117 protein-coding genes, 1 other RNA gene and 1 pseudogene (2 of these 119 cut by a window edge) are annotated in these 114,898 nt (G+C 47.4%); 94 read left to right on the forward strand and 25 right to left on the reverse strand.

The window, feature by feature from the left end:
• From ACQCN2_RS08800 to ACQCN2_RS08860, 13 genes are all read left to right on the forward strand, one after another.
• Positions 1-549 carry the 3' end of a phosphoglucomutase/phosphomannomutase family protein gene (locus ACQCN2_RS08800; RefSeq protein WP_426928519.1) on the forward strand. The gene continues 876 nt to the left of window position 1, outside the view, so the window shows 549 of its 1,425 coding nt (coding positions 877-1,425); the start codon falls outside the window, past its left edge; it ends in the stop codon at positions 547-549.
• Positions 550-723: 174 nt separating this feature from the next.
• A complete protein-coding gene (locus tag ACQCN2_RS08805; protein WP_426928520.1) occupies positions 724-1,380 on the forward strand; it encodes a serine/threonine protein kinase in 657 nt (218 codons plus the stop codon).
• 56 nt (positions 1,381-1,436) lie between these two features.
• Entirely contained in the window at positions 1,437-1,886 is a 450-nt protein-coding gene (lspA, locus tag ACQCN2_RS08810) for a signal peptidase II (protein WP_426928521.1), read from the forward strand.
• A gap of 143 nt (positions 1,887-2,029) precedes the next feature.
• Complete coding sequence (locus tag ACQCN2_RS08815) at positions 2,030-2,959, forward strand: RluA family pseudouridine synthase (RefSeq protein WP_426928522.1); 930 nt, start codon at positions 2,030-2,032, stop codon at positions 2,957-2,959.
• 247 nt (positions 2,960-3,206) lie between these two features.
• A complete protein-coding gene (gene pyrR / locus ACQCN2_RS08820; protein ID WP_426928523.1) occupies positions 3,207-3,749 on the forward strand; it encodes a bifunctional pyr operon transcriptional regulator/uracil phosphoribosyltransferase PyrR in 543 nt (180 codons plus the stop codon).
• Between the two features lie 147 nt (positions 3,750-3,896).
• The gene (locus ACQCN2_RS08825) at positions 3,897-5,240 is read left to right on the forward strand and encodes a solute carrier family 23 protein (RefSeq protein ID WP_426928524.1); all 1,344 of its coding nucleotides are present in this window, start codon (positions 3,897-3,899) and stop codon (positions 5,238-5,240) included.
• A gap of 164 nt (positions 5,241-5,404) precedes the next feature.
• Complete coding sequence (locus ACQCN2_RS08830; RefSeq protein ID WP_426928525.1) at positions 5,405-6,352, forward strand: aspartate carbamoyltransferase catalytic subunit; 948 nt, start codon at positions 5,405-5,407, stop codon at positions 6,350-6,352.
• Complete coding sequence (locus ACQCN2_RS08835; RefSeq protein ID WP_426928526.1) at positions 6,319-7,608, forward strand: dihydroorotase; 1,290 nt, start codon at positions 6,319-6,321, stop codon at positions 7,606-7,608. The genes ACQCN2_RS08830 and ACQCN2_RS08835 overlap by 34 nt, the downstream gene beginning before the upstream one ends.
• Positions 7,609-7,655: 47 nt before the next feature.
• Entirely contained in the window at positions 7,656-8,753 is a 1,098-nt protein-coding gene (locus ACQCN2_RS08840; RefSeq protein WP_426928527.1) for a carbamoyl phosphate synthase small subunit, read from the forward strand.
• The gene (gene carB, locus ACQCN2_RS08845) at positions 8,737-11,952 is read left to right on the forward strand and encodes a carbamoyl-phosphate synthase large subunit (protein ID WP_426928528.1); all 3,216 of its coding nucleotides are present in this window, start codon (positions 8,737-8,739) and stop codon (positions 11,950-11,952) included. The genes ACQCN2_RS08840 and carB overlap by 17 nt, the downstream gene beginning before the upstream one ends.
• A gap of 58 nt (positions 11,953-12,010) precedes the next feature.
• Entirely contained in the window at positions 12,011-12,721 is a 711-nt protein-coding gene (gene pyrF / locus ACQCN2_RS08850) for an orotidine-5'-phosphate decarboxylase (RefSeq protein WP_426928666.1), read from the forward strand.
• Positions 12,722-12,778: 57 nt separating this feature from the next.
• Positions 12,779-13,417: an orotate phosphoribosyltransferase gene (gene pyrE, locus ACQCN2_RS08855; RefSeq protein ID WP_426928529.1), complete on the forward strand. Its 639-nt coding sequence runs from the start codon at positions 12,779-12,781 to the stop codon at positions 13,415-13,417.
• A gap of 140 nt (positions 13,418-13,557) precedes the next feature.
• The gene (locus ACQCN2_RS08860; RefSeq protein WP_426928530.1) at positions 13,558-17,322 is read left to right on the forward strand and encodes a DUF2062 domain-containing protein; all 3,765 of its coding nucleotides are present in this window, start codon (positions 13,558-13,560) and stop codon (positions 17,320-17,322) included.
• Between the two features lie 140 nt (positions 17,323-17,462).
• Here the strand turns inward: ACQCN2_RS08860 and ACQCN2_RS08865 are convergent, their stop codons facing one another.
• The gene (locus tag ACQCN2_RS08865; protein ID WP_426928667.1) at positions 17,463-17,933 is read right to left on the reverse strand and encodes a CcdC family protein; all 471 of its coding nucleotides are present in this window, start codon (positions 17,931-17,933) and stop codon (positions 17,463-17,465) included.
• A 162-nt stretch (positions 17,934-18,095) separates the two neighbouring features.
• Positions 18,096-19,310, reverse strand: a complete 1,215-nt coding sequence (locus ACQCN2_RS08870; protein WP_426928531.1) for an MFS transporter — start codon at positions 19,308-19,310, stop codon at positions 18,096-18,098.
• A 128-nt stretch (positions 19,311-19,438) separates the two neighbouring features.
• On the opposite strand from ACQCN2_RS08870, the gene ACQCN2_RS08875 reads away from it, so the two are divergent.
• Positions 19,439-20,137 carry a CPBP family intramembrane glutamic endopeptidase gene (locus ACQCN2_RS08875; protein ID WP_426928532.1) on the forward strand — a complete coding sequence of 233 codons (699 nt, stop codon included), beginning with the start codon at positions 19,439-19,441 and terminating at the stop codon, positions 20,135-20,137.
• Between the two features lie 96 nt (positions 20,138-20,233).
• Positions 20,234-20,684: pseudogene (locus ACQCN2_RS08880) on the forward strand (RNA 2'-phosphotransferase).
• Here the strand turns inward: ACQCN2_RS08880 and ACQCN2_RS08885 are convergent.
• Entirely contained in the window at positions 20,666-21,187 is a 522-nt protein-coding gene (locus ACQCN2_RS08885; RefSeq protein WP_426928533.1) for a DUF309 domain-containing protein, read from the reverse strand. The pseudogene ACQCN2_RS08880 and the gene ACQCN2_RS08885 sit on opposite strands and share 19 nt — an antisense overlap.
• A gap of 85 nt (positions 21,188-21,272) precedes the next feature.
• Here ACQCN2_RS08885 and ACQCN2_RS08890 point away from each other — a divergent pair, with 85 nt between their 5' ends.
• The gene (locus ACQCN2_RS08890) at positions 21,273-21,503 is read left to right on the forward strand and encodes a hypothetical protein (RefSeq protein WP_426928534.1); all 231 of its coding nucleotides are present in this window, start codon (positions 21,273-21,275) and stop codon (positions 21,501-21,503) included.
• 43 nt (positions 21,504-21,546) lie between these two features.
• Here the strand turns inward: ACQCN2_RS08890 and ACQCN2_RS08895 are convergent, their stop codons facing one another.
• Positions 21,547-21,717, reverse strand: coding sequence for a YjzC family protein (locus ACQCN2_RS08895; RefSeq protein ID WP_426928535.1), 171 nt, complete (start codon positions 21,715-21,717; stop codon positions 21,547-21,549).
• Positions 21,718-21,892: 175 nt separating this feature from the next.
• Here ACQCN2_RS08895 and ACQCN2_RS08900 point away from each other — a divergent pair, with 175 nt between their 5' ends.
• The 6 genes from ACQCN2_RS08900 to ssrS all read left to right on the forward strand — a co-directional run bounded on the left by ACQCN2_RS08900 (position 21,893) and on the right by ssrS (position 28,115).
• Positions 21,893-22,837 (forward strand): GntR family transcriptional regulator, encoded by a 945-nt coding sequence (locus ACQCN2_RS08900; protein WP_426928536.1) that lies wholly within the window; start codon positions 21,893-21,895, stop codon positions 22,835-22,837.
• 15 nt (positions 22,838-22,852) lie between these two features.
• Complete coding sequence (locus tag ACQCN2_RS08905) at positions 22,853-23,758, forward strand: DMT family transporter (RefSeq protein ID WP_426928537.1); 906 nt, start codon at positions 22,853-22,855, stop codon at positions 23,756-23,758.
• Between the two features lie 548 nt (positions 23,759-24,306).
• The gene (locus tag ACQCN2_RS08910) at positions 24,307-25,410 is read left to right on the forward strand and encodes a CaiB/BaiF CoA transferase family protein (protein WP_426928538.1); all 1,104 of its coding nucleotides are present in this window, start codon (positions 24,307-24,309) and stop codon (positions 25,408-25,410) included.
• A gap of 6 nt (positions 25,411-25,416) precedes the next feature.
• Positions 25,417-26,187 carry an enoyl-CoA hydratase/isomerase family protein gene (locus ACQCN2_RS08915; protein WP_426928539.1) on the forward strand — a complete coding sequence of 257 codons (771 nt, stop codon included), beginning with the start codon at positions 25,417-25,419 and terminating at the stop codon, positions 26,185-26,187.
• 76 nt (positions 26,188-26,263) lie between these two features.
• Positions 26,264-27,826 carry a long-chain-fatty-acid--CoA ligase gene (locus tag ACQCN2_RS08920; RefSeq protein WP_426928540.1) on the forward strand — a complete coding sequence of 521 codons (1,563 nt, stop codon included), beginning with the start codon at positions 26,264-26,266 and terminating at the stop codon, positions 27,824-27,826.
• 100 nt (positions 27,827-27,926) lie between these two features.
• Positions 27,927-28,115, forward strand: a non-coding RNA gene (gene ssrS / locus ACQCN2_RS08925) — 6S RNA.
• Between the two features lie 72 nt (positions 28,116-28,187).
• Here the strand turns inward: ssrS and ACQCN2_RS08930 are convergent.
• From ACQCN2_RS08930 to ACQCN2_RS08950, 5 genes are all read right to left on the reverse strand, one after another.
• The gene (locus tag ACQCN2_RS08930; RefSeq protein ID WP_426928541.1) at positions 28,188-28,691 is read right to left on the reverse strand and encodes a GNAT family N-acetyltransferase; all 504 of its coding nucleotides are present in this window, start codon (positions 28,689-28,691) and stop codon (positions 28,188-28,190) included.
• 98 nt (positions 28,692-28,789) lie between these two features.
• Positions 28,790-30,025, reverse strand: a complete 1,236-nt coding sequence (locus tag ACQCN2_RS08935; protein WP_426928542.1) for a stalk domain-containing protein — start codon at positions 30,023-30,025, stop codon at positions 28,790-28,792.
• Between the two features lie 115 nt (positions 30,026-30,140).
• Positions 30,141-30,581 (reverse strand): hypothetical protein, encoded by a 441-nt coding sequence (locus tag ACQCN2_RS08940; RefSeq protein ID WP_426928543.1) that lies wholly within the window; start codon positions 30,579-30,581, stop codon positions 30,141-30,143.
• Between the two features lie 54 nt (positions 30,582-30,635).
• Positions 30,636-30,980, reverse strand: coding sequence for a DUF2512 family protein (locus ACQCN2_RS08945; RefSeq protein ID WP_426928544.1), 345 nt, complete (start codon positions 30,978-30,980; stop codon positions 30,636-30,638).
• A gap of 111 nt (positions 30,981-31,091) precedes the next feature.
• A complete protein-coding gene (locus ACQCN2_RS08950; RefSeq protein WP_426928545.1) occupies positions 31,092-32,813 on the reverse strand; it encodes an Rqc2 family fibronectin-binding protein in 1,722 nt (573 codons plus the stop codon).
• 142 nt (positions 32,814-32,955) lie between these two features.
• Here ACQCN2_RS08950 and ACQCN2_RS08955 point away from each other — a divergent pair, with 142 nt between their 5' ends.
• The 14 genes from ACQCN2_RS08955 (at position 32,956) to rpe (ending at position 47,426) form a co-directional block, all read left to right on the forward strand.
• The gene (locus ACQCN2_RS08955) at positions 32,956-33,837 is read left to right on the forward strand and encodes a YicC/YloC family endoribonuclease (RefSeq protein WP_426928546.1); all 882 of its coding nucleotides are present in this window, start codon (positions 32,956-32,958) and stop codon (positions 33,835-33,837) included.
• Positions 33,838-33,861: 24 nt separating this feature from the next.
• The gene (gene remA, locus ACQCN2_RS08960; RefSeq protein WP_425654455.1) at positions 33,862-34,122 is read left to right on the forward strand and encodes an extracellular matrix/biofilm regulator RemA; all 261 of its coding nucleotides are present in this window, start codon (positions 33,862-33,864) and stop codon (positions 34,120-34,122) included.
• 21 nt (positions 34,123-34,143) lie between these two features.
• Positions 34,144-34,758: a guanylate kinase gene (gene gmk / locus ACQCN2_RS08965; protein WP_426928547.1), complete on the forward strand. Its 615-nt coding sequence runs from the start codon at positions 34,144-34,146 to the stop codon at positions 34,756-34,758.
• A gap of 3 nt (positions 34,759-34,761) precedes the next feature.
• The gene (rpoZ, locus tag ACQCN2_RS08970; RefSeq protein ID WP_426928548.1) at positions 34,762-34,968 is read left to right on the forward strand and encodes a DNA-directed RNA polymerase subunit omega; all 207 of its coding nucleotides are present in this window, start codon (positions 34,762-34,764) and stop codon (positions 34,966-34,968) included.
• A gap of 110 nt (positions 34,969-35,078) precedes the next feature.
• Positions 35,079-36,299, forward strand: coding sequence for a bifunctional phosphopantothenoylcysteine decarboxylase/phosphopantothenate--cysteine ligase CoaBC (gene coaBC / locus ACQCN2_RS08975; RefSeq protein WP_426928549.1), 1,221 nt, complete (start codon positions 35,079-35,081; stop codon positions 36,297-36,299).
• A gap of 5 nt (positions 36,300-36,304) precedes the next feature.
• Positions 36,305-38,752: a primosomal protein N' gene (priA, locus tag ACQCN2_RS08980; RefSeq protein WP_426928668.1), complete on the forward strand. Its 2,448-nt coding sequence runs from the start codon at positions 36,305-36,307 to the stop codon at positions 38,750-38,752.
• Between the two features lie 13 nt (positions 38,753-38,765).
• The gene (gene def / locus ACQCN2_RS08985; protein WP_426928550.1) at positions 38,766-39,242 is read left to right on the forward strand and encodes a peptide deformylase; all 477 of its coding nucleotides are present in this window, start codon (positions 38,766-38,768) and stop codon (positions 39,240-39,242) included.
• Between the two features lie 2 nt (positions 39,243-39,244).
• Positions 39,245-40,207, forward strand: coding sequence for a methionyl-tRNA formyltransferase (gene fmt, locus ACQCN2_RS08990; RefSeq protein ID WP_426928551.1), 963 nt, complete (start codon positions 39,245-39,247; stop codon positions 40,205-40,207).
• Between the two features lie 14 nt (positions 40,208-40,221).
• Positions 40,222-41,562, forward strand: a complete 1,341-nt coding sequence (rsmB, locus tag ACQCN2_RS08995; protein WP_426928669.1) for a 16S rRNA (cytosine(967)-C(5))-methyltransferase RsmB — start codon at positions 40,222-40,224, stop codon at positions 41,560-41,562.
• Between the two features lie 471 nt (positions 41,563-42,033).
• Positions 42,034-43,104, forward strand: a complete 1,071-nt coding sequence (gene rlmN, locus ACQCN2_RS09000; protein WP_426928552.1) for a dual-specificity RNA methyltransferase RlmN — start codon at positions 42,034-42,036, stop codon at positions 43,102-43,104.
• A 5-nt stretch (positions 43,105-43,109) separates the two neighbouring features.
• Positions 43,110-43,874 (forward strand): Stp1/IreP family PP2C-type Ser/Thr phosphatase, encoded by a 765-nt coding sequence (locus ACQCN2_RS09005; protein WP_426928553.1) that lies wholly within the window; start codon positions 43,110-43,112, stop codon positions 43,872-43,874.
• A 5-nt stretch (positions 43,875-43,879) separates the two neighbouring features.
• Complete coding sequence (gene pknB, locus ACQCN2_RS09010) at positions 43,880-45,850, forward strand: Stk1 family PASTA domain-containing Ser/Thr kinase (RefSeq protein WP_426928554.1); 1,971 nt, start codon at positions 43,880-43,882, stop codon at positions 45,848-45,850.
• Positions 45,851-45,894: 44 nt separating this feature from the next.
• Positions 45,895-46,785 carry a ribosome small subunit-dependent GTPase A gene (rsgA, locus tag ACQCN2_RS09015; protein WP_426928555.1) on the forward strand — a complete coding sequence of 297 codons (891 nt, stop codon included), beginning with the start codon at positions 45,895-45,897 and terminating at the stop codon, positions 46,783-46,785.
• A complete protein-coding gene (rpe, locus tag ACQCN2_RS09020; protein ID WP_426928556.1) occupies positions 46,779-47,426 on the forward strand; it encodes a ribulose-phosphate 3-epimerase in 648 nt (215 codons plus the stop codon). The genes rsgA and rpe overlap by 7 nt, the downstream gene beginning before the upstream one ends.
• Before the next feature lie 100 nt (positions 47,427-47,526).
• Here rpe and ACQCN2_RS09025 read toward each other — a convergent pair whose 3' ends face one another.
• The gene (locus tag ACQCN2_RS09025; RefSeq protein ID WP_426928557.1) at positions 47,527-48,657 is read right to left on the reverse strand and encodes a M20 family metallopeptidase; all 1,131 of its coding nucleotides are present in this window, start codon (positions 48,655-48,657) and stop codon (positions 47,527-47,529) included.
• A 290-nt stretch (positions 48,658-48,947) separates the two neighbouring features.
• Between ACQCN2_RS09025 and ACQCN2_RS09030 the strand changes: the two genes are divergently transcribed.
• The 7 genes from ACQCN2_RS09030 to spoVM all read left to right on the forward strand — a co-directional run bounded on the left by ACQCN2_RS09030 (position 48,948) and on the right by spoVM (position 52,874).
• On the forward strand, positions 48,948-49,757 hold the full coding sequence (locus ACQCN2_RS09030) for a transporter substrate-binding domain-containing protein (RefSeq protein ID WP_426928558.1): 810 nt from the start codon (positions 48,948-48,950) through the stop codon (positions 49,755-49,757).
• 27 nt (positions 49,758-49,784) lie between these two features.
• Positions 49,785-50,444 (forward strand): amino acid ABC transporter permease, encoded by a 660-nt coding sequence (locus ACQCN2_RS09035; protein ID WP_426928559.1) that lies wholly within the window; start codon positions 49,785-49,787, stop codon positions 50,442-50,444.
• Complete coding sequence (locus ACQCN2_RS09040; protein ID WP_426928560.1) at positions 50,437-51,159, forward strand: amino acid ABC transporter ATP-binding protein; 723 nt, start codon at positions 50,437-50,439, stop codon at positions 51,157-51,159. Before ACQCN2_RS09035 ends, ACQCN2_RS09040 begins: the two co-directional genes overlap by 8 nt.
• Positions 51,160-51,289: 130 nt before the next feature.
• Positions 51,290-51,760, forward strand: coding sequence for a GNAT family N-acetyltransferase (locus tag ACQCN2_RS09045; RefSeq protein ID WP_426928561.1), 471 nt, complete (start codon positions 51,290-51,292; stop codon positions 51,758-51,760).
• A 15-nt stretch (positions 51,761-51,775) separates the two neighbouring features.
• Positions 51,776-52,423 carry a thiamine diphosphokinase gene (locus ACQCN2_RS09050; RefSeq protein ID WP_426928562.1) on the forward strand — a complete coding sequence of 216 codons (648 nt, stop codon included), beginning with the start codon at positions 51,776-51,778 and terminating at the stop codon, positions 52,421-52,423.
• A 169-nt stretch (positions 52,424-52,592) separates the two neighbouring features.
• Complete coding sequence (locus tag ACQCN2_RS09055; protein ID WP_426928563.1) at positions 52,593-52,769, forward strand: hypothetical protein; 177 nt, start codon at positions 52,593-52,595, stop codon at positions 52,767-52,769.
• A 21-nt stretch (positions 52,770-52,790) separates the two neighbouring features.
• The gene (spoVM, locus tag ACQCN2_RS09060; protein ID WP_426928670.1) at positions 52,791-52,874 is read left to right on the forward strand and encodes a stage V sporulation protein SpoVM; all 84 of its coding nucleotides are present in this window, start codon (positions 52,791-52,793) and stop codon (positions 52,872-52,874) included.
• A gap of 154 nt (positions 52,875-53,028) precedes the next feature.
• Here the strand turns inward: spoVM and rpmB are convergent, their stop codons facing one another.
• A complete protein-coding gene (rpmB, locus tag ACQCN2_RS09065) occupies positions 53,029-53,217 on the reverse strand; it encodes a 50S ribosomal protein L28 (RefSeq protein WP_426928564.1) in 189 nt (62 codons plus the stop codon).
• A 261-nt stretch (positions 53,218-53,478) separates the two neighbouring features.
• Here rpmB and ACQCN2_RS09070 point away from each other — a divergent pair, with 261 nt between their 5' ends.
• The 7 genes from ACQCN2_RS09070 (at position 53,479) to ACQCN2_RS09100 (ending at position 61,369) form a co-directional block, all read left to right on the forward strand.
• The gene (locus ACQCN2_RS09070) at positions 53,479-53,844 is read left to right on the forward strand and encodes an Asp23/Gls24 family envelope stress response protein (protein ID WP_426928565.1); all 366 of its coding nucleotides are present in this window, start codon (positions 53,479-53,481) and stop codon (positions 53,842-53,844) included.
• Positions 53,845-53,856: 12 nt separating this feature from the next.
• Positions 53,857-55,563: a DAK2 domain-containing protein gene (locus tag ACQCN2_RS09075; protein ID WP_426928566.1), complete on the forward strand. Its 1,707-nt coding sequence runs from the start codon at positions 53,857-53,859 to the stop codon at positions 55,561-55,563.
• Between the two features lie 31 nt (positions 55,564-55,594).
• Positions 55,595-56,461 (forward strand): DegV family protein, encoded by an 867-nt coding sequence (locus ACQCN2_RS09080; protein WP_426928567.1) that lies wholly within the window; start codon positions 55,595-55,597, stop codon positions 56,459-56,461.
• A gap of 498 nt (positions 56,462-56,959) precedes the next feature.
• On the forward strand, positions 56,960-57,625 hold the full coding sequence (sdaAB, locus tag ACQCN2_RS09085; RefSeq protein WP_426928568.1) for an L-serine ammonia-lyase, iron-sulfur-dependent subunit beta: 666 nt from the start codon (positions 56,960-56,962) through the stop codon (positions 57,623-57,625).
• Positions 57,626-57,655: 30 nt separating this feature from the next.
• The gene (gene sdaAA, locus ACQCN2_RS09090; RefSeq protein WP_426928569.1) at positions 57,656-58,540 is read left to right on the forward strand and encodes an L-serine ammonia-lyase, iron-sulfur-dependent, subunit alpha; all 885 of its coding nucleotides are present in this window, start codon (positions 57,656-57,658) and stop codon (positions 58,538-58,540) included.
• 6 nt (positions 58,541-58,546) lie between these two features.
• Positions 58,547-60,601 carry an ATP-dependent DNA helicase RecG gene (recG, locus tag ACQCN2_RS09095; RefSeq protein ID WP_426928570.1) on the forward strand — a complete coding sequence of 685 codons (2,055 nt, stop codon included), beginning with the start codon at positions 58,547-58,549 and terminating at the stop codon, positions 60,599-60,601.
• Between the two features lie 243 nt (positions 60,602-60,844).
• Complete coding sequence (locus ACQCN2_RS09100) at positions 60,845-61,369, forward strand: type II secretion system protein (protein ID WP_426928571.1); 525 nt, start codon at positions 60,845-60,847, stop codon at positions 61,367-61,369.
• Between the two features lie 395 nt (positions 61,370-61,764).
• Here ACQCN2_RS09100 and ACQCN2_RS09105 read toward each other — a convergent pair whose 3' ends face one another.
• Positions 61,765-63,336, reverse strand: coding sequence for a hypothetical protein (locus ACQCN2_RS09105; RefSeq protein WP_426928572.1), 1,572 nt, complete (start codon positions 63,334-63,336; stop codon positions 61,765-61,767).
• Between the two features lie 218 nt (positions 63,337-63,554).
• Here ACQCN2_RS09105 and dinB point away from each other — a divergent pair, with 218 nt between their 5' ends.
• Positions 63,555-64,799, forward strand: coding sequence for a DNA polymerase IV (gene dinB, locus ACQCN2_RS09110; protein ID WP_426928573.1), 1,245 nt, complete (start codon positions 63,555-63,557; stop codon positions 64,797-64,799).
• A complete protein-coding gene (locus tag ACQCN2_RS09115; RefSeq protein WP_426928574.1) occupies positions 64,799-65,173 on the forward strand; it encodes a YhjD family protein in 375 nt (124 codons plus the stop codon). The genes dinB and ACQCN2_RS09115 overlap by 1 nt, the downstream gene beginning before the upstream one ends.
• A 35-nt stretch (positions 65,174-65,208) precedes the next feature.
• Here the strand turns inward: ACQCN2_RS09115 and ACQCN2_RS09120 are convergent, their stop codons facing one another.
• Positions 65,209-65,550: a YolD-like family protein gene (locus ACQCN2_RS09120; protein ID WP_426928575.1), complete on the reverse strand. Its 342-nt coding sequence runs from the start codon at positions 65,548-65,550 to the stop codon at positions 65,209-65,211.
• 155 nt (positions 65,551-65,705) lie between these two features.
• Between ACQCN2_RS09120 and ACQCN2_RS09125 the strand changes: the two genes are divergently transcribed.
• Positions 65,706-67,610 carry an APC family permease gene (locus ACQCN2_RS09125; RefSeq protein ID WP_426928576.1) on the forward strand — a complete coding sequence of 635 codons (1,905 nt, stop codon included), beginning with the start codon at positions 65,706-65,708 and terminating at the stop codon, positions 67,608-67,610.
• Positions 67,611-67,792: 182 nt separating this feature from the next.
• Positions 67,793-68,086, forward strand: coding sequence for a hypothetical protein (locus ACQCN2_RS09130; RefSeq protein ID WP_426928577.1), 294 nt, complete (start codon positions 67,793-67,795; stop codon positions 68,084-68,086).
• Positions 68,087-68,137: 51 nt separating this feature from the next.
• Here the strand turns inward: ACQCN2_RS09130 and ACQCN2_RS09135 are convergent, their stop codons facing one another.
• Genes ACQCN2_RS09135 through ACQCN2_RS09145 form a run of 3 tightly spaced genes read right to left on the reverse strand, consistent with a single transcriptional unit; the run spans position 68,138 to position 71,985 of the window.
• Complete coding sequence (locus tag ACQCN2_RS09135) at positions 68,138-69,295, reverse strand: Ger(x)C family spore germination protein (protein ID WP_426928578.1); 1,158 nt, start codon at positions 69,293-69,295, stop codon at positions 68,138-68,140.
• On the reverse strand, positions 69,282-70,445 hold the full coding sequence (locus ACQCN2_RS09140) for a GerAB/ArcD/ProY family transporter (RefSeq protein ID WP_426928579.1): 1,164 nt from the start codon (positions 70,443-70,445) through the stop codon (positions 69,282-69,284). Before ACQCN2_RS09140 ends, ACQCN2_RS09135 begins: the two co-directional genes overlap by 14 nt.
• The gene (locus tag ACQCN2_RS09145; RefSeq protein WP_426928580.1) at positions 70,435-71,985 is read right to left on the reverse strand and encodes a spore germination protein; all 1,551 of its coding nucleotides are present in this window, start codon (positions 71,983-71,985) and stop codon (positions 70,435-70,437) included. Before ACQCN2_RS09145 ends, ACQCN2_RS09140 begins: the two co-directional genes overlap by 11 nt.
• 186 nt (positions 71,986-72,171) lie before the next feature.
• Between ACQCN2_RS09145 and ACQCN2_RS09150 the strand changes: the two genes are divergently transcribed.
• The 3 genes from ACQCN2_RS09150 to ACQCN2_RS09160 all read left to right on the forward strand — a co-directional run bounded on the left by ACQCN2_RS09150 (position 72,172) and on the right by ACQCN2_RS09160 (position 74,024).
• On the forward strand, positions 72,172-72,693 hold the full coding sequence (locus ACQCN2_RS09150; RefSeq protein WP_426928581.1) for a GNAT family N-acetyltransferase: 522 nt from the start codon (positions 72,172-72,174) through the stop codon (positions 72,691-72,693).
• A gap of 73 nt (positions 72,694-72,766) precedes the next feature.
• Positions 72,767-73,081 carry a YbjQ family protein gene (locus ACQCN2_RS09155; protein ID WP_426928582.1) on the forward strand — a complete coding sequence of 105 codons (315 nt, stop codon included), beginning with the start codon at positions 72,767-72,769 and terminating at the stop codon, positions 73,079-73,081.
• A gap of 91 nt (positions 73,082-73,172) precedes the next feature.
• Positions 73,173-74,024, forward strand: a complete 852-nt coding sequence (locus ACQCN2_RS09160) for a hypothetical protein (protein WP_426928583.1) — start codon at positions 73,173-73,175, stop codon at positions 74,022-74,024.
• Positions 74,025-74,064: 40 nt separating this feature from the next.
• On the opposite strand, the gene ACQCN2_RS09165 is transcribed toward ACQCN2_RS09160, so the two are convergent.
• Complete coding sequence (locus tag ACQCN2_RS09165; protein WP_426928584.1) at positions 74,065-74,394, reverse strand: hypothetical protein; 330 nt, start codon at positions 74,392-74,394, stop codon at positions 74,065-74,067.
• A gap of 486 nt (positions 74,395-74,880) precedes the next feature.
• Here ACQCN2_RS09165 and ACQCN2_RS09170 point away from each other — a divergent pair, with 486 nt between their 5' ends.
• Positions 74,881-75,324, forward strand: coding sequence for a PilZ domain-containing protein (locus ACQCN2_RS09170; RefSeq protein ID WP_426928585.1), 444 nt, complete (start codon positions 74,881-74,883; stop codon positions 75,322-75,324).
• A gap of 34 nt (positions 75,325-75,358) precedes the next feature.
• On the opposite strand, the gene ACQCN2_RS09175 is transcribed toward ACQCN2_RS09170, so the two are convergent.
• Together ACQCN2_RS09175 and ACQCN2_RS09180 are read right to left on the reverse strand one after the other, a co-directional pair.
• A complete protein-coding gene (locus ACQCN2_RS09175; protein ID WP_426928586.1) occupies positions 75,359-75,691 on the reverse strand; it encodes a hypothetical protein in 333 nt (110 codons plus the stop codon).
• 76 nt (positions 75,692-75,767) lie between these two features.
• Entirely contained in the window at positions 75,768-77,387 is a 1,620-nt protein-coding gene (locus ACQCN2_RS09180; RefSeq protein ID WP_426928587.1) for a peptide ABC transporter substrate-binding protein, read from the reverse strand.
• A 135-nt stretch (positions 77,388-77,522) separates the two neighbouring features.
• On the opposite strand from ACQCN2_RS09180, the gene ACQCN2_RS09185 reads away from it, so the two are divergent.
• From ACQCN2_RS09185 to ACQCN2_RS09205, 5 genes are all read left to right on the forward strand, one after another.
• Complete coding sequence (locus ACQCN2_RS09185; protein ID WP_426928588.1) at positions 77,523-77,972, forward strand: MarR family winged helix-turn-helix transcriptional regulator; 450 nt, start codon at positions 77,523-77,525, stop codon at positions 77,970-77,972.
• Positions 77,973-78,064: 92 nt separating this feature from the next.
• Positions 78,065-78,265, forward strand: a complete 201-nt coding sequence (locus ACQCN2_RS09190; RefSeq protein ID WP_426928589.1) for a hypothetical protein — start codon at positions 78,065-78,067, stop codon at positions 78,263-78,265.
• Positions 78,266-78,507: 242 nt separating this feature from the next.
• Positions 78,508-79,125 (forward strand): DUF47 domain-containing protein, encoded by a 618-nt coding sequence (locus ACQCN2_RS09195; protein WP_426928590.1) that lies wholly within the window; start codon positions 78,508-78,510, stop codon positions 79,123-79,125.
• Positions 79,118-80,137 carry an inorganic phosphate transporter gene (locus ACQCN2_RS09200; RefSeq protein WP_426928591.1) on the forward strand — a complete coding sequence of 340 codons (1,020 nt, stop codon included), beginning with the start codon at positions 79,118-79,120 and terminating at the stop codon, positions 80,135-80,137. Before ACQCN2_RS09195 ends, ACQCN2_RS09200 begins: the two co-directional genes overlap by 8 nt.
• Positions 80,138-80,210: 73 nt before the next feature.
• Positions 80,211-80,441 (forward strand): hypothetical protein, encoded by a 231-nt coding sequence (locus tag ACQCN2_RS09205; protein WP_426928592.1) that lies wholly within the window; start codon positions 80,211-80,213, stop codon positions 80,439-80,441.
• On the opposite strand, the gene ACQCN2_RS09210 is transcribed toward ACQCN2_RS09205, so the two are convergent.
• Together ACQCN2_RS09210 and lgt are read right to left on the reverse strand one after the other, a co-directional pair.
• Positions 80,427-80,654 (reverse strand): hypothetical protein, encoded by a 228-nt coding sequence (locus ACQCN2_RS09210; RefSeq protein WP_426928593.1) that lies wholly within the window; start codon positions 80,652-80,654, stop codon positions 80,427-80,429. The genes ACQCN2_RS09205 and ACQCN2_RS09210 overlap by 15 nt on opposite strands.
• Before the next feature lie 93 nt (positions 80,655-80,747).
• Positions 80,748-81,536 (reverse strand): prolipoprotein diacylglyceryl transferase, encoded by a 789-nt coding sequence (gene lgt, locus ACQCN2_RS09215; protein ID WP_426928594.1) that lies wholly within the window; start codon positions 81,534-81,536, stop codon positions 80,748-80,750.
• A gap of 223 nt (positions 81,537-81,759) precedes the next feature.
• Between lgt and ACQCN2_RS09220 the strand changes: the two genes are divergently transcribed.
• On the forward strand, positions 81,760-83,736 hold the full coding sequence (locus ACQCN2_RS09220) for a methyl-accepting chemotaxis protein (protein WP_426928595.1): 1,977 nt from the start codon (positions 81,760-81,762) through the stop codon (positions 83,734-83,736).
• Positions 83,737-83,785: 49 nt separating this feature from the next.
• Here ACQCN2_RS09220 and ACQCN2_RS09225 read toward each other — a convergent pair whose 3' ends face one another.
• Positions 83,786-83,929: a hypothetical protein gene (locus tag ACQCN2_RS09225; protein ID WP_426928596.1), complete on the reverse strand. Its 144-nt coding sequence runs from the start codon at positions 83,927-83,929 to the stop codon at positions 83,786-83,788.
• Positions 83,930-84,324: 395 nt separating this feature from the next.
• Here ACQCN2_RS09225 and rsmD point away from each other — a divergent pair, with 395 nt between their 5' ends.
• Entirely contained in the window at positions 84,325-84,879 is a 555-nt protein-coding gene (rsmD, locus tag ACQCN2_RS09230) for a 16S rRNA (guanine(966)-N(2))-methyltransferase RsmD (RefSeq protein ID WP_426928597.1), read from the forward strand.
• A 14-nt stretch (positions 84,880-84,893) separates the two neighbouring features.
• Complete coding sequence (gene coaD, locus ACQCN2_RS09235) at positions 84,894-85,385, forward strand: pantetheine-phosphate adenylyltransferase (protein ID WP_426928598.1); 492 nt, start codon at positions 84,894-84,896, stop codon at positions 85,383-85,385.
• On the opposite strand, the gene ylbJ is transcribed toward coaD, so the two are convergent.
• A complete protein-coding gene (gene ylbJ / locus ACQCN2_RS09240) occupies positions 85,375-86,601 on the reverse strand; it encodes a sporulation integral membrane protein YlbJ (RefSeq protein ID WP_426928599.1) in 1,227 nt (408 codons plus the stop codon). The genes coaD and ylbJ overlap by 11 nt on opposite strands.
• 98 nt (positions 86,602-86,699) lie before the next feature.
• Between ylbJ and ACQCN2_RS09245 the strand changes: the two genes are divergently transcribed.
• Entirely contained in the window at positions 86,700-87,506 is an 807-nt protein-coding gene (locus ACQCN2_RS09245; protein WP_426928600.1) for a patatin-like phospholipase family protein, read from the forward strand.
• Positions 87,490-88,566: a SepM family pheromone-processing serine protease gene (locus ACQCN2_RS09250; protein ID WP_426928601.1), complete on the forward strand. Its 1,077-nt coding sequence runs from the start codon at positions 87,490-87,492 to the stop codon at positions 88,564-88,566. The genes ACQCN2_RS09245 and ACQCN2_RS09250 overlap by 17 nt, the downstream gene beginning before the upstream one ends.
• On the opposite strand, the gene ACQCN2_RS09255 is transcribed toward ACQCN2_RS09250, so the two are convergent.
• Positions 88,529-89,779 carry a nucleotidyltransferase gene (locus tag ACQCN2_RS09255; RefSeq protein WP_426928602.1) on the reverse strand — a complete coding sequence of 417 codons (1,251 nt, stop codon included), beginning with the start codon at positions 89,777-89,779 and terminating at the stop codon, positions 88,529-88,531. The genes ACQCN2_RS09250 and ACQCN2_RS09255 overlap by 38 nt on opposite strands.
• A gap of 154 nt (positions 89,780-89,933) precedes the next feature.
• Here ACQCN2_RS09255 and ACQCN2_RS09260 point away from each other — a divergent pair, with 154 nt between their 5' ends.
• From ACQCN2_RS09260 to ACQCN2_RS09385, 26 genes are all read left to right on the forward strand, one after another.
• Positions 89,934-90,449, forward strand: a complete 516-nt coding sequence (locus ACQCN2_RS09260) for a YceD family protein (protein WP_426928603.1) — start codon at positions 89,934-89,936, stop codon at positions 90,447-90,449.
• A 180-nt stretch (positions 90,450-90,629) separates the two neighbouring features.
• Entirely contained in the window at positions 90,630-90,800 is a 171-nt protein-coding gene (rpmF, locus tag ACQCN2_RS09265; RefSeq protein ID WP_426928604.1) for a 50S ribosomal protein L32, read from the forward strand.
• Positions 90,801-90,957: 157 nt separating this feature from the next.
• Positions 90,958-91,545, forward strand: coding sequence for a transcription factor FapR (fapR, locus tag ACQCN2_RS09270; RefSeq protein WP_426928605.1), 588 nt, complete (start codon positions 90,958-90,960; stop codon positions 91,543-91,545).
• Positions 91,546-91,562: 17 nt separating this feature from the next.
• Positions 91,563-92,570: a phosphate acyltransferase PlsX gene (gene plsX, locus ACQCN2_RS09275; protein WP_426928606.1), complete on the forward strand. Its 1,008-nt coding sequence runs from the start codon at positions 91,563-91,565 to the stop codon at positions 92,568-92,570.
• A 5-nt stretch (positions 92,571-92,575) separates the two neighbouring features.
• Positions 92,576-93,580 (forward strand): beta-ketoacyl-ACP synthase III, encoded by a 1,005-nt coding sequence (locus tag ACQCN2_RS09280; protein ID WP_426928607.1) that lies wholly within the window; start codon positions 92,576-92,578, stop codon positions 93,578-93,580.
• Positions 93,581-93,629: 49 nt separating this feature from the next.
• Positions 93,630-94,580 carry an ACP S-malonyltransferase gene (fabD, locus tag ACQCN2_RS09285; protein WP_426928608.1) on the forward strand — a complete coding sequence of 317 codons (951 nt, stop codon included), beginning with the start codon at positions 93,630-93,632 and terminating at the stop codon, positions 94,578-94,580.
• On the forward strand, positions 94,574-95,314 hold the full coding sequence (fabG, locus tag ACQCN2_RS09290; RefSeq protein ID WP_426928609.1) for a 3-oxoacyl-[acyl-carrier-protein] reductase: 741 nt from the start codon (positions 94,574-94,576) through the stop codon (positions 95,312-95,314). Before fabD ends, fabG begins: the two co-directional genes overlap by 7 nt.
• A gap of 54 nt (positions 95,315-95,368) precedes the next feature.
• Positions 95,369-95,602: an acyl carrier protein gene (gene acpP, locus ACQCN2_RS09295; RefSeq protein WP_426928610.1), complete on the forward strand. Its 234-nt coding sequence runs from the start codon at positions 95,369-95,371 to the stop codon at positions 95,600-95,602.
• Between the two features lie 151 nt (positions 95,603-95,753).
• Positions 95,754-96,998, forward strand: a complete 1,245-nt coding sequence (gene fabF, locus ACQCN2_RS09300; protein WP_426928611.1) for a beta-ketoacyl-ACP synthase II — start codon at positions 95,754-95,756, stop codon at positions 96,996-96,998.
• 58 nt (positions 96,999-97,056) lie between these two features.
• A complete protein-coding gene (gene rnc / locus ACQCN2_RS09305) occupies positions 97,057-97,743 on the forward strand; it encodes a ribonuclease III (RefSeq protein WP_426928612.1) in 687 nt (228 codons plus the stop codon).
• Between the two features lie 474 nt (positions 97,744-98,217).
• Complete coding sequence (gene smc / locus ACQCN2_RS09310; protein ID WP_426928613.1) at positions 98,218-101,790, forward strand: chromosome segregation protein SMC; 3,573 nt, start codon at positions 98,218-98,220, stop codon at positions 101,788-101,790.
• Positions 101,791-101,823: 33 nt separating this feature from the next.
• Positions 101,824-102,825 carry a signal recognition particle-docking protein FtsY gene (ftsY, locus tag ACQCN2_RS09315; protein ID WP_426928614.1) on the forward strand — a complete coding sequence of 334 codons (1,002 nt, stop codon included), beginning with the start codon at positions 101,824-101,826 and terminating at the stop codon, positions 102,823-102,825.
• Between the two features lie 129 nt (positions 102,826-102,954).
• The gene (locus ACQCN2_RS09320) at positions 102,955-103,293 is read left to right on the forward strand and encodes a putative DNA-binding protein (RefSeq protein WP_426928615.1); all 339 of its coding nucleotides are present in this window, start codon (positions 102,955-102,957) and stop codon (positions 103,291-103,293) included.
• Between the two features lie 11 nt (positions 103,294-103,304).
• Complete coding sequence (gene ffh / locus ACQCN2_RS09325; protein WP_426928616.1) at positions 103,305-104,756, forward strand: signal recognition particle protein; 1,452 nt, start codon at positions 103,305-103,307, stop codon at positions 104,754-104,756.
• 116 nt (positions 104,757-104,872) lie between these two features.
• A complete protein-coding gene (rpsP, locus tag ACQCN2_RS09330) occupies positions 104,873-105,148 on the forward strand; it encodes a 30S ribosomal protein S16 (RefSeq protein WP_426928617.1) in 276 nt (91 codons plus the stop codon).
• Between the two features lie 23 nt (positions 105,149-105,171).
• On the forward strand, positions 105,172-105,399 hold the full coding sequence (locus ACQCN2_RS09335; RefSeq protein WP_426928618.1) for a KH domain-containing protein: 228 nt from the start codon (positions 105,172-105,174) through the stop codon (positions 105,397-105,399).
• Positions 105,400-105,788: 389 nt separating this feature from the next.
• On the forward strand, positions 105,789-106,208 hold the full coding sequence (locus ACQCN2_RS09340) for a YlqD family protein (RefSeq protein WP_426928619.1): 420 nt from the start codon (positions 105,789-105,791) through the stop codon (positions 106,206-106,208).
• Positions 106,205-106,723: a ribosome maturation factor RimM gene (rimM, locus tag ACQCN2_RS09345; RefSeq protein WP_426928620.1), complete on the forward strand. Its 519-nt coding sequence runs from the start codon at positions 106,205-106,207 to the stop codon at positions 106,721-106,723. The genes ACQCN2_RS09340 and rimM overlap by 4 nt, the downstream gene beginning before the upstream one ends.
• A gap of 10 nt (positions 106,724-106,733) precedes the next feature.
• Positions 106,734-107,471, forward strand: coding sequence for a tRNA (guanosine(37)-N1)-methyltransferase TrmD (gene trmD / locus ACQCN2_RS09350; protein WP_426928621.1), 738 nt, complete (start codon positions 106,734-106,736; stop codon positions 107,469-107,471).
• 164 nt (positions 107,472-107,635) lie between these two features.
• Positions 107,636-107,983 (forward strand): 50S ribosomal protein L19, encoded by a 348-nt coding sequence (rplS, locus tag ACQCN2_RS09355; protein ID WP_426928622.1) that lies wholly within the window; start codon positions 107,636-107,638, stop codon positions 107,981-107,983.
• Between the two features lie 328 nt (positions 107,984-108,311).
• Positions 108,312-108,887 carry a signal peptidase I gene (gene lepB, locus ACQCN2_RS09360; protein WP_426928623.1) on the forward strand — a complete coding sequence of 192 codons (576 nt, stop codon included), beginning with the start codon at positions 108,312-108,314 and terminating at the stop codon, positions 108,885-108,887.
• A gap of 37 nt (positions 108,888-108,924) precedes the next feature.
• The gene (gene ylqF / locus ACQCN2_RS09365) at positions 108,925-109,824 is read left to right on the forward strand and encodes a ribosome biogenesis GTPase YlqF (protein WP_426928624.1); all 900 of its coding nucleotides are present in this window, start codon (positions 108,925-108,927) and stop codon (positions 109,822-109,824) included.
• Between the two features lie 118 nt (positions 109,825-109,942).
• A complete protein-coding gene (locus tag ACQCN2_RS09370; RefSeq protein WP_426928625.1) occupies positions 109,943-110,728 on the forward strand; it encodes a ribonuclease HII in 786 nt (261 codons plus the stop codon).
• Positions 110,729-110,781: 53 nt separating this feature from the next.
• Positions 110,782-112,992 carry a hypothetical protein gene (locus ACQCN2_RS09375; protein ID WP_426928626.1) on the forward strand — a complete coding sequence of 737 codons (2,211 nt, stop codon included), beginning with the start codon at positions 110,782-110,784 and terminating at the stop codon, positions 112,990-112,992.
• Positions 112,989-113,279, forward strand: coding sequence for an EscU/YscU/HrcU family type III secretion system export apparatus switch protein (locus ACQCN2_RS09380; protein WP_426928627.1), 291 nt, complete (start codon positions 112,989-112,991; stop codon positions 113,277-113,279). Before ACQCN2_RS09375 ends, ACQCN2_RS09380 begins: the two co-directional genes overlap by 4 nt.
• Positions 113,279-113,632: a YraN family protein gene (locus ACQCN2_RS09385; RefSeq protein ID WP_426928628.1), complete on the forward strand. Its 354-nt coding sequence runs from the start codon at positions 113,279-113,281 to the stop codon at positions 113,630-113,632. Before ACQCN2_RS09380 ends, ACQCN2_RS09385 begins: the two co-directional genes overlap by 1 nt.
• Positions 113,633-113,825: 193 nt before the next feature.
• Here ACQCN2_RS09385 and ACQCN2_RS09390 read toward each other — a convergent pair whose 3' ends face one another.
• Positions 113,826-114,898: the 3' portion of an FAD-dependent oxidoreductase gene (locus ACQCN2_RS09390; RefSeq protein WP_426928629.1), read on the reverse strand. It continues 49 nt past the right edge of the window; only the last 1,073 of its 1,122 coding nucleotides appear in the window; its start codon lies beyond the right edge, outside the window — the gene reads right to left on this strand; it ends in the stop codon at positions 113,826-113,828.

The raw sequence follows: 114,898 nt of genomic DNA on the forward strand, positions 1-114,898 counted from the left end.
CGCACAGTAGCGACTACGCATTTATTGGATCGGATTGCGGAAGGCTACGGCTTGGAAGTGGTGGAGACACCCGTCGGATTCAAGTACATTGGAGCCGAGATGCTGCAAGGGGATGTGCTGATTGGCGGCGAAGAAAGCGGAGGGTGCAGTATACTCTCTCACATTCCCGAGAAGGACGGAATTCTGATTAATCTGTTAATCGCAGAGATGTGCGCTTGGGAAGCGAAACCGCTTGATCAGATATTATCAGACCTGCACTTGGAATTCGGTGAGTGCTTCTCTACTCGAATTGACGTCAGACTTTCGGGTAAAAGCCAATTGGTTCAAAATCTGCTAGATCACCCGCCTGGTGAAGTCGCTTCCTATCGGGTACGTCAGATTAATCGTCTGGACGGAGTGAAGCTTCTTTTGGAGGATGGACATTGGGTACTCATTCGTCCATCCGGTACGGAGCCTTTGCTTCGCATTTATTTGGAGGCGACCAACGCGACTGCCCTTGCCAAACTGGAGGAAGCGATTATGGACTGGTTTATTGAAGTGAATGTGTGACTGTTATGGCGGTTCAATAATAGAGGGGCTCACCGTGTTGGTGAGCCCCTTTTCACATGTCATAGAAGCAACAGAAAGTTTCAAGCCATTTGAAGCGTTGCTCTTCACTCCACACTTGAAATTTTGTTACAATGGAAGACTAAGGGCATAAACACAGGAGTGAACTTTAATGAGATGGGCGGGTATGATGTGAAGTTCGATCAACAAGTACTGAATGCTTTTCTTGGAGAAGTCAAACTTCATAGTCCGTCTGATGATGATCCCGTTGTGGTGACCCATGTTCCATCGCCGTGGGAAGTGGTGGGGACAGGGAACTACGCGGGGGTATTCGGGCACCCGGATTATCCTGATCTTGTTGTGAAGCTGTATGCGCCGGGCCGACCGGGTATTGAGCGGGAGAAAGAGGTCTATCAGCGGCTGGGGGCAACCCGCTATTTTCCAGAATGTCATCAGACTGGGGAGAATTATCTTGTGTTGACACGGATCAAGGGAATTTCGCTGTTTGACTGTGTGCGTTATGGAATCCCAGTGTTGCCGCAAGTCATTGAAGATGTGGAGGAAGCTCTTGGCGTTGCGAGGGATAAAGGGCTGTTCCCTCACGACGTGCATGGTAAAAATGTGTTGATGTATCAGGGCAGAGGCTATTTGATTGACGTTTCGGATTACTATAAGAACGAATATGACAAGAAGTGGCACGATCTACGCAAAGCGTATTACAAGGTTTACTTGCCCTTTCTCAAGGATCGTGGCTGGAAAATCCCGTTGTGGGTTCTGGACGGCGTCCGCAAGGGGTATCGAATGTACCGAAAGTTGAAGCGTTTGTTTGATTGAGCTTCTGATCTTGTGTTACAATTTCGTGTGTCGCAAATAGAGGAGGACTTGCCAAGATGTATTACATAATCGCTTTCGTAGTGGTTGTACTCGATCAGCTAACCAAATATTTGATCGTCAAAAATATGGAGATAGGTCAGTCGATTCCGCTGTGGCCTGGTGTTTTTCAATTGACCTCTCATCGCAATATGGGAGCAGCTTTTGGAATCTTACAAAATCAACGCACACTATTTATCATCATTACCGTGGCTGTGATTATCGGAATTATTGTGTCGATGGTTCGTATAGGCCGCAAACAACCGGGACTCTCAGTAGCGCTTGCCCTGGTATTGGGCGGGGCGATCGGGAACTTTATCGATCGCGCAGTGACAGGGAGAGTCGTAGACTTTTTAGATTTTACGTTGATTCACTTCCCCATCTTTAATGTGGCGGATAGCGCGATTACCATTGGGGTGGCGCTCTTGATTCTTGATGTGGTGCTGGATTCCAAGCGAAGCAGCCGGTAGATTAGGTTGCATGATTCAGCCGAAATCCGTTCACATTAGGAAAAAACCAAACGGTCATGACCGTTTGGTTGACCGCTTAGCGGTCACATCCAATTTTATGAAAAACGTCGAGACGTTTTTCACATAAAGAGTAGGAGATTACCATGAACGATACAGCAGTTTTTGAACGATTTGACTGGACAGTCGAGACTGAACAAAAAGGCGAACGGATTGACAAATTCATCACCTCGCAAAATGAAGATTGGTCCCGTTCACAGGTACAAGCCTGGATCAAGGAAGGCCGTGTAACCGTAAATGGAGAGCCGAGTAAAAACAATTACAAGGTAGCCGTTGACGACGAAGTCAGCCTGTGCGTACCGCCGCCGAAGGAACTGAATATCAAACCGGAAGCGATGGATTTGGCTATTGTCTATGAGGACGAGGATGTCGTGGTCGTCAACAAGCAGCGTGGATTGGTCGTCCATCCGGCCCCAGGGCATTACAGTGGGACGTTGGTGAACGGCTTATTAGAGCACTGCAAAGATTTGTCAGGGATCAACGGGGTTCTGCGACCAGGGATTGTGCATCGGATTGACAAGGATACCTCCGGGTTGCTCATGGTCGCCAAAAATGACAAGGCACATATGGGGCTTGCCGAGCAACTGAAGAACCATACCGTGAATCGCAAATACGTAGCCATCGTCCATGGCGTGATTCAGCATGAGATGGGCACCATTGATGCGCCAATCGGGCGTGATCCGAAGAACCGCCAACAGATGGCTGTGGTGTTTGAGAATAGCAAGCCGGCTGTTACCCATTTTGTTGTTCTGGAGCGTTTCAAGGATTTCACCTTGGTTGAGTTGAAACTGGAAACAGGTCGAACCCACCAAATTCGGGTGCATATGAAGTACATTGGCTTCCCGCTCGCGTCAGATCCGAAGTACGGTCCGAAAGATACGCTGGAGCTTGACGGACAAGCCCTGCACGCCAAGACATTAGGCTTCGAGCATCCAAGAACAGGTGAATATCTGGAGTTTGAAGCGGAACTTCCTGCTGATATGCAAGAAGTGATCGCATTTTTACGCCAACAATAGGTTGACAGACACGATTCGACATGGCATAATGCAAATAACAAATGCGAAACCTTTAAATCCAGTCCAGAGAGGCTGGCAAGGAAGACGGATCATATCTGTGAGGGTAGGGATACTTGTATCCTTTACTTGAACACGATCTCAAGCTTCTTGTCAGTGGACAAGAAGCTTTTTTACGTCTACCAACGGTTAGTATCTGACTGGCGAAGCATACGGCAAGCCGGCAGGGGAAAGTTTGGGAGGTGGAAACGTGAGTGAAGTAAGCATCATCATGGACGAATCCGCAATCCGACGGGCGATGACCCGGATTGCCCACGAGATTATCGAACGCAATAAAGGAGTCGAGGATTGCGTCATTGTGGGGATCAAAACACGAGGTGTCTATCTCGCGGAAAAAATCGTCCAAAGAATCGAGCAGATTGAGAACGTGAAGGTTCCGGTGGGAGAGTTGGATATTACCTTTTACCGTGACGATTTGACTCACAAGGCAGAAGATGCGGTGTTTCAGGGAGCCAAACTTCCAGGAGACATCACAGGCAAAACCATCATCCTGATAGACGATGTGCTCTACACAGGCAGAACCGTTCGGGCAGCACTGGATGCGGTCATCGATCAAGGAAGACCCAAAATGATTCAGTTAGCCGTTCTGGTTGACCGCGGGCATCGAGAACTTCCGATTCGCCCTGATTACATTGGCAAAAACGTCCCGACCTCCAAAAGCGAGATTGTCTCCGTACAGCTTGCTGAAGTGGATGGAATGGATCGCGTAACGATTCATAAAGAAAGTGAATAATCCTCTTTAATACGAATCCTGTGAGGTTTGTAAGGGGAGTACGCTCTGGAATCGATGTTCGGTGAGGACCGAATGTTCAGATTGGAGTCTACCTCTTTGCGCCTCGCAAAGAGGTTTTTTTATTAAAAACAGAAAGCAGGGAGAGCTATGAATCAAAAAAATTACATTGATGTTCATGAGATGCCAGGCATCTCCAAGTGGTTACCCCTTAGTATTCAGCACTTATTCGCCATGTTCGGCGCAACTGTATTAGTACCTATGTTAACAGGCTTGCAACCGTCTGCCGCACTTTTTTCCAGCGGGATCGGTACACTTCTCTTCCTGATCATCACCAAGGGTAAGATTCCAAACTACCTGGGTTCATCCTTCGCCTTCATCGGACCGATTATCACAGTGTCCGCCAAATTCGGGATCGGAACTGCCTTGCTCGGCTGTATGTTCTCCGGGTTGCTCTACATCCTGGTCTCATTCATTGTCTACAAGAGCGGTGTCAACTGGCTGAATCGCGTGTTGCCGCCAGCGGTAATCGCTTCGATCATCGTGGTGATCGGGCTTAGCCTTGCGGGTGTCGCGGTTGATATGGCAACAAAGGTAACAGTGGACGGCAAATCGGTAATCTCCTTAACCTCCATTGAGATATCGCTGGTCACCGTAATCGTCACAGTGCTAACAGCAGTGCTGCTTCGTGGATTCTTTGCTCTCATCCCGATCTTGATTGGTATCCTCGTCGGTTATCTCTATACACTGGTTCGTCATCCTGACTTGATCGTCTGGGAAAAAGTAACGTCTGCTCCTTTGTTCGCTTTCCCTGATCTTAAGGTCGGTGCAGTATCCGAGGCTTTCCACAATGGTGGCTGGATTCCGGCGCTGATTATCGCGCCAATCGCATTCGTCACACTAGCTGAACACTTGGGCCACTTGCTCGTAACCAGTAAAGTAATGGACCGTGACTTGATGAAAGACCCTGGTTTGCACCGCAGTATCCTGGGAGACGGGGTTGCAACCACGCTGGCTGCCTTCTTCGGTGGCCCACCAGCTACCACTTACGGTGAGAACATCGGCGTACTCGCCATCACGCGTGTCTACAGTCGCTACGTAATCGGTTTGGCTGCAGTACTTGCCATCGTCTTCTCCTTCATCGGCAAAATCAGCGGACTGTTGATGACCATCCCGACTCCGGTGCTTGGTGGAGTATCCATCATCCTGTTCGGTATCATCGCGGCGCAAGGTTTGCGCATGTTCGTCGAGAATCAAGTGGATTTCTCTAACAAACGCAACATGATCATCTCCGCAGCAATTCTCGTAACAGGAATTGGCGGATATAAAATCAGCTTTGAAGGAGCTACCTTCTGGCAATCCTTCTTAACCAACCTGACCATCGATAACATCGCATTCTCCACTTTCCTCGGGATGATCCTGCATGCGATTCTGCCAGGAAAAGAATCCGCGATGGGAGAAGCGCATAAAGAACAGCAAAAACAAGTCGCATAATCTTGATCCTTTAAATCGGCACAGAGAGGCTGGTAAGGAGTGCGGGCACGATGCTTGCACAACAAGTTTTCGCATGATGAACATGCCGAAGCTTCTTACCTCACGCCTTTCTGGGCTAATGGTAAGAAGCTTTTTTTACTAAACTGATGAGGATGGTGGATTTGATGAACAAGCTCTTAAATCTTACAGGGATGAAGAATCTGACAACAACGCAAATTGAGGCAATCCTGGCAAGAGCAGACTTCTGGGCGAAGCAGTCAGGGGTTCAGATAGATCGCTTGAATGGTCGCTTTGTAGCGAATCTGTTCTTTGAACCAAGCACCCGGACTCGCTTTTCTTTTGAAGTAGCAGAGAAGCGCTTGGGAGCCAATGTCCTCAACTTCAACGCCGAGACCTCCTCTACAACCAAAGGCGAAACCATGTATGACACGCTGAGAACGCTTGAAGCCATGGGCGTGGAAGCGGCCGTCATCCGCACGAGCCAAAACAACGTGATTGAGAATATCGCAAATCAAGTCGGCCTGGCTGTTGTCAATGCGGGAGACGGCACCAATGAGCATCCGACCCAATGCTTGCTTGATCTTTTGACCATGAAGCAACAATTTGGACAGCTTGAAGGACTGAAGGTTGTGATTGCTGGGGATCTCTTGCACAGTCGCGTCGTCGGCTCGCACCTGGAAGCATTGCCTAAGCTGGGCGTGAAGCTAATGCTCGCTGGTCCGCCATCGATGCTTCGACCACAGGAAGAACTTCCTGCGGGAGTGCAGACTGTCGACTTTGACGAGGCCGTACGGACAGCGGATGTCGTGATGATGCTGCGTGTTCAATTGGAACGCCACAATCACCAGCTGTTTGATTCGAATGAAGCGTACCATCAAGCGTATGGTCTGACCTTGCAGCGCGAGCGTGAGATGAAGCCAAGCGCGGTGATCATGCACCCAGCGCCAGTCAATCGCGGAGTAGAAATCCACACGGACCTCGTCGAGTGCGAGCGCTCCCTGATTTTTAAACAAGTGACCAATGGTGTAGCGGTCCGCATGGCGGTACTGGAATATGCGATGAACGGGGGAATTGGAACATGGGAATCGTCCTTAGAAACGGTAAACTCTTAAACGAAGCAGGCGAATTGATTTCACAAGATATTAAAATCGAAGGAGATCGCATTGTCCAAATCGCTGATAAGCTGGAACTAGATACAACGGAAGATGAAGTGATTGATCTAAAAGGCAAGTTTGTCACTGCCGGATTTATCGATATGCATGTGCATCTGCGTGAACCGGGTTTCGAAGCCAAGGAAACCGTTGAGACAGGAGCGAAGGCAGCGGTACGAGGCGGATACACAACCGTAGCTTGCATGCCAAATACACGCCCGGTGATCGACAGCCCGGAAACGGTCAAATACGTGCTCGACAAGGCGAATGAAGCCGGGTTGGCTAGAGTACTGCCGTATGGAGCAATCACCGTAAGAGAGCTTGGTCAGGAGCTAACCGATTTCACCGCGCTAAAAGAAGCGGGAATCGTCGCCGTCACAGATGACGGTGTGGGTGTGCAATCCAGCGCCATGATGAAGGAAGCGATGAAACGCGCGAAGGAATTGGAGCTATCTGTTGTCGCTCACTGCGAAGACGACTCGCTCCTGATCCACGGAAGCGCATTACACGACGGTGTGGTAGCCAAACGTCACGGTTTGCCAGGAATCCCGTCTGAATCCGAATCCATCCATGTTGGACGCGATATTCTCTTGGCGGAGCAAACGGGTGTACACTACCACGTCTGCCACATCAGCGCCAAGGAGTCCGTGCGATTGGTACGAGACGGCAAGCGAGCTGGTGTCAATGTGACCACGGAGGTAACACCTCACCATCTCTTGCTGTGTGATGAAGATATTCCAGAGAACCTGGATGCGAATTGGAAAATGAACCCGCCACTGCGCTCTCGTGAGGATCGCGCGGCACTGATCGCCGGATTAAAAGAGGGCACAATCGATATTATCGCGACTGACCATGCTCCACATACAGAAGAAGAGAAAGCAAAAGGACTCGAGCGAGCACCTTTTGGAATCGTCGGCCTGGAGACGGCGTTCCCGCTCTTGTACACACACCTGGTGTTGACTGGAGAGCTGAGCTTGTCTGAGTTGGTAGAGAAGATGAATCGGAAGCCGGCGGAAATTTTTAACCTGCCCTTTGGAAAACTAGGCGTAAATGAAATCGCAGACTTGGTCGTGATTGATTTGGATAATGAAAAGACAATTGATCCGCAAGATTTCCACAGCAAAGGAAAGAACACACCATTCACTGGATGGAACTGCAAGGGCTGGACAGCGCTTACGATCGTAGATGGACGAATTGTCTATCGCGATGAAGTGTAGAAGATAAATAGTTAAAAGCTCGTAAAGAAGCAATAGGAGGAGACGACATGCGCGCAAGATTAATCCTGGAAGACGGAACAGAATGCATTGGAACATCATTTGGAGCCGTGACGGAGACGTTGGGAGAAGTAGTGTTTAATACAAGTTTGACTGGTTACCAAGAGGTGATTTCTGATCCCTCCTACTGTGGCCAGATTGTTGTCATGACCTACCCGATGATCGGTAACTACGGAATCAACCGGGATGACTTTGAAGCGGTTCGACCTTTTATCCACGGTTTTGTCGTAAGAGAAGAGTGTGATAGCCCAAGCAACTGGCGCAACACACAGACATTAGATGAGCTATTAAAAGCTTACGAGATTCCTGGTATTGCAGGAGTAGACACACGCATGCTGACTCGCAAAATCCGTCACTACGGCACCTTGCGTGGATTGATTACGACGAGCGAGACACCAACAGAAGAATTAGTCGCTTCACTCAAAGCTTCTACCTTGATGAGCGATCAGGTCGCTCGCGTGTCAACGAAAAATGTGTTCAGCTGCCCGGGAACAGGACATCGAGTGGTGCTGGTGGACTTTGGATCCAAGCACGGAATTCTGCGTGAGCTCACCAAACGAGGCTGTGATGTGGTTGTCGTACCGTACAACGTAACGGCGGAAGAGATCAGACGCATTCAACCAGATGGTATCTTGCTCTCTAACGGCCCTGGGGACCCTAAGGACGTACCAGAAGCGATCACCATGATTAACGAGATTTTGGGCGAGTACCCACTGTTCGGAATTTGTTTGGGACACCAGCTCTTCGCTCTTGCTTCAGGGGCTGACACAGAAAAAATGAAATTCGGCCATCGTGGCGGCAATCATCCTGTGAAGGAACTGACGACAGGACGTACCTACATCACTTCACAGAATCACGGTTACGCCGTTAAACAGGATTCCATTGCTGGGACTGGCTTGGAAGTCACACACTTGGCTCTCAATGATGGAACTGTTGAAGGACTGCGTAATGTGAACAAGCAAGCATTTTCCGTGCAGTATCACCCAGAAGCGGCCCCAGGCCCATACGATTCAGGATATTTGTTCGATCAGTTCATCCACATGATCGAAACCGCCAAGGAGGAGAAAACATATGCCAAAATTAGATAATCTCAAAAAAATTCTCGTAATTGGATCAGGTCCGATCGTCATTGGGCAAGCAGCCGAGTTCGACTATGCGGGAACACAAGCGTGCGAAGCCTTGAAAGAAGAAGGTATGGAGGTTGTACTGATCAACTCCAACCCAGCAACCATCATGACCGATACCAACATGGCAGACAAAGTGTACATCGAGCCAATCACGCCAGAGTTCGTTGCGCAAGTTATTCGTCAGGAGAAGCCAGACGGTCTCTTACCTACACTTGGCGGACAAACTGGCTTGAATATGGCTGTGGCACTTGCTGAAGCGGGTGTTCTTGAACAAGAGAATGTAAAGCTTCTGGGAACCAAATTATCCTCGATCAAAAAAGCGGAAGACCGCGACCTGTTCCGCGCGCTGATGAACGAGCTGGGTGAACCAGTTCCTGAGTCCGAGATCGTAACGACTGTCGAAGAAGCGATTGATTTTGCTAATCGAATTGGTTATCCGGTGATTGTGCGCCCTGCTTATACGCTCGGGGGTACAGGCGGCGGGATTTGTGATGATGAAGAAAGCTTGCGTGAGATTGTCACTAGTGGTTTGAAGTACTCGCCAATTACCCAATGCTTGATCGAGAAAAGCATCGCGGGCATGAAAGAAATCGAGTACGAAGTAATGCGCGATGCCAATGACAACTGCATCGTGGTTTGTAACATGGAAAACTTTGATCCGGTTGGCGTTCATACCGGCGATTCCATCGTAGTTGCGCCAAGCCAGACATTATCCGATAGAGAATATCAAATGCTTCGCTCATCTGCCTTGAACATTATCCGGGCATTAGGAATCGAAGGCGGCTGTAACGTGCAGTATGCTTTGGACCCGGACAGCTTCCAATATTATGTGATCGAAGTAAACCCGCGTGTAAGCCGTTCCTCTGCGCTAGCATCCAAAGCAACAGGCTATCCGATTGCCAAGATGGCGGCGAAAATCGCGATCGGCTACACCCTAGACGAGTTGAAGAATCCGGTAACGGGCCAAACTTACGCTTGCTTCGAACCAACGCTCGATTACATCGTGAGCAAAATTCCTCGCTGGCCTTTTGACAAGTTCGAATCGGCTAACCGTCGTCTCGGAACACAGATGAAGGCTACTGGTGAGGTTATGGCAATCGGCCGTACATTCGAAGAGTCCATCCTCAAAGCGGTTCGCTCCCTTGAGGTAGGTACTTACCACCTGGAGTCCAAGGAAGCGAGTCAAATTCCTGCCGAGATGATGCCTGACCGCTTGAGGGTGGCAGATGACGAGCGCCTCTTCACCATCGCGGAAGCACTACGTCGAGGAATGAGTGTCGCGGAAATCCATGAGTTGACCAAAGTAGATCTCTTCTTCCTGCACAAGCTTGAGAAGATCATTCAGTTTGAGAATATCTTAAAAGAGTTTGGCGCAACCGAAGAGAACCTGTACCAAGCGAAGCGGATGGGTTTCACCGACCGCAAAATCGCGGAACTCACCAATCAGACAGAAGAAGAGATTCGCAACTCTCGTATGAAGATGAACCTGTCACCAGTGTATAAAATGGTAGATACCTGCGCGGCGGAGTTTGAAGCCCAAACCCCGTACTACTACTCTACCTATGAGCAAGAAGACGAGCGAATCGAGACAGGGAAGAAGAATATCATCGTGCTTGGCTCTGGTCCAATCCGAATCGGTCAAGGGATTGAATTTGACTACGCCACTGTGCACGCTGTATGGGCCATCAAGGAATCTGGCTACGAAGCGGTGATTATCAACAACAACCCAGAGACCGTATCGACCGACTTCAACACTTCCGATCGTCTCTACTTCGAACCGCTTTATATTGAAGATGTCATGAACATTATTGATAGAGAAAAGCCAGAGGGTGTCATCGTCCAGTTCGGCGGTCAAACGGCGATTAATCTAGCTGACAAACTGGCGGCGCGCGGAGTGAAAATTCTCGGTACTAGCCTTGAGAATATTGACGCAGCCGAGAACCGTGAGAAATTTGAAGCCCTGTTGCGCAAGCTTGATCTGGCTCAACCACCAGGCAAGACCGTTACCACTGTGGAAGAAGCTGTAGGGGCAGCTGAGGGCCTTGGCTTCCCAGTGCTGGTTCGCCCATCCTATGTATTGGGTGGACGCGCGATGGAAATCGTCTACAACCAAGAGGAATTGCTCTCCTATATGGAGCAAGCCGTAAAAGTAAATCCTGAGCACCCAGTCCTCATCGACCGCTACATGCTGGGAACAGAGGCAGAGGTAGACGCGATCTGTGACGGGAAGAACGTACTGATCCCAGGCATCATGGAGCATATCGAACGCGCAGGGGTACACTCTGGTGACTCGATTGCGGTTTATCCGCCACAATCCTTATCAGAAGAGATCAAGCAAGAGCTGATCGAGATGACCACCAAGCTGGCGTTGGCGCTGGAAATCAAAGGCTTGCTCAATATCCAATTCGTTATCTACAAAGGTCGTCCATATGTCATCGAGGTAAATCCTCGCTCATCCCGTACGGTACCGTTCTTGTCCAAGGTGACAGGAATCCCGATGGCGAATATCGCAACCAAAGCGATTCTTGGGTACAGCATTCCAGATCAAGGCTTCGCAACGGGCTATCATCCAGAAGAACAGATGGTTTCTGTCAAGGTTCCGGTCTTCTCCTTCGCCAAACTGCGTCGTGTAGATATCACCTTAGGACCAGAGATGAAGTCGACAGGTGAAGTAATGGGCCGCGAAAAAACATTGGCAAAAGCCCTCTATAAAGGCCTGGTTGCAGCAGGCATGAACATTCCGACACACGGCTCCATTCTGGTAACCGTTGCCGACAAGGATAAAGAAGAAGCGCAAGAAATCGTAAGACGTTTCTATCAGCTCGGATTCAAGGTTGTGGCGACTCAAGGAACAGCAAGCTATCTGGAGCAAGCGGGCATTCGTGTAAGAACGGTGCAAAAGCTCTCCGAAGGCACGCCAAACCTTTTGGATGAGATTCGTACAGGTCAAGTCAATATCGTGCTCAACACGTTAACCAAAGGCAAGACACCTGCGCGCGACGGCTTCAAGATTCGCCGAGAAGCAGTTGAGAACGGAGCGGTTTGCTTAACGTCTCTCGATACAGCGAAGGCATTGTTGCATGTCCTCGAAACCATCAGCTTCTCGACAGAGGCGATGCCAGATCAGCAATTCGGCAAAGTGATGGCTGCCGCACACTAATTCAACCAACAAGATGATCAGATACGGGTAGGAGAAAGGGAGGAAGAAGCCAATGAAGATGGAGAACCGCATCATCCTGGCGCTTGATTATGGAAACAGAGAGGGAGTCGAGCGCTGCTTATCCTCTCTTGCTGGCCATGTTCAATATGTAAAAGTAGGTATGGAGCTGTATTACGCACAAGGCCCCAGCATCGTTGAATATCTGAAGCAGCAAGGCTTGAAGGTCTTCGTCGATTTGAAAGTACACGACATCCCGAATACCGCAAAAGGCGCAATGAGAAGCCTGGCAAGTCTGGGAGCCGATATGGTGAATGTGCATGTGGCAGGCGGTCTTCAGATGATGGAAGCGGCTAGAGAAGGACTGGAGCAGGGGACCTCTCCCGGAGCTTTACGTCCTCTCCTGATTGGGGTTACGATGCTGACCAGTACCAGTCTAGAGATGATGAACAACCAATTAGGTATTAGCGGAAGTGTACAGGATGCAGTGGTCTCCTATGCGAAGCTGGCTAAGCAGGCAGGCATGGACGGAGTTGTGGCCTCGCCGTTAGAAGTTCCGTTGATTAAAGAACAGGTGGGACCAAGCTTCGTAACCGTAACACCTGGAATTCGCCCGAAGGATTCCGCTTCCGATGACCAGACGCGAATTACAACACCGGAGCAGGCGTTTGCCTTGGGCAGTGATTACATCGTGATCGGACGGGCGATTACCGCACATCCCAAGCCAGCAGAAGCTTGGAAAAACATGTTGTCGGTGATTGGGCAAGCATAGAGAATCTAGGCGATAACTTAAGCCGAACGTACCGCTTATGAAAAGGGGAATGGGAACATGACCGTACAATCAAACACAGCGAAGCAAATTGCTTCGAGCTTACTCGATATCGGTGCTGTGCACCTGCGTCCAGATCAACCGTTTACCTGGACATCCGGCATCAAGTCGCCAATCTATTGTGATAATCGAATTACGATGTCCCATCCGGCTGTTCGCAGCTTGATCGCGGATAGCTTCGCGAAAGTGATTCGTGAGCGTTTTCCGCAGGCCGAAGTGATCGCTGGTACAGCGACAGCAGGTATCCCGCATGCTGCGTGGGTAGCCGAGCGAATGAATCTGCCAATGATTTATGTACGTGACAAGGCCAAAGGGCATGGACGACAAAATCAGATTGAAGGTCAACTGACGGCCAATCAAAAAGTAGTCGTAATCGAGGACCTGATCTCCACGGGAGGAAGCTCCTTGAAAGCGGCCCAAGCCGTACAGGCTGAGGGAGGAGAAGTGCTCGGAGTTGTGGCTATCTTCTCGTACCAGTTCCCTGACGCTGAACAGCAATTTGTGGAAGCGGGTATCCCACATACGACGCTCTCTCACTACACCGCACTGTTACAAGCCGCATCGGAGGCCGGAATTATTACCGCGGAGCAAGAGAAGTTATTAGCTGACTGGCGTAAATCACCCCGTACGTTTTTTTGAGAATAATTAGAGGAAGCTCCCCTGTATGGAACGCAGGGGAGCTTTTTTCTACAATTTCTCAACTAGGTTTCCATCAGTTTTCCTTAATTGCAGGCTATACTAAATCTCTATATAGTAGCCGTTTAGAGGGTGAGTGGTACATGTTCCATAAGTTTACAGTTCTTATTAAAATGATTTCTTCACGAATTCTGAGCCTTTCTTCTCCTGCTCGATTATCGGCAGCAAACTCCATCGGGCTGTTCCTTGGAATGCTTCCACTAATCGGTGTCAGACTTCCCTTTCTCTTGGTCGTTTCCTTACTCTTTCGTTTGAATTTCTTTGCCTTGCTCATCGGGATGTTCATTACGATCATCTTTCCGTTTCTTCACTTGACCACATTTTGGGTAGGAGAGAAGTTGGCTGGCTACGATATTCCGTTTTTCACGTTACGTTATCTTTCTTTTTCACACCTTGAGGAATGGACTGAAAGCGGTCAATATCATTTGGCCGGAAGTATTATCGTTGGTCTGATTCTTGCCGGATTATTCTACCCGTTGTTTCTCTTCCTGAACAAAAGGTTTATCACGAGAATAGGTCATAAAGGCAAGACAAAAGGCTTTGTTTTCATGGATGACTCCGGGAATCGCTGGAGCTTGTTCAAGAAAAGCGCCGTTCTGTTTCTGGTAACGGCCATTTTTGTCGTTTCTTTATTTGGCATCAGCATCAGCATTAATCCTTTTTTGCCTAGCTTGGGATTGCCGACAATACATAGACTCTCGGTCATGAGCCCCATAGCGGATAAGATGAGTCAGAAAACGGAGTCCGCTCTGTTAAAATTAAGTGAAAAGAAACATCCTACAGTTCAAGTAGGGTATTGGAAGCATCATTTTACGAAGCATCAAGTCTCAGGTGCTGCCAATCAGCATGAAGTCTATGCTTTTTATGTGAATTGGGATGAGAATAGTAAAAGTTCACTGGAGCACAACCTTCGTTCCATCAATGTGCTGGTGCCGGAATGGTATCGTCTCCAACCCGATTTGACGTTGTCGAATGAAACAGACGATGATGTAAAGCAGCTTGCTTTGAGCCACCAGATCAAAATCGAGCCTCTGGTGAGCAACTTTGTTAATGGAAAATGGAATAGTGATACGGTTCATCAACTGCTGCAACCGAATCAAGCGCAAAAACAATGGATTTCACAGCTTGGGGCGGAATTGAAGCGTAATGGGATGAGCGGGGTTAATATCGACTTTGAACAAGTTCATGATCAAGACCGGGATAAACTGACAGCGTTTATGACCAAATTGGCGGCTTCGTTGCATCGCCAGGGCTTGTCGGTGACCATGGATGTTCCGGCCAATGATGAGCATTACGACTATTACGCGCTGTCCAAAGTAGTCGATAAAATGATCGTCATGTTATACGACGAACACTACGCGAATGGGGAACCGGGTCCAATCTCTTCTCAAGATTGGTTTACCCATGACCTGAATGCCTTGGATATCCCGCCCGAAAAGATGATTGTCAGTCTGGGTAACTACGGCTATGACTGGGTCGAAGGCAGTCATGAGCCTGCGGATGTGCTCACGTTTGGGAGTCTGATGGAAATGGCGTCAGAGTCCAAGCTGCAAGTACGCTGGGATGACAAGAGTCGCAATCCTTATGTGACATACAAGGTAGGGGAAGATTCACACGTTGTTTGGTTTCTAGACGGCGTAACCTTCTACAACCAGTGGAAAATGGCTCTGAACAACGGTGTTAAAGACGTTGCGATCTGGAGATTGGGTTCAGAAGACCCAACGATCTGGAAGTTTTTGCACCATCCGAATAACTCGGACCTTACTCAATTGGAGAACCCTGATCCTGTCAACTACTTAGGACAAGGAGAGGTACTTAGAATATTGTCAGATGCCCAGTCAGGGAATCGGAATATCGTTTGGGATGGCGACTTCATTAAGTCTGAATCCTATGAGAAGCTTCCACAACAGTTCGAGATGATGCGGTATGGGAAACCAAAGGACAAGGAGCTCGTTCTGTCATTTGATGATGGTCCCGATCCGGAGTACACTCCGCAGATTCTGGATATCTTGAAACATTACGGGATCAAAGGCGCTTTCTTTATCGTCGGTGAGAACGGCGAAGCGAATCCGGATCTTGTTGAGCGTATTTACCGTGAAGGACATGAGGTCGGCAACCATAGCTTTACCCATCCGAACATATCGGAAGTAACTCCCTGGAGAACCAAAATGGAGTTGAACGCGACCCAACGTCTCTTCCAAGAGTTAACTGGACACTCTATGACGCTGTTTCGACCACCTTACGTAGCCGATGCGGAACCATCCACCCCGGCAGAGCTTATTCCGATCCTGCGGGCACAGGAAATGGGCTACACGATGGTGGGAGAATTGATTGACCCTAATGACTGGATGAAACCGGGGACCCAAGAAATCATCAAGCGTGTGTTGAATGATGTTCACAAGGGGAATGTGATACTTCTGCACGATGCGGGCGGAGACCGTTCCCAAACAGTCAAAGCGTTGCCGGTGATCATTGAGACGCTTCAAAAGCAAGGATATAAGTTCGTAACGATCAGTCAGCTGTTGGGCAAGACCGAGAATCAGATCATGCCAGCGGTTCAATCCCAAGAAAATCCGTTCATGACCTATGACCGAGTGGTATTTGATGGAATGATGGGCTCTCAAATGTTCGTTTCCATCGTTTTTCTATCGGCAATCGGGCTGGGGATTCTGCGCATGCTGTTCCTCGTGTACTATTCCTACCGTCAAAAAAGGAGGAGTCTTGCCTTTCAGCCAACTGATGAAACCTATCAACCATTTGTCAGTGTCGTGATTGCCGCGTACAACGAGGAGAGCGTCATTAATAAGACGATTCAGTCGATACTGAAGAGTAAGTATCCCGACTTTGAAGTAATCGTGGTCGACGATGGCTCTAAGGATAGCACGGCTGAAGTCGTACGCGAGATGTGGGGGAACCACCCTCAAGTCAGACTTATCCAGAAAGAGAACGGAGGGAAATCATCTGCCGTCAATCAGGGCTTTATGGAAGCGAAAGGCGAGATTGTTGTTGCGCTTGATGCGGACACCTTGATCTCACCAGATGCGATCCGACTCCTGGCGCGACACTTCAGCAACCCTCGTGTCGCGGCTGTATCGGGTAATGTGCGTGTGGGGAATATCCGTAATTTGTTAACGCAATGGCAGCATATTGAATATGTGACCGGCTTTAACCTGGAGCGCCGTGCCTTTTCTCAGCTGAACTGCATTACGGTTGTTCCAGGTGCCATCGGGGCATGGCGCAAAGATGTCGTGGCTAGTGTAGGATACTTCCAAGAGGATACGTTAGCCGAAGACACGGATATCACCTTAACCTTATTGCGGAAGGGCTATCAGATTGAATTTGAAGAAAAAGCGTATGCCTACACCGAGTCGCCAGAAGATGTGAAGAGCTTGCTGAAGCAACGTTATCGTTGGTCTTACGGAACCTTGCAATGTCTGTGGAAGCATCGCCCGGCGTTTGTTGAGCGGAGCCACAAACCACTTGCGTACATTGCGATGCCGAACATGTGGCTGTTCCAATACATCTTCCAGGCGCTCTCGCCACTGGCTGATATCTTCTTCTTCCTGGGACTATTCCAAGGAAATACGAAGAAGGTCATGATTTTCTACGGAATATTTTTGGCAATGGACCTGCTTAGCTCCCTGTACGCCTTTTCACTCGAAAAGGTTAACCCCAAACCGTTGCTCTGGCTGTTTATTCAGCGGTTTGTTTATCGACAGCTGATGACCTATGTGATTATCAAATCTATTATCTCGGCAATCCGGGGTGGCCAGGTCGGTTGGGGCAAATTGAAGCGGCTGGGCAATGTGGAGCAGAAGACGGGCGAAACGCTGCATACCTCACCATGACGAAATAAATGAAGCAAAAGCCTTGAGTATAACGGCGGACGCCGTTGCTCAAGGCTTTTTTCATTGATCCACGAGGAAATCGTCTTGGGTTCTTTGAATAAGCATAAAAAAAGACCTTCTATTACGAAGGTCTTTGATTTTTATTTCACTTTAAACAGCTGACGATAATTGATAAACATCGCCACGCGCCAAGGAAGAATCATACCAAAGGCGAGAACGAAGAACAATCCGGCCGTCTGTGTTGCTGTGAATGCATCCCCGACGAACACTTTGACAATCAAGCGAATGACGAACAGTGACAGCAGAATGGCGATGAAGGCTTTGGAACGGCGAAGATATATCTCATTGTCCACCACTTCGAAGCGTGAGGTCAGGATCAACGGAATCGAAAATAATGTGCCAACGACGAAAGCGATCAGATCATACGGGATGGGTGTAACAAATTCCGGTGAGCTAAACATTGCAAATCCTGTTGCCATACCGAAAGGAGGTGCAATGATTTTCAAGGCAGATACAGGCTTCTTAGCAGCTTTTAAACGTACGATTAGTACGGAAGTGAACATAAATATGGCAACAAATGTGCCCAAAACAGCAGGTGAAATCGAATGCAGCATGTGTACATCTCCTTCCGACAGTATACTAAAACCTAAGAACTGTCTATTCAGTTAGTCTACACAATTATACACCATTTCGCTATTGAAAATGCTGAAAAAATGGTGCCAAATCCACCATTTTTTCAATCAAATTTCGATCTCTTCTACAAGAGATTTACACTAGGCGCTTTTGTTGGAAACCACCTCCTGATATTGGCGAACCACGATCGTATGACGCTTGACATAATACAAGGAAACAAACCCCGATACGAGGGTGAAAACAGCTAGCACTTTTAAATACCAGGAGGCCCCGAACAGATCAAGACAAGCACCTGTTGTCAGAAGGGTGATTTGAAACAAAACGCGATCCAGCATACCTTTAAAGGAAAAGAATCTTCCTTGTGTGTCCGCAGGAAGTCTCTTCTGAAAGATCGTCGTGATCATCGGAAAAAAGAAGCCAACCGTAAAACCAAACAAGCCAAATCCGGCAAGTACCATCCCCATGCTCTCTACATAGGACATCCCGTAAAATGAGAGGGCAAAAACCAGCACCAAGAGGGTAGAAGAGACCACCAGATTACGATCCCCAATCCAACGCTTAGCGAGGATTCCGGCTAGCAGGATACTGCCTCCTTCAACCGGATAAATGTAACCCATCAGCTCAGGCGAATGCTGAATCTCGCTAAACTTCATCACCAACAGATTAAATCCACCCAGAAAAAGCGTAATAACCCCCATGTTTACCATGCCCACGAGAACACTCGGTTCGGAGCGGATCATGCTGAAAACCTCGGTGAAGCGAATTTTTTGTTTCTGTACCGCTTGCGGTTTTTCAGTGGAGGGAATGCGTAAAGCCAGTGAAAGAGCAGCGAGAATAACATACGAGATAAGCGTAAAGGTAAACAGTGTGGACAAGGACATAGAAGCCACCATAAATCCGGCGACGGCAGTCCCACCAATTCTCGCAAGGGTTGAAATATTCAGATAAATACCATTAGCTTTTAATAGCTCCTCAGAAGGGACAACGGACGGAATGGATGCTTGCAAGGCGGGAAAATAGAATCCGGCTGCCACTTGTATGACAACCATCGAGGCAACCATCCAACCGATGGAATCGTAAGCGAGTGCTGGATACATACAGATCGGACCTAAGCACCTCACGACACTAGCCGCAAAAATAACGCGCCGCTTATCCATTCGGTCAATGAGTACCCCCGCTTTGGGCGCTATGAGGACACTGACAAACAATCCGCTCATCAGGATCAAACTCTTCAGAAAATCAGACGAGAGCAAGCCCTGCATAAACTTCAAATTCGCGATCAATCCAATCCAGGCACCAGTTCCTGAGATAATTTCGCCAGTCATCAGAAGGATAAAAGTTTTATTTCGTAGCATTGGGAATAACCCCCTTTTCAATAAAAAATCTTTTATTGTTTTCTCTAGTATACCCACCAGTTTCGATTTGGCAAGAATGGGAAATGATAATGGGGATTTTCATTCAAGGAGAGAGGGTGAGCGGGATCATGTCAAGACAAGGCACCCTCCTGATCTACTTCGGATACGGTCTTCTCGCCTTTTTAGCGGTTTATTGCGGGCTGTTTGTTTTCCGTTCTTTGATTGTAACATTTGTGCTGTTTCATTTGTTAGTGTGCTTTGGAATCCCGATTTTTCACGGGATATGGGAAGGTCGACTGAAGACGAATCTGAGGGATCTGGGGGTAAGTCGTCCTGAACTGTTGAAGGATTCTTTGGTGGCTGGGATTGGCAGTGGAGCGGTGCTCATGTTCGGAGTCATTGCGGGATTCTACCTCATACTTCAAGCGGGAGTTGATCCTAACTGGATTCGCTTGGTGTTGATACAGTGGGGACTCACCCGTAATTGGTTCTGGATATTTGTGATGTATATGATTATCGGCAATTCCTTTATGGAAGAGCTGATGTGGCGAGGATTTCTCTTGGAGCGTTTGCAACGAATCGTATCCCTGACAGGGGCGAGGGCGATTAGCAGTTTTTTTTATGCCTCGTATCATGTTTTGGTGGGTGTCGTATTGTTTGGCTGGAAGTGGGGGTTCATTGTCGCGTTACTTGCTTGGGTTTTGGGGATGTTTTGGTCACTATTGGTCGGCAGGTACGCGTCCCTTCTGTCCTCGTGGCTCAGTCATATGATGGTTGATGTGGGAATCATGATCTCGCTGATTCATTGGATTATGGATGGGGGATGAAAAATGCTGGAAGCTTATCAAGAGAACCGGTTAAGAACTCGCCTTTTGTCCATCCTCAGGCAGAAAGCGGAGCAAGTTCCGCTTTTCTTTGATACGATGGGATATACCCCGGTGGATCGCTTGCTTCACTATTTACGTACGCTCAAGGATTTCCCTCAGATCAGAAGCGAGGATATCGCCCAAGTTGTGATGAACGACCCTCGCAAGCAAAATCGAGTGGGATGGCGGCAGTCTTATGAGAGCAACCTTTGGCTTTTCACCAAGCAGGGAAGTGAATCGCACTCCCGTCATACCGCCAGATCTTGTCTATTACGTGACGCCTATCAAACAAGTCGCTGTCACCCTGACACTTGGCCTCGTTCCCATCGCGAGTAATTGGGTACAATTAGCAGCTGATTTCGAAGTGCTCGGCAATCCCGCCAGTGATAAAGCTTATTTTTCCATCCAAACACAAGCATGCAGAGACGCAGGCATCAAGTTTTACCGCTCAGGAGGATTGTTCTATTATACAGAAGGGGTTCGAGTTGATTATCTTAAGCGGCTCTGACGTTTGCGAAGAAGCTGCTGCTCCCGTTCATTAATGACCTCGCTGCGATCACGCCGCGTATGTCTGTGGAGCAATTCTAGATTACTGCAGTCGCTTGGCTTCCCAAATTCCAGTCCCATTCGAGCGCACTCGGCTTCACACGATTGGATCAGCTCTTGATCGATTAGAGGAAGGTTCACGCTCTGGTAGGGTTTGTGCTGGTGGGCAGCCTCAATCAAGTCCCTAAGAACCTGAGATAATTGAGTCTCGTCCAGAGCCAAAGCATGTACTCTATCGGGTACTTGTTGTAGAATAGACAGAGAGCTATTGAACATCTTTTTCGCACCGGAGAAGTTCTCGCGCCGCTGGTGGTACAACCCCACCGCAAGCTGTATCAGACCTACCCAGACTTGATCTGGTGTCGGTTCACTCTTCCAATGCTCCTCCAGTATCTCATGGCACTCAAAATAATCACGGTCACCGTGGAAGTGAATCAAATAATCGACGTAACGTTGAGAGTACATAGCTTACAACCGACTCCTGTTTTGTTATGATTCATTTATTATAAAAGAAAGACAAGCATACTGTCATGGAAGGAAAGTGAAGAAGATGACCAAACAGGAAATTCTCGCTGCATTAGAGCAAAAAGGCTTAGATGATATTATAGAGTTGATCGAGGATGCCGAAAATGGCGATCTGGAAGAATTAGAACTGGTGGAAAGTCTCGGGCTGATCTATGAGGAAGATCTGAATCGGGAAGTGTTGGCTCTATTGCAAAGCCTGGGCGTAACGATTATTTATGTAGTCGATGATGAGGAAGATTCAGAAGACGACGAATAAGAAGACGCGGAAGTAAAAGGGCCAAGCAGTTTAGCTTGGTCCTTTATTTTTGTGTCCAGACTCGGTTTTTATTGCGTGTGGCAGGAAACTTCTCGCCTCTTTCAAGTTCAATAATCAACGGGTCCTGAACGCTTGATCCGGATTCGCCAATCTCCATATAAACCCCATTCTTTGGGGATTTGTCCCCTTTTTTAAAGCGGCTCTGTTCTCCCATCGTGATTTTCACCTCTCTTCATGGTATACAGCTAGTATGTCCAAGGTAGATGGGCTCATCCCAATCACCGTAACGGTAAGGATGAAAGTAGCGCACAGCTAGCGTGAAATTCGCAATTGACTAAATTTTCACTATTGATATACGATTGAAATCAAAATTAGAGGGGGATCCAGCGTTGCGGATAACATTACAGAAAGAATCATCCGTCTCCTATCATGAACAGCTGTATCAGCAAATTGCATCCTTGATCAGAAGTGGTGAACTAGCTACGCATTCCCAGCTGCCAACCGTTCGTGATTTGGCATCCACCCTGCATGTCAACTACAATACGGTCCGAAGCGTTTACCTTCGTTTACAGCAAGAAGGGCTCGTGGATTCCAGACAAGGAAGAGGAACGATTGTCAGCAACGTCGTCAACGACCCCTTGCTAACGAGAAATCCCGCGCATCTGACGCTTCTCGCCAAAGAAATCCTGCATAAAGTCAAAGCGATGGGCTACACCATTGAGGATTTTAATCGCGTGCTTTCTTTAGTCATGAAGGAAATCAGCCACTTGCCGGTGTTATTTTTACGATTTACTGAACTGGAATTGGCCGAGTACTGTCGACTTGTTCAATATCATTTGCCAAGTGTAATGGTAGAGGGCTGGACATTGGAGAGTTTTTGGGAGCGCCTGAAGGAGGATACGAGCTTCCTGCATCAGTATAAAGCGATTGTCGTCCATCCTTCTGTTACTCAAACTGTGCTACAAGCGATGCCAAGGGAAGCTCCGCCTGTTGTGGGACTGGATTTCATTCCAGATCCGACCGTGGTTATTCCCGAAATAGACGCCTACCCAAGACAGACCAAAGTCGGTTTAATCTGCGCCACAACCAGGGGAGCGGAAGGAATGATTAGCGATTTGCATAATGCGGGAATCAAGCATGTCAACATTCGGACGATTGAAGCCAATCATTCAGATGTCTTTGAATTGATCGCCGATTGTGATGTGGTCTATATCTCTAAGCCGGGCTATATGACACGCCCGCATTTGCTGACATTGCCCAAAGTAAAAGAATTCCGTGAAATTCCCGATCATCATGGAATTAATGAGCTGCGCAAAATCGTTGTCGCCCAATAGAAAGGAGCATTCTGTGTGAACAAGTCAATTGGCATGTTAGTCCTTGCGGTTGCTCTGTGGGGGACAACGGTCGCTCCTTCCAAATGGGCAATGGAAGATGTGCATCCTTTTACGCTTACTTTTCTTCGCTTGAGCATAGCGAGTCTATTTTTTATGCCGTACGCATGGTTCAAGGCCGTCAAAACGAACGGGAGACCCAACATTGCTTGGAAACGAATTAGCATGCTGTCGTTTACGGGTGTATCCGGTTATTTTTTGTTGAATTATTATGGCTTATCGATGACTAGCGGAGTGAATTCAGGAATACTTAATGCTTCTCTGCCGCTCTTCACGATTGTGTTGGCCGCGATCTATCTAAAAGAGCAAATCAGGATTCCACAATGGATCGGACTCATCCTGGGTCTAGCGGGTGTAATTGTCATCTCCGTGCATCCGAGCGAAGGCAATGGCAGTTCTCTATGGGGAGATTTGTTAATCCTCGCCAGCTGCTTCGTTTGGGCGATCTATGTTGTCCAGATGAAGCGGCCCGGGGAAGAAGCGGAATTGCCCAGTGAACTGTTTACGGCGTTGACGTTTATGTTGGGTGCGTGCATGCTGATTCCGTTTACCGCTTTTGAAATTGGGATGTACGGACTGCCTGACATAACACAAAAGCTGCTGGTGAGCGTAGCGTTCCTGGCGGCAGGTCCTACGATCGCTGCTTATTGGCTGTGGAACAAAGCGTTGGAATCGGTGTCAGCCGCCAGAGCCGGAGTTTATCTCAATACCTTGCCGCTGATTAGTGTACTGACCGCTATCCTACTGCTAGGTGAATCGGTCTCATGGCGAACGGTCGTGGGAGGGATATTGATCCTTGGTGGAGTACTCTGGGCCGAACGCAAGAAAGCCGTACCGCTTATGAATGTGCATGAACAAACATAGATGGGCGTATGGCTAACAAGGACAAAAGCTGATTTTGTGTGTGTTAGACACCTGTACCAGTCACACTAGCCACTCGTTACATACCTTGTAATGTAAATTCTAAGGAGGTGTAGCGAGTGAGTTGCGGATGCCATAAACATCATCATCACCATCACTGCAAAACCAAATGCCATTGTACAAAGTGTTGTAAAAAGAAGTGCTACAAAAAAGTGTGCCACATGGTTCCTTACTACAAAACCAAATGCCATGACTTCAGTATGCATGGAGGAGGACACCACCACATGGGACACCATCATGAATCTTCCTGTGGAGGCGGTTCTTCCAGCTACGGACATCATGGACACCACGGTATGTGGGGAATGGGTATGGGCATGGGCTTCGAGATGGAACGATAATTATCTAATATTTCTTAAGGGAGCGCTGAGAATTCAGCGCTTTTCCCATTTGAATGACCTAATTGCATTAATTTTCAGAATTGATAGAGGATTAATGAAAAAAGGGGGCGAAATAAGCATATATTGCTAACGAATGAAGGGAGGGAAGCCTGGGTGTTATCAGGCGTAACGGTTGTTGACTTTTCCAGATACCTGCCTGGTCCGATCTGTACGCTGCGGTTGGCGGACATGGGAGCGGAGATCATCAAAGTAGAAGCGTACCCCACAGGTCATCTTGGACGCCAAAGTGGACCATTTACAGTGGATGGAAGAGTATCCGATCTCTTGACGAATCGCAACAAACATAGTGTCGCGATCGATTTGCGAACCGCTGAAGGTCGTGAGCTTGCGTTTGATTTGGCTGTCAGGGCGGATGTTGTTGTGGAGAGTTTTCGTCCCGGAGTCATGGAGCATCTTGGATTAGATTACGATAGCCTGATCGCGGTCAAGCCCGATCTGATTTACTGTTCTCTTACCGGCTATGGACAAAGTGGAGTGATGCATCAGCTGGGTGGACATGATCTCAATTACCAAGCGGTTAGCGGATTTTTAAGTCTAACGCGCGATTCTGACGGCAAACCTGTCATTTCGGAGATTCCGATAGCAGATTACGTCGGGGGATTATATGCTGCCGAACAAATCTGTGCTGCACTCGTTCAACGATCAGTCAAACGGCAAGGAGCCTATCTGGACATTGCCTCATGCGATTTGTTAGCGAGCTGGATGGACATGCATTCGATTTTAGCTGAATGGGGCAAAAGAACATCTGCGGATTATTGTCTGTCTGATTTAATATCCTACAACATTTATGAGACGGCGGACAGTCGTTATGTGGCGCTTGCCGCTTTGGAAGATAAATTCTGGCAAAATTTTTGTCGGGCAATTGGACGGATGGACCTCGAAACGATTCCCGATCGTAGCATGAGCCGCCATCCTGAGATTTATGAAGAATTAAAAGCGCTATTTCTCACCCGGACACAAGCGGAGTGGAATGAATTAGGGATGGAAGTGGATTGCTGTTTAACGGTTGTCGAAGAGCTGGACTCCTGGAGCGAGGGTCTATTTATCACGACCAGACCCTTCGTATCCTCCACTATGTCCAAGTCTCCTCTTCCATATGGAGCCGATACCCATCGGATCCTCCGCAAGAAGCTCGGATGTACAGACCGGCAATTAGCTCATTATGAAAACCTGCAGATTATACCAAAGGAGAGATAGCCATCAATGAATCCAATCCATTCACTGGAGTTGCTCACTTCGCTTGAGGGAAACCTTTTTACTATTATATTGAATCGTCCCAACGTGTTGAATGCCATGACTGTCGATATGTTCGAACGTCTTCAAGAAGCGATTCATCAAGCAGCAACCAACGAGCAAGTCGGGATCGTGCTGCTTCGTGGAGCTGGAGGCAACTTCTGTTCCGGAGCCGATTTAAGCGTGCTGGGCAGTATGAGTACACATGAGCAAGCCAATCATTCCCTCGATATCATCAACAGCTTAATTGCTGAACTGCATCAGATGAAAAAGCCGGTTATTGCGGTGGTTGAAGGGGTAGCGGTGGGTGCTGGCTTAAATCTGGCTCTTCACGCAGATTTTGTGATCGCGACCCATGATGCGGTGATTCAGGAGCCTTTTGTCCATATTGGGTTGACGACGGATTTTGGCGGTACTTATCTTCTGCCGCGACTTGTCGGAATGGCTCAGGCCAAGCGACTGGGTATGCTGGGAGAGAAAATCAATGGAGCCGAAGCAGAGCGAATTGGCTTGATCTATAAATCAGTAGAGAAGGAACAGCTTGAAGAGGAAGTAACCAAGCTAGTAAGCACGCTAAATAGACTTCCACATCAAGCGGTGGCGAAAACTAAAGAAGGACTCGTGAACAGCCTTGAGTTTTCCTTGGATGAAGCGCTTGCCTGGGAAAAAGAGAGTCAACCCGGCCTGATCCTTCATCCCGATTTTCACAAGCTGGTCTCATCCCGGCTTTCCCGCAAATAGAGCACCGATCGTTCATACGGAAAGATCGCTTTCCTTATGATATAAATGGAGCTATTTGTTAAGGAGGAGTTTGTTGATGGTCATTACCCAAGGATTGATTACACATGCCAAAGGTAGTCCGAACAAAATCGCGGTATTGGATAAAGGCAAATCTTTTACATACCGTCAGTTTGCCGAAAGAGTTTGCAAATTGGCGGGTGCATTGGAGCATGCCGGTGTCCAAAAAGGGGATCGTGTAGCAATACTGCTCCTGAATGAATTTCGGTATCTCGAACTCCTCTATGGTATCACCATGATAGGGGCCATTGCTGTACCACTGAATGTTCGACTGGCTCCGGATGAAATCAAGGTCATTCTGCAAGATAGCGGTGCGAAGCTTCTGTTTTTGCACCATGAATTTCTTCCGCTTTTCCCATTGATTCGTAGCGAGGCGACTTCCGTCGAACACTATATCTTATGTGAGGATGACTTAAAGGCGGACGGGACGATTGGCTACGAGGATTTTATTCAGGAGGCACATCCCGCCCCGCTTGTATCTTCGGCCGAAGAAAACGATGTGGCTGCAATTCTTTACACAGGGGGCACAACGGGAACGCCCAAGGGTGTAATGCTCACTCATCGCAATTTAGTAAGCAATGCCTACAACGTAGGACTTTCGCTTAACTATGGGCCACAAGACATCTATCTGCATGCTGCACCCATGTTTCACGCTGCAGATAGTGCTTCCACATTTGCGATTACGGTTGTGGGAGGCACTCATGCGCACATTCGGTCGTTTGATCCGTTGGAAGTAATGCAAACCATTGAAGAGCAGCGGGTAACGTGTACACTTCTTGTTCCCACCATGATCAATCGGCTAATCAATCACCCCTCCATTCAGGAATATGACTTGTCTAGCTGGCGTAAAGTGCTTTACGGAGCTTCCCCGTGTCCAACGGAAGTCTTGAAAAAGGCGAAGGAGCTTTTACCGACGAACTTCTTCCAAGCGTATGGCTTAAGTGAAGCTTCCCCTGTCTTAACAATTCTTCGCCCAGAGGACCACGTCATAGAGGGAGAAGAGCGTATTGTGGCACGCCTTGCTTCTTGCGGTCAACCTCTCCCGGGAATAGAGGTTCGATGTGTCAATGCCAGGGGAGAAGATGTGCGGATTGGGGAGGTAGGCGAGATCATCGCAAGGGGTCCCAACGTGATGAAAGGCTACTGGAATCGCCCAGAGGAAACGGCAGCGGCGTTCCAGAATGGTTGGCTGTATACAGGTGATATGGCGGTTGTCGATGAGGAAAACTTCTTCTACGTCGTGGATCGCAAAAAAGACATGATTGTCACAGGTGCTGAAAATGTATATTCGGTTGAAGTGGAGAATGTCGTTTACACGCATCCCGTTGTATTGGAAGCAGCAGTCATCGGTATCCCAGATCCGAAATGGGGAGAGGCTGTGCACGCTGTCGTGGTGTTGAAGAAAGACCAGCAGGTGGCAGAGGAAGAGCTAATCGAACATTGCCGGCATTACCTCGCCAAATACAAGGTACCTAAGTCGGTAGAATTTGTTGCTGAATTGCCGAAGAGTGGCGCGGGCAAAATCCTCAAACGTCATTTGCGGGATCAATACTGGCAAGGTTATCAACGAAAAGTAAATTAATCATAAACTAAGACTAGGAGTTTGCAAGTCGTTCATAAAGTGGCAACAATTCACGTTGTGCAACTTGATAGAGTATGCTACTATGAGTATGTCGAAACAAGAAATCCTGCGATGTGCGTACGGCTTATTATGTTTTTAACCTTAAGTGTTTCTAGGGAGACGGAACTTTATAGCCTATGTCAAGCCCACCTCCACCTTGGACGATTGGGAAGGCAGAAGCGTGAACGGGTCACCCACCTGTTAGTACAGGTTAAAGAAACATGAGGTCGGACGGCAGAGCGGGGCCATACATACGAATGAACGCTTCCCAGTAGAGGAAGCGTTTTTTTGTTTATCAATAAACAATTCGGTCTGCTGTTTACTAGAGCAGCTTGTAATAAAAAACGGTGTCATGGAGATTCCCGTCAGCGGAGCGCGCATATTGAGGAATTCTTCCCGCCTCGACATAACCGAAAGAGAGGTACAGCGTATTGGAAGGATCGCCTGCACGCGTATCCAGAACCAAGGTGCTTCGGCCTTCGATACGGGCATTTTCTTCTGCGGTGGACATTAAGGCTTGGGCAATTCCCCGGCGTCTGGCTGTTGGATGGACCATCAACTTGGCGATCTCGGCTCGATGCGATCCGTTCGAACGCTCACAGAGGTGAAGCTGGATCGTCCCAACAGGTTCTTCCTGCAGGTAGGCTACCCACAGGAGTACGCTAGGCGAAAGAACATCATTCCAGTAGGCTAAGGCTTCCTCGTAACGGAGTGGAGGCAGGAAACCAATCGAGGCTCCATCCTCCACGACGTCGATCAATAGTTGACTCAAACTCTCGCATAGATCAGGCTCTAATTGGGTAATCGGTTGGATATGAAACGACATAAGCGAAACTCTCCCTTCTGTTTAATCTATTGCTTGAAAAAAAGACTAGCGCTACGTAAGGCTAGTCTTTCGTCCATTTTATCGAAAATGAATGGGCATTATTTATTGAATTGCGCTAACGTTTCTGTACGGAATTGATTGGTTTTTTCGTTAATCAGAGCCATCTCCACTTGATCCTTTACTTGATCATACGGAAGGATGGAACGGGATTCCACGAGGATCACATGGTAGCCGAATTGGGTTTTTACCGGCTGTCCTACCTGTCCGATTGGTTGCGTCAGGGTAGCGTCACGGAATTCTTTTACCCAATTGTTCACCGGTACATTTTCATACAGTCCGCCATTATTATTACTTCCTGGATCAGTGGAGAGTTCTTTGGCCAGGTCTACGAACTTCTCCCCATTGTTCAAGCGGCTAATCACAGATTTGGCTTGGTCCTCCGTATCTACTAGGATGTGACGCACACTGGCTACAGTCGATAGCTCAGGGTGATTTTTATAATAGGTTTGGCGATCTTGCTCGGTTAGTTTTGTTTTCACATAAGCGGATGTAAACTGATCGTAGATGATCAATTGACGAATATCCTGATCCGTGATACCAATTGTTGCCATTTCTTGTCTCATCTGTGCTTCGGTGAGATTATTATTGGTCATCACAGCATCCAACGTCTCGGAAGTCGTTTTCGTCACTTCGTCAGTAGAGAATTTGATTTGACTGCCGTATGTAGCCATCAAATATTTCGCGTACAAGGCGGCGTCTCCCGCTTTACGACGGAAAACTTGTTCGATAAACGGTTCTTGTTGCAGTGGATTACCACCGAGCAGAAAAATAAAGGCTTTATACTGCTTGTCCGCTTCATCGGCTGTAAGCGTGACGTTGCCTAATTGACCGTAAGCTTTGAGATCAGCGATTAAGACTTGGTGAGCCGCCGCGTTCCAATTTACTTGATAACGTAACGCGTCCGCGATGAAACGTACCGGAACCATGGTTCGTCCGTTTATAATTTGGGGTTGAGCGTCAAGATTAAGGACTTGTCCATTGTGCGTCGCCGCTTTTTGTTCAATCACCAGTTGTATGGTGTCGGATGATTTTTTAATGGTGACGGTACGCTTTGCATTATTCCAATCAACCTGAAAACCGAGCGATTTTGCAATTGGGCTAATTGGGACAAGCGTGCGACTATTGCGAATGACTGGTTTTTGATCAGGGAAGACGATTTCTTTTTGATTATAAAGCACGTGAATCTGGGGTTGTGCTGGAACCGTAGCGGCCAACGCCGATGTGGGAATTACTGTACATGCAAGAAAAATCGCAAGGGTTTGTTTTAATTTCATCAGTGAGAATCAACTCCATCATGTTGAAAGTAGGGCGCATACTGATCAAGCCTACAATACAATAGGCAAAAAAGCTACCACATCATCTGCAGTAGCTTCGAAAGACGAAAATATATTAATTTGAGCTTCCAAATTGTTGGCCTCCACCACCGTTTTGACCGTTTTGACCATCTTCGGTGCTAACGATAGTCAGTAGATCTTTTAACCTTTTAGTTTCCTTGGCATCTTGAATGATTTGATACATTTGCAGGAACGTGGCTTTCTGTCCCTCGGGAATTCCTTTAATTCGAACGGTCATTTCTTGAGGTCCCTGATTTCCTTGATTTCCCTGATTTCCTTGATTTCCCTGATTTCCTTGATTCCCTTGATTGTTTTGTTGTCCATTTTGATCGGAGCCATAGTCGTCTTGTCCGAAACCGAATAAGGAGAACCCACTATCGTCTTGATTTGAATCTTGCCCTTGACCCTGATCTTGATTTTGATTGTCCTTGTTCTCTGGCTCAAACAAAATATTGAATTCGTTTAGATCTGTTTGGACGATTCCAATCACATTCATCTCGCTTACTCCTTTGTCATCTGAGATTGTACTTCCCGACAAGAGGTGGAAGGATCAGCCTGGGTGCTTGGAATGATGAACCCCATTGCGCTGTAAATAATCATGGTAGAAGTACTCGACTACGGATAAGGCAAACGACGTTAAGAAGAGACCCGATAACGAGAAAAGCTGCATGAAAACAACGCTGGCCGCCCATAAAAAACTAAAACTAAAGATGAAATCGGCCAAGCTGGCAAAGGTATTGGTAGTTCGCGGCAAAATGACCAAATCTCCCACCACATAGGTGATTAGAGCGAGTGCTACGCTCGTTACCAATGCAAATAGAAGTGATGTATGGGACCAGAGCAAGCCTGGTACAGCAATGATACCGTTCAATAGTAATTTCCAGACGAGGCTCATACTTCGAACAGCTCCATTCTAAGGGAGTCTCTTTGTTCTAGTATGAACCTCGGGGGTAATCCTATGCACATCCTGACCAGGTACCTTGCTCAAATGGCTTCCAAATCAGGTTCAGGCTTTTCCTTGAGAACGGAGTGTTCGAATCTGAGCTTCCTCAGGTGTCACGTACAAAGTCCTCTGATTGTCGTAAATCACGAATCCAGGCTTGGCGCCACTAGGCTTTTTCACATATTTCACGAGGGTGTAATCGATCGGGACAAGGCTTCCTTGGCGAGACTTGCTGAAGTAGGCCGCGAGATTGGCCGCTTCCAGTAAGGTTTGATCGGGAATTTCCCGTGATCGGATGACCACATGTGATCCTGGGATGTCTTTAGCATGCAGCCAAGTATCCGCCCCATTCGCCAGTTTATTGGTCAAATAATCGTTTTGTTTGTTGTTTTTTCCTACATAGATGGGGATGCCATCACTGGAGGTATAGACTTCAATTTCAGGCTGGAGGTCTTTTTTCTTTTTCGCGGTACGCTTTTGACGATTTCGCAGATAGCCTTGCTCCACCAGTTCTTCGCGAATTTCGGCCGCTTCGGTAACCGTGGCGTACTCCAATTGAACTAGGATGGTGTCCAGGTACAGAATTTCTTCTTGAGCGAGGGTGATTTGCTCCTCGACAATCTGCATGCTGTTCTTGGCCTTGTTGTAGCGTTTGTAATAGCTTTGTAGATTCTCGGAAGGAGTCTTCAGCGGATCGAGCGGAATGCTGACGGAGGCCGCATTCTCGTCGTACCAGTTCACGGTGACAAGCTCGTGATCTCCACGTTTCAATTGATGCATATTGGCTGTAATCAGCTCGCCATACAGACGGAACTGATCGGCATCCTGAGCATCCTGAAGTGTCAGCTTAAGCTTCTCAATTTTTTTCTCGTTTTTCTGCTTTTCATTGGTCACCAGACGGATTAGGTCGTACACTTTTTGCTTGATCTGGTCCCGTTGTGCCTTTACTTCATAGAATGTTTGCAGACACTCGCTAATGGAATCAAAATTGATCACTTCCCCGTCCGCTACGTGGGTGAGGGGGGTGATGGAGAAGACCGTTTTGTCCTTTGTTTGTACGATAGTTGGTTGATAACGCTGGTGAATCACTTCCTGCACCAACTCGTGAAATGCAGCCCAGACCTTGTCGCGAGTGCCCAGACCTGCCCGGTGAATGATTTCTTTGGCGAGAAGAGGACTGATACCGCTAAATAAATCCACCAATTGTTTGTCCAGTTTGCCAGCGTTCCAATTCAAAAGACTGGTGAAGGCCGTATCGGTTATGGTCAAAGGATTTTGTTTTCCTTGGCTAGGTGGTTCGATATAGCTTCGACCAGGCAAAACCTGTCGATATTGACTGATCCCGTGAGTAACATGCATGACGCTATCGAGAATGGTATTGGTTTCGGGATCGACCAGGATGATGTTACTATGTCGTCCCATGATCTCGACGATAATGCGCTTTTTGGAGAGGTCCCCCAACTCGTCGCGGGATTTGACGTCGATGTGAAGGATACGCTCCATCTCCAGTTGTGAAATGGATTCAATCACACCACCTTCGCAATATTTGCGAAGCAGCATGCAAAACATAGGCGCGACGGAGGGATTCGTAAACTCCTCCGTGGTTAAATGAACGCGCGGATATGTAGGATTGGCCGAAAGAAGCAGCTTCTGATTGCCGCCTTTGGCTCGAATATTGAAGACGAGATCGGTTTTAAAAGGTTGATGAATGCGAGAAATACGACCGCCGACCAGTTGATCTAGTTCCTTGGCAACTGCGCGGGTTACGACACCGTCAAAAGCCACGATAATTCACCTCAAACGTACGAATGTATTCACCCAGTTTACCACACTAGGTTGAAGGAAGCACATCTTGTGATAAGTTGACATCAGGAAAGATTGTCTCCTATAATAAGTTAACGATTTTATGTCTATGGAAGTGAAACCCATGATTCGTAGTATGACAGGCTATGGTAGAAAAGAAGCAGAATACGGTTCGGTTCGATTAATCGTCGAAATGCGCGCGGTCAATCATCGCTATGGTGAATGGATCGTCCGTCTGCCGAAATCGTGGGGAATCATGGAAGATCCAATCAAGAAAGAAATAGCCAAAAGGGTAAGGCGTGGACGCGTGGAGATCAACATCTCCATCGAACAAAATCCTTTACATACACAAGAAGCGCAATTGAACTGGCAACTGGCTGAGCATTATATGTCCTTGTCCGCCCAACTTCATGAGCGTTTCTCTATTCCAGAGTCGATGACGACCCGAGATTTACTCTTGTTGCCAGGGATGATTCATGCTGATCAAGCGCCGGCGATTCCCGTAGAAGAATTGGCCGATTGGATCATACAAGTTGTGGAAGACGCAGCCGATGAATTATTGGCTATGAAGGAGACAGAAGGCCGCAGCTTGGCTTTGGACCTGCAGAGTCGTCTTCAGCAAATCTTGGAATGGACAGAGAAGATCAAAAACCTCGCTCCCCAGGTAGTAGAAGAGTACCGAAACCGCCTGTCGCAACGTCTATCCGCTTTCCTTAAGGATACGTCACTGGATGAAGCGCGGTTCGCGGCGGAAGTTCTCTTGTTCGCCGACCGTTCTGATATTACAGAAGAGATTACGCGATTGGGAAGCCATATTCATCAATTTGCGGGACAACTGGAGAATGAAGATGCCGTCGGGCGTAAGCTTGATTTTCTTTTACAGGAGATGAATCGGGAAGTGAATACAATCGGTTCGAAAGCGAACTACTTGCCCATCCAAACCCTCGCTGTAGAGATGAAAACAGAGCTTGAAAAAATGAGAGAGCAAGTTCAAAACATAGAGTGAGGAAGAAAGGAGGCGGCTACTTCTATGGCGATTAAACTGATTAATATCGGTTTTGGCAATATCGTCAACGCCAATCGGATTATCTCCATTGTAAGTCCAGAATCGGCGCCGATTAAGCGGATTATCCAGGAAGCGCGTGACCGAAGCATGCTTGTGGATGCTACGTATGGCAGAAGGACGCGCGCGGTCATCATCACGGATAGTGACCATGTGATTCTGTCAGCCGTTCAACCCGAAACGGTGGCACAACGTTTAACCAATAAAGACGACGAGTCTGATGAATAGAGTAGGAGATGAATTGGCAACATGGAGATTGATAAAGGCATGCTACTGGTTCTTTCTGGACCCTCCGGCGTAGGGAAAGGAACGGTATGCAAAGCGTTGCGCCCGCAAATGCCCGATCTCGTCTATTCTGTCTCAGCCACTACTCGAGCTCCTCGAGAAGGAGAAGTCAATGGGGTTAATTATTTCTTTAAATCGAAACAGGAATTTCAAGAAATGATTGAGCAGGATGAACTGTTGGAGTGGGCAGAATACGTAGGGAATTGCTACGGTACACCTCGCCAGTTTGTTCAGGAAACTATTGATAGTGGCCGTGACGTGATTTTGGAGATTGAGGTTCAGGGAGCCTTACAAGTACGAGAGAAGTTTCCTGAGGGAATATTTATTTTCTTGGCACCGCCGGATCTAGCCGAGCTGCAGAACCGAATTGTCGGACGCGGCACGGAGACGGAAGAAACAATCCGCAAGCGCATGGATATGGCGCGCTATGAGATCGAGTTAATGGACCAATACGATTACGTTGTGGTCAATGATCAGATCGAATGCGCCTGCAATCGAATTCAAGCGATTGTGACAGCAGAACACCTGAAAAAAGAACGCCAAATTCATAAATACCGCAGATGGTTAAGGGAGGAATAATTGATGTTATTTCCATCAATTGATAAATTGACAGAGAAAGTGGAGTCCAAATACATTCTGGTGACAGTCGCGTCCAAGCGCGCGCGCCAATTACGGGAGAAAAACGATCTTCAGATTACCCGACCGTTTTCCCGCAAATATGTAGGTCAAGCTTTGGAAGAGCTAATCACCGACAACATTGTGTTCGAAAATAACGACGTACGAAAGTAAACAACCTCCTCGCAGGTTGTTTTTTTTCACTTGGCTTCACTATTATTTCATTTATTTAAGCCCATGGAAGAAGTGTTCATGCGTTTTTTGGGAAAAGGGGAGATCGATCGATGCAGCCGTTGCAGAAAAAAACCATCGTATTAGGTGTAAGTGGTGGGATTGCCGCGTACAAAGCGGCGGCCCTTACCAGTAAGCTTACACAGGCCGGAGCCGATGTGTATGTCATGATGACGGAATCGGCGCAGAAATTTGTCCAGCCACTTACTTTTCAGGCGCTCTCTCATCACCCGGTGTATACCGATACGTTTGTTGAGCCTAATGCGGAAGTGATCTCGCATATTGATTTGGCGGACAGAGCCGATCTGATCATTCTTGCACCGGCAACCGCCAATCTGATTGGCAAGCTGGCGAATGGAATAGCGGATAATATGCTGTGTGCAACGTTGTTGGCAACCAAAGCACCTGTCATGATTGCCCCAGCCATGAACGTGAACATGTATCAGCATCCGGCAGTCAGAGCCAATATGCAGCGTCTTGCCGGGTTTGGCTACCGATTTATTGAACCAGCGGAAGGAAATCTTGCCTGTGGCTGGGTAGGAAAAGGGCGCATGGAAGAACCAGAGACGATTGTGGAGATTGTCACGCAATTTTTTCAACGCCCGCAGGATTTGGCAGGCAAGCGAGTGGTGGTGACGGCTGGGCCAACAAGGGAGAAAATTGATCCTGTCCGTTACATTTCCAATCACTCGACGGGAAAAATGGGGTATGCCATTGCCGAAGCCGCCAGAGAGCGTGGAGCCGATGTGACCTTGATTAGTGGCCCTACTTCCCTGAATAAACCAACGGACGTTAAGTTCGTCGCGGTAGAATCCGTTCAAGAGATGTTCGCTGCGGTCATGGAAGCTATGCCGCAAACCGATATTGTCATCAAAGCGGCTGCTGTATCCGATTATCGTCCTAAGGAAACCCATAAACATAAAATGAAGAAAAAATCAGAGGGGCTGACCCTTGAGTTGGAGAAAGCTCCGGATATTTTGCAAACCATTGGCGAGCGTCGCAGAGCCGATCAGTATATTGTAGGTTTTGCGGCTGAAACACAGGATTTGTCCAAGTATGCAATCGACAAGCTGAATGGCAAAAACTGCGACATGATCGTCGGGAATAATGTACTGACGGAAGGTGCCGGAATGGGCAGTGATACCAACATCGTGACACTGTATACCAAAGACGGTGATCAGCTCGAGATTCCAATGATGAGCAAATACGATGTGGCCAATCGCATTCTCGATCAGGTGCTTGAGAAATCTGCTCTATCGGAGCCGAAGAAGTGATGAAAATGATTGCCCAAGTTATCGTTGATGTGGCGGTATCGAGGATTAATCGACCGTTTGATTATCTGGTAAGAGATTACCATCTTCCGCTCATTGAGGTGGGCAGCCGGGTTGTTGTTGGCTTTGGGCCGCGTAAGTTGCAGGGTTATGTCGTGGGACTGATGGAATCCAATGATACGGAAGCATCCGATCTGGATGCCCCAACCCAGAAGCTCAAACCGATTCTGGAAGTGTTGGACGATGTTCCGCCGCTTACGCCAGAGTTAATTCAACTGGCTGCATGGATGAGCAAACAATACCTCTGCCCGTATGTCATGGCCCTTCAATCCATGATTCCAGCGGTACTCAGAAGCAAATCGGAGAAATACCTGTGTATCGCCAATGAACTAGATGAACATGTCACGAAGCTCTCCCCAATGCTTAGCTATCTGCAATTGCATCGGACGCTTGCCATCAGTGAAGTCGAGAAGCGCTTTGCCGATGAGTTGACGATGATTCCGGCATGGATTAAGGCAGGGATGCTTACCTATGAATATCAGGTGAAGGACCGGATTACCCGCAAAAAAGAAACCGTGATTTCCCTTGACATCCCGACAGCCCAAGCGTTTGAACAGATTACGACACTTCCCAGCCGATCCGAGCGGATGAAACGGGTGCTGACGAGATTAGTGGAAGAAAATCAGCCGATTGCCGTCAAAGAGATCATGGACCAGCTAGACATCTCCCGCAGTACGATAACCACACTCGTCCAAAAAGGCTGGGTCAAACAAACCGAGCGTGAAGTCTACCGCGATCCATACGCTAATCGGGAGTTTACTCCGGGTGTGAAGCATCCTTTTACCGAAGAACAGGAGTTAGCGCTCGCTCCGATTTTGGCTTCCATTCACGACGAAGTCTTTGCCTCCTTTTTATTGCATGGGGTGACAGGGAGCGGGAAGACAGAAGTGTATCTTGAAGCCATTGAGCATACATTGAAGCAAGGGAAGGAAGCGATTTTGCTCGTACCCGAAATCTCGCTGACTCCGCAGATGGTCGAACGACTGAAAGGAAGGTTTGGAGATCGCGTCGCTGTATTGCACAGTGCTTTGTCACAGGGAGAACGCTATGACGAATGGCGCAAAATCCAGCGCAACCAAGTGAAGCTTGTCGTCGGAGCTCGCTCAGCGATCTTTGCACCGTTCCGCAATCTCGGTCTGATTATTATTGATGAAGAGCATGAGGGCTCTTACAAGCAAGAGGAGACGCCGCGCTATCATGCGAGAGATGTGGCAATGTGGCGCGCGAAACAAAACAACGGCGTGTTGATTCTCGGCAGCGCCACTCCTGCATTAGAGACGTATGCGCTTGCTACACGTGGACGCTATCAGCTGTTGACGATGAAGGAACGGGTAGGAAAAAGGCCGCTTCCTGTGGTCGAGGTCGTGGATATGCGGGATGAGCTACGCACGGACAACCGCTCGATGTTCAGTCGAGAGCTGCACACCTTGATCCAAGATCGTTTGCAGAAAAAAGAGCAAATTGTCCTGTTCCTCAACCGACGCGGCTATTCCACTTTTGTCATGTGCCGTTCTTGCGGGTACACCTTAAGCTGTCCGCATTGCGAGATTTCGCTTACCTATCATCGAACCAACCATACCGCCCGTTGTCACTACTGCGGATACGCGACGACTCAACCTAAGCACTGTCCAGAATGTCAGAGTGAGCATATTCGCTTCTTTGGAACGGGTACGCAAAAGATCGAAGAAGAGCTTGCCCGGTTGTTCCCCGGCGTACGGGTGATTCGCATGGACGTTGACACGACTTCGCGCAAAGGTGCGCATGAAGAACTATTGAACAAGTTTCGCACGGGACAAGGTGACATCCTACTCGGGACCCAGATGATTGCCAAAGGACTTGATTTTCCGCGAGTGACCTTGGTAGGCGTCATCGCCGCTGATACTTCCTTGCACTTGCCTGATTTTCGGGCAGCGGAGAAAACCTTTCAACTGCTGACGCAGGTAGGCGGGCGAGCGGGACGGCATGAGCTCACGGGTAAAGTGCTGATTCAGACCTATACAGCCGAGCACTACAGCATACGGCATGCGACCAACCATGATTATGAAGCGTTTTTTGCCGAGGAAATGCGATATCGCAAAATGACCGGCTATCCGCCGTTCTTTCGGTTGGTGCTGATTACGTTTTCTCATGAGGATGTGCCAATGGTGATTCGCGCGGCGGAGCAATACGCGCAGTATCTGCGTACAAGGATTGCCCCCACCACAATTCTCTTGGGACCGGTTGCTTCTCCCATTTCGCGCATCAAAGATAGATTTCGCTTTCAACTCATGCTAAAATATCGTGATGAACCGAAACTGGTCGACTTGCTCGCGCAGACGACCGCCCATTTTGAAGAAGAAATGAAACAGCATCACGTGCAGGTGACCATAGATGTAGACCCGCAGATGCTTTTATAGGAGGAAGATACATATGGCAATTCGTACGATTGTGAAACACCCAGATCCTGTTTTAAGAGAGAAAGCCAAGGAAGTAACCAAGTTCAATTCCAATCTTCATAAACTGCTCGATGATATGGCGGATACGATGTACGACGCGGATGGAGTAGGTTTGGCGGCTCCACAGGTCGGCATCCTCAAACGCGTCATCGTAATGGATTGCGGAGACGGCTTGCTTGAAGTGGTGAACCCAGAAATTATTGCGTTTGAAGGGGAACAATTCGACTATCCGGAAGGCTGCTTGAGTATCCCAGGTCTTCGCGGCAATGTTCGTCGTCACAAATGGGTGAAGCTGCGCGGACAAGATCGCGACGGTAATGTATTTGAGCTTGAAGCAGAAGATTTGTTGTCTCGCTGCGCTCAGCATGAGATCGATCACTTGAACGGAGTATTGTTCATTGACGTTGCGGATAAAGTGTATCCAATCAAACCAGGTGAGGAAGGCGAGTAAGCTTGAAAGACGCACGCATTCTGTTTATGGGCACACCTGATTTTGCGGTGCAAAGCCTAGAAGCTTTGATCGGCGCCGGGTATCAGGTAGTTGCTGTCGTTACTCAGCCGGATCGACCTGTCGGACGCAAACAAGTGATGACTCCACCTCCAGTGAAGGAAGCCGCAATGCGCCATGGACTTCCGGTGTATCAACCGGAAAAAATTCGCCAAGCGGACGCGCTCGAAACAATTTTAAGCGAAACGAAGCCAGAGCTTATTGTCACAGCTGCCTACGGACAGATTCTGCCGAAGGAATTGCTGGATGCTCCACGCTTCGGTTGCATTAACGTGCACGCCTCTCTTTTGCCCAAATATAGAGGGGGAGCTCCCATCCATAAGTGTATCGTGGATGGTGAATCTGAGTCAGGGGTTACCATCATGTACATGGTAGAAGCGCTTGACGCAGGCGATATGATTTCCAAAGTCGTCGTGCCTATTGAAGAACGCGACACAGTTGGCACCTTGCACGATAAATTGGCCGAAGCCGGTTCCGCGCTTTTAATCGAAACCTTGCCAAAGCTTTTATCTGGTGAGATTGAAGCACAACCGCAGAACCATGAAAAGGCGACTTTTGCTCCCAATATCAAACGTTCGGATGAGCTGATTAATTGGGCAAAATCGGCCCAAAGCATCTACAACCAGGTTCGCGGGTTGAATCCGTGGCCAGTAGCCTATACCCAATATGAGGGTAAGGTATGGAAAATCTGGTGGGTGGAAAAAATGGCTGTACAGGAAGTTCATGGAGAACCTGGCACGATTATCGCTCGTGAGTCGGACGGACTGATCGTGGCTTGCGGTGAGGGCAGTGTCAAGGTTACAGAGCTTCAACCAGAAGGAAAGAAACGCATGAGCATGGCTGACTTCCTCAAAGGTGCCGGAAGCCAGGTTCAAGTCGGTTCCAAGTTGGGAGATACTACCCAGTGACAAGAACGAAACGAATGGGAGCGCGTGAAATCGCTCTGGAAATTCTAACGCGAATCGATGAAAATCGCTCTTATAGTAATCTGGAGCTGAAGCATGTTTTATCCCAGCACGATTTGGCTTCAGTCGATATCGGGCTGGTTACCGAACTGGTGTATGGAACGATTCAGCGTCGCTATACACTGGATACGGTTATTTCCCGTTTTGTAAAAGGCGGTGCGGCCAAGCTTCAGCCGTGGGTATTGAACCTGCTTCGCCTAAGCTTGTATCAGGTTCGTTACCTGGATCGTGTGCCTGAACGGGCAGCCGTCCATGAAGCGGTTGAGATTGCCAAACAGCGCGGTCATCAAGGAATTGCCTCAATGGTGAATGGGGTTTTACGCAGTGTGATTCGTCAGCCAGACACGTGGGATACACCGCCACAAGGCAATAAAGTGGAGCGGCTTAGCTTCGAGGAATCTCATCCAGCCTGGTTAGTGAAGCGCTGGATCAAGCTCTACGGAGAAGAGGTTACGCGTGCTATCTGTGCTGCCAACAATCGTCCTCCTCACGCATCGGTACGGGTCAATCGCTTGAAAATCGCTCAGGACGAGTTGCTTCAAAAGCTTCGTGAACAGTATCCAGAAGCAGATTTCTCGCAGGTATCGCCAGACGGTTTGATATTGGGCGGACATGCGGCGGGGACAAGCTGGTTTCAGGAAGGCTATCTGTCCATTCAGGATGAGAGTTCCATGCTGGTTGGACCCGCGTTGAACGCCAAGCCGGGTATGCGCGTACTTGATGCTTGTGCCGCGCCGGGAGGGAAGACCACCCATATAGCTGAACTTATGCAAAATCAAGGCGAAATTATCGCATGTGATGTGCATCCGCATAAACGTGATCTGATTGAACAAAATGCCAGCCGGTTAGGCATCGACATCATCAAGACGCTCGTCGCTGATGCGGCTGATTTGCCGGAGCAAGATCTGGGTCAGTTTGATCGTATTTTGTTGGACGCCCCTTGCACGGGTTTTGGTGTGATCCGCCGCAAACCGGATATCAAGTGGAACAAACAGCCGGAAGATATCAAGGAAATCGCGCAGGTTCAACTATCCCTTTTGTCGCAGGTCTCTAAGCTGTTGAAGCCGGGCGGTCTCATGGTGTACAGTACATGTACGATCGATCCCAAAGAAAATCAGGATATGATTATCCGCTTCTGTGAGGAACATCCGGAATTTGAGCTGGATACGACTTTGAAAGCAGATTTGCCGGAGCGCATAAGAGAACAGATGACAGAAACCCATGGATTTGTTCAAATCCTGCCGCATCATTTTGACAGTGATGGCTTCTTCATTTCCCGTATTCGCCGAAAAGGGTAAGTTGCAATTCAAACAAATGGTAGCAGGAAGGAGTGGCATCTCCGCGCAGGCGTTGGCGGAGGTTCACTCCTTTGTTTCATTAATCCAAAAGTTTAAGTGCTTTACATTCGTAAAGCAGTTGAACTTTTTCCTTTCGCGTAAGCCACTCGAAGAAAAGTCTTCGTCCACTGTGAGCTCATTTTAAGCGAAACTAAGCGTAGAGAACGTAGGAAGGAAAAGAGTCGGCATTCTTTACATCAGTGAGAAGCGAAGTGATTTTCTTGTCGACTCCCTTCCGCAGTGAACGAAGCGGACAGTAGTTGCTACAAGCGAGCTTAAACAGAGGGAGCGGGGACGAAGGCTTTTCTAGTTCTTGCGATTCCTTTTCCTTTTGATAGGAAAAGGGTACAATGAGGAATAGTGAACATTTTTCATCAACACTGATGAATAGCCGCAATCAAGTAAAATGAAGGACAAAGGTGAAGCTAACATATGGCGATAGAAACAACGACAGGTTACAAACCGCTGATTTACAGTCTGACACTGGATCAGTTGAAAGACTGGCTGGTTGCAAACAACGAGAAGGCCTTTCGCGCCCAACAAATTTATGATTGGCTGTACGTAAAGCGTGTAGGGTCTTTTGACGAGATGAGCAATCTCTCCAAGGACATGCGCCAAAAGCTGTCCGATCAATTCCGTATGGATGCCATGCAGGAGATTACTCGCCAGGAATCCAAAGATGGAACGATTAAGTTTCTATTTCAACTAATCGATGGACACGCGATTGAAACGGTCATCATGAGACACAACTACGGGAACAGCATTTGCGTGACGACGCAGGTAGGTTGCCGAATTGGCTGTACTTTCTGCGCGTCTACGTTAAGCGGTCTCAAACGAAATTTGGAAGCCGGTGAGATTGTGGCGCAGGTGTTGATGGCGCAAAAGGCTTTGGATCAAGACGAAGAGCGCGCGAGCCATGTCGTCGTGATGGGGATTGGGGAGCCTTTTGAGAATTTTGATAACCTGATTGCTTTCCTTCACATCATCAACGATAACCGTGGTTTGTGTATTGGACAGCGCCACATTACCGTATCCACCAGCGGGATCATCCCGAAAATCTATGAATTCGCAGAGCAGGGAGGCCAAGTCAATCTGGCCATTTCGCTGCATGCGCCGAATACCCAACTTCGTACGAAGCTAATGCCGATCAACAAAGGCTTCCCGTTAGAGAAACTCATGGAAGCCTGCCGCTATTACGTGGCCAAAACTGGTCGTCGCATTACGTTTGAATACGGCTTGTTTGGCGGACAGAATGATCAGCCACAGCATGCGGAAGAGCTGGCGCGACTCATTGGCGATCTGATGTGCCACGTCAATCTGATTCCGGTCAACTATGTTCCTGAGCGAGATTACGTTCGGACGCCAAAAGACGAGATTTTTAATTTCAAACGAATCCTGGATAAACACAAAATCAACGTAACCATACGGCGTGAGCATGGAAGTGATATTGCGGCCGCTTGTGGACAATTACGCGCGCAGCACGCCAAAGAAACAATGGGGTGAGATAGATGGAAATAGCGATGAAGACCCATATCGGTTGTGTTCGTCAGTTGAATGAGGATTACTATGCTTGCACGGTTGATGAGAATGGACACGTCCTGGCAATCGTAGCGGACGGCATGGGAGGACATCAAGCGGGTGATGTAGCGAGCAGAATGGCCGTGGAGCGAATCGTTGAAGAGTTTCGTGAGCCCTCTCTACTACTTACTTCCGAGGATGAAAGAGAGAAGCTGATGAACTCTGTTTTGCAAGCGAATGAAGAAGTATTTCGGTATGCGGAGTCTCATCCAGAATGCAGTGGGATGGGAACGACCGTCGTTGCTTCAATCATGGACACAAAAGGTGGAGCCATTGCCCATATTGGCGACAGCCGAATCTATTTGTACGAAAATGGCGTATTGACTCAGCGAACACAGGATCACACCTTAGTACAGGAATTGGTGCGCAATGGCCAGATTACATTAGAAGAGGCCGCTTTTCATCCGCAGCGCAATGTGATTATGCGAGCGTTGGGAACGGAAGAAACCGTACGGGTCGATCTGGGCGAATTTACCTGGACAAATGGTGACGTATTGCTGCTTTGTTCGGATGGTCTAAGCGGCAAAGTGCCTTCAACCGTCATGGAGAAATGGTTGAAAGAGCCGATCTCTCTGCAAGAGCAGGTAGATGCCTTGGTTCAGTTCGCTTTGGACGCTGGCGGCGAAGACAATATTACTTGTGTGGCTGTTCGCAACATTGCCAAGCCCGTTGATGTCTGTTGGAAAGAGGGGTGAGAAGAATGGAAGGTCAACGTTTAGGTGGACGCTATCAAATTGAGCACAAAGTTGGCGGCGGTGGCATGGCGATTGTCTACAAAGCCAAGGATCTAGTGCTGAACCGTCCAGTTGCCGTTAAAATCTTAAGACCCCAATTTGGTATAGATGAGGATTTTATCAACCGTTTTCGTCGGGAAGCGCAAGCCGTCGCAAGTCTTTCGCATCCCAACATCGTCAGTGTCTACGACGTAGGACAGGACGAAGATACATACTACATGGTGATGGAGTACGTTGATGGTTTGAATCTGAAAGATGTGATTAACCAAGAGGGATCTTTGCCGGTAGAGGAAGCGGTACGAATCGCTAAGCAGGTTTGTGACGCACTGGATCACGCCCATCAAAATCAGATTATTCACCGTGATATTAAGCCACATAATATTTTGATCGGCAGTAATGGACGAGTGAAGGTAACGGATTTTGGGATTGCTCGGGCAGTAACTTCTGCAACGATTACCCATACAGGCTCTGTGCTAGGGTCTGTTCATTACTTTTCACCAGAGCAGGCAAGAGGCGGACTCACGCAAGAGAAATCGGATATTTATTCATTGGGGATTGTCTTGTATGAGATGGTTACAGGTCAACTGCCCTTTTCGGGTGAATCACCGATTTCGGTTGCCTTGAAGCATTTACAGGATCCGCTTCCGCATCCGCGAGATATTAACCCCGATATTCCGCAAAGTGTCGAAAATGTAATTTTGCGAGCATTGGTAAAAGATCCGTTCCTTCGCTATGCTACGGCTCGGGAGATGTTAAAAGATTTGGAGACCTGTCTGTCCAAGGAACGATTGAACGAACCCAAGATCAATTTTCCACAGGATGACGAAGAGACTCGCGTGATTCCAGCGATCACTCCAGAGATGCTCGAGAACTCCAGACAAGATCGGCAGGGGATTTCACGTACACGGAACGGTGAGGAACAGAAAGAAGAGAAAAATCCGCGCAAACTGCTGATCAAGGCGGCCGGTTGGGTCGGGGCTGCTGCACTCTTTATCGTGTTAGCGATCTTCGGGTTTAATTACGCGATGGAGATCTTCCACGTGCCGGAGTATCCGGTTCCGCTGGTGCAGGGCACGAAGCAAGAGATTGCCGAAGCGAAGATTAAGGAGGCCAAGCTGATTCCAAAAGTAGAGACCCGCTATGATACCAAGGTGGAAGAGGGCGTAGTCATCGAACAGAATCCGGCTCCTCCGATGCGGATGAAAGAAAACGGAACGGTCGTCATTGTCGTCAGCAAAGGTCAGCAGGCAATTTCCATGCCGAATTACATTGGCAACAGCCAATCGTCCGTGCAGGAACAACTCAAGCTCCAGAATTTCAAAGACGTCAAGATCATTGAGAAGGAGGACAATAATATCCCAGCCGGACAAATTATTGACCAGGTTCCAGCACCAGGATCGGATATTGTTCCTTCCGATACGGTTGTCCAGTTGTATGTAAGCAAAGGGCAACAGATGAGTAAAATGCCTAAAGTGGTAGGGGAAACCCTCGACCGTGCGAAGTTGTTGTTGTTGCAGGCTGGTTTGACGTACGGTCAGGTGACGAAGCAGCCATCCTACACAGAGACGCGGCCAGATATTGTCATCTCTACACATCCGTACGACGCGAACATGGATGTGCCTGCGGGAACGGCGGTTCCATTGGTTGTGTCAAGCGGTGAATATCCATCCGATGCCAAGATTGGATCTTATCCGGTAACGGTGCAACTCGCCGAAGGGGAAACGGCTGAAATTCGCATTCTGGTGGATGACGCCAGAGGAAACCGACAGGTCGCTTTGCAAGAGGTCGTTTCGCAGCCTCTGACGGAGTACAAGGTTCCACTTGTGCTATCGCCAACGAAGGATGGAACGATTGAGATCGTGAAAAGCACGGACGCTGTGAAGAATCAAACCATCGCCAAATATGCGGTCAAGTATAATAGCAACGATTTACAGTAACAGGTCATGTTCGTTTTTGACACAAAAAACATGGAGGTACATGCATGCCAGAAGGTAGAATCGTGAAAGCACTCAGCGGGTTTTACTATGTAGCTGACCAGGACCGGGTGATTCAATGCCGGGCCCGCGGTTTATTTAAAAAGAAGGATGCCAAAGTAAATCCGCTAGTAGGAGATTGGGTTGTTTACGACGCCATTAACGATTCCGAAGGCTATGTCATGGAGGTGGGTGCTCGGACAACCGAATTAATCCGCCCGCCTATTGCCAACGTGGAGGTTGCCGTCCTGGTCTTTTCAATGAGAAAGCCGGATTTCTCATCCGTCATGCTGGATAAGTTCCTCGTCCATACAGAGAATGCGGGAATTGACGCCATCATCGTCTTGTCCAAAGCAGATCTGGCGGATGAAGAAGAAATAGAACAAATTAAGCGCACCTATCAGCGGATTGGCTACACGGTCATCCCTTCCTCAACGAAACAAGGATATGGATACGATCAGGTGCAGCAGGCGCTGACCAACCGAATCTCTGTATTTGCTGGACAGTCAGGTGTGGGTAAATCTTCACTGATCAATGCCATGTTTCCTGGCGTAAGCCTTATGACAGGCCAAGTGAGCGAGAAGCTGGGACGAGGCAAACATACGACGCGTCATGTCGAGTTAATTCCATTGGAGGATGGGGGATATGTAGCGGATACCCCGGGATTTAGCTCACTCGATTTTATCGGGATTGATGATTTGTCTTTAGCCCAATCATTTCGGGATTTTGAGGAAGTATCGGAACAGTGCAAGTTTCGCGGATGTCTTCATCTTCAAGAACCTGGCTGTGCGGTGAAAACGGGAGTAGAATCCGGCGAGATCGATGCCGGCCGATATGAGAATTACAAGCAGTTTTCTCTTGAACTGAAAGAATATCAACGGAGGAATAAACCATGGTAAAAATCGCACCATCTATCCTATCAGCGGACTTCGCCAAATTAGGAGAAGAGATTCTGGATGTAGAACGTGGGGGAGCCGACTGGATTCACATCGATGTCATGGACGGTCATTTTGTTCCGAACATCACAATTGGCCCGCTGATCGTAGAAGCTGTACGTCCTGTAACCAAGCTCACTCTTGATGTTCATTTGATGATTGAGAATCCAGACCAATATATCCCACAATTCGCCAAAGCTGGCGCTGATATCATTGCAGTCCATCAGGAAGCGTGCCGCCATTTGCACCGCACCATTCACTTGATCAAAGAGCAAGGAGTCAAAGCGGGAGTGGTCCTGAATCCGGCAACTCCACTCATCACCATTGAATCGATTCTTCCTGATCTGGACATGGTGCTTTTGATGACCGTTAACCCGGGCTTTGGAGGGCAGAAGTTCATTCACAGTGTCTTGCCTAAAGTAAAAGAACTTCGTCAAATGCTTGACCAACGTGGCTTATCGCACGTAGAGATTGAGATTGATGGTGGGGTAAACCCAGAGACAGCCAGATTATGCGAGGAAGCGGGAGCAACCGTGTTGGTGGCAGGTTCCGCTGTATTTAACCAGGCAGATCGTGCTCAAGCGATTGCAGCCATTCGCGGTTAATCCAAAATAATATAGGAAAGCGCGTACTCATAGGGGTACGCGCTTTTGTTTTACCCTTTGCTTGCTCCTCTGTTGGTTTCTCATGTCCCGTTGTGGGGATTTATAGTGTCGTAAACAAACGAAGCAACAGCGCAATTCGCGAAGGGATCGCATCGACAACGATATGTTCATGGGAAGCGTGTGCGCCATCTCCTACCGGCCCTAAGCCATCCAGCACACTAGCTCCTACGGAAGCGGCGATATTTCCGTCGCTTGTTCCGCCAACTCCAATTTCTCCAAGCTTGAAACCTTCCAATCGGGCTTGCTCCGACGCGATCTCGAACAATTTGGCGGTTCCCTCTGTTCGCTCCATTGGCGTCTTGTTGATTCCGCCTACCACTTCCAGGCGAGCAAGCGGGTGGACCGGTTGCAAGGCGGCCATCCGTGACTCGATCGCTTCTTTTTCGGACAATTTTTGTATTCTCACGTCAATGATGGCCTCGGCAAACTCAGGAACAACGTTGGATGCGGTTCCTCCTGAGATTTTGCCCACCGAGAGGGTAGTGCCCAACTCATAGTTCGTCCAGGATTGGATCGTGAGGATGTGTCGTGACAACTCTTCAATGGCGTTCACACCGCTGGCATGATCGTTACCGGCGTGTACGGCGCGGCCATAGGCACGCAGCGTAAACTCACCGCCGCCTTTTCGGCTTGTTTTTAACAACCCATTCCCGTAAGCGGGTTCGATGACAAGAACGGCGGCACTTTTAGCCGCTTCTACTTTAATTAATTCGTGGGAGGAGGGACTTCCGACTTCTTCATCCGTATTCCACAAGAAAACGAGTTTTTTATTGAGGGTCAATTTTTCATCAATAATCGCTTTCAGGGCATAATAACTAAACACAATTCCTGATTTCATATCAAAAATTCCCGGCCCGTACAGCTTTCCGTCCTCTAGTCGCCACGGTTCTTTATGTATGGTTCCGATCTCCTTGACCGTATCAAAATGGCCGAGGATCAGAATCTGTTCATCTCCTCGTCCATACTCGATGCGAAGCTGATTGCCGTATACGGGCTGAGAAATGGTTTCCACTGTGCAACCAAGTTGAAGGAAACGCTGGCGGATCAAGTCTCCCAGTTCATCTACAGCCTGCTTGTTATGGGTGGGAGATTCCATTTCCACATAAGTATGCAGCTCGTTGATCATTTCGTCTAATTTATCGGCAAAATAAGATGTCCAATTCGATAACATTTTGGATACCTCCTGTTTACTTTGTTCCATTTTATCTTCTTACAAGATGTAACAGTTTGCAAAACATTTGTGATACGAAGAGTAGATGTAATATTCGCAAAAGAAAGAATTTGTTTAATCGAGTCGAAAAAGGTTGAAATAGTTTATGAAATGATTAAAATAATCATTGTGATGAATAATTATAAATAATCATCGGAAACGGAATCCTTGTTGTTCCTTCGTTATTATCCTATCGGTTGTTTATCTAAATGTATTCCTATTCACTACTTAATTTACAGGAGGCTACTAACATGAAAAAAATGAAATCGTTCGTAACGCTAGCGCTCACCTCTGTATTGGCAGTTTCTGTACTTGCAGGCTGTGGAACCGCTAGTCAGAATAAAGATCAAGCTGGTCAAGGACAAGCATCCGCGCCAGCTCAAAAGATTGTGATGGCAACTTCTGCGGACTATCCTCCGTATGAATTCCACGATACATCAAGCGGAAATGATGAGATTAAAGGCTTCGACGTAGACATTGCCAATTACATCGCCAAAGAAACGGGTTATCAGCTTGAAGTCAAGGATTCTGACTTCAATGGTTTGATCCCGGCACTTCAAGCCAAACGCGTGGATTTCGTTATGGCAGGGATGACTCCAACGGATGAGCGCAAGAAAAATGTGGACTTTTCCGAGATCTACTATGAAGCGAAGAATTCAATCGTTGCGCCAAAAGGCAGTAATTTAAAAACACCGGAAAGCTTGGCAGGCAAAAAAGTAGGCGTACAGCTTGGCTCCATTCAAGAGGGCGACGCGAAGGAAATGGCTAAGAAAGTTCAAGGAATGCAAATCGTACCGCTTAATAAAATTGGCGATATCGTTCAAGAACTGAAATCCCACCGTATTGACGCGGCGATCATTGAAGATACTGTTGCCAAAGGCTATTCAACTTCTAACCCTGACATTGAGTTCAACACACTTCCAAGCGCAGGGGGGAATGGCTCGGCGGTCGCTTTCCCGAAAGGCTCTACTCATGTAGAAGAATTTAACAAAGCGATCAAAAAGCTGAAAGATTCCGGAGAGCTGGATAAACTGATCAAAAAATGGTTCGAAAAACAATAATAACGTAACGTGAGGTGGATGTAGGGCATGGATTTGGACTTTTCACGAATCGTGCCCTCTATCCCTTTTATACTTCAAGGGATATTGGTCACGCTTCAATTCACTTTTCTCTCCTTAATCATTGGTTTTGTACTGGGAACAATTCTTACCTTGTTTAAGATTTCTCCCATTCGTCCATTAAAATGGTTTGCTGTTGTGTATACATCGATTTTTCGTGGTACGCCGCTCATCTTGCAATTATCACTGATTTATTATGCAACGCCGCAGTTAACCCATTACGATATTCCTGCGCTTACTGCCGGAGTGATCGCGTTTAGCTTGAATTCAGCGGCATATATCTCGGAGACCATTCGTGGCGGGATTATGGCTGTGGATAAGGGACAGCGTGAAGCGGCGATGGCGTTGGGCGTTCCATACAGACGGATGATGATCGATATTATTTTTCCGCAGGCGTTCAAGAACATTTTGCCTGCGCTGGTGAATGAGAGTATCGCATTGCTGAAAGAATCCGCGCTTGTGTCGACGATCAGTGTCATGGATATCATGCGTCGCGCTGACGTGGTTCGCGCCGAGAAGTTTATCTACTTCGAGCCCTATTTGTTCGCTGGCTTGCTCTACTATTGTATGGTTATGGTATTGACTGGAGCGGCCAAGGCTTTGGAAAGGAGGATGCGCCGCAGTGATTAAAGTTGAGGGTTTACACAAGTCTTTCGGGAAGCTGGATGTGTTGAAAGACATCTCCCTTGAAATCAACAAAGGTGATGTCGTAGCCATCATCGGTCCGTCCGGGTCGGGGAAATCAACCTTCTTGCGTTGCATGAACCTCCTGGAAGTTCCAACACAAGGGCACATCTATATTGAAGGGGCAGATATTACAGCGCCCAAAACTGATATTATGAGCATCCGCCAGAAGATCGGGATGGTGTTCCAACATTTTCATCTGTTTCCGCATATGACGGTTTTAGAAAATATCACGTACGCCCCGACCAAGGTAAAAAACATCTCCAAGGATGTTGCCCGCCAGAAGGGGATGGATTTGCTTAAGCGTGTCGGTCTCTCTGACAAGGCAGACGTGTATCCGAATCGATTATCTGGTGGACAGAAACAGCGTGTGGCGATTGCCCGTTCGCTTGCGATGGAACCGGAAATCATGCTGTTTGACGAACCGACCTCCGCACTTGACCCAGAGATGGTCAAAGAGGTGTTGGAAGTTATGAAGTCTTTGGCGCATACCGGGATTACCATGGCGATTGTAACTCATGAGATGGGCTTCGCCCGTGAAGTTGCGGATCGTATCTGCTTTTTGGACGAGGGACGACTGGTGGAAGATGCTTCTCCACAGGAGTTTTTTACGAATCCACGCAGCGAGAGAGCTAGACAATTTCTTGAGAAAATGTTATAAGAAGAACGTAACGAAGCCGCTTGGGTCATACCAGCGGCTTTTTTGGTAGATAAGTGCAACTACGACTCTGCTCTCGCCAAAGGCTTAGGCATAGCCGAGTTTTCTAACTAACAGGAAAGGTGGTATCTAGATGCTCATTCGCAACCTGCGTGAAGCTGATTTTCAAGCCGTCACTTCTGTCCTTAACGACTGGTGGGGCGGCAGACAGATGGCTCACCTGCTGCCTAGATTGTTCTTCGTGCATTTTTCCAATACAAGCTTTGTGATCGAGGAGAATGGTCAGTTGATTGGATTTTTATGCGGTTTCATTTCGCAGAGTCATCCGCGTGAAGCGTATATCCATTTTGTCGGAGTCCATCCCGCACATAGAGAGAAGAAGCTGGGCAGACAATTATACGAGAAGTTCTTCTCCACAGTCAGCCAGAGCGGTTGTGACACGGTACGCTGTATAACCTCACCTGTTAATAAAGGCTCGATCGCGTTCCATACCCAAATGGGCTTTGACAAAGAAGCGGGAGATCAAATGGTGGATGGCGTCTCATTTGCTTCCGATTATGATGGTAAATCGAATGACAGGGTCTTATTTGTAAAAAAACTATAAAAGAGGAATGTCTTCATGAATCAAACAAAACCGATTATACATATAGCAACAGGCGGCAATCTGGATGTGCTTCCTCGTCTGGCCGAAGGGGATATTGTGATAGGCGTAGACGGTGGCGCAATCGGACTTTTGGAAGCGGGAATTGTTCCTGACATAGCGCTGGGTGATTTTGATACGATTAAGGAAGTGGGGATCAAGCGTCTCTTGGAGGCAGGTGTCGCAATGGAACAATTTCCTGCACAAAAAGACCTGACTGATACCGAGATTGCCCTGCAGAAGGCGCTGGAGCTTGCTCCTTCCGCTATTTATCTCTATGGAGCGATGGGAAGTCGAATGGATCATACGCTTGCGAATCTGCAGCTTTTATATACCGCTCATCAGGCCGGGGTGTGGATGCAGCTGGAGAGCAAGCGCAACCGGGTCATGCTGTTGTCCGAGCGCTTCCCAAGCTTGAAGATCGCACTAGATGACTACCGCTTCATGTCTCTTCTGCCGCTCACCTTGGAGGTAACAGGAATTCACCTGGAGGGGTTTCGCTATCCGCTCCACGACGCGACGATCAAGATGGGGATGGCGATCGGCGTAAGTAATGAACTACAGACTCCGACCGGAACGATCACGATTGGACAAGGCAGCTTATACGTGATGTGTACCAATGATTAAGAAATAGTACACAAAAACCCATTGGGTGCATATAGATATCAGGTAGACGCAATCATAATCCATCTGAAATTTTTTACTTTCCTAGGCATGCTAGACACATGTTTGACCCTGAATGGAATAAGATGTACTAAATGCGTTCGGATTACGCCCTAGGGGAGGTGCCTTGAAAATGGGATTTCGGCTATTTTTCACACGACAGGGAAACGCCTTAAGACGCATTCTGGGCGTGATTCTTGCTGTCTTAGGGGTTTCCATTCTGTTTGGCACGGCACCTCCGTGGGTGTGGTATGCCGTCTTGGGAATTGGATTAATGGGGGCTGGTTGGTTTCTGTTTAGATTGAAGTAATTCCGGTAAGGAGGGGTCAAAATGCGTTTTTATACAATTAAGCTACCAAAATTCCTCGGCGGAATGATCCGGGGACTGATCGAGGCGTTTAATAAGAAAAAGTAGGAAAAGACTTGGACGAAGTCTTTTCCTATAGGGCTCGCGTGAATGGATAAGTTTAATTACTTTACCAATGTAAAGTAATTAAACTTTCCTTATTTTATATAAAAAAAAGCACCTGAAATGGTGCTTTTTTTCGCATCCTATAAATAAGGAAAAACTAAACGCGAGTTACAAGACCGGATTTCAATGCCTTAGTGCTAACATAAACGCGTTTTGGTTTACCATCTACAAGGATTCGCACTTTTTGTACGTTAACACCCCAAGTACGGCGAGATGCGCGCATGGAGTGGGAGCGTGCGTTACCAGCTTTAGCGGATTTACCAGTTACAAAGCATTTGCGAGACATGAATTTCCACCTCCCTTGAAGCAAGTGAAACGAGTATGCTCTCATTAAAAGAGCAGTACAGACACTTGAACTATAGTAGCATGAAGTTCTGTCAATTGCAACACTTGACAGCCAATTGTTAGTCAAAATTCTTGGCATTTTCTACTGTTGGTGGTGACATATAGGCGAAAAACCTTCACATCGCTTCTAATTTCAAGTAGAATTGGTGAAAGTAGTACCAAATCATAACGGTAGAAGCCGTTACGAAGGAGGAGTCCTTGCATGACAGTGGAAATGAATACGCCGTTGGGAAAAATAGATGTATCCGAAGAAGTAATCGCCCGGATCGCAGGTGGCGCGGCAATGGAAGTTTTCGGTCTAGTCGGCATGGCCTCGCGCAAAGCTTTTAAAGACGGCATTGCTGAAATGCTAAAATTGGACAACTTGAGTAAGGGTGTTGTCGTCCATAATCTTGATGGCGAGGTAAGCCTCGATATGCATATCATTGTCAGCTATGGAACCAAGATCTCTGAGGTGGCTGGAAATGTTCAACGTCGTGTGCGTTATACGCTTGAACAGATGGTAGGAATCGATGTACCAGCGATTAACATCTTTATCCAAGGGGTTCGTACAGATCGGGAATTATAAGGAGGAAGCTGAGTGATACATAAGCGACTCGATGGCGAGCTATTCAGCCAAATGGTTTACCTTGGAGCCAGCAATTTACATAAGAATGTGAAGGTAGTCGACGCCTTGAACGTTTTTCCGGTGCCGGATGGCGACACAGGTACCAATATGAATCTAACGTTTACATCAGGTGTAGATGAGTTGTCTCGCAAGGAATCTCCAATGATTGGCGAATCAGCTGCTGCTTTGGCCAAGGGTCTTCTCATGGGAGCCCGCGGCAACTCTGGCGTTATTCTTTCTCAATTGTTCCGTGGGTTCAGTAAATCCGTGACCGGGAAAGACTCTATTAATGCTCGTCAGTTTGCCGAAGCGCTCAAGCTTGGAGTGGATACCGCATATCAGGCGGTCATGAAGCCGGTAGAAGGAACGATTCTGACGGTAGCTCGCGAAGCTGCGGAGATGGCTCTCAAAGCCTCCCGCACCATTGATGACATTACGCTCCTGATGGAGAAAACTCTGGAATATGCCCAAATCAGTTTAAACCGCACGCCTGAACTACTTCCTGTATTAAAGGAAGTGGGCGTAGTTGACTCCGGCGGACAAGGTTTGGTATTCATCTATGAAGGGTTCATGAGAGCTCTGCGCGGGGAATCAATGGAGACGATGCAACAAGCGACAGTTGCGTCAGTCAAGGATTATGATCTGGATCAATTGGTGGACGAGCATCATAATGCCCAGGTGCACATGAAAACAGAGGATATTCACTTTGGCTACTGCACCGAATTCATGGTTTGGCTACAACACAGCACGGAGCCGGACAAGAAACCATTTATCGAATCTATATTCCGCAATCAGCTTGATAAAATGGGAGATTCTCTCTTGGTCGTATCGGACGAAGAGATTGTAAAAGTACATATTCATGCTGAAAATCCAGGTCAGGTGTTGAACTATGCCCAACAGTTTGGGAGTCTTCACCGCTTGAAAATCGAGAATATGCGGGAGCAGCACAGCACCATCCTGCAAAAAGAAGAAGAGCGCAAGACACAGGCCCATTCGACGGCTGCGGCGGTTCAGGAGAAAAAACTGCCGTACGGACTGATTGCTGTGGCAGCTGGAAGCGGAATAGCGGACATGTTTAAAAGCATGGGCGTGCACATCGTGGTTGAGGGTGGCCAAACCATGAATCCAAGCACGGAAGATTTCATGCGGGCCATTACAGAATTGAACGCGGAGAACGTCATCATCTTGCCAAACAACAGCAATATTATCATGGCGTCCAAGCAGGCGGCGGAATTGGCGGAGATCCCTGTTGCTGTCATCCCAACCAAGAGCGTTCCACAAGGGATGGCTGCTTTAGTAGCTTTCAATGGTTCAAGTGAGATCGAAAAAAATCTGCAAACGATGACAGAGGCTGCAAGCGCTGTCAAAACGGGGCTCGTTACCTTTGCGGTTCGTGATACCCAGATGGGCGAGGTCGACATTAAGCAGGATGATTTCATTGGCATAGCGGACGGGACGATTGTCGTCTCTTTGCCGGATATGATGGAGAGTGCCGAGGGTCTGTTGCATAAGCTGATTGATGAGGAGACGGGACTTGTCACCATCATTCACGGCGAAGGTGCCACCGAGGAACAAGTCTCTCAATTGGAAAATATGCTGGAGGAGTCCTACCCCGATGTAGAAGTGGAAGTATACAACGGGAAGCAGCCTCTCTATCCATTTATTTTTGCGGTAGAATAGTTCATCCTTTATTTGGAAGGGGGGATATGACATGCCAATCGTCATTTTAACGGATAGCGCAGCGGATATCGATCAAAGCACTCGAGAGTCGCTCGGGATTGAGATGGTCCCCTTGAAGGTGATTTTTGGAGGAGAGACTTATTTGGACGGCGTTACGATTCAGTCGGAAGAGTTTTTCCGCAAGCTGGCCGCGTCTGATGTGATGCCGAGTACATCCCAGCCGTCTCCCCTTGAATTCTTGGAAGCCTATAAACGGATGGCTGACAAGCACGGAAAAGACGTCCAGATTATCTGCATCATGCTCTCAGCAGCGCTCTCCGGAACGTATCAATCCGCTGTGATTGCCAAAACGATGCTGGAAGAAGACATCGATGTAACCATTATTGATTCGAAAAAGGCTTCCTTTTTGCATGGACTAGCTGCAATTGAAGCGGCTCGTGCGGCTCAAAAGGGCAAATCCAAACAGCAAGTTCTCGACTTGGTTGAACAATTCGTGAAGGATGTTCAGGTCTATTTCGTTGTCGATACATTAGAGTATTTGCAAAAGGGCGGACGGATCGGCAAAGCCCAGGCGCTAATCGGGTCCTTGCTAAATATCAAACCGATTTTGACGCTTGAACCCGATGGACAAGTGGTTCCGTTTGACAAGGTGAGGGGTACGAAAAAAGCGATCAATCGCATGCTGGAACAACTGAAAGCATATGCGGGTGAGTCTCCGGTAAAAGTCGCGATTGTTCACGGCAACGCTCCCGAAGAAGCTCAAGCCCTGATGGAACGAATCAAGGGCGAATTTACCGTTGTTGAACCGTTTATTGGAGAGTTAGGGCCTGTTATTTCCACGCATGTAGGTCCGGGAACACTGGGCTGCATCATGGTTAGGCCTGAGCGTTACGAATAAAGCATCACCGTAGCAGGTATGATTAGGTAACCAAGTAAAGAGCAGCAAGCCTTCTGAGATGATGGCTGCTGCTCTTCCTTATTTAAAAGGTATAACCTAGTGTGCTACACTCGTTCGATTAGGTGTTAGAACGTATAGCACTTTCATTTCGGGTAAGCTACAATATGATTAAACATCCTATCAGCAGGATTCCGTGGTTAATAAGAAAGTTTAAATGCTTTACAATCGTAAAGTAGTTAAACTTTTTCATTCGCGTAAGCCCGCTACGAAAAGACTTCGTCACTGATGCCTCATTTTAAGCGAAACCTAGCACAGAGAACGAAGGAAGGAAAAGAGTCGGCATTCTTAACGTCAGACTGAGAAGCTAAGTGATTTTCTTGTCGACTCCCTTCCGTAGTGAACGGAGCGAACAGCAAATGCTACAAGCGAGCTTAAACAGAGCATAGAGGGACGAAGTCTTTTCGTACATGCAACCCAGATTTCAGGGAGGAGTAACAGGTGAAATATAAAAGTGTGTTTGATATTATCGGTCCTGTCATGGTGGGGCCATCCAGCTCTCATACCGCTGGGGCCGCTCGGATTGGTCGGGTGGCGAGAAGTTTCTTTGGACGCCAACCGAAAAAGGCTGTGATTACGTTTTACGGATCTTTCGCGAAAACCTACAAAGGACATGGGTCTGATGTAGCGACCGTAGCGGGAATTCTTGACTTTGATACATTTGATTTGCGTTTGAAGGATTCACTAGCGATTGCGAAGGATCTCAACATAGAGGTAAAGCTGGAAGCCTCCGACGAACCGACAGATCATCCCAATACGTCTCGGATTCATCTAACCGACGAGAACGGTTCAGTGGAAGTGGTCGGCGTATCGATTGGTGGAGGGAAGATCGAAATTATTGAGGCGAATGGCTTCCCGCTGAAGATTTCTGGTGAAGCTCCAACTCTTATGATCCTGCATGAGGATCGTTATGGCATGATCGCAGGGGTTTCCAATATCCTGACGAAATACCAGATGAACATTGGTCATATGGAGCTGTCACGCCGTGAACGAGGTCGTGAAGCCTTAATGGTAATTGAGGTGGATTCTATTATTTCGGACAAGATTGTTGAAGAGATCGCTCAGATGCCGCACATTTTGGACGTGTCCGTTCTCTCACCTAATTAAGCTGAATTTACGTATAAAGGAGCTGTCAGCATGTTTCGCAACGTTGCCGAGCTAGTGGAGTTAGCAAACTCACAAGGCAAGAAGATTTCCGAAGTGATGATTGAAGCGGAGATGAAAGTTTCCTCTCGCAGTCGCGAAGACATCATGAACGAGATGTACCGAAACCTCGATGTCATGGAGAAGGCCGTGAAGCGAGGACTGGAAGAAGATATTCGTTCACACAGCGGTTTGACTGGCGGGGATGCCAAGAAACTGCAAACGTATATGAAAGAAAAACCGTTTCTCTCGGGAACAACCTTATTGAACGCGGTCAGTATGTCCATTGCCGTGAATGAAGTGAACGCTGCCATGGGGACGATTGTTGCTACCCCGACGGCTGGAGCCTGCGGAATTGTTCCAGGTACACTGTTCGCTATGAAAGATAAATTGAAACCGACGCGTGAACAAATGGTCAATTACCTGTTTACGGCTGGAGCAATTGGTTTTTGTATTGCCAATAACGCGTTCATCTCCGGTGCGGCAGGTGGATGCCAAGCGGAAGTAGGGTCCGCCACATCTATGGCCGCAGCCGCAATTGTTGAGATGGCGGGTGGAACTCCGGAAGAGTCAGCACAGGCCGTAGCGATTGCGCTCAAAAACATGTTGGGTCTTGTCTGTGACCCGGTGGCGGGGCTGGTTGAAGTGCCGTGCGTGAAACGGAACGCCATGGGGGCTGCCATTGCGACAGTCGCCGCTGATATGGCGCTTGCTGGAATTAAGAGTGTCATCCCGACGGACGAAGTCATTTTGGCTATGTACCGGATTGGATGCACCATGCCAACCGCGCTCAAAGAAACAGCACAAGGAGGGTTAGCGGCCACACAAACGGGGCGTCAAATTGAAGCCAAGGTGTTTGGGGTACCGCTGAATCAATAATTTGCCATGAATAATCAATTACAATTGCCTATTACGAATCTCCCGGGGATCGGAGAGGAGCGGGCGAAAGATTTAGCTGGTCTTGGGATCCAAACGATCGTCGATTTAATCGAGTACTTTCCGTCGCGTTATGAAGATTATCGCATTCGCGATTTAACTGAAGTGAAAGATGGAGAGAGGGTTACACTGGCTGGAACAGTATACGGTGAACCCTCTGTTCGCTTCTATGGCAAGAAAAAGTCACGGATTTCCGTACGCATGGTCATTGATCGTGTAGTCGTCACGGCGGTCTGGTTTAATCAAACCTTTGTAAAAAAGCAGCTCGGTCCTGGCAAAGAAATTATTGTCACCGGAAAATGGGACAAACATAAGCTGCAAGTAACCGTTAGTGAAATGACTGAGCTAGGCTCCTCACGCTCGCAATCAAGACCAGATTTAGTTCCAGTTTATCCGTTGGGCGGGGACGTCACCTTGCCGCTTTTACGCAAATCGATTGAACGGGCGTTAACTAAATATGGCTCGATGATTCCAGAGATTCTGCCAGCGGAGTTGATCGAGCGGTATCGATTGATGCCTCGCGCCGAAGCCATTCGCACGATTCATTTTCCTGTGGATGCGGACGAGGGCAAGCTCGCAAGGCGTCGCATTATGTTTGAAGAGCTGTTCTTCTTTCAGTTGAAGATTCAGGCGCTTCGCCAATTAAACCGTTCACAGACAAAAGGAGTCTCTCTCGCCATCCCAATGGAGGAGATTCGCCAGTTCGTCCGCTCGTTGCCCTTTCCTCTTACCAACGCCCAGAAGCGTGTGGTAAAAGAGATCTTGGATGACATGCAAGCCGATTACTCCATGAATCGTTTGTTGCAGGGGGACGTTGGTTCAGGGAAGACGGTTGTCGCCGCCATCGCCTTATATGCGGCCGTCAAAGCTGGGTATCAGGGAGCCTTGATGGTTCCTACAGAAATTCTTGCGGAACAACATTTGCATTCATTGAAGTCGCTATTGGAGCCGATGGGCTTGCAGATTGCGCTTTTATCCGGGTCGCTTACCGCTAAAAAACGACGCGAGATTCTAGCTTCTCTGCAAATGGGCTTGATCGATGTGGTGGTGGGGACCCACGCCTTGATTCAAGAAGACGTCTTCTTCCATCGTCTGGGTCTGGTGATTACAGACGAGCAGCACCGTTTTGGAGTGGAACAGCGTCGTATTCTGCGCAACAAAGGATTAACTCCTGACGTTCTTTTCATGACAGCGACTCCGATCCCGCGTACCTTGGCGATTACGGCGTTCGGCGATATGGACGTCTCCACGATTGACGAGATGCCCGCCGGCCGCAAGCCAATTGAGACCAAGTGGGTGAAGCATGAGCAGTTCCACCGCGTGCTGGAAGAATTGCGCCGGGAGCTGATCAATGGAAGACAAGCCTACGTGATCTGCCCGCTTATCGAGGAATCCGACAAGCTGGATGTACAGAACGCCATTGACGTCCACTTTCAACTCTCTACCTACTTCCATGAATACAAGGTGGGCTTGATGCATGGACGTCTGCCTGCCAAGGAAAAAGATGAAGTGATGCAATCTTTCGCCGCCAATGAATCGCAAATTCTTGTCTCCACCACAGTGGTTGAGGTCGGTGTGAATGTTCCCAACGCTACCTTCATGGTCGTCAATGATGCGGAACGGTTCGGATTAGCTCAGCTGCACCAGCTGCGCGGTCGGGTAGGACGAGGTGCCGATCAGTCTTATTGTGTGTTGATTGCTGATCCCAAGTCTGAAGTAGGCAAGGAACGGATGCGTGTCATGTGCGAGACCAACGACGGATTCGAGCTGTCCCAACGCGACCTGGAATTGCGTGGGCCGGGTGATTTCTTCGGCACCAAGCAGAGCGGTTTGCCCGAGTTCAAGGTAGCCGATTTGCTCAGTGACTATAAAGCTCTTGAAGTTGCCCGTCAGGAAACGGCTCGCCTGGTCGCTGACGCTAACTTCTGGCAGGATGAGCGCTATACGAGCCTACGGGAGTATTTGCGCGAACAAGGTGTGCTTGAGGGTACGGTGTTTGATTAGGATAAAATGAAAAAAGCGAAACTTGAAGATAATTCAAGGTTCGCTTTTTTGTTCTTGGAAAGTGAACTTGCTTTACACAGGTAAAGTGAGTTCACTTTCTTTCGATTTGCGTAAGCCCGTGTTCAACATTTCGTCAAACTTGTCCGATGATTTGTGATCTTTTGTACAGAGAAGCAAGTCTTCTGGAAGATTTAGTGGTACACTGAGAATCGACTAGGAACAGAATGGGAAAGGAAGAAAGACATGACAAATTTGTTGAAAAGGTTAACGTACAAGGAAGATGGCCTTTCAGCCTTCCAGATTATTTCATTCATTGCCATTATTGGTGTAATTCTTACCCTTGTGGTTCCAGCTGCTACATGGTTATCCAAGGACTACAGCCCGGAAAAACAACGAGCCAACGCCATTCAGATATCGGAGGCCGCCAAAACCTATGTGCTGACACATGGCTATAAATCTGATGCGCATGAGGTAGTCACTGTTCACTATTTCGATTCGGCTTCTAAAACGGTAAAAGATACGCCTTTAGAAGCTAATACCTATATGCTGATCTCCTTGAAAGACCTTCGCTCAAGTGGTAGCTTCGCAGCCGTAAAAGACCCGAAAACTGGCGAGGAATACGATCAGGAGAAGACGCTGATCTATGTGCAAGAGGGCGCCAAGCACGATATTTCTCTCTGGATCACTCTTGCTTCTGGCTCTACTCTTTACTTTGATAAAATGCGCTATGAAGATGTGCTGGACGGAGATGCGAAAGTCAGTCAATAAAACGGTTATGACCGTTTTATTGACCGCCATGCGGTCACATTGATTTTTATGAAAAACGTCGAGACTTTTTTCACAGAAAAAACGGTTTGGAGCGGCATGAGAATGATCGTGCAAGCTCCGAACCGTTTTTTATATTAATATCGGAAAGTATAATTGCTTTACACTGGTAAAGTAATTATACTTATCCATTTGCGCAAGCCCGTTGAGAAAAGATTTCGTCCGCTTGCAGCCTCCTTGGAAGTGAAGCCCAGAGAACGAACGGAGAAAGGGATCCGAACCGCCACCCAACCCCGAAGGGGCGCGAAGCGTTTGGCGGTCCCCCTTTCGGAGGTAGTGAGCGGACTATTTATCATCTATGCGAACTTCCACAGAGCGAAAAGGGACGAAGTCTTTTCTCATTCCCCCCCCGGTTTCCCTTCCACGTAAATCCACTTGCCATCCGGGCTACTCCCGATCACTCTGTTCGTCGCTGTGGAGATCCGCTTGATTTTCGCTGTATCCGCATCAAAGAGGTACAGCCCTTCTTGAGGGAACGCTTTGGTGGTTGAATATGATTGGACACTACTTACCAACTGATGGGTATTGCCAAGCCATATCTCATAAGGGTTATCACCCGAAATTAACCGGCTTCCCTGATACAAGCCTCCATTGGCGTATAGTTGATACTTTCCATCGTCAGATGCGGTATAGCCTGACCAGACATCAGAGGGAATCGGCGGCTTCCATTGGCTAATCTGCCGAGTTTGCCAATCGTACTGATAGCGAATCTCCTCGTTCTTGTTAGGTACTAGCATCCTGGTTGTGACCGTTTGGCCATTGTCATAGAAGGAAACTCCTATTTCTGCTGTCGTTACCTCGCTGAATGCCACCTCGCCTTTTAGCGCTGCAGGATATCGTTTCTGCTTTCCTGTTGCCAATTCGTACACGATTAGATCGTAATCCTTGGTCTGTTCCTTGGTTCCGACCGCCAGGAAGAGATGCGTACGGTTCTTGCTGAAGTTGCCTCCATGAACGAATCCGTTTATTTTAATCGGTACAGCTGTCGGGCTAGCTGGCACGGTAACACTGGAGTCAGGTTTGGCGTAAAAAAATCCCCGTGTATCCGCGATAAATTCACCATCTCCCCAGTAACGCGTCATTAACTCCATCGGATAGTAAATGGTCTGTCGGTTTTGAAGATCATATAAGGCGTACAAATATGGATAATTGGCGTCACATTCGCAGTATTGGGTATAGCGCTTCAGCATGAAATAACGGGGATCAAGATTAACCGCTGCTGTGTCGATAAAGTACGGCTGCGTCAATGCGCCTACGTGCTTCTCTTGCTGACCATCTGAGGAGATCATCCATAGGTCTTCTGGTTGTTCGATAAGCGCCGTAAATTGAGGTGTTTCCGCTAATGGTTTGTTGTTCTTCGTTAGGGCGCCTTGGGGGGTAATCAGGTATTGCGACATTCCGTAGTCTGAGGTGCGAGGAATGCTTTTTGCAGGTACTTCTACCTTGAGATGAAGCTGTCTGTCACTCGTCCATTGATAGGTAAAGCTAGGATGGACGACAGGTGCGTTCGTTTGGTCTTTTTTTGCTGTGTTAGTCTCAATGCTTCTCTCCACTGACGCACGGTCCATTGGTTCACGGAAGAACAAGGTGTAGGTTTGGGGATAAGGGCCCACAGTCGTGTTGATGGGTGAGTGGAGTCTAGGTTCTTCATCCAGCTGGATGACGACAGCCTCGGTCATTTTGTCGTACGCATAGGGGACTTCCGTGACTGCCTTCGTGGTTTTTTCGGAAGGTGCTTTTGCCAGGCAGACCTCCGTTTGCGTTTGTGTTTGAATCTGTTTATTGACAGGAGCAATCTGCGCAGGTGTTTCTGGCGATTTAACCACCGATTGTTCCAGGATCGTACTGCATCCGGTTAACCCAATCAACAGAATCGGAATGGCGATTGGCTTCCAAAGAGGTATGGCCATATTACTCAAGCTCCCTTACGTAATCAACTACTCCTTATACGATGTGGGGTTCTTGTTCGTTTCGACTTTTGTATAAAAATTCCATTCATTGTGGGGTATAAATAAGAACACTTGTTTGGTATAATAAGAACAGATGTTCCTGCTTAACGAATGATGTTCTTGTTTTGTAAAAAATACACGTTGTCTAAGTGGACATTGACGAAAGAGGGGTGGCTGAATTGCAACGTGATCAGGGCAAGCGGGTGATCTTTCTTGTCGATATGCAAAGCTTTTACGCCAGTGTAGAGAAGGCGGCCAATCCGTTCATTCGCGACAAACCGATCGTGGTAGCGGGGGATCCCGAGCGACGCAGCGGAGTGGTATTGGCGGCATGTCCGCTGGCCAAAGCCTATGGGGTAACCACAGCGGAAGCGCTCTGGCAGGCGCAGCAAAAATGCAGACAGCTCGTCGTGGTCAAGCCGCGCATGGAGATGTACATTCGTGTTTCGCTGCAAATCACGCAGATTTTTGAAGCATTCACTGATTTGGTGGAGCCCTATTCCATAGATGAACAATTCCTCGATGTAACAGGGAGCACCTCGTTGTTCGGGGAACCTTGGCAGATTGCCGAGCAGATTCGGGAGAGAGTCTGGCTGGAGACAGGCGTTGTATGCCGTGTCGGGATTGGCGAGAACAAGGTGTTAGCCAAAATGGCTTGTGATAACTTCGCCAAGAAACAGGAAGCGGGTATCTTTTGGCTTCGTAAAGAAGAGTTGGCCGATACATTATGGAAGCTTCCAATTGAGAAGCTGCTTGGCGTAGGCTCGCGGATGAAGCGCCATTTTCACCGGATGGGGATTTACCGAATTGAACAGATGGCGACCCTTTCGTTGCCGGTGTTAACCAAGCGTTGGGGACTGAATGGGGAAGTCTTGTGGCTTACCGCGAACGGAATCGACAATTCGCCTGTATCACCCAAGACCCATGACCAGCAAAAGGGAATCGGTCATCATATGACGCTGCCACGGGATTACCATACGGCAAAAGATTGCAAAGTCGTCCTGCTCGAGTTATGTGAAGAAGTATGTCGGCGGGCTCGAAGCAAGCATCTGATGGGGCATGTCGCCTCGGTTGGATGCAGGGGAGCTGATTTTGATACCCCCACAGGTTTTTGGCGGCAGATGAAGCTTGCGGAACCCACCAACGATGCCATGACCTTATACGAAGCGGTTTGCCGATTGTTCGAGCGTCACTGGGAGGGTAGTCCTGTTCGCAGTGTGGGGGTGCATCTTGGGCAGCTGGAGCCAGATGATGCCGTCCAGCTTAGTTTGTTTGACAACAAAGTCAAACAGCGGTCATTGGCCTATGTCATGGACGGTATTCGTGTCAAATACGGAAACGATGCGATTGTGCGCGCAGTATCCTTACTGGATTCCGGTCAGGCCAAGCAACGGGCCAAGAAGATTGGGGGTCACTATAAATAATGGAGACAATCAACTCACCAGGCTCCGTACAAGAACAATTGCGTGAATGCATCTTGTTTGGCATTCTGTTTAAGGCGGCGATGGCTGATTTGAACGTGATTCACCAATTGCCGTTGAGGCTGTCGTACCATCATTTATTGGAGAATTTATCGCGTTGGGCCGAGAAACAGCATCTGCGCTTGAAGAGGAGTTTGCGTCAGAACGGGTGCGAGCTGCTCACGAGCCGTAAAGAGAACCACCTGTATTGTGTAAAGGTGAACGACCATGGCTATCAGCGTGAAAGCTTCTACTCAATTGAACTGTTGAAAGCCGAATGCCAACAACGTGTACGAACTTGGATTTTAGCCAGTAACGAAAAAAGCTACCTTGACTAAATTTGGTCTTGGTAGCTTTTGGAATGTAAAGGAGGTTACGACCTTACTCCCGTTATATGATCTATTGGAATCCACTCAATCTCACCGTCATTTTCCAGTTTGATTCTACGCGCTTGGGAGTCAATCCACTTCACTACCCCCTCGAAGCTGCACGTCATTCCTCGTTGCTCTTTTACATGTCTCCACCACGTGATGGTCACAGCGTAGTCGTGACGCGCCGAGTCCATCACTTGGAAGTGAATCGATTCCATTTCTTGTTCATCAAGGATTGGCTGCACAACTAGCTTTTGATCCTCTTGGAGTTGTAATATCGCTTCCCTGTGCTCTGGCAGTACGAATCGACTTGCGGTAAAAAGATTGTCTTTCTTTGAGGCCATTTGAATGTCTCCCTTCGTTCCTAGGCTTCCAACAGGGCAGTTCCTGATTAATAAGAACATACGTTTGTATTATATGCGAACAGGAGGGGAACATGCAACCTCTGAGGGAATTAGGGGGAGAATACAGGTGTTAACGAAGATAAGAGGTGTAGAGTATGCATCATATCCAATTGCTAGAAGTTACATTAACGATTCTTACGATTGTTGCCATCTGGTTTGCGATCACGAATTTTGGCAACGTCAAAAGAGTCCTGATTGGTCGTCCGATGCGAACCAAAGAATTAGAAGCGCAACACACCAAACTATTTTGGATGCTAGCACTCCCGATTTTGTCAGCTGATCTATATTCTTCGGTTGCATACGGACCGGAATCTGGGATGACGGAACTGGCTGGACTTGGAGAAACAGCCAAATGGATCATCCTTCCGATCACGATTTCAACGCTGGTTCTTTTAGCGATCCTGATCACTTCGTATATTATGGGAGTAACCGCTTACCCGAATGGAGGGGGAGCGTACGCTATTGCCAAAGACAATTTTGGAAGCCCATTACCATCCCTAATCGCTTCCAGTTCCTTACTCGTGGATTACATACTAACGGTCGCAGTATCCGTATCAGCCGCTGTTGACGCGATTGCCTCAGCTTATCCCATATTGGCTCCTTATGAGACAGTGCTTGCGTTAGTAAGTGTCGTCCTATTGGTCGTGGTCAATTTACGCGGGGTAACAGAATCGGCCAATGTATTCGCATGGCCAACCTTGGCTTTTATGGCGTGTATGATCCTGTTGATCGCTACGGGTTTTAAGGATGAGTTTACGCATGGGTTTGTTCAACCAACAACTCCTCCGCTTGGAACGATTTCGGGGTCGCTCACAACTTTATTGATCCTAAAAGCATTCAGCTCCGCTTGTTCAGCTCTCACAGGAATCGAGACAATTTCGAATGCCGTACCCATTTTTCGTGAACCCCAACAAAAAAGTGCGATCAAAACGTACATCGCCTTAGGGACAATCACCGGAATTACGTTAATGGGGTTTGCTTATCACCTCTATGTCAAGGGGATTTCTGTCAATCCGAGTAACACCATGCTGTCTCAACTGGCTGAAGGGTACTATGGACACGGAATCTTCTATCAAATTCTGATTTGGTTAACCTTCATCGTCCTGATTTTAGCGGCGAATTCCACGTTTACGGGTTTTTCTCAACTATCAGCCATTGTGGCTCTTGATGGGTATCTTCCTCGATCGCTTACAAATCGGGGAGATCGACTGGGATATTCGAACGGTATTATTGTCCTTGCCGGATTGGCTTCTTTATTGATTGCGGCGTTCCATGCTCAGACGAACGCTTTGATTCCTCTGTATGCTATTGGGGTATTCGTATCTTTTACGGTTGCTCAGATTGGGCTGTTAAAGCGCTGGAAGCGGGTTAAGGGAGCAAAGTGGAAGCTGAAATTCTTCATGAACATGATAGGAGCGATCGTAACTTCTGTCGTTGCCGTTATTTTTGCGGTAACCAAATTTATGGATGGGGCATGGATTGTGTTAATTGTCCTTCCGGTGTTTGTTATTTTCTCAATGACAGTCCGCAAACATTATGATCAGATTGCCGCTGAACTAAGAATTGATCCCTCCATCATTCGTCCCGTTGCTCATCATGTCATTACCATTGTACTGGTGTCAGGAATCCATCGAGTGGTAAACAATACCCTGTCATTTGCGAAGAGTCTCGGTACCGACGTGATTGCTGTCTACATCGGACATAACGATGAATCCATTGAGAAGATGGAGAAAAAATGGGAGGAGTGGGGTACTCCATGCAGACTCGTCACGTTAAAAAGTCCATACCGCTCCCTATTGGGTCCGCTCTCCAGATTTATTCATGCGGTAGAGGCGAAGGAAGGTCGGTCTAACCATGTTCATATTGTTTTGCCGCAGTTTATTCCCCGTAAATGGTGGCATAACCTTTTGCATAACCAAAGTGCGCTGTTGCTTCGAGCGTGGCTGTTAAAAAATAAAGATGTCATCATTACGACAGTTCCATATCATCTTCATAAGTAAAAAGCGAAGGTGAAATTGCAAGAAAGAAAGGATAAGAAAGCGATAGCGCTGTTTGCAATGAACAGAAACGAAGAAACGGCAAAAATTCAGGTGAATTTGCACGAAAATGCTTTTTGCAAGAAAATCGCTTTGGCTGTATTGTAGAACGGTATAACATTTGGAATCATTAAAGGGGATCATTTATGCAAGCACAACAAATGGGCGTTATCTTGACGAAACACGCCGAGTTTATGACCGCCAAGCGCTGGACCGAGTTTATTGAACAGCTAGAGAGCAAGGGGTTGTACGTGGTAATTGAAACAGAGTCTAACGGGAAGTGTCTGAGCCCATTGGGAGGATTAATGCCTCTACCAGGCAAAAACGAAACATTTAACGTTAGGACGGCTGGGGAACTAGAGAACCAAGGATTATCCATTGGTCACCATGTTCTCGCAAAACAACCGGAAGCCAAACAAACGACTGCGAACCAAGAATAATCCAAGAGCTCTTTCCGTCAAGGGAAAGAGCGTTGTTGTTTCTAAGGATCTTTATCTCATTTCCATGCCTAAGCGGCGAATTCGAACATCGTAAACGACGGAAACCTCCATTTTAGGAAAATCTTCATTCCAATGGTGATTGACCCAATAATCCTGATAATGGTAGGCGTGCATGATCGAGCCCAATTTAAGAACGTCCGTTTTGTACTCCTTTTGCAGCTTTATCAGTAGACTTTTTGCTCGGCGATCCAGCTCCTCCTTAATTAGCTTTTGATAAATGGGAATGAGATCCTCATCCTTCAGATTTGTGTGATAGGTTGTTTCCATAATATCTCCTTGGAGTTTACACAAATAGCTAACCTTATGCCCGCCTCTGGCATTAGGAGTGTGTTCCACATTTACTTTCGTTTTCACCACTTTGGGATGAAAGGCCAGGTATTCGCCCTTCTTCCCTTGGATGGGAACGACAATATTTCCGCCTCGTTTTTTTTCTGACAGCTGAAGAAGAACCCAAGAAAGAGTATCCGGCAGAACACCCACTAATTTATCACCTTTAAAAACCGCGATTCCTTTCCAAGCCACATCGTTTTTAGTGGCCTCCATATAATTAAGAAAAGGCTCCAAGCGACTGCTGGAGGATTGGATATAGAAGTTTCCCAAGGTTTGATCGGGAATAATTTGCAGCTTCGATCCGCTTTCAATCATATCCATCACATACGCAATCGGAATTTGAGAGATCTTTGGTTGAATCTCTAACAAATGGGATGCTTTCCCTTTTACGACGATAGGCCATAGCAGTCTTCGCATTTGGGGGTTACGGCGAAACCCGTCAATGATATCCGTCAAACCTTTTCGAGCCACATCCTCACTAACAGCTACCACACGGGTATGCCCAAGAAAAATCCTTTGATTGAGTCGATTTTGCAGATTATTGGCCGCATCAATGACTGTCTTTCCCGTTGAGCTCATCACTCGTACAGTGTCTCCACCTTTTCCTCCGCCTGTTCCTCCACTACCCGCAATTTTAGTAGGGATGGGGATTTGTACAGTAATTTTGTAAAGCTTCGGGTTCTCCTCAGACATATCAATCGCAATAGCGAGTAAAGACGTACGTTCTTCGAGTTCTCTTCGATCCCAACAACCTGCAAGGATAAACGAGCAGAGTAACAGCAAGAACCAGAAGCGCAAGTGACCCCTAAACTTCATCATTGGTTTCCTCCATTCTCGGTCGCTTGGTCGATTTTCCTCTGATGATCGAGACGAGAAGATATAGGGAGGGAATAACGAGCGAAACAATTAATCCCAAATAGCCCAAGGTATTCATCACCTTAAAGAGCTCCGTGATGTTCTGCGGCTGCAACGATATATAAAACAAAGGGATAAAAAGAAAAAACCCTGCGTACCGCTGGAACCGGATGCCTTTCCCTAATAGTTGTCGCAACCCATAAATAAAACAATAATAGAAGTTTGCGATGGTAGTGAAAACAGCGGCTACCCAAACGCCCAAAAACGCGGATTCCAATCGCTCGAGGATCAAACCTGGAACCTTTGTGGTTTTGACAATTTCCAATGTAGGCCAGGTGACCTTTTGCAATTCCTCATCTCCAAAAACGACAATGCCTGCGACAACAACTAAGGTGTAAACCATGATGGATAACCCAATTCCCCACAAACCTGTTTTGACTTTTTTGGCGCCGGGAAGGGCAAACGCGTAAAAGATCAGCATAATTTCATACCCTTGATAGGAGAAGGACGTTTCCAGACTTCCTTTTAGTACTTGTTGCCAGCTGACGTTGGAAAGCGGCAGAAGGTTGTTCCAATCCGCTTTTTGAAAGGAAGCAATGGCGATGAGCAAGATCGGAAAAAGGATCACGAGAAACAACAGCTCATTGACGCGAGCGACGACATCCAAATCATGCAAGCAGAGGAAAAATGCAAGCAGGAACATCGCGATAATAATCGCTTCTAGCGGTGTATCTCGTAAGACGGCGGTAACGACAACCTCGCCAAAAACGCGTGATGTCATCGCGGTAATCACGTACATATACGCAAGAAAAAACAGGATCCAGGGAAGACCCAGCCATTTGCCGATTCGATTATTTCTCCGATCGGTTCCCCAGATGAGCGGACTGAATTGAACCAAGGTTAACCTAGGAAATCGATCACTTAACTTGGCGATAGCCACTGAAGAAAGCATGGCGACCAGTCCGCCCAAAATAGGAGAGAGCCAGCCATTTTGCTGGAGAATCTGCGTAGAAGTGCGCGGCAGAGTTAGAACCCCGACACCAATCAATGTACTGTAGATCATGGTGGTCAGCTGCCAGTTCGTATATCCGGCAGAGGTCAGTCTATTCTTCATTCGGATTCCCCCAATTCTGACGAGAGGGATCGGGCGAATTAAACATACGAGGACGTACCTTCATCCACTTAAACGGCGCGCGAAAAACATAATCACGCATGCTGGACAGATCCACTGGACTTAGCGGAGACATATAAGGAACACCAAATGATGTGAGGGCAGATAAGTGAATGGCAATAAGAATCAAGAAGGACATAATTCCGTATAGACCGAACATACCCGCCAGAATCATCATGGGAAAACGAAGCATGCGAACTGAGATGGCCGCGCTGTAACTAGGGGAGGCGAATGAACCAATCGTGGTCAAAGCCACAATAATCACCATGATTGGACTGACTAGGCCGGCTTGTACCGCTGCTTGTCCAACAACCAACGCGCCAACGATCCCGATGGTCGGACCAATTGGCCCCGGTAATCGAATGCTGGCTTCTCGCAATATTTCAATGGCAATTTCCATAATGAAGGCTTCAATAATCGATGGAAAGGGCACAGTGGCACGCCCCGCAGCCATCGCAATGACGAGGCGCGAAGGAATCATCTCCGGATGGAAGGAACTAAAGGCAATGTAGAAAGAAGGCATTAACAAAGCGATAGCCATACTAATAAGCCGAATGATCCGTACAAAGGTCGAGATGAGGAACCGTTCATAATAATCTTCAGGGCTTTGATAAAACTGGTTAAAGATAGCGGGAGCAACCAAGACGAAAGGCGTGCCATCGACTATAATGGCTACTTTGCCTTCCAGTAAATTAGCGACTACTTTATCCGGACGCTCCGTTGTTTGAAGCTGAGGGAAGGGGGACCAAGCATAATCTTGAATCATTTGTTCGATATAACCGCTCTCCAAAACCCCGTCAATTTGGATGGATTGAATACGTTGAATGATTTCCTGGACGATGTGGAGGGGAGCCACGCCTTCAATGTAAACTACGTTGAGGGCAGTATTGGTGCGCTCCCCGATTGAAAACAAGCGAACACGCAGAGAAGGGTCTTTCAGCCGTTTACGGATGAGGGACACGTTATCAACAATCGATTCATTAAAGCCATCACGAGGGCCGCGAACGACAGATTCTGTGCTGGGCTCTTCAATGGACCGTTTGGCATATTTAATTGTACCGCACAAGGTTGCTTCGACTTGCCCCTCGATAAAGAGAACCGCGTCCCCTGACAGAAGATCCGTGATGACATGGCGCAAATCGTTCGATTTCTTGAGGTTATGCATCGCGGGATCAAATCGATCGTTATAGGGGGACGCCAAATATTCAATAATGAATTGATTAATCGTCATTTTATCTACCATGGTATCAAGAAATACCAAAGCGGCATGTACTCCGGTATCAACAGGCCCGATGATGAAGTGGCGGACAATCAGATCGTCTGAAGAGCCCATATAACGATGAATATCCGCAATATTCGCATCGACAGAAGGAGAAAGTGGGGAAGTAGGAACTTTATCCAGCCTCTTCTTGGTATGTCCTTTGAGAAAATCTTCTCGCCGATTTGCTTTACGCTGCTGCCATTTCTGCCAAACGCCCTTCATCTGAATACCCCTTGTCCTGAACTTTTGGTATGAATAGGGTATCCAAATTCCCTAAAAATACCCACCTGCTTTTCCGTTTCCCTTAAAAATGCTTGCAATAAGAACCTGTTTTTATTAACATCTAATTAGATGATCATCTAAATAACAAGCAGTTCTAATGAGTTCATTTCTGAACGGGAGGGCAATATGGGAGAATCAATTAGGGAAAGTGAACGAATGATATTTACGACTGTAAGGCCAGAGGACATCTCTAAACTTATGGATATACATAACTCCAATCCTTTTTATAATCTTGTGTCCACAGGGAAGTTAGAGGTCACACAGGAAGAAATTGAAGAGGACTTAAATTGCAATACGGAGTTTTCAGATTCTTACTCGATTCTTCTGATTGAGAAAAATTCAGGGGAACTCATCGGACACAGTCAATTCATCACCTGCAATCCGCGAGATAACAAACCGTGGCTGGGGCTAATCATCACGCATAAGGATCAACAAGGGAAGGGATATGCCCGTGAATTTATTGAAGTGCTTGTCAGCTGGTTAGAAGATCGCGGATTTGATGAGTTACACCTGGCCGTTCTGGAGAAAAATGAAAAGGTCCTTCCTTTTTACCACCAGCTTGGTTTTGCTTATTATGAAACAAGGGTCACTGAAAAATATGGGCCTGCTCGATGTCTGAAGCGAGTTTTCAAAGGATCCTCGAAGTAAACTGCAACTTTTTCAAAAATGGTTCGTAACTATTAGTGGATAAAAGATAGGCGAATTGAAGGGGGATATTCGGATGATCATCACAACAACAAATACTTTAGAAGGTAAAGAAGTGGAAGGATATCTAGGAATCGTAAGCGGCGAAGTTATTCTTGGGGCCAATGTGGTCCGAGATTTCTTGGCTGGAATTACGGACATCATCGGTGGCCGAAGCGGGGCGTATGAAAGCAAGCTTCAAGAAGGAAGACAGCTGGCAATTAGCGAGATGACAGACCGCGCGCGTGAACTCGGGGCTAACGCCGTAATTGGTGTCGATTTGGATTTCGAAACGATTCGTGAAGGCATGATGATGGTGATTGCTACTGGAACCGCTGTTAAAGTAAAATAACCAAACTTGCTAGCGAGTACCTAAGTATTGCGCAAAGAATGAGGATAACCTACCTAATGGACTAAGAGTCCAATAACTCAGGAGGTGGGTTATGATTAAAAGCTGGTTGGCTACAGGCACTTCAATTCTTTGCGCAGCTGTATTGTTGGTCGGATGCGGGTACAACGCGGCAGGACCCAACAATGCTGGTACGAAAGGCTACGGAACCAAAAGCTATAACGGTGGATATGGCGGCTCAGCCACTAGACCATTAAGTAGCACCAGCTACGGCGCATCTGATACCACCACCTACGGAACCCCAGGATTAGGGGGATTAACCACCCCGCCGAGTGCCGGAACAGCCTATACGAATCGGTATGGGTATAGCGGTTACTCTGGAACGATGGGAACTTATGGGACCAGTGGATTTACCGGAACCGGAACCTATGGAAGAAGTGGAAACATGGGGATTGGTAATAACTATGGAGGTCCTACAGACTATATTGGGACAAATGGAGTTTACGGGACCAATATGCAAACCAGGTCAACTGGAATGGACGGCCTTAGTGGACATTCCCAATACGGTGCGGGTCAACAAGCTGGTATGATCAACGGAGTGTCCAGCCATCTAGAAAAACAATTACGCCAAGCGGGTATTACTGGTGTGAAGGTTTTAGCTATTGGTGACACGATTGTCCTGGGAGAACAGCCAAGACAAGCGCCAACGCGATCTACTGGACCAAACACGGGAACAGACCTGTCCAAGGCGGTTAATCAGATGAAGAGCCTCGTTGGTGGTGGCGGAAGAATCCTAACCGTATCCAGTCCGCAAGCCATTCAGGCAATGGAACGAGTCAAGTCACAGCTGAACAGCGCGACAGATGTGAAGAAAAATCAAACCATCTCCAAAGATTTTGCAACCATTGTAAATAGCGCAGTCCCTCATACTGGAGGAAGTCGCTAACTCAAAGCAGAGCAGATGTCTGACCTAGACAGCTGCTCTTTTATTTATTGTTACGGAATTGCTCGAGCCGATCCTTAGCCAGAGTGGGGTCCATATTCACTTGAAACAAGATGGATAGATGGTGGGTGGATGGAAGCTGCAAACGTGCCGCATGATAGAGCTTGGGTCTTTCCGATTTTATAATGGCCATAATTTCAGAAGTTGGTGGAATCATCGATTTGACGCGTAACAGGCTGTTCAAAAAATAAATAAAGTTATGAATGGATTCCTTGCTGGAATCGTCTGAGTCGTTCGTTAAGAAATCCGCGAGGCCCTTGAGAATGACTTTCTTTGTTTCGGCTGGATCAGTGTGGGAGTGAAAAGAAAACATTGAGCCGTTCACCTACTCAAGACAAAGTGAGGTATCATTTACCTGATCGTACGTTTAGTTCCATCATACATAGGGAGGGGGGGATAAATCTACCAAAAAATGAAAAGTGCTCCCCGATCAATAGGGAGCACAAGTTTTTAGCGATCATTATTGGCACTGTTGCCGTTGCGAATATTGCGGTTTTGATCATTTGTATTAAGCGTCTTCCCGCGATTTTTCCCTGAATCTTTGGAGTTGTTGTTTTTGCTGGACATGTTAAGATCACCTCCTCTATCCAATCGGTAGGGTATCCAATTTTCGCGTATGTACACCTCTTCTAATGAACTTCAGGAAAAATTGACACAAACTATTCAAAATTAGTTGCGAAAATAGTACTAATTTCACCTTGCTTAAACCTGTTCATTCAAAATAAGCTTATCAAATAGATGGTTTAATTAGGAAAAATGAGACGGCTACCATGTTTGGAAGAGGGGGGACAAGGAGAAATTGGCAATTTCGATGGAGATAGAGGCAAGAAGAGCTTTCTTTCGGTTGCAGTTTTCCCCGCCCATCCAAGCGGAGATGACGATTGTTCGAGTGAAGGGACAAACAATTGAAACCGGGAACTCTTCCATACTCATAGAGGATCTGAGCGCAGGAGGTCTTCGCTTTCTTTCAAATTTGAAAATTCCTGTAACAGAGCATATCATTCTGGAGTTTCAAATCACCTTAATGGGTCAATCCATTAGACTCCTTGGATATGTTGTGTGGGTTAAACCGGAAACAGAGGGTATACCAGCTTACGGGGTACGCTTTACGATTGACGAAAACAAGCATGTGCAGCTGACACAGCTATTAAATGCCATAGCTCTTCGGCAAAGAAAAAATATTCCTCTTCCCCAAACCCCAGTTTACTCTGGTTCGTTTGACGAGTATTTTCAGGAAGAATAAAGAAAAGCATCCTCTATTGGGGATGCTTTTCTCGTCATACACTATTGGCGAATTCTTTTATACGATTGGTAGCGGTCGTCGGATCCATGTCGATAAGGAACAACATTTTTAAATGGCTTGTGGAAGTAACGCTGCGTCTAGTCGCTTGATAAAGTTTGGGTTTCTGGCATTTGATCAAGCTCATAATCTCCGTGGTGGGAGGAATAACCAGTTTAACCCGAAGCAAACCATTTAAGTAAGCAATTAGTTGCTTAATCGCAGAAGGATGGTCTTCATCTGGCACATGATCCAATACATCTAGTAAGTCTTTTAACATTTGTTTTTTGGTATCTTTTACACTGCTGTTGAGGTCGATAATCGTAGACACCCCCTGTCCATGCTTCTTCCAAACTTATACCACAGGGAGTAATTCTTCAAACCTCATTTGCTTGAAAAAAGAAAAATTAGTTGGCGATATTGGCCCATTTCCAATCAATATAGCCTAGACCGTCAAGCAATACATTTTGAATTCGTTCATTTTTTACATACGAATTGGTATAGAAGAAGATTGGCAAGACAGGCATTTCATCCATCAAAATACTCTCAGAGCGAGCAAGAAGCTCTTTTCGTTTAAGTGGATTCCTTTCGCGAGAAGACTGATTCAACAACTGCTTAAACTCAGGATTTTCCCAGTGAGTATCATTGTTCACGAGTGTTTGTTCTTTAAACAGCTCCAGGAAGTTCATCGGGTCATGGTAATCAGCAAGCCAACCCATCCGACCGATCTGGAAGTGGCCCTCATGTAAATTGGCTACGTAGGTAGGCCAATCTTCATCGCGGAGCAGTACAGTGACCCCTAAATTGTCCTTCCATTGCTTTTGAATGGCCACGGCAATTTTTTTATGGGTATCAGACGTATTGTAGGAAAGTGTAATTGGCGGCAGAGTGCTTATGCCAAGTTCCTTCATCCCTTCTTTTAAGAGCTGTTTGGCCAACGTAACATCATGGTCATGAAAATAACCTGCGGGTTGAAGGGACATTGATGGTGGGACGACGCCCATCGCAGGTGTTTTTCCAACGGCCAGATCGGTACAGATCGCTTGTCGATTAATCGCGTAGGCAAAGGCCTTCCGAATTTTCGCGTTTTGGAAAGGTGGTTGGTCCACATTAAATTTATACCAATAGGTACCAGCAATCGGGTATGTCAACAGCTTCCCCGAACTTTTTAGACGATTGAGCGACTCAAGTGGCAACTCTCCAAGCGGAGCGCCAGCCCAATCGAGTTCGCCTCTTTCAAACATGGACATTTCGGTTTGAGGACTATTGTTGAGCGAAAAGTGAAGTTCTTGAAGTTTGACAGTTTGTTGATCCCAATAGTAAGGGTTTTTTTCTAAGGTAAGTTGATGCTGTTGCTTCCATTCCTTTAATTTGAAAGGACCATTGCTGATATGTGAGCTGACGTCAAGTCCCCATTCCGGATTGGATTTCGTACTAGGATGTACGGGATAGTAGGTAAACAGTGAAGTTAGCTCCAAAAAATAAGGCGTAGGATACGCCAGCTGAACCTGCAAGATATGATCATTTAATGCGTGGATTCCAACAGATTCCATCTTGACCAAACCTTTATGGGCCAGTTCCGCATTGCGAATGCAAAACATCTGATAGGCGTAGTTGGAAGCGCTATTAGGGTCAATCACTCGTTTCCACGCGTATTCAAAGTCACCGGCTGTGACAGGATCTCCATTACTCCACTTGGAATCTCGAAGGGTGAAGGTATATGTCAGGTTATCGCGTGATATGGCAATGGATTTGGCCACAGCTTCATGTGGGAGTCCATCCAATCCTCGGCGGGTAAGACCGTCGAACAAGGCTCGCACAAGACTTCCCGATGTGGTATCTTCAACTAAGCTTGGATCCAGGGTGATCGGATCGTGTTGAAGGCTTAGGCTCAAACTGTTCACTTCGTGGGTATTGGAATTGCCGCCTTGATCAGCTGGTTGGTTCTTAAGCAGCCCAATGACACAGCTAACCACCAATAAGCTGATGAGAATGAGTGTAATAGCGAATGAACGGTTGATCTTCACGCCAAAGAATGCTCCTTTTCGTAAATTGGTTCGCCCTCATCATACACTATCGAATAGGGGGAAGACTTGAAATTACAAACAATTTTATAAATTTGAATGAAACTTGATGAATATAGAAAGAAGTGGGTGGTTTGTGTGGAAAAGGAAAGGGATTATCCGGACTTTCATTACAGCCTTGGTCATAATTTGCATAGAATGGGTCAATTAACCCGAGAGGAAACACAAAAAGTATTAAAAAAATTTGATTTGACCCCAGAACAATGGCAAATTTTATTGGCACTGTCCAAATCCAATGGACTTACGCCCTCTGAGCTTGGAGAAATCACTCTACGTGACAAAACAACCATCTCTCGTATACTGCCTGCGCTGTTTCGCAAAGGAATGATCCATAAACAAAAGCGCACAGGGGATGCCAGAAGCTATGTCATCCAGTTGGACGAGAAGTGTCACATGCTCCTCATGCAAACAGTAGAAGAAATCAGAGATCATTACCAAACGGTGGTGTTCAGGAGCTTAAGCGCAACAGAACAAGATCAACTGCTCTCCTTGTTGCTGAAAATCAGACGCGATTTGCATGATATTTAATGCAAGTAAAAAGTGGGGCGAAAACTGGTTGTATATGCAACTAGTTCAATTTATAGTTGTGTGTACAACTAGTTTGTTTCGGAGGGACTCGAATGATGATGACATTGCTGAAGCCAGAAGGGGCTGGTTGGTTAATCGTATTGGAGACAGTAATCGAGGGAAAGTATAAGATCGTTCAGGAGCGCTTGCCCAAAGAGCCGCAGTATGATTTGATCATAGTGATTATGCGACGCTTGACCAAGCGGCTGGATAATGGAGGTGCTATCACCTGTTTGATTCCGACCTGGAATTAGTGGAAGGATATTCCACGCAAATGAAACGGTTTCGCTTAACACTCAGGAATTAAGCTGCCTTCTTTTGGAAGGACTGATAATTAAAACAGAAAAATATGAGAAAGGCAATACTAAATATAGATGAAAGATAAAAATTTTACACAAACTTAACACAAAAACCCTCGATTTTAAATTTACCTTTACAGTTCGGTTCGTTATAATCGTAGAGGTGCAATTATCCTAAAGGAGTGACATATTTTTTTATGCTAAAACCTAAAAAGAACATCTTCTTTGACCTATTCGAGGAACAAGTTGCCATTGTCCATAAAGGTACACACCTATTCTTTGAGATGCTTGGGAACTATCAGGATATTGAATCCAAAGTAAAAGCGATCAAACTGGTTGAAAAAGAAGGTGACGCGATCGTCCGTCAAATTATGAACGAGTTAAACTCCACCTTTATCACGCCACTTGAACGCGAGGATATTCACGCGTTGGCTCATACATTGGACTCCGTTCTCGACTATATTGACGGAGTAGCTGATCGCTTGTTCTTGTATCAGCTGCCACAGCCTGATCAGAGGTTTATTGCACAAGCTAATACGATTGTGAAATGTTCTACTCAATTAATCGAGTTAATCCGTACATTGCGCAAGTTAGATCACAAAGTAGTATCTGACATCGCCCGTAAAATTAAAGAATTGGAATGGGAGTCAGATGCCAACTACCGTCGCATGGTTTCCGATCTGTTGAACGCGCCGGATGCTGATCCAATTCTTTGTATTAAATGGAAAGAGATATACGACAAGTTAGAGGACTGCGCTGACTTTACTGAGGATGTTGCTAACTTAGTTGAAGGGATTGTGCTCAAGAATGCCTAGTCTTTCACCAGACTTGCTTATAATGATTTTCGTGGTGCTGATGGCGTTAAGCTTTGACTTTATTAACGGTTTTCACGACACTGCGAATGCCATCGCCACTTCCGTTTCAACACGAGCTTTAAGTCCGCGTACAGCAATCATTATGGCTGCATGTTTTAATCTTATTGGGGCGTTAACCTACACGGGAGTCGCCAAAACGATCGGGAGCCAAATTGCCAACCCCTTTAAATTGGACAACGGACTCGTCGTCGTCTTGGCTGCGTTAACCGCTGCGATCATGTGGAATCTGATCACCTGGTGGTTCGGGATACCGAGCTCATCCTCCCATGCCTTGATTGGCGGCATAAGTGGCGCTACGGTTGGTGCAGCAGGGTTTGGTGCGATTAACATGTCAGGCTTTACTAGTATTGTCCAAGCCTTGATCATCTCTCCAATTGTCGCCTTTGGGCTCGGTTATATTGTCATGCGGATCGTTTCTTACGTGGTTGCCAATATGCCGTACCATAAAACAAACCAAAACCTCCGTATGCTGCAGGTTCTGTCAGCAGGCTGGCAGTCTTTCAGCCATGGAGCGAATGACGCGCAAAAAACGATGGGGATTATCACATTTGCTCTCATCACAGGCGGATTTATGCAAACAGAGAACGGAGACTTCACGATTCCTCTTTGGGTAAAATTGGGGGCCGCTCTTGCAATGTCGCTTGGAACCTCTGTAGGGGGTTGGCGCATCATCAAGACAATGGGCGGAAAGATCATGAAGGTGAAACCGATTAGCGGTTTTTCTGCAGATTTGACCTCATCTATGATCATCACTACGTTTACTGCATTTGCGTTGCCAGTTAGTACAACCCACGTCATCTCCTCCGCGATCATGGGGGTAGGGGCTTCTCAGAAGTTTTCCGCGGTGAAATGGGGCCTTGCTGGACGAATTATCTTTACTTGGATTGTTACCTTGCCTGTTACTGCATTGTTAGCCGCGGCGTGCTATGCGGTGTATAGTGTCTTCATTTAATCGTCTTCATAGAATCAATAGCATGTAAAATAAATCGAAGGGCATACTATTCCCAAAATGGGAGGTATGCCCTTTGATGGATCCAAACACTCCAGGGACGATTCGATCGCGCTATCTTGGCCAATGGTTATTCTATTTGGGGTTGGTTGCCATTTTTCTTGGAATGGCCATATGGATTTCGGATGCTTACAATTTTATCGCATGGGATGAGGCTTATGCCAATGTGGCTACCTATACCACGTATTTGCTTGTGGTTGTTGGCGGGCTTAGTATGTTAATGGGGTATCTGTTATTTCGAAGATAACTTTTGCCACCAGCTAATTTTGGGTTGAATCTGGAGCATTTCAATGGATGCAAACGGAATAAACAATAAGGCGCCATCATCTGCCTCTAATAAAATGCCGGATGGACTGAAATCTTTGAGCACCCCTTCCTCATATGGAGGGGTTTTTTGGTTGTCCTGAAAGTAGACCAATAGTTGATGATCCAGGTAATCCTCTAGTACATCTCGATTCATGAATCAACATCTTCCTTTCCGTAACATTCTGTCTATAACAGCAGTATGAACAGAAAAACACCATCCCAATCACTCGGGATGGTGCACACATCGCTATGAACGCAATTGCGAGTTGTTCGCCTGACGCTTGCGACTTACTACTATCATTAGAACAACACCTAGCAGTGCAAGACCTAGGCTCACCAATTGGGCCACGCGCAGCCCGCCAAACATAAGGCTGTCAGTTCGCATCCCTTCAATGAAGAATCGGCCAATGGAGTAGAGGATCAAATAGGAAGCCAGGACTTGTCCGTCATAACGCTTGAATCGATACAGAAGAGCTAACAATATCACAAAAACTCCGAGATCCCAGATCGACTCATAGAAGAAGGTCGGCTGATAGTAGACGCCGTCAATCAACATTTGATTGCGGATAAATGCGGGGAAGTGAGACATAAACTCGGCGGAAACAGGAGCACCGTGAGCTTCTTGATTCATGAAGTTTCCCCAACGCCCAATCGCTTGCCCCAAGATCACACTTGGCATCAAGATGTCGCCGATCAACAGAAACGGAAGGTTATGCTTTCTCACATACAACGTACCAGCGAGAAAACCTCCGATCAGGCCTCCATGAATCGCCAGTCCACCTTTCCAAACGGCGAAGATATCCAGCGGGTGAGACTGATACTGTTGCCATTCAAACAAACAATAGTAAAGTCTCGCGCAAACAATGGCAGAAGGGATAATCCAGACCACCATGTTCAGGATATGATCAGGGTTAATTCCGGCTCGCTTGGCATGGTAGCTGGCTAAATAGGTTCCAACAAAAAAAGCCGTTCCCATAATAATTCCATACCAGTGAACGTGAATATTTCCGATCGAGAACGCTATAGGATCAAGCAAACAAAATCTCCTCCTTGTGATGATTGATCAGTTGTTCCAAGTATACTACAAGTTGCTCGAGGTTTCCTGTTCGGTTCCAAGCATGAATATTGTGTGAAATGTCACTGAAAAACATTGAAAAGTACATTAATATAGGATATTTTAACTCTGTACTAATATTTACCAAAATTTAACAATGTTTACAATGTATTTACCGTAAAATTATTCGAAAGGGAGTCGCTGGATGAAAAGTATTCGTACCAAATTATTATTGATCATCATCCCCATTCTTACGATCTCATTAATCGGAATCTCTTGGTTTAATCACTCCAAAGCAACTGAATTCTTGTTGCAGAATTTTCGGGACAAATCCGCGGTGGATTTAAGTAATTTACGAGGGGATATTGACAGTTGGGTACAGAATCAGGTGGCCAGAATCACGACAATGGCAAGCAGTGATAATGTGATTCGCATGGATCAGCAGACCCTCGGTTACTTGAAGGAGCGACAAAAAGAACATCCTGAATTCGGCACCATTATGTATGCGTTTCCAAACGGTGAATCATGGACAACCCTTGACCAAAAAGCCAACATTACGGATCGGCAATACTTTAAGGACATCATGGGAGGCAAACCTCTCGCCATCTCCAATGTACTCATCTCTAAGGTGACGAAAGAGCCCATTATTATGATTGCTTGTCCGATTTTGAACGAAGCAGGACAAGTAAAGGGAGTGTTAGGGGCCACCATCTCCATTAAAAAAATGAATGAAATCGTTGGTAAAGCTAAGTTTGCCGAAACCGGTTATGCCTATCTTGTGCAGCAGGATGGAACGTTTATTGCGCATCCTGATCCGAATTTTCTGATGAAGAAGAAAGTTCAGGAGTTAAACATTCCAGAACTGTCCAAAGCCTATCAGAACATTCAGGAAAAAGCGAATTATGGAGAATCTCGTTATACGCTCGACGGAGTGGAGAAATTTTCTTTCTATACCGATGTGCCATCGACTGGCTGGGGGTTGTTTATTTCAGCTCCTGTAAAAGAGGCAACCAGTCAGCTAGATACTCTCGCCAAAATTTCGTTTGTTACAGCGGCTGTTGTTTTGATTTTTGCCATTCTGGTGGTGGTTTTGTTCACCTCTACCTTAATTAAACCAATCAAAATGATGAGTCGACTCACCTCCTTGGTGGCCGACGGAGATTTAACGATCAAACTTCTGCATCAGTCAAACGACGAGGTGGGTGTGCTAGGGCAAAACTTTAACGCCATGATCGAGAAGATGCAGGGAGTACTCTCCGCGATGAAGCGGACAACCGAACAAACCAAGCGATCCTCTGATACACTGGTGATTTCAAGCGAGGAAACCAGAAGTTCAGCTGAACAAGTTGCAAGAACGATTACCGAACTAGCCTCAGGAACCACCGATATTGCGGCATCCGTCTCTCAGTCGACGGATCAGGTTCAGGAGATGATCCAAACCGTTCGGGAGCTGTCCAGCTATGCGGATGATATTATCGGAGCAGCCAAGCAAAGCAAAGAATCCGCTATGGATGGGCGTCAGTACGCGGACGAATCGATCAAGAAAATGAAAGAAATCAATCAGACTGTGAATCAAACGGCACAGATCATCGGTATGCTTGATCATAGGTCAAAAGAAATCGGCAACATTGTGGGAATGATTACCAATATTGCGCGGCAAACCAATCTGTTAGCGCTTAATGCCTCGATTGAAGCAGCTCGAGCAGGGGACCAAGGGAAAGGATTTGCGGTAGTCGCTGAGGAAGTACGCAAGCTGGCGAATGAAACTAGTCTTTCTGCCGAGCAGATCTCTAATCTGGTAAGGGAAACGCAGGATGAGAGTCATCGGGCCGTTATGGCTGTAGAGCAAGGAACGAAGGTGGTTGAGGAAGGGATGACTGCCGTTCAAAAGGCTGGAACTTCGTTTGCCGAAATTTCTTGCCAAATCGATGATGTATTGGTTAAAAACGTAAGTATTCACGGCAGTATACGCGATTTGGAGGATCAGGGCAGTCGAGTTGTCCGATACATGGAGGATATTGCCGCTGTTACCGAAGAAGCGGCGGCCGGTTCAGAGCAAGTAAGCGCCGCGAGTGAGCAGCAGGCGGCATCAGCCAGCCAGATTTCCCATGATGCGCTTGCCTTTGCCGAATTGGCTGAGGAGCTTCAAGTGATTATTAAACAATTCAAGGTGCACGATTGATAATGAAACAAGCCGGAGAGCTTCATTGCTCGTCCGGCTTGTCTTACCTTCACTGACCATGCTTGATAATATCCGATTGATCGGCTTCAGACTGCATTTTTCTCGCTTGTTCCTGATTCATCCCTGTTTGGTCAGCTAGCGATTGCGCTTTGGAAGCTTCTAGCTTTTGTTTGGAAGGATTTTTTTCAGCCATTTCATGATGCCTCCTTATGAAGTAGATAAAGTAACGTATCCAAAAAAATACCCCACTACAAATTGCAGTGAGGTAGCGGTTCAAATTGCTTCCAAACGAGAAGCAAGAGGCATGAATGCTCCTATCAGACACTTCATGCCCATATGTAAACCGCTTTTCAATTATGGGAGAGGAGAAACCGGAGGAAGAGCTTATGGGGAAACGTAAGTCTTCTCCGCGGTTGTCAGCGACACCGTTGCGTCGCTAGTCATATTTTTTGCCAACAGTCTGGTATTTTATACACGGTGAAATGAATTTTTGTCCGTAGGTTTGCTATTTTACCTCCTGTAAAGCATGTGATAGTATGAATTTACTGCCAAAAGGCATCATGTTTAATGAAATGACAGGTGAGAAGAATGAGAGTAATTTCAGGCGAACACAAAGGGCGACCGCTTGCCGCCGTACCGGGCAAAGGAACACGTCCTACAACCGACAAGGTAAAAGAATCGATTTTTAATATCATCGGCCCGTATTTTGATGGTGGAACTGCCTTGGATCTGTACGCAGGTACAGGCGGACTGGGAATTGAAGCGTTAAGTCGTGGCATCGAACGGACTGTGTTTATTGATATTGAACAAAAAGCAATTTCTGTGATTAAACAAAATCTGGCTTCTTTAAATCTGTCCGACCAAGCGGAAGTGTATCGTAATGATTCGGATCGAGCGTTGAAGGTTTTGGCGAAGCGGGACATTCAATTTGACTTGGTCTTTTTGGATCCGCCCTATGCCAAGCAGAAGCTGGAAGCCGAAATGCGTTTGTTGCAGGATTTGAATCTGCTTGCTCCGGGAGCCAGAATCGTGACCGAGCATGATACAGAATTTACCCTCAAGGAAACCATAGGCGATTGCGTTCAAGAAAGAAGCGTAACGTACGGGGATACAACGATTTCCATTTTTCAGTTTAATTCATAAGGAGGAGCCAATTTATGGCGATTGCGGTATGCCCAGGAAGTTTTGATCCCGTAACATACGGACACCTTGATATTATTAGGCGTGGGGCCAAAGTGTTTGACAAAGTGATCGTGGCGGTGCTCGTCAACTCCAATAAAAATCCGCTTTTTTCAAAAGAAGAGCGGCTTGATCTGCTGCGAGAAGTAACCAAAGAAATGCCCAATGTGGAAGTTGACACGTTCAGTGGGCTGTTAATTGACTATATGCGTGAAAAGAAGGCCGGCGTTTTGCTTAAAGGCTTGCGAGCTGTTTCGGATTTTGAATATGAAATGCAGATGGCCTCCATCAACCGTAAGCTGGATGAGGATGTGGAGACTTTCTTTGTCATGACCAATAATCAGTACTCCTACCTAAGCTCCAGCATCGTGAAGGAAGTGGCTCGTTATCATGCGTCGGTAAGCGATCTGGTTCCGTCAGTTGTGGATAATGCGTTGCGGCTCAAATTCCCGGTTCTGTCTAATAAGTAGACTGATTGGATTTGGCCAGCAATCTGCTGATCACGATGAGGATCAATAGAATCAAAGCGGCAACAAAAGCGGAGTGGCTAAAATGATTCCACCAGGTATGCATCGTATGAATATGCTCGTCAGCGAAAAAAACGGGGACACTTGCGGCTTCCGTAGACGTCAGCTCCTCCAATGGCTTCCACAATACGATCGTGAGAAAGACAGCGATTATCGCATGAATTCCTCTAGCCAGAAGATAAGGGATGAAGCGAATATCGGTCTGGCTCAAAATACTGGCGACCTGTGCGTGAACACTTAAGCCACCCCAAGAAACAATCGCACTTGCGATGGCGGCTTGCCACATAAAAGAGAGATGAGGGGCAGCCAGACTTGCGGTTTGGGCACCTAGCGTCACTTCGAACAATCCGGAGACCAATGCTTTGGAAATGGTAGACGGGAATCCGAATGGGCCAAGGAAAACGGCAAGAAAGCTGCTCATAAATTCCGTCACTCTAACCGTAGCGAGAAGTTCGATCACCACCGAAAAAAATATGATAAATCCCCCAATCATAAACAACGTCTGCAAAGCGGAGGAGACCGCATCCCCCATCAGCTTTCCGAAAGGACGGTTGTCTTTTAGTCTCGCTCGGTGCATGGCTTGTATGGCCCGAACCAAGACCGGGTATTTATTGTTGTCGACATGTTTGGTGATGGGGGCAGGAAGCGCGTAGAACCGATAGACAAGTCCAAGCAGAATGGCGGATACATAATGTGTAAAGGCAAGGATATAGCCTAATTGTTCACTGTGAAAAAATCCAACCGCAACCGCACCGATAACAAACAGCGGATCACCCGTTGTCGTAAAAGATACCAGTCGTTCTCCTTCCGATTGTGTGATGCTCCCTTGTTCGCGAAGACGTGTCGTAAGTTTGGCGGCTACTGGGTATCCGGAGGCAAAGCCCATCGTCATGACAAAGCCACCTGTTCCTGGTACGTTAAACAAGGGTCTCATCAACGGTTCCAGCAAGACCCCCGCAAAATGCACGATGCCTACTCCCATTAGAACCTCTGATACCACGATGAAGGGCAGGCATGCGGGGAAAACCACTTCCCACCAAATTTTCAAACCGGCAAGGGCCGCTAGAAAAGACGTATTAGGATTGGTGACAAGAATAACGACAAATCCAATGGATATCATTGCAATAAACAAGGTTAAATACAACGAACGGTGTTTCATAGATTCCTCCTGGACTTCAATACTAGTACATGTCTACGTGAGGAAGGACGAAACTATGCAACTCGTCTTACATATTCATTGGGGAGGAGGGATAAGAGGTGTCAAACGAACATAGACCGAAGATTGGCCTAGCGCTTGGTTCGGGAGGAGCGCGAGGCTTTGCGCATATCGGGGTGCTCAAGGTGTTGGAGGAACACCAGATCCCGATTGATTATTTGGCGGGGAGCAGTATGGGGAGCTTTATCGGTGCACTCTACGCTAATAACATTCAGCCGCACATGATGGCAAAGCTGGCCACGAATTTGAAACGAAAACACTTGCTGGACTTGACCGTACCCAATATGGGATTCGTAGCGGGGCAAAAAGCAAAGGAGCTGTTTCGACTCCTTACCCACGGCAAGAACATCGAAGACCTATCCAAACCACTTGCCATTGTCGCCACTGATATTGAAATGGGAGAGCGGGTCGTTTTTCGGGAAGGACCGCTTGACCAAGCGATTAGAGCGAGTACCTCCATTCCCGGAATCTTTGTGCCGGAGCGTGTTGGGGATCGTCTGCTTGTTGACGGGGGTGTAATTGATCGGGTTCCGATCACCGTAGCCAAGGAGATGGGAGCCGATCTGGTAATTGCCGTTGACGTGGCCCACTTCGATGTCAAGATGAAGGTGAATTCGATTTTCGAAGTCATTGCTCAAGCGATCGATGTGATGGAAAGAGAAATTTTGCGTCATCGAATTCTTTCAGCTGATTTGGTGATTCGCCCGAATGTAGGACACTATAGCAGTATTGCTGATTCCGGGGTGGAGGAAATCATTGCGGAAGGTGAAAAAGCAGCCCTTGAAAATATAGACCGAATAAAGGAATTGATCGAGAATTGGGGGAACAACCATGACCACACACGATAATCAACGACCCTCCACCAGTCGAATTCGTTTTCGCTGGGGGATTATTCTTTTTGCTGTCGTTTTGCTGTGCGTCCTGTATATACCCCTTCCGTACTATGTAACAAGGCCAGGCTCCGCGATTGAGCTTGCGCCTATGATTAAGGTGGAAGGCGGGACCAAGGATGAAAAAGGCTCCTTTATGCTCACGACCGTACGCATGGGAGAAGCGACACCGTTCTGGTATTTGTATTCCAAGTTGTCTCCAGATGTGGAGCTAATTGATGAAGATTTGGTATTAAGTCATGGCGAGACGGATGATGACTTTACCCAGCGGGAACTAGAGGTTATGCATAATTCACAGCAGCTGGCTGAAGCCGTTGCCTTTAAGCGGGCGGGTTATCCTGTCAAGATCGAGAAGCAGGGTGTATTGGTGATGGGGACACTGGCGGGTATGCCTGCCAAAAATTTGCTCAAAGTGGGCGATGTGATTACCCAGGTCGACGAGAAAAAATTGCAAACGGCGCAAGATTTGCTCGATTATCTCACTAAGAAGAAGCCAGGGGAGAGCATTCAATTGAAATTCTTGCGAGGCAGTCAGGAAATGAGTGGCTCTATTACGCTCGCCTCCTTGCCAGATGAAAATGGTCAAGCAAGTAAACGCGTCGGATTAGGGATTCGTCCGGAGAACAAGCAATACATTGAAATACCGAAAAAAGTAAACATCACCGCCGAAGGCATAGGCGGACCCTCGGCAGGTTTGATGATGACCCTGGAGATTTATGACCAACTAAAAACTGACATCGATCTTACACGCGGCTATCGTATTGCGGGAACAGGTACGATCTCAGCGGATGGAACGGTTGGACGGATTGGTGGAATCAACCACAAGATTGTGGCCGCTGATAAAGCGGGTGCCGAAATCTTTTTCGCGCCAAATGATGTCACAACAGGTCAAGTCTCGAACTATCAAGAAGCTGTTGAGACCGCAAAGCGGATCGGGACCAAGATGATTGTCGTTCCGGTAAAAACCGTAGACGATGCCATCAATTATCTGCAAAAGTTGAAACCGAAGCAAGGGTAAGTGGCGGCAATTTGTATTCGGAAAGGAAATCGTTAGAGAATCCGTTTGGTTGTCCAAGCTGATAAATTGCGCTTGCACGCAAATCGAGATCCAGCATGGGGTGAATATGATCGCGTGCTTTCGTAATGAGCGGAATGGAAGATTTCTTTCTCGCTTCCTTCAAGAGCTGCTGTCCTTTGTCGCTAAAACCAAGGATTCGCGCGTAAGGAGCGCCAGATTTAAGTTGAAACGAAGCCACCTCTTGCTTGGTTAGGTTAAGCAAAACGGACAGGAGCATGCGTTGCAGACGATTCCACGTGAAGCGGCGTGTCTTGGCTTCGGTAATCAGTTCTTGGACGGTTTTGCTTCTTTTAACCGAAGCGATCAAGCGATTCTCCATGCCTTCTTCGATCTCATGGTAGGTGGACAATTCTTGTGGCGTCAATTGGAGAAGTCGGTGAAACAGCGGATGTCTGTAATGATCCCAGCAAATGGGGCCGGCCCCTTGGTTGAACTCCCGTCTGAGAACATCCAGGGTCGTTTCTGGGACATAGGCAGCAAGCGATGAAAGATCGGCTTTGTCATCCAGCAATAATTTGCGCAGGGCAGTGGCACTGGCGATTTGTTTGTCCGTGATGGACTGTTGATGATAGTCAGCTTTTTTTCGTTGGATAGTGACGGCCTCCATACGGCTATTGAGGCGTTTTAGCGCAAGCACATAATTAAATCCCAAAATATTATTGGGCTGATCCAGAGGAATTTGATTGAATCCGAATTTTTGCATGTATCGCGTTGCCGCTTGTGCGTATGCTAGGGGGTAAGCTAGGCCGTTGGATAGGTTCATCTTTAGGTGCTCCTGGAACTCCAAGGGTTCAATGGCAAGGGCTTCGGCAAGCGGGTGCATCCAGCTAATCTCTCCGCTTTCGGAACCGAAGCAGACAGAGTCTACTACCCCAAGTCGATCCAATATAGAAATAGCGCCATGGGCAAACAGCTCCGCATTCGCGGTAGCAAACGGTAGGGGCAATTCAATCACCAGATCGACGCCAAGCCGAAGGGCCATTTCTGCGCGAGCTCTTTTACTGACGAGCGCAGGCTCGCCACGTTGTAGGAAATTACCACTCATGACAATGACACAGCTATCTGCTCCTGTCGCTTCCTTGGCTGCCTCAAAATGGAGTTTATGTCCGTTATGTAATGGGTTGTATTCAACCACTAGACCAACTGTTTTCATTGGATCCCGTCCTTTTTGACATCTGAATATGGCTTTTCAATCTTTAGCTTCTACCCTAAAGTGTAAATTTCTAAAACAAGCTGTCAAGCAAATTTGGTTGACAAAGGATTTCAATACCGATATAATCATCCTTGTTGTGCATGAGGTGATCTTTATGAATATTAAACTTACTGATTTAGAACATCGCAAAGGTGAGCCACTCCCGTTTCAGACAACCCTTGAAGCAGATGAGCTCAAAAGTCGTCATCAAGAGGTTCGCGGCATGTCTGATGTAAACGCGCAAGGCGAAGCGATGTTGCTTGGCGGATTGTACTATGTGAATGGCAAGATGGACGCTGACGTGAACTTTGTTTGCGCCCGTTGTCTCAAGCCTTTCCAAGAGCATATGACAGTTCCGTTTTCGGAAACTTTTGCCTCACCAGATTCAGATGTGGAATACGACGAAGAGAGCGACATCCATCCCGTTGAAGGAGATGAGATTGAGCTTGATCCGATTCTGCAAGAAGATTTTTTGCTCGCCTTACCTATCATTCCGTTTTGTGAAGAGGATTGCAAGGGGCTATGCCCGACTTGTGGGGTTAACTGGAACGAGCAACAGTGTTCCTGCAACAATCAGCGAATTGATCCACGTTTAGCTGGACTAGCTGATTTCTTCAAAAACGAGAAATGATTGACAGGTTTTCAGAATGTGGCTTACAATCTAATGATGCAAGCTTCATTTTTGAACGGATGGTTAATCCATCCATATACCATCACCTCTGGATATGCTTCTCTTTTACATAAAAGAGTGCTTCAATAGAGGGTGTAAGAAATACTTGAGACATCATCAGTTGAAGGAGGTGTAAGGAAGATGGCGGTACCTCAACGGAGAACTTCCAAAACTCGTAAAAGAATGCGTCGTACGCACTTCAAATTAGAGATTCCAGGCATGATCAAATGCGATAATTGTGGCGAGTACAAACTTGCTCACCGCGTTTGCTCCAGCTGCGGAACTTACAAAGGCGAAAAAGTTGCGAAGTAAGGAATAAGAGAAGCAGGGTGATCCGTCACTCTGCTTTTTTCATTTTCTGTCGATGCTTGAAATAATCATAAGGATGCTTTATACTGAAATTTAGTACCAGGTGCTAAAAACTGATCTCAACCAGTTGCGAATAGAGAAATAAGTCATTGTGCTGGGGGTGTCCATTATTACACGGTTACCGAAAAAAGAACGTCAAACTCGGCTGATCCAGTCCTTGCAAGACAGCCCCTTTGCAACAGATGAAGAGCTGGCTGGAAAGTTTCGCGTCAGTATTCAAACCATCCGACTCGATCGTTTGGAATTAGGAATTCCTGAACTTCGGGAAAGAATTAAAACAGTGGCTGAAAAAAGCCTGGACCCCGTGAAATCCTTAGGGATTGATGAAGTCATTGGAGATGTGGTCGATTTACAGCTGGATTCGCAAGCGATCTCCGTCTTGGAAATCAGGGAAGAACATGTCTTTAATCGTACACAGATCGCTCGGGGACACTACATATTCGCTCAAGCCAATTCTCTCGCTGTTGCTGTGATTGACGCTGATATTGCGCTTACCGCGACGGCGCGCATTCGATTTATTCGTCCGGTTAAACTGGGGGAGAAGCTGGTCGCCAAAGCTGTGGTTCGTTCACACAATGGTGACGAGAGCCGTGTTAGAGTAGAAACGAATGTTCAAGGTGAAACGGTGTTTACAGCTACGTTTCGCGTATTTAGGCAACGTTTTCTGGCTGAAGAAAGCGGCATGTAAGATGAGGAGGAAGTTCATTGCGTATCGCGATTGATGCAATGGGTGGAGATCATGCTCCACGAAGCAATGTGGAGGGTGCACTGGCGGCCCTGTCGTCAGATTCGTCGTTAACCGTTGTTCTGGTCGGGAATGAAGAAGCGATTAAGGAGCATCTGCCAGAGAAGCTCCCGGCAGGTCTGGAAATCCGCCATGCATCCGAAGTAATTGAAGCAGATGATGAACCGGTTCGGGCCGTTCGCCGTAAAAAAGATTCATCGATGGTTGTATGTGCTGACATGGCGCGCAAACAGGAAGTTGATGCGGCCATCTCTGCCGGAAATACCGGCGCGTTGATGACCGCTGGACTTTTGATAACAGGAAGGATCGAGGGTATTGAACGCCCGGCGTTGGCCGCCCTGATCCCCAATATACATGGAAGTGTCACGCTAGTTCTTGACGTCGGAGCCAATATGGATGCCAAGCCTGTACATCTCTTGCAATATGCGATCATGGGTAGTTTGTACGTGGAAAAGGTGCTGGGAAAATCGGCTCCACGCGTAGGACTTTTGAATGTTGGGACGGAAGAAGCCAAGGGGAACGAGCTTTCCAAGGCGGCATTTCCCTTGTTGAAGGATGCGAGTATCAACTTTATCGGCAACTTCGAGGCGAGAGACGTAATGGAGGGCGTATGCGATGTCCTTGTCTGTGATGGATTCTCTGGCAACGTCCTGTTGAAATCGATCGAAGGTGCTGCATCTACCATTTTCTCTCAGTTGAAGAAGGAAATGACTTCTAGTTTCTTGAATAAAGTAGCTGCCGCGATCTTGAAGCCAAGTCTCGTTCGATTCAAAAATCGGATGGATTATGCCGAATATGGCGGGGCGCCGCTCCTCGGATTACGCCAACCAGTCATCAAGGCGCATGGCTCTTCTGATGCTCGGGCAATTAAGAATGCGGTATTGGCGGCGGCTCGTTTTGCTAAACTAGGCGTGAACGATTTGATTCTGCAAGAAGTGAAATGGACAACTCAAACGGAAAGTGAGTGAAAGTCATGAATGGACTACGTTCTGTAGGAATTTTGGCTACTGGCTCTTATACACCTGAAAAAGTTTTAACCAACGCTGATCTTGAGAAAATGGTCGAAACATCGGATGAATGGATCGTTACTCGAACAGGAATTCGTGAACGCCGTATCAGTGCTCCTGACCAAGCGGCATCTGATCTCGCTTACGAGGCGGCGGTCAAAGCGCTCGCGAAAGCGAATTTAAGCGCGGAACAGCTGGACATGATCATCGTGGCGACTGTAACACCGGATACGATGTTTCCGTCAACTGCCTGCATTCTTCAAGAGAAACTGGGTGCGACCAAAGCAAGCGCGCTTGATGTCTCCGCAGCATGTACAGGATTTTTGTACGGGATAACGACCGCATCTCAGTTTATCTCTACAGGAATGTATAAATACATCTTGGTGATTGGCGTAGAAGTTCTCTCCAAAATCACCAACTACGAAGATCGCAATACTTGCGTGTTGTTCGGAGACGGTGCCGGAGCGGCAATCCTTGGGCCAGTCGCAGATGAATTTGGCTTTAAAGCGTTCGAACTTGGGGCTGATGGTTCGGGCGGAAATTTGTTATCTCAACAAGCTGGAGGCTCACGCAAACCAGCAACTCATGAAACAGTAGAAAGCAATCTTCACTATATTCAGATGACCGGAAGCGAAGTGTTCAAGTTTGCGGTTCGTGTGATGAATTCTGCGACAGAAGCGGTTTTGGATAAAGCTGGAGTGGAGAAAGAAGAAATCGGCTTGCTTGTGCCACATCAAGCCAATCTGCGGATTATCGATGCGGCTATTAAACGTTTTGGCTTATCTGAGGATAAGGTCGCGATTAACGTAGATCGCTATGGCAACATGTCTTCCGCCTCTATTCCAGTCGCATTGGATGAAGCGGTGCAAGAAGGACGTGTCAAAGAAGGAGATAACGTCGTTCTGGTTGGATTTGGTGGAGGACTTACATGGGGAGCGGCTCTATGTAAATGGGGAAGCAAAGAAGCTTAAATCTTGCTCTAACTAGTATAGACGTACTGTCAGAAGGAGATGGACCTATATGAGTAAAATCGCCTTGGTGTTCCCAGGTCAAGGTTCCCAATTCGTGGGCATGGGCAAGGAGCTCATCCAACAATCGGAAGCGGCAAAAGCTATTTTTGAAAAAGCGGACCAAGCGCTTGGATTTCCCTTGTCTCAAATTTGTTTCGAGGGACCGGAAGAAGAATTGCGTTTGACAGCTAATACACAGCCAGCGATTCTGACCATGAGCGTGGCCGTGCTTGAAGCCATTAAAGAAAAACATCCGGAGTTGAATGCGGATTTTGCGGCAGGTCATAGTCTTGGCGAATATTCCGCTTTGGTAGCGGCTTCTGCTTTGTCATTTGAGGATGCCGTAAAAACAGTCCGCGCAAGAGGTCAGTTTATGGAAGAGGCAGTGCCTGCGGGTCAAGGTGCTATGGCAGCGGTTCTTGGCATGGAGCGTGATCAGTTGCATCAAGTATGCGAGGAAGTAAGCGCACAGGGAACCCCTGTACAGTTGGCCAACTTGAATTCTCCTGGTCAAATCGTAATTTCCGGAAGTGCGGAAGGGGTAAAAGTAGCTGGCGAAAAAGCCAAAGAAGCAGGGGCGAAGCGCGTCCTCCCACTGAACGTAAGCGGACCATTCCACTCCTCCTTGATGGCTCCAGCGGCTGACAAGTTGGCTGGCGTACTGGATGGAGTCGAAATCCACGATGCCAAGATTGCGGTTGTCGCCAATGTGAGCGCAAGAACAGTTACATCGTCAGCGGATATCCAGCAAAGCCTGATCAAGCAAGTAGCTTCTCCGGTTCTTTGGGAAGATTCTGTTTTGTACATGGTAGAGCAGGGAGTCACCACGTTTATTGAAATCGGCCCAGGAAAAGTTCTGGCAGGCCTGATTAAAAAGATCGCGCCAAAAGAGACGCAAATCTTCGCTGTACAAGACATGGAATCTCTTGAGGAGCTTTTGAACGGAGGAGTTTTATGCTAAACGGTAAAGTAGCGCTTGTCACAGGAGCTTCCCGCGGAATCGGGCGGGCGATCGCCCTTCGCCTTGCGCAAGCGGGCGCCAATGTGGTTGTTAACTATGCGGGCAGTGAAGGAGCGGCAGCGGAGACGGTAGCAGCGATCAAGGAATTGGGTCGTGAAGCCATCATGGTGCGCGCAAATGTAGGCAATGCGGATGAAGTCAACAACATGTTCAAGGAAGTACTGGATCAGTTTGGACAAATCGACATTCTGGTAAACAACGCCGGAATTACTCGGGACAACCTGATTATGCGAATGAAAGAAGAAGAATGGGATGAAGTTATCGACATCAACCTCAAAGGTGTGTTTAACTGTATCAAGGCGGCAACTCGTCCAATGATGAAGCAGCGTTCTGGCTCGATCATTAACATCACGTCTGTGGTTGGTGTAATGGGCAATGCAGGTCAAGCCAATTACGTAGCCGCGAAGGCGGGTGTCATTGGGCTTACCAAGACGACTGCCCGTGAGCTTGCTTCCCGCAATATTACAGTCAACGCCGTTGCGCCTGGCTTTATTGAAACGGATATGACAGCGAAATTGCCGGAGGATGTAAGAAGCGGTCTGATGAGCCAAATCCCGCTTGGCAAATTGGGTAAAGCCGATGATATTGCCCAAGTGGTACTCTTCTTGGCTTCTGATGCGGCCAGCTACATGACAGGTCAAACATTGCATGTTGATGGTGGCATGTACATGTAAACTGGTGTTTGCATAAGAAATCCCTTATAATACTGGGAGAGGGGGTGACGTAGAATGGCTGATATTATGGAAACTGTGAAAAAGATCATCGTTGACCGTCTTGGTGTAGACGAGTCCAAGATCGTGCTTGAGGCTTCTTTCAAAGAAGATTTGGGCGCTGACTCCCTGGATATCGTGGAATTAGTGATGGAACTCGAAGACGAGTTCGATATGGAGATTTCTGATGAAGATGCAGAAAAAATCACTACTGTGGGTGAAGTAGTAAAATACATAGAGTCCCACAAGTAAATTATCCATAAGTTTGAAGTCCCGTGATAAGCGGGACTTCTCCTTCACTAACTCCTGTCAATGAACAGGTGAACCCCCAATTATTTTTTTTTTTTTTTGAAAATGTGAATAACAAGCGAAAAGCTGATCATGAATATAGAGGTGAGTCGTGATGAAACGCAGAGTGGTAGTCACCGGCGTAGGTGTTATCTCGCCTGTAGGTAACGATGCGACGACATTCTGGAACAGTCTTTTGGAAGGGAAATCCGGTGTTGACAAGGTAAAAGCATTTGATACTTCCGAATATCCTACACAAATTGCAGCAGAAGTTAAGGACTTTAATCCGGAAGAGTTTATTGATAAAAAAGAAGTCAAACGCAATGATCGATTTGTTCAATTTGCCATGGCGGCAGCGAAAATGGCCGTTAAGGATGCAAACTTAGCTATAACAGATGAGAATGCTGAGCATATCGGCGTGTACATCGGGTCTGGTATCGGTGGTTTAAGCACGTGGGAAGAACAGCATACTGTGTTATTGGAGAAGGGTCCACGCCGTGTAAGCCCGTTCTTTATTCCGATGATGATTGGGAATATGGCTTCTGGTCAGGTATCCATCGCGCTTGGTGCCAAGGGACCTACTTCCAGTGCGATTACGGCCTGTGCGACAGGTACGAATGCGATTGGGGATGCGTTCAAGCTCATTCAGCACGGTCACGCTGACGTGATGGTTACAGGTGGCACAGAGGCAACGATTACTCCAATGGCAATGGCTGGTTTTTGTTCGATGAAAGCCATGTCTACTCGTAATGACGAACCACAAAAAGCAAGCCGTCCATTTGACCGTGACCGCGATGGTTTCGTAATGGGTGAAGGTTCCGGGGTACTTGTCTTAGAAGAGCTTGAACATGCCAAGAAGCGTGGTGCCAACATCATCGCAGAGGTCGTCGGTTATGGGATGAGCGCAGATGCCCATCATATCACGGCTCCATCTCCTGGTGGCGAAGGTGCTGCACGTTGTATGAAAAACGCGCTCAAAGACGCTGAAATTGATCCGAACGAGGTAGGCTACGTCAATGCTCACGGCACTTCTACAGGTCAAGGGGACATCGCTGAGACGATGGCCATCAAAACGGTTTTCGGAGATCACGCATACAAACTAGCGGTGAGTTCAACCAAGTCGATGACAGGTCACTTGCTTGGAGCAACTGGTGGAATTGAAGCGATTGCGGTAGCTTACGCGCTTCGCGATCAAATTTTGCCGCCAACCATTAACTTGGATAATCCGGACCCTGAGTGCGATTTGGACTACGTTCCAAATGTGGCGCGCAAAGCTTCGGTTGATGTAGCACTCTCCAATACGTTTGGCTTCGGTGGACATAATGCATCCATCGTTATGAAACGCTATAAATCTGAATAACCCATCGTAATGATTGGGGAATTAAGCAAAGGGATGCGTTGGAATGGTGGTGAAGGTGATGGATTTTGAACGGCTGCAACAAGAAATCGGCATTCGCTTTCACGATGAGAGCGTTTTGCGGCAAGCATTCACCCATTCATCTTATGTTAACGAACAAAAGGGCAAAAAAATCCAAGACAACGAACGCCTGGAGTTTTTGGGGGATGCCGTTCTCGAGTTAACGGTATCCAAGTTCCTTTTTAAGACATTCCCCAAAATGAGCGAAGGAGAGATGACCAAGCTGCGTGCTGCAATCGTGTGTGAGCCGTCGTTGGTCAAGTTCGCCGAGTTGCTTAATTTTGGAGACATTGTTCTTTTGGGAAAAGGCGAAGAACTAACTGGCGGAAGACAGCGCCCTGCCCTTTTAGCGGATGTGTTCGAAGCTTTCATTGGTGCCTTGTACATTGATCAAGGCCTTGATGCCGTATTTAATTTCATGGAGAAATACGTGAATCCGCGCATAGACAAAGGAGAGTTTACGCAAGTAACAGACTTCAAAAGTCAATTGCAGGAATACGTACAACAAGATAATCTTGGCGAGATTCAATACCGGATTATTCAAGAGAAAGGCCCGGCCCACAATCGTGAGTTTGTATCCGAGGTTCTATTGAATAATCAGCAATTAGGTGTCGGTATTGGTCGCTCCAAGAAGGAAGCGGAACAAAAAGCAGCTGCCAGAGCGTTAATTAAGTTGGGTGCCAAATAAGATCGTAACGAAAGCCGTATCGCCAGTTTTTGGTGGATGCGGCTTTTGTCATAATAATAGAAAGTTAAAAGACTTGGTATATAAGTGTTTTAACTTTCTTTCCATTCGCGTACGCCCGCTGAGAAAAGACTTCGTCCGCTTGAGTCTCATTTTAAGCGAGATCCAGCGCAGGGAGCGGAGGAAGGAAAAGAGTCGGCATTCTTTACATCAGACTGAGAAACTAAGTGATTTTCTTGTCGACTCCCTTCCGTAGTGATCGGAGCGGACAGAAGATGCTACATGTGAGCTTAAACAGAGCGAAAGGGACGAAGTCTTTTCTCCCGTTACAGGCAGAAGATTCTATGATAGAATAAGACAGTTATGCTTCAACTACATAGAAGAGAATGTTGTTGTGAGATAGATGCTCAAAACCCGCTTGGAAAGGTTAGAAACAACCCCTAATCAGGGTGGGGTTTGATGAAGGAGGATGTACGTATGTATCTGAAACGGTTGGAAATCGTTGGATTCAAATCCTTTGCCGATCGTACCGAGCTAGAGTTCGTCCCAGGCGTAACGGCTGTTGTCGGACCTAATGGCAGCGGAAAAAGTAACGTCTCAGATGCGATACGCTGGGTTTTGGGGGAACAAAGCGCCAAATCACTTCGCGGAACCAAAATGGAGGATATTATCTTCGCCGGGAGTGATACGCGCAAGCCGGTGAATTATGCTGAGGTTTCGCTTACTTTGGACAACACCGACCGTTCCCTTGATCTTGAGTATTCGGAAGTGACCGTTACCAGAAGAGTATATCGTTCTGGCGATAGTGAATATTACATAAACAAGCGTTCCTGCCGTCTGAAAGATATTATGGAACTGTTTATGGACACAGGTGTAGGGAAAGAGGCGTATTCGATCATCGGTCAAGGACGCATTGAGGAGATTCTCAGTACGAAGGCTGAAGATCGACGTGGAATATTTGAGGAAGCGGCCGGGATTGTCAAGTATAAGAGCCGCAAACGAGAAGCCGAGAAGAAATTGGATGAAACTGAACAAAATCTGGTTCGTATTCATGATATCGTCAGTGAAATAAACGAACAGGTCGGACCGCTAAAAGAACAAGCTGAAAAGGCCAAAGCGTACCAAGAGTTCAGCAAGCAACTGAGAACTCACGAGGTCGCTCTTTATGTCCAACAGATTGAAGCTACCCATGAGAAATGGGAGGAAGCGAATCAGCGAGTGGATCGCTTGCAGCAGGAGCTCATCCAGCTTACCACGCAAGCAAGTACGCGCGAAGCTGATCTGGAGCAAGCGAAATATAAGGTTAATCAGATCGATCAGTCGATTGAAGAGCTGCAACAGATTTTGTTGACCGTCAGTGAAGAGACCGAGAAGGTTGAAGGTCAACGCGAGGTTTTGCGTGAGCGTCAGCGCAACCTGGTAGCCAATCGTCAACAAACGATGGAACAGTTGCATCGCTTAAGTGAAAAACAACACGCAGTCGAGGCACAGCTTCAAGAAGAGTTGAGGCGGCAAGCGGAAGCGAAGCAGAATTTGGACGAGGTACAGGCTTTATTAGACGAAACCGGCGTTCAGTATGCCGAATTGATTCAATTAGCTACAGATGATGTGGATCAATTGAAGAGTGATTATTTTGAGAAGCTGAACGAGATGGCTAATCTGCGCAATGAGATCCGTCATCAGCAGCAGCTGACTCAAACCAATCAAGCGAGAATTGACCGTCTAAGCCAAGAGAAAAGCAAGCTAGATCAAGAGGAAGCGCAGCGTCTTGCCAAGCTGGAACAGTACAGCCAGGAATTACGCCAAATTGAAGAGAGTATACAAGCGACCCTTACAAGCTATAAAGAATTAATAGAAGCTGCCAAAAATCAGGCGGAGAAGGTCGAGCAGGCCCGTCTTTCGTTACGGAAGGAAGAACAGCGCCGAGAATCAGCCAAATCCCGTCTTGACCTGATCAAAGAGATGCAGGCCGAATTCAGCGGTTTTCAGCAGGGAGTCAAGGAAATCCTCAAAGCCCGTGACAAAGGGATGAACGGCATTCACGGAGCTGTAGCCGAATTGATCAAGGTTCCCGAGAAGGTAGAAACCGCGGTAGAAGTTGCCTTGGGCGGGGCTTTACAGAACGTCGTGGTTGACGACGAAGCGGCCGGACGTGAAGCGATTGCGTTTCTCAAGAAGAACAACCTGGGACGAGCTACTTTTCTACCGTTATCTGTCATTAAATCTCGCAGTCTACAGGATTCAGACCGTCGTCAGCTAGCGCAGGCGAATGGGGTCGTAGGAATTGCCAGCGAGCTTGTTCATTTTGACGAGAAGTACCAAGCGATCGTAGAATCCATGCTCGGCACGGTTATTGTGACCCAGACATTGGAACAGGCCAACCAGGTAGCCAGAACTCTCGGCTATCGCTACCGCGTCGTAACACTTGACGGTGATATCGTCAACGCGGGCGGTTCGATGACAGGGGGGGCTTTGAAGAAGAATACCTCCAACCTGTTAGGGCGGGGACGTCAGGCAGAAGAATTGGAAGCGACCCTTCGTGATGTGGATCAAGCGATCAGTACGTTACGTGAGCAGATCGAACGCTTGCAGCAAGAGAACCAGACAATCGAATCTCGTCAGGAGGAACTGCGGACGCAGGGTGAGAATCTGCGCTTGAAGGAGATCGAGGTCAAAGGTCTTGTTCAACAAGTGGAGTCGGAAGGCAAGACCCTGAATGAACGCCTATTCCTGACGAATCAGGATTTAGAGGGGCACTCCAAAGAAATTCAAGATGCCCAGACGAAGCAACTCCAACTTAATGAAAAGCTTCAGATTTTAACCCAAGAAGAACAGCAGTTGAATCAGGCCATCACATTTGCGGAAGCCAAGCGTCAAGAACAGCTTTCCAGCAAGGAAGAGATGAACGAGAAGATCACCTCGCTCAAGGTAAAGGCTGCACAGGTGAAGCAGGAATATCAATCCCGCGAAGAACAGGTGAAGCGCTTGACAGAGCAGCTCACCAGCTTGAAGCAGGAATGGGAAGAGGCCAACCGTACGCTCCTATCATACGACGAGCTGGAAGGGACCAATGAATCCTCCACCGGTGAACTGGATACCAAAATCGCCGAGCTTCGCCAAGATAAGGATCGAGTCAGTGGCCTGATTCAAGAACGCAGGGGTGAGCGGGCCACACTGTTTGCCAACCAGGAGCAGATTGAGCTGGAGGTAAAAGAAATCCGCAAACAAGTGAAAGGCTTGGAAGATATCCTGCATCAGGAAGAAGTGAAGAAAAATCGCTTTGACGTGGAACTGGATCATCTTCTAAATAAATTGTCCGAGGAATATGAGTTAAGCTATGAACTGGCGAAACAGAAATATCCTCCGCAAGCGGATATGGCCGAACAGCAGCAAATTGTGAACAAGCTGAAAAAAGAAATCGCGGCACTGGGAACCGTCAACCTGGGCGCCATCGAAGAATATGAGAGATTGTCAGAGCGGATGCACTTTTTAAGCGATCAGGAAGCGGACTTGAACGAAGCGAAGTCCATGCTTTATCAAGTGATTCAAGAGATCGACGAGGAGATGTCCCGTCGTTTCAAAGAAACCTTCGATGAGATTCGCGAACAATTCCAGGATGTTTTCGTTCAGTTGTTTGGTGGAGGCAGAGCCGATCTCGTCCTGTCCAATCCAGAGAATCTGCTGGAGACCGGGATTGATATCGTGGCACAGCCCCCGGGGAAGAAACTGCAGAATCTCGCCCTTTTATCAGGCGGGGAACGCGCCTTTACGGCGATGGCCTTGCTTTTTGCCATCCTTCGCGTCAAGCCTGTTCCATTCTGCGTGCTAGACGAGGTCGAAGCCGCCTTGGATGAAGCCAACGTGAGCCGATTTGCCGAATATATGCATCATTTTAGCAAGCAAACCCAATTTATATGTGTTACCCACCGCAAAGGCACAATGGAGAGTGCCGACGTACTGTACGGTATCACCATGCAAGAGGGCGGAGTCTCCAAGCTGGTATCCGTGAAACTGGAGGATACCAAGAAAATGATTGAGAGCGCTTCGTAAAAGGTACAGTACCCACTAAGGAGGAAGTAAAGCATGAGCTTTTTTAAGAAGCTGAAAGACGCGATTTTCCAAAAGTCTGAAGAGGTCACCCAGAAGTTTACCGAAGGCTTGGCCAAAACACGTGATGTATTGGTCGAGAAGGTAGAAGCGCTGGTTCGCCGTTATAAGAAGCTGGATGAGAACTTTTTTGAGGAATTGGAAGAAATCCTGATCGCTGCGGATGTCGGCGTATCTACTGTGATGGAGTTAATTGACGAGCTTCGCGGCGAAGTACGCAAGCATAAGATTGAGAACGCCCTTGATTTGCAGCCGATCCTCTCAGAGAAATTAGTCGGACTGCTTAAAAACGACGAAGCCCAAGATACATCCCTGAATGTAAAAGAAGGCCGTTTGAACGTGATCCTGTTCGTCGGTGTGAACGGCGTGGGAAAAACCACCACGATCGGAAAAATGGCGCACATGTTCAAGCAAGATGGGAAGAAAGTACTGCTTGCTGCGGGTGACACCTTCCGTGCCGCTGCGATTGAACAGCTGGAAGTCTGGGGGGATCGCGTAGGAGTTGATGTCGTGAAGCTTGAACAAGGCTCCGATCCGGCTGCTGTTGTCTATGATGCCGTCCAAGAAGCCAAGAACCGCCAAGTCGATGTCCTGCTCGTTGATACAGCAGGCCGTCTGCAAAATAAAGCACACCTGATGGATGAGCTCAACAAGGTGTATCGTGTCCTTCAAAAAGAAATTCCCGATGCACCGCATGAAGTACTGCTTGTTCTTGATGCAACCACTGGTCAGAACGCGCTCTCGCAAGCCAAAACATTTGGTTCCTCAGCTGGCGTAAGTGGAATTGTCTTAACCAAGCTGGATGGCACAGCCAAAGGCGGGATTGTCATCGCGATCCGCAACGAACTGCACATCCCGGTGAAATATGTTGGTTTAGGGGAAAAAATGGACGATTTACAGCCTTTTGATGCGGAACAATTCGTTCATGCGCTCTTTGCCGGACTGATCGAAAAGGCGGAAGAACAACCAGCAGAATAAGTAAAAAAACTATGTCAACGAAAATACTTGACAGTAGGCGGGGAATTAGATAGTATTATATCTGGCTCTGTAAAGTGAATTGCCTTTACAGGTTGGCAACCGAGGATCCCTAAGTAAAGGATTGGTTCCATGCTTGAGAAGACCAATCAAGTGAATCTCCTGTTTGACTTTTACGCGATGCTCCTAAAGGGCAAGCAGCGTGAATATCTGGAGCTCTATTATCTCGATGATCTCTCACTCGGAGAAATTGCGGAGATGCACGAAGTGAGCCGCCAAGCGGTTTACGATCACGTCAAGCGAGCCGAGAAACAGTTGTATGAATACGAGGAAAAGCTAGGGCTTGCTCGTAAACATGAACAACGTCAAGAGATAATCAATCGGATGATCAGCTTGGTGGAAAGCCAGGATACGAGTGATTCCCAAGAGGAGCTGCTTACGTCGCTCCGCCAACTGTCTGAGATGGATTAGGAGGGGCTCACATGGCCTTTGAAAGTTTAGCAAATCGGTTGCAGAGTGCCTTTGACAAGTTGCGCGGCAGAGGAAAGATCGATGAAACTGCGGTCAACGAGGCGATGCGTGAAGTTCGACTCGCCCTCTTGGAAGCCGATGTTAACTTTAAGGTAGTAAAAGACTTTGTCGCCCGTGTGAAAGAGCGCGCGATAGGTCAAGAAGTATTGAAAAGCTTAACACCAGGACAGATGGTGATCAAAATCGTCAACGAGGAGTTAACCGAGTTGATGGGCGGCAATGTTGCGAATATCGCAGTTGCCTCCAAAGCGCCAACTGTCGTGATGATGGTAGGTTTGCAAGGTGCTGGTAAAACTACCACTACCGGTAAACTCGCCAAATATCTGCAAAAACAAAATCGTAAGCCTTTGTTGGTAGCTGGTGACATTTATCGTCCAGCTGCGATCAAACAGCTCCAGGTACTGGGCGAGCAAGTGAATGCACCCGTGTTTAGTCTGGGTGATCAGGTAAGTCCAGTCGAGATTGCGAGACAAGCGATCGAGCATGCGAAAGAGAATCACCTCGATTATGTCCTGATTGATACCGCCGGTCGTCTTCACATCGATGAGACGTTGATGGACGAGTTGAAGCAGGTACGCGAGGTAGCCAAGCCTGACGAGATTTTGCTCGTCGTCGATGCCATGACCGGTCAAGATGCCGTCAACGTAGCTGAGAGCTTCAACAATCAGCTTGAACTGACAGGTGTCATCCTGACCAAGCTGGATGGCGATACTCGAGGCGGGGCAGCCCTTTCTGTTAAAGCCGTTACAGGCAAGCCAATCAAGTTTGCTGGTATGGGTGAGAAGCTGGATGCGTTGGAACCATTCCATCCAGACCGTATGTCCTCTCGTATTTTAGGGATGGGCGACGTACTCAGCCTGATTGAGAAGGCGCAGGAAGCCGTGGATGAAGAGAAGGCCAAAGAGATGGAGCGTCAGATGCGTCAAGGGGAATTCACCTTTGACATGTTCCTTGACTCCATGTCACAGCTTCGCAAGCTGGGGCCGTTCGAAGATCTGCTCGGAATGCTGCCAGGCATGAACAAAATGAAGGGCATGAAGGATTTTAAGGTGGATGAGAAACAAATCGCCCGCACGGAAGCCATCGTCAAGTCGATGACTAAAGCGGAGCGTTCCAACCCTGATCTGCTCAATGCCAGCCGTCGACGCCGCATCGCAAGCGGATCCGGCACAACCGTTCAGGAAGTGAACCGTTTCATCAAGCAGTTTGAAGAAATGAAGAAAATGATGAAGCAGTTCTCCGGTATGACCAAACAGATGAAGAAAAAAGGCAACAAAAAAGGTGGCTTTAATCTTCCTATGATGGGCGGCAAAATGCCGAATCTGGGTAACATGCCGAATCTGCCTGGTATGGATGAGAAGAAAAAAGGCGGATTCAACTTCCCGTTCAATCCGTTCAAGTAAGACCAAACAATGGTTGAACTCTTATCGCCCACGTGTTATGATGCTCTGTGGACTCGCGATAGTTCAGATAAGCTATACCAACGTGAATGCGTTGATTTTTATAGGAGGTGAACAACATGGCAGTTAAAATTCGTCTTAAGCGTATGGGTTCCAAGAAAGCTCCTTTCTACCGTGTAGTTGTAGCTGATTCCCGTTCCCCGCGTGATGGTCGTTTCATCGAGGAAATCGGTTTCTACAATCCGGTTGCTCAACCGGCTGTTGTCAATATTGACACTGAGAAAGCTGTACAATGGATTTTGAAAGGTGCAGCACCAACCGATACAGTTCGTAACTTGCTTTCTACTGTGGGCGTTCTCACGCAAGTGCACGAAGCCAAATTTGGCAAGAAGTAAGCATCTCTTACGGAGGGTAACCTATGAAAGAGTTAGTCGAATTGATCGCCAAGGCTCTTGTAGATCATCCGGAAGAGGTACGGGTTAACGCAGTGGAGAAGGAACGTCTCGTTGTCTTTGAATTATCCGTACATCCTGATGATATGGGTAAAATCATTGGCAAGCAGGGGCGGATCGCCAAAGCTTTGCGTACCGTAGTAACGGCAGCGGCTGTACAATCAGACAAGCGCGTTACTGTTGAAATCGTATAAAAAAGGCTGGGAGCTTTCCCAGTCTTTTTTGTAATATCGGAAAGATTAATTGCTATACAGTGGAAAGTAAGTAATCTTATCCATTCGCGCAAGCCCACCAAGAAAAGATTTCGACCGCTCGTCGCTCATTTTAAGCGAAACCAAGCGTAGAGAACGTAGGAAGGAAAAGAGTCGGCATTCTTTACGTCAGTGAGAAGCGAAGTGATTTTCTTGTCGACTCCCTTCCGCAGTGAACGGAGCGGACAACCAATACTACACGCGAGCTTAAACAGAGCATAGACGGACGAAGTCTTTTCTTCGTATCCTATCCATAAGCTTGTAATGTTCCGCTCCGCTAAGAGGTGCTGATATTCAGACCGGAGTGGGTTCTGCCAATAGGGGGGATCGTGATGATTACTATTCATCGTCCTGTGCAAGTGAAAATCGTGTTGACGGAAAACTCAAGACAGCTCTTGTTAGCGGAATATCACCGCCAGATCAAGCAACTGTCCAATGAGTTGGATCAGTGGGAGTTTCAGGGGCGCAAGCTGTTAAGTGAAGCCCAAAAGAAGACAGGCGACTCCTATAAATATATGGTCGAAAGAATTTCCAGGGAAGAACGAATCCGCAAAGAAAAATTGGAGATTCTACAGTTCCAGATCAAGCAAGTGGAGAACCTACCAGAAGGCAGCGAAATATTTCATACGACGGTGGAGAGCAGCACACAAGTACAAATTGGCGACTCGTGGGAAGATATTATGGACGGAACGGAAATCATATTAAAGGACGGCGTAGTGATTGACATACGTCGAGGAGGGAAGAGTACTTGACAGAAAAACATTACTATACAGTAGGCAAATTAGTAAACACACAGGGATTGCGCGGAGAAGTCCGGGTTGTGTCGACAACTGATTTCGCGGACGAGCGCTTCGCGGTAGGCAATGAACTGCTTTTATTTCACCCAACCTTACATAAACCATTAACCGTCAAGATTGCCTCCAGACGCAGCCATAAAGAGTTTGAGCTGCTGAAATTTGAAGGTCTTGACTCGATTAACGATATCGAGAAATACAAGGGCGGCGAGCTGAAAATCAGTGAAGACGAATTGCTTGAGCTAGAGGACGATGAGTTTTACATCCATCAGCTGGTAGGATGTCAGGTCTTTACAGATGAAGGAGAAGACTTGGGCAAAATCGTGGAAATCCTGCAGCCAGGTTCCAACGATGTCTGGGTGGTCAAGGGTAAACGAGGCGAAATTCTCCTGCCTTTTATCGATGACTGCATTAAAGAAGTGGACGTAGTCAATAAGCGAGTAGTCTGCCACATTCTTGAAGGACTTCTGTAGGAGGACCCCCATGAGAATTGATGTGTTAACACTTTTCCCGGAGATGTTTACGGGTGTACTTGGCTCCAGCATTCTGGGAAAAGCCGCAGATAAAGGCATTGTGCAATTTCAGGTAACCAACTTCCGTGAGTATTCCGAGAGTAAGCATGGGACGGTAGATGATACTCCTTATGGCGGTGGAGGTGGAATGGTCTTGAAGCCCGAACCGCTTTTTCACGCGGTAGAGGCCGTGACTGAGGAAGCCAAGCCGCGTGTGATTCTCATGTGCCCACAAGGGAAGCGCTACAACCAAAGAAAAGCCGAAGAGCTGGCAAAGGAAGAGCACCTCGTGTTTGTTTGTGGGCATTATGAAGGTTATGATGAGCGGATTCGAGAGCATCTCGTAACGGACGAGATCTCTATCGGGGATTATGTGCTGACCGGCGGCGAACTGGCGGCGATGGTCGTCATTGACAGTATTGTTCGGTTGCAGCCGGGAGCCTTGGGTAATGAGACGTCTGCGGTAAGTGATTCCTTTTCCACTGGTCTGTTAGAACATCCACATTACACCCGTCCCGCCGAATTCCGTGGATGGAAGGTGCCAGACATTTTGCTGTCGGGACACCATGCCAACATTGAGCGCTGGCGGCTAAAGGAATCTCTTCGACGGACGATGGAGCGGCGCCCTGAATTGCTGGAACAAATCGAGATGACCAAAGAGATTCGGAAGCTTTTACAAGAATTAAAGGAAGAAAATCAAAATAAATAGTTCTTTATTAAGATTAACTCTTGTAGTCACTTGTCCGATGTGGTAATATATTTCTTGTGGCAATTTTGCCCGCTGAGTAAGGCGGTCCGCTATTCGCACGGTTGATCTATACAACCACATTTTTGGGGCGAGTAAGAACGTCTGGTGGAAGGAGGGAATTTGAAATGAATCAAGTTATTCGCGAATTGGAAAAAGAACAATTGAAACAGGACCTTCCTGCATTCAGACCTGGTGATACTGTACGTGTACACGTTAAAGTTATCGAGGGTCAGCGCGAACGTATCCAGCTTTTCGAAGGCGTAGTAATCCGCCGTCGTGGTACTGGTGTTAGCGAAACCTTCACTGTTCGTAAAATCTCTTACAGTGTTGGTGTTGAGCGTACGTTCCTCTTGCACACACCGAAAATCGATAAAATCGAAATCGTTCGTCATGGACGTGTTCGTCGTGCGAAGCTCTACTACCTGCGTGATCGCGTTGGTAAAGCAGCTCGTATCAAAGAAATCCGTCGATAAGAACAATACAAAAAGGAGGCCTGGATTCCAGACCTCCTTTTTTTCCAATTTACATGAAAATGTATCGCCCCGCTAATCATAGTGGAAGCTAAGATATAGTGGGTCCCCTGCCGACGAAGAAGAACTCAAGTCTGGTGGGGTTCATTTTCGTAGATAGGAATTTATCAAATTCCTATCTACACAAGTGGTCGGCTAAAAGCTCAACGTCCTGTTGAAACGCCGACATTAGCACGTCCTGTGCGTCACAACTACGGCTCTGCTGTCGCCAAAGGCTCTGCAATCGCCGAGTTTTCTAGTATGATAAGAATTGAGCAGGAGGATAATACATATGAGTGAAGCAACTACCTCCAGCAAAGGCAAGAATGAAGTCTGGGAGTGGACCAAAGCAATAGCGATCGCAATCGCCCTTGCTTTTATCATTCGGTCATTCATCTTTGCTCCTTTCATTGTAGAAGGGCAATCGATGGAGAGCACGCTACATAATGAAGAAAAATTGGTCGTCAATAAGGCGATTTATTACGCGGGAGAGCCTAAGCGTGGAGATATTATCGTCTTTCATGCCGAGCCGACTCGTGATTATATCAAACGGGTGATCGGCGTTGCCGGTGACACCGTTGAAGTGAAAAATGACGTTCTCTATATCAACGGCAAAGCGGTGGATGAGCCATATCTTGCGCAAAACCGTGAAGAAAACAAGCGGAATAATGAACAGATGGGAACGAACAAACCGCTTACAGAGGATGTTCCGCTTATCACAATTCCTTCAGGTCATATCTATGTCATGGGGGATAACCGTCAGAACAGCCACGATAGCCGAAAAATCGGGCCTGTTGATTTAAAAACCGTCGTTGGACGCGCGGAATTCGTGTTCTGGCCGTTCAGCCATATCCGGATGACTCGATAAGTTTGGTTATGCTTGATTGAAGAAGTAGGTGATTATAATGACAATACAATGGTTTCCTGGTCATATGGCCAAGGCTCGTCGGCAGGTAACGGAGAAGCTGAAGCAAATTGACGTGGTCATCGAGCTGCTTGATTCACGATTGCCGTTATCCAGCCGCAACCCGATGATTGATGAGATTGTAGGAGACAAACCGAGACTAATCCTCTTGAATAAAGCGGATCTAGCCGATGATAAAGTAACAGACGAATGGATCAACTATTTCCGTGGGTATGGGATCCGAACGCTTCCGATTGATGCGCTATCCGGTAAAGGAGTTAACAAATTGCCTGGATTCTGTCAGGAGCTGGCTTCCGATATGCTTGCTAAACGAGCGGACCGCGGGATGCAGGCGCGCGCTATTCGAATAATGATCCTTGGAATTCCGAACGTAGGGAAATCTTCCTTGATCAACCGTCTGGCCAAGCGTTCGGTTGCCCAAACGGGAGATCGCCCTGCCGTAACCAAATCGCAGCAATGGGTGAAGATGGGCGACACGCTGGAGCTCTTGGACACGCCAGGGATTTTGTGGCCGAAGTTTGAGGATCAGATGGTGGGCCTTCGTTTGGCTGCAAGCGGAGCCATCAAGGATGAGCTGATTGACTTTGGGGAGGTAGCCCTGTTCGTTGCTCGTTACATGCTTCATTACTACCCTGAGCAATTAAAGGACCGTTTCAAAGTAGACACTCTTCCCGAAGATGGTGTGGAAATGCTGGAAATCGTGGGTAAAAAGCGCGGTTGCATGATCTCTGGCGGCCAAATCGATTACGATAAGGCGTCCGAAATTTTCTTGCGCGAACTGCGCTCAGGTAAGCTGGGTATGATTTCGCTTGAACGTCCGATTGATTGGGAGATGGAGAATCCGATCGGCAAGCCAACCTCCATCTGGGATGAACAGTAAATAAAAAAATTTGCGATGCTGCTTGTAACCGTCTACTATGAAGAGTAGGCGGATTTTTTATTTTCTAGACTGACCCATAACGGGATGAAATTGAATGGAATTGAAGGAGAAAACATCGATGGATTGGGCAAAAATGCCGATAACCAAAATAAAAGAATACATTGCGGAATACGAGGATCAGCTTCCACAAGAAATCGAGGAAGCACTCGCTTGCGACACGCGTAAAGGTGTCGTCGATCTTTTAAAGCAGATCCAATTGAAGCGAGAGCATCGTAGGAAGCAAGAGCGTATGTGGCATGAGATGAGCATTTATGAACAAAACTTGAGAAATCAAGGAAAAACCATCATCTTAGGGATTGATGAAGTAGGTCGTGGACCACTGGCAGGACCGGTTGTAGCATGCGCTGTCGCCCTTCCGGCAAATTTTTATCTTCCCGGCCTAAATGATTCGAAAAAAGTGCCACTTACAACAAGACAAGCTTTTTATGAAATCATTATGCGTGATGCGCTTTTCGTCGGGATCGGGACCATTGACGCTAAGCGAATCGATGAAATCAATATATTGGAAGCGACTCGAGAGGCGATGGTGCAAGCCGTTAGTAATACTGGCTGCACGCCAGATGTCTGTTTAATTGATGCTGTACATATCCCGAATCTGTCTTACGAGCAAATCCCGATCATTGGTGGTGACGGAAAAAGTATCTCCATCGCGGCGGCTTCCATTGTTGCCAAGGTGACCCGAGACAATATGATGGAAGAGTACGCCAATCTGTATCCTGGCTATGGTTTTGACAAGAATGCGGGTTATGGTACGCAGGAGCATCTTGCCGCGTTACGCTCTATGGGGCCGACACCGATTCATCGGATGACATTTGGCGGGGTAAAAGAAGAACAAATCGGATAAACGCGAACGACACAATTAATCACGACACAAAAAGACGTAAGGAGTGAGAATTCATGCAAACCGGACAATTGCTTTCTTCGATGATGAATCGCCTCGCATCAACCAGCGCGAAGCCAATTGATCTCACTCCAGGACAAGTATTCAAAGGGACGGTTACCAAGCTCTACCCAGACAACATGGCGCAGGTACAAATTGGCGGTGTGCAGATACAGGCCAAATTGGAAGCTAATCTTGAAGTAGGGCAGAAAGCATGGCTGCAGGTACAGCCAACAACGAATCCAGTCACACTGAAGGTACTGACCTCTCCAGACAATCCCCAGCAGCTTCAGGATACCACGGTAGAAGGACTGATGCGTTCATTGGGAGTGAACGATACCCAGGAAAGCCGCGCACTCGTGGAATCACTGGTGAAACAAAACCTGCCGGTAACCAAAGAGATTGTCAACGCGTTCCTGGATGTGGCCAAGACACAAGGAAGCAGCAAAGAGGTAGTGGACGCTTTTGTCCTTGCGATGAAGCGCAATCTGCCGCCTACGAATGATGTGGTCGCCGCATTGAAAACATTTGTGTCGGGCAAACCGCTTGCCGAATCAATCAGTCAATTCTTGCGTGAAGCCGAAACTTTTATTCAGTCTTCGCCTCAATCTGGAAAGACCATTGCGTCGTCTGGCAATATGCCGCAAGAATTATCAACACTAGAAGGGCTGCGACAGCTAGTGACCAAAGCGGCTGATAAAGTAGCCAGTTTACCTGTTCAAATAACGAGTATGGAGCCGGAACTAGCGAGCTCAAGTTCAGTTTTCATCGAGAAGGGGAATAGTAACCTTAATCCTCAGGGCTTTGCATCGAGTAGTACATCGGACGCGAATTTGCGAACTGCACAGGGGAATAGCCAGGGAGCCGGGCAGACTGCCAGACAACCTTCAGCTCAACCTCCTGCTCAAGCAGCTGTCTCTCAGGCGAATATACAAACATCTAATCCAACGGCGAATCAAAGGTTATCTGCAACTACTGCCCAGATTGATCCTCAAACTTTTTCAGCCGGGCAATTCTCAACCTCAGGTTTAAATACGGAACCACAGATAGAAGGGCAAAAGACCGCCAATAGCACTGTGTCCAAGATCTTGGATCAGCATTCTTCACCGATCACGTTAAATAATGTGTCTGGACAGATGCAACAGGCAACAGATGAGGTCAAGTTATCCAATGGGTCGACACAGGCTGGCGGTAGAAATCCATTGTCATCACCGGAACAGAACGGGAGTGCTTTAACAGCCGGGTTAGCTCAAGAAATTGCCGAGGGTGCTGCAAATACCGCTGATGAAGCTACTCAACCCCAGCTGGCAACGGCAAAAGCTCAACAGTTAGGACAGCCAGTACAACAAGGGCTTAAAGCTTCGAAAGAACCGCAAGCCCAACAAGATCAACTGGCTCAACTGAATCCTACAGGGAAGCAATCACTACAAGCAGAGCCTCAAGCCGTCAAGCCGCCTTTGCTGTCAAGCGCAACGGACGGCCAGCAGCAGAATCAAACCCGAACCGATTCATCAAGCGCTTCCTCTGCCGGCTCATCTTCAGCTCAACCTGCAGATCAGAGTAATCCAGCCCCTTTGGATAATAAACCGCTTCCGTTAAGAGAGCTGTTTCAAAAACTAGGGGTTTCTCATGAAAGGCACATAGCATTTCCACGGTTAGGGTCAGCGGAGATGATCAGTACTCGAGATCAACTGGATAACGTGAAATCCATGCTGATGCAGATTTCGCAGGCGGAGGGTCAGCTTCCAGGCAGTCTGAAAGAAGCGGCGAATACACTCCTTCAGCAAGTAACGGGTCAGCAACTATTGCTTACCCAGCCGACCAATCAGGCGATTTCTCAAGTCGTGATGCAAATCCCATTAAGAACAGACGACGGAGACACGACCGCTTTTGTCCAGATTGAATCGAAAAAGCAATCTGGCGGGCAGTTGGATGCCGAGAACTGTCGTCTCTTCTTTAATCTTGATTTGCATATGCTTGGTATTACTATGGTGGACGTAAATATCGTCAATAAAATCGTGAACATCAATATCTATAACAACCAGCCGTGGATTGAAGGGCTCATTACCCATTCAAGAGACTCGTTTGCTTCTCAGCTGCGGGATGTGGGTTATCAGCTGTCCCATCTCAAAACACAGCCCATTTTGCAACCGAAAAGCCCGTCGGCTCAGCTGGTTTCTCAAGGACATCTTGGTTCCACGTACAAAGGAGTGGACTTGCTTATATGAATCCAACCCACAAGCAATCCCCTCAAACGAGGAAACAGGCAGTCGCCTTGCGCTATCAGGCGGGATCTCAGGAAGCGCCAACTGTCGTAGCCAAGGGAAAAGGGTATATTGCGGAGAACATTTTGCAAAAAGCCAAAGAGAATCGTATCCCCATTCAAGAGGATCCTTCGTTAGTAGAGGTTTTGAGCAAACTGGATATCGACCAACAAATTCCTCCTGAGTTATATCAGGTTGTGGCAGAAATCCTGGCATTTGTGTACCGCCTAGATCGGGACGGACGACTATAATGAACAGAATCGAGCTTGGTCGTTGGGGAGAAGAGGCCGCGGCTCATTATCTTTTGAAAAAAAGATATTTGATTGTTCAGCGGAATGTAAGCTTCAAACACGGAGAGATCGATTTGATCATGCTTGACGGGGAAACGCTTGTTTTTGTGGAGGTCAAGACGAGAAGGCAGCTAACATACGGCACTCCGGCTGAAGCTGTCAACCGCAAGAAACAACAGAAATTACGTGAACTTGCCATTACCTATTTGCAGCAACAAGACAAATTCTATTCCAACTTTCGCTTCGATGTATGTGCTGTCTTGTACAGTAGTGATAAGCCCGTAGTGATTCAACATATCCCCCATGCGTTTTAGAGTCTTTGTCCAATGCGGAATATTCGGGCTTAGACAGACAGGAAATAGGCCGTTGGATTGGGGATATGTCTACAGCAAGAGAGGAGTTAAAAGCGTAGGATGTAATGTACTCGACGCGATGAACTCCTCCAACATCATCACTTCTTGGTCCTCTGCTGAATGCAGGGGGCATTTTTTTTGTTTCCAGGAAAGTTTAAAGCTTTGAAGTTAGGTTCATAATCTTTTCAGCTTCACGGACACCAGATTGGTACGCTCCATAGGCGCTGGCGTAATCTGTTTGGTTTGTGGCTTCACCAGCAAAAAAGAGTCGGTTCGCAACCGCTTCAGCTAAAGCATCCATGTCATCCGAAGTGGATTGAGGCGTGTGGTAGGTGTAAGCGCCATAGGCAAAAGGATCAGAATTCCATCTGGAAATTTTGGCGTGAATGGGTTGTGGAATGCTCTGTCCATATTTTGTTCTCAGTGAAGCCATCGCTTGATCAACAATCTCTTGGTCTGACCAATTCTCCATTTGCTTCGCGGCATCTGCGGAGAAAGAACCGACTAGTACGGGTTGATTGGTAAATTTGAATAGGTTGAGATATTCATTCAATTGAGTGTTGCTTGTACCTACTTCGAGCGTTCTCGCGTCTTTTTCCCAAAATACGTTTGCAAATTGCAGATAGAACTTGTTAAGATGACCTGTCCCCAATCGATTGATGGCGAGTTGCTTGCGATCCGGCAGGGCTGGGCGAAAGGAAACCGTACCTTTTTTCAGTACACCAAGCGGAAGGGTGATGACAGCGTATTTTGCTCGAAATAAGCCATTGTATGTACCAATACCCACTTCCTGCTCATTATGGTAGATTTGATACGCCACATGATTCAGGCGGATGTCTAATCCTTCCCGCATATGGTTTAAGAATTGATCAAATCCAACAGTGAAATCTGCTTGATCTCTATGCGCCAATTCGTATGTACTGGCCAAAAATTTCATCGGATTGCTGTAATCCATCGTGTGAATCCAGGAAGTCCCTAAATCTACAGCCGTTCCCGTTGTTTTGTCCGTCCAGACTCGACCACCTATGCGATCGCGCGCCTCTAATACCATGACTCTAAACCCTTGCGTATGCAACGTGTGGGCAGCGGCTAAACCAGCTACTCCTGCACCGACCACAATAACATCCATTGATTCAGCATCAGCTGGACTTAGGGAGAAAGCTTGAGCTTCATTGGAACCCAAAAAGATATCCGCTACATTTCCCCACATCACTCCTGTTACAGTAG

The sequence above is a fragment of the Brevibacillus ginsengisoli genome (assembly GCF_050113715.1).
GTDB lineage: Bacteria > Bacillota > Bacilli > Brevibacillales > Brevibacillaceae > Brevibacillus_H > Brevibacillus_H ginsengisoli.

What these genes read in the sequence shown, in the direction of transcription:
- ACQCN2_RS08805 (WP_426928520.1), top strand. Translation starts at nt 724, where the DNA reads ATGGGCGGGTATGATGTGAAGTTCGATCAACAAGTACTGAATGCTTTT.
- lspA (WP_426928521.1), top strand. Translation starts at nt 1,437, where the DNA reads ATGTATTACATAATCGCTTTCGTAGTGGTTGTACTCGATCAGCTAACC.
- ACQCN2_RS08815 (WP_426928522.1), top strand. Translation starts at nt 2,030, where the DNA reads ATGAACGATACAGCAGTTTTTGAACGATTTGACTGGACAGTCGAGACT.
- ACQCN2_RS08825 (WP_426928524.1), top strand. Translation starts at nt 3,897, where the DNA reads ATGAATCAAAAAAATTACATTGATGTTCATGAGATGCCAGGCATCTCC.
- ACQCN2_RS08830 (WP_426928525.1), top strand. Translation starts at nt 5,405, where the DNA reads ATGAACAAGCTCTTAAATCTTACAGGGATGAAGAATCTGACAACAACG.
- ACQCN2_RS08835 (WP_426928526.1), top strand. Translation starts at nt 6,319, where the DNA reads ATGGGAATCGTCCTTAGAAACGGTAAACTCTTAAACGAAGCAGGCGAA.
- ACQCN2_RS08840 (WP_426928527.1), top strand. Translation starts at nt 7,656, where the DNA reads ATGCGCGCAAGATTAATCCTGGAAGACGGAACAGAATGCATTGGAACA.
- carB (WP_426928528.1), top strand. Translation starts at nt 8,737, where the DNA reads ATGCCAAAATTAGATAATCTCAAAAAAATTCTCGTAATTGGATCAGGT.
- pyrF (WP_426928666.1), top strand. Translation starts at nt 12,011, where the DNA reads ATGGAGAACCGCATCATCCTGGCGCTTGATTATGGAAACAGAGAGGGA.
- pyrE (WP_426928529.1), top strand. Translation starts at nt 12,779, where the DNA reads ATGACCGTACAATCAAACACAGCGAAGCAAATTGCTTCGAGCTTACTC.
- ACQCN2_RS08860 (WP_426928530.1), top strand. Translation starts at nt 13,558, where the DNA reads ATGTTCCATAAGTTTACAGTTCTTATTAAAATGATTTCTTCACGAATT.
- ACQCN2_RS08870 (WP_426928531.1), bottom strand. Translation starts at nt 19,310, where the DNA reads ATGCTACGAAATAAAACTTTTATCCTTCTGATGACTGGCGAAATTATC.
- ACQCN2_RS08875 (WP_426928532.1), top strand. Translation starts at nt 19,439, where the DNA reads ATGTCAAGACAAGGCACCCTCCTGATCTACTTCGGATACGGTCTTCTC.
- ACQCN2_RS08885 (WP_426928533.1), bottom strand. Translation starts at nt 21,187, where the DNA reads ATGTACTCTCAACGTTACGTCGATTATTTGATTCACTTCCACGGTGAC.
- ACQCN2_RS08890 (WP_426928534.1), top strand. Translation starts at nt 21,273, where the DNA reads ATGACCAAACAGGAAATTCTCGCTGCATTAGAGCAAAAAGGCTTAGAT.
- ACQCN2_RS08895 (WP_426928535.1), bottom strand. Translation starts at nt 21,717, where the DNA reads ATGGGAGAACAGAGCCGCTTTAAAAAAGGGGACAAATCCCCAAAGAAT.
- ACQCN2_RS08915 (WP_426928539.1), top strand. Translation starts at nt 25,417, where the DNA reads ATGAATCCAATCCATTCACTGGAGTTGCTCACTTCGCTTGAGGGAAAC.
- ACQCN2_RS08920 (WP_426928540.1), top strand. Translation starts at nt 26,264, where the DNA reads ATGGTCATTACCCAAGGATTGATTACACATGCCAAAGGTAGTCCGAAC.
- ACQCN2_RS08930 (WP_426928541.1), bottom strand. Translation starts at nt 28,691, where the DNA reads ATGTCGTTTCATATCCAACCGATTACCCAATTAGAGCCTGATCTATGC.
- ACQCN2_RS08935 (WP_426928542.1), bottom strand. Translation starts at nt 30,025, where the DNA reads ATGAAATTAAAACAAACCCTTGCGATTTTTCTTGCATGTACAGTAATT.
- ACQCN2_RS08940 (WP_426928543.1), bottom strand. Translation starts at nt 30,581, where the DNA reads ATGAATGTGATTGGAATCGTCCAAACAGATCTAAACGAATTCAATATT.
- ACQCN2_RS08945 (WP_426928544.1), bottom strand. Translation starts at nt 30,980, where the DNA reads ATGAGCCTCGTCTGGAAATTACTATTGAACGGTATCATTGCTGTACCA.
- ACQCN2_RS08955 (WP_426928546.1), top strand. Translation starts at nt 32,956, where the DNA reads ATGATTCGTAGTATGACAGGCTATGGTAGAAAAGAAGCAGAATACGGT.
- remA (WP_425654455.1), top strand. Translation starts at nt 33,862, where the DNA reads ATGGCGATTAAACTGATTAATATCGGTTTTGGCAATATCGTCAACGCC.
- gmk (WP_426928547.1), top strand. Translation starts at nt 34,144, where the DNA reads ATGGAGATTGATAAAGGCATGCTACTGGTTCTTTCTGGACCCTCCGGC.
- rpoZ (WP_426928548.1), top strand. Translation starts at nt 34,762, where the DNA reads ATGTTATTTCCATCAATTGATAAATTGACAGAGAAAGTGGAGTCCAAA.
- coaBC (WP_426928549.1), top strand. Translation starts at nt 35,079, where the DNA reads ATGCAGCCGTTGCAGAAAAAAACCATCGTATTAGGTGTAAGTGGTGGG.
- priA (WP_426928668.1), top strand. Translation starts at nt 36,305, where the DNA reads ATGATTGCCCAAGTTATCGTTGATGTGGCGGTATCGAGGATTAATCGA.
- def (WP_426928550.1), top strand. Translation starts at nt 38,766, where the DNA reads ATGGCAATTCGTACGATTGTGAAACACCCAGATCCTGTTTTAAGAGAG.
- rsmB (WP_426928669.1), top strand. Translation starts at nt 40,222, where the DNA reads ATGGGAGCGCGTGAAATCGCTCTGGAAATTCTAACGCGAATCGATGAA.
- rlmN (WP_426928552.1), top strand. Translation starts at nt 42,034, where the DNA reads ATGGCGATAGAAACAACGACAGGTTACAAACCGCTGATTTACAGTCTG.
- ACQCN2_RS09005 (WP_426928553.1), top strand. Translation starts at nt 43,110, where the DNA reads ATGGAAATAGCGATGAAGACCCATATCGGTTGTGTTCGTCAGTTGAAT.
- pknB (WP_426928554.1), top strand. Translation starts at nt 43,880, where the DNA reads ATGGAAGGTCAACGTTTAGGTGGACGCTATCAAATTGAGCACAAAGTT.
- rsgA (WP_426928555.1), top strand. Translation starts at nt 45,895, where the DNA reads ATGCCAGAAGGTAGAATCGTGAAAGCACTCAGCGGGTTTTACTATGTA.
- rpe (WP_426928556.1), top strand. Translation starts at nt 46,779, where the DNA reads ATGGTAAAAATCGCACCATCTATCCTATCAGCGGACTTCGCCAAATTA.
- ACQCN2_RS09025 (WP_426928557.1), bottom strand. Translation starts at nt 48,657, where the DNA reads ATGTTATCGAATTGGACATCTTATTTTGCCGATAAATTAGACGAAATG.
- ACQCN2_RS09030 (WP_426928558.1), top strand. Translation starts at nt 48,948, where the DNA reads ATGAAAAAAATGAAATCGTTCGTAACGCTAGCGCTCACCTCTGTATTG.
- ACQCN2_RS09035 (WP_426928559.1), top strand. Translation starts at nt 49,785, where the DNA reads ATGGATTTGGACTTTTCACGAATCGTGCCCTCTATCCCTTTTATACTT.
- ACQCN2_RS09045 (WP_426928561.1), top strand. Translation starts at nt 51,290, where the DNA reads ATGCTCATTCGCAACCTGCGTGAAGCTGATTTTCAAGCCGTCACTTCT.
- ACQCN2_RS09050 (WP_426928562.1), top strand. Translation starts at nt 51,776, where the DNA reads ATGAATCAAACAAAACCGATTATACATATAGCAACAGGCGGCAATCTG.
- ACQCN2_RS09055 (WP_426928563.1), top strand. Translation starts at nt 52,593, where the DNA reads ATGGGATTTCGGCTATTTTTCACACGACAGGGAAACGCCTTAAGACGC.
- spoVM (WP_426928670.1), top strand. Translation starts at nt 52,791, where the DNA reads ATGCGTTTTTATACAATTAAGCTACCAAAATTCCTCGGCGGAATGATC.
- rpmB (WP_426928564.1), bottom strand. Translation starts at nt 53,217, where the DNA reads ATGTCTCGCAAATGCTTTGTAACTGGTAAATCCGCTAAAGCTGGTAAC.
- ACQCN2_RS09070 (WP_426928565.1), top strand. Translation starts at nt 53,479, where the DNA reads ATGACAGTGGAAATGAATACGCCGTTGGGAAAAATAGATGTATCCGAA.
- ACQCN2_RS09080 (WP_426928567.1), top strand. Translation starts at nt 55,595, where the DNA reads ATGCCAATCGTCATTTTAACGGATAGCGCAGCGGATATCGATCAAAGC.
- sdaAA (WP_426928569.1), top strand. Translation starts at nt 57,656, where the DNA reads ATGTTTCGCAACGTTGCCGAGCTAGTGGAGTTAGCAAACTCACAAGGC.
- recG (WP_426928570.1), top strand. Translation starts at nt 58,547, where the DNA reads ATGAATAATCAATTACAATTGCCTATTACGAATCTCCCGGGGATCGGA.
- ACQCN2_RS09100 (WP_426928571.1), top strand. Translation starts at nt 60,845, where the DNA reads ATGACAAATTTGTTGAAAAGGTTAACGTACAAGGAAGATGGCCTTTCA.
- ACQCN2_RS09105 (WP_426928572.1), bottom strand. Translation starts at nt 63,336, where the DNA reads ATGGCCATACCTCTTTGGAAGCCAATCGCCATTCCGATTCTGTTGATT.
- ACQCN2_RS09115 (WP_426928574.1), top strand. Translation starts at nt 64,799, where the DNA reads ATGGAGACAATCAACTCACCAGGCTCCGTACAAGAACAATTGCGTGAA.
- ACQCN2_RS09120 (WP_426928575.1), bottom strand. Translation starts at nt 65,550, where the DNA reads ATGGCCTCAAAGAAAGACAATCTTTTTACCGCAAGTCGATTCGTACTG.
- ACQCN2_RS09125 (WP_426928576.1), top strand. Translation starts at nt 65,706, where the DNA reads ATGCATCATATCCAATTGCTAGAAGTTACATTAACGATTCTTACGATT.
- ACQCN2_RS09130 (WP_426928577.1), top strand. Translation starts at nt 67,793, where the DNA reads ATGCAAGCACAACAAATGGGCGTTATCTTGACGAAACACGCCGAGTTT.
- ACQCN2_RS09135 (WP_426928578.1), bottom strand. Translation starts at nt 69,295, where the DNA reads ATGATGAAGTTTAGGGGTCACTTGCGCTTCTGGTTCTTGCTGTTACTC.
- ACQCN2_RS09140 (WP_426928579.1), bottom strand. Translation starts at nt 70,445, where the DNA reads ATGAAGAATAGACTGACCTCTGCCGGATATACGAACTGGCAGCTGACC.
- ACQCN2_RS09145 (WP_426928580.1), bottom strand. Translation starts at nt 71,985, where the DNA reads ATGAAGGGCGTTTGGCAGAAATGGCAGCAGCGTAAAGCAAATCGGCGA.
- ACQCN2_RS09150 (WP_426928581.1), top strand. Translation starts at nt 72,172, where the DNA reads ATGGGAGAATCAATTAGGGAAAGTGAACGAATGATATTTACGACTGTA.
- ACQCN2_RS09155 (WP_426928582.1), top strand. Translation starts at nt 72,767, where the DNA reads ATGATCATCACAACAACAAATACTTTAGAAGGTAAAGAAGTGGAAGGA.
- ACQCN2_RS09160 (WP_426928583.1), top strand. Translation starts at nt 73,173, where the DNA reads ATGATTAAAAGCTGGTTGGCTACAGGCACTTCAATTCTTTGCGCAGCT.
- ACQCN2_RS09165 (WP_426928584.1), bottom strand. Translation starts at nt 74,394, where the DNA reads ATGTTTTCTTTTCACTCCCACACTGATCCAGCCGAAACAAAGAAAGTC.
- ACQCN2_RS09190 (WP_426928589.1), top strand. Translation starts at nt 78,065, where the DNA reads ATGATGATGACATTGCTGAAGCCAGAAGGGGCTGGTTGGTTAATCGTA.
- ACQCN2_RS09195 (WP_426928590.1), top strand. Translation starts at nt 78,508, where the DNA reads ATGCTAAAACCTAAAAAGAACATCTTCTTTGACCTATTCGAGGAACAA.
- ACQCN2_RS09200 (WP_426928591.1), top strand. Translation starts at nt 79,118, where the DNA reads ATGCCTAGTCTTTCACCAGACTTGCTTATAATGATTTTCGTGGTGCTG.
- ACQCN2_RS09210 (WP_426928593.1), bottom strand. Translation starts at nt 80,654, where the DNA reads ATGAATCGAGATGTACTAGAGGATTACCTGGATCATCAACTATTGGTC.
- ACQCN2_RS09220 (WP_426928595.1), top strand. Translation starts at nt 81,760, where the DNA reads ATGAAAAGTATTCGTACCAAATTATTATTGATCATCATCCCCATTCTT.
- ACQCN2_RS09225 (WP_426928596.1), bottom strand. Translation starts at nt 83,929, where the DNA reads ATGGCTGAAAAAAATCCTTCCAAACAAAAGCTAGAAGCTTCCAAAGCG.
- rsmD (WP_426928597.1), top strand. Translation starts at nt 84,325, where the DNA reads ATGAGAGTAATTTCAGGCGAACACAAAGGGCGACCGCTTGCCGCCGTA.
- coaD (WP_426928598.1), top strand. Translation starts at nt 84,894, where the DNA reads ATGGCGATTGCGGTATGCCCAGGAAGTTTTGATCCCGTAACATACGGA.
- ylbJ (WP_426928599.1), bottom strand. Translation starts at nt 86,601, where the DNA reads ATGAAACACCGTTCGTTGTATTTAACCTTGTTTATTGCAATGATATCC.
- ACQCN2_RS09250 (WP_426928601.1), top strand. Translation starts at nt 87,490, where the DNA reads ATGACCACACACGATAATCAACGACCCTCCACCAGTCGAATTCGTTTT.
- ACQCN2_RS09255 (WP_426928602.1), bottom strand. Translation starts at nt 89,779, where the DNA reads ATGAAAACAGTTGGTCTAGTGGTTGAATACAACCCATTACATAACGGA.
- ACQCN2_RS09260 (WP_426928603.1), top strand. Translation starts at nt 89,934, where the DNA reads ATGAATATTAAACTTACTGATTTAGAACATCGCAAAGGTGAGCCACTC.
- rpmF (WP_426928604.1), top strand. Translation starts at nt 90,630, where the DNA reads ATGGCGGTACCTCAACGGAGAACTTCCAAAACTCGTAAAAGAATGCGT.
- ACQCN2_RS09280 (WP_426928607.1), top strand. Translation starts at nt 92,576, where the DNA reads ATGAATGGACTACGTTCTGTAGGAATTTTGGCTACTGGCTCTTATACA.
- fabD (WP_426928608.1), top strand. Translation starts at nt 93,630, where the DNA reads ATGAGTAAAATCGCCTTGGTGTTCCCAGGTCAAGGTTCCCAATTCGTG.
- fabG (WP_426928609.1), top strand. Translation starts at nt 94,574, where the DNA reads ATGCTAAACGGTAAAGTAGCGCTTGTCACAGGAGCTTCCCGCGGAATC.
- acpP (WP_426928610.1), top strand. Translation starts at nt 95,369, where the DNA reads ATGGCTGATATTATGGAAACTGTGAAAAAGATCATCGTTGACCGTCTT.
- fabF (WP_426928611.1), top strand. Translation starts at nt 95,754, where the DNA reads ATGAAACGCAGAGTGGTAGTCACCGGCGTAGGTGTTATCTCGCCTGTA.
- rnc (WP_426928612.1), top strand. Translation starts at nt 97,057, where the DNA reads ATGGATTTTGAACGGCTGCAACAAGAAATCGGCATTCGCTTTCACGAT.
- smc (WP_426928613.1), top strand. Translation starts at nt 98,218, where the DNA reads ATGTATCTGAAACGGTTGGAAATCGTTGGATTCAAATCCTTTGCCGAT.
- ftsY (WP_426928614.1), top strand. Translation starts at nt 101,824, where the DNA reads ATGAGCTTTTTTAAGAAGCTGAAAGACGCGATTTTCCAAAAGTCTGAA.
- ACQCN2_RS09320 (WP_426928615.1), top strand. Translation starts at nt 102,955, where the DNA reads ATGCTTGAGAAGACCAATCAAGTGAATCTCCTGTTTGACTTTTACGCG.
- ffh (WP_426928616.1), top strand. Translation starts at nt 103,305, where the DNA reads ATGGCCTTTGAAAGTTTAGCAAATCGGTTGCAGAGTGCCTTTGACAAG.
- rpsP (WP_426928617.1), top strand. Translation starts at nt 104,873, where the DNA reads ATGGCAGTTAAAATTCGTCTTAAGCGTATGGGTTCCAAGAAAGCTCCT.
- ACQCN2_RS09335 (WP_426928618.1), top strand. Translation starts at nt 105,172, where the DNA reads ATGAAAGAGTTAGTCGAATTGATCGCCAAGGCTCTTGTAGATCATCCG.
- ACQCN2_RS09340 (WP_426928619.1), top strand. Translation starts at nt 105,789, where the DNA reads ATGATTACTATTCATCGTCCTGTGCAAGTGAAAATCGTGTTGACGGAA.
- trmD (WP_426928621.1), top strand. Translation starts at nt 106,734, where the DNA reads ATGAGAATTGATGTGTTAACACTTTTCCCGGAGATGTTTACGGGTGTA.
- rplS (WP_426928622.1), top strand. Translation starts at nt 107,636, where the DNA reads ATGAATCAAGTTATTCGCGAATTGGAAAAAGAACAATTGAAACAGGAC.
- lepB (WP_426928623.1), top strand. Translation starts at nt 108,312, where the DNA reads ATGAGTGAAGCAACTACCTCCAGCAAAGGCAAGAATGAAGTCTGGGAG.
- ylqF (WP_426928624.1), top strand. Translation starts at nt 108,925, where the DNA reads ATGACAATACAATGGTTTCCTGGTCATATGGCCAAGGCTCGTCGGCAG.
- ACQCN2_RS09370 (WP_426928625.1), top strand. Translation starts at nt 109,943, where the DNA reads ATGGATTGGGCAAAAATGCCGATAACCAAAATAAAAGAATACATTGCG.
- ACQCN2_RS09375 (WP_426928626.1), top strand. Translation starts at nt 110,782, where the DNA reads ATGCAAACCGGACAATTGCTTTCTTCGATGATGAATCGCCTCGCATCA.
- ACQCN2_RS09380 (WP_426928627.1), top strand. Translation starts at nt 112,989, where the DNA reads ATGAATCCAACCCACAAGCAATCCCCTCAAACGAGGAAACAGGCAGTC.
- ACQCN2_RS09385 (WP_426928628.1), top strand. Translation starts at nt 113,279, where the DNA reads ATGAACAGAATCGAGCTTGGTCGTTGGGGAGAAGAGGCCGCGGCTCAT.